Source organism: Pseudomonas sp. B15(2017) (genome assembly GCF_002113215.1).
GTDB lineage: Bacteria > Pseudomonadota > Gammaproteobacteria > Pseudomonadales > Pseudomonadaceae > Aquipseudomonas.
Genome location: NZ_NEJZ01000018.1, coordinates 1 through 112031 on the forward strand (window position 1 = coordinate 1; position 112031 = coordinate 112031).

Below are 112031 nucleotides of genomic sequence, written 5' to 3' on the forward strand. Positions count from 1 at the left end.
TGGTGTTGCCATGGGAGGTGCTCCTTGCGGATAAAGTTAGGGTGCCCGGGAGGCGAAATCGCCCGGTGGGTGCCTGACTGTTATCAAGGAGCGTGCCAGTTTTTTAGAAGCCTTATAAATCAACGGGTTGGAGCTGATTGGTGCCGGTTTTAACGAAAGCGGGCGGGGATTAAGGCAAAAAGTGCGCAAGAAGTTGCGCAGTGCTGCGCAACTTCTTGCGCACTTGGCTGGAGGCCTCGTAGCGCAAGGGTTTCAGAGGTTTTGTAGGAAGTTTAATACGGAGAACTGCGCAACTTCTTGCGCAGTATGGCTAATCGCCGCGTTATCGAGTCAACATCGCGAGGCAGTCCTCAATCGAGCGTTGCTGCGTCTCGGCATACAACCTCAATTCATCAATGGTCGAACGCCCCAGCGCCTGCTCGAACGCCTGTCGGTTGGAATGCTCGCCATAGTGCGTCTGCGCCGCATCCCCCAGGTTCGACTGAAAAATCCCTGCCGCACTGACTGGCAGGAAATCTTCATACACCAGCGGTTCGGCTTTCACATAGCCGTCGCGTAATAACCCTTGCAGCGTTACATCTGCGGGACGACCTACTTTGTCTGTCGGGAAGTAACGGAAGTACGCCAATTCCTGCTCGCGCATGCCCTCAAGGCTGTCAGGGAATTCGCTGAAATGCTGCGCCATCAGCGCGTTGTAGCGTGAGGCGTTGGCTTCGTTGGGGAAATCACCCAGTTCATCGCGCGCCGCATTCAGCAGGCGGTCGTACAGCGCCCGGCCTTTGGGAGTCAGCGCTGCGCCGCGTTGCTCGATTTCGCCGAAGCGGGCGCTGTGACTGCCGCGGGTTTGCGTCTGGTCAATGAAGGCGATTGGCTCGTCCAGCGCCTTGAAGCTGGTCTGACGCAACAGAATCGGATGTTGCCGGCGCGGTGGGCCTTCGATCACCGCTTTGGGCGTAATGCCCTGCAGCGGCATCTGCGCCTGAACAATGTCGATGTCCAGCGTGCGCGGGGTCAAGTGGTTGATGTGCGGGCCCTTGAATGCAACGACATCGGCGATCAGACGATGCTGGGCACTGAGGGTCTGGTACTGCGCGGCGGTGACGGTAGCGCTGTGGTGCCAGCGAAACGTCTCCAGCGCTTGCAGGACGAATTCCCCGGCCTCTGCTTCATTCAGGCCACCAGCAGACTCGGCCTGTTCGATCAGCTTTAGCGCCGCCGAGGTGAAGATCGAACGCTTATCCAGCACCGATGCAGCAAAGGCTCGCAACTCGGGGTCTTCAATCAATTCCAGTCGCAGCAACGAAGTGAACACCCGGAACGGGCTGACCTGCAGCGCCTCTTCATGCACCGCACGGAATGCCGTCGAATGCACCGGCACCCCGGCGGGCGTCAGGTCGTAATAACCCACCGGCTGCATGCCCATCACTGCAAACAGGCGGGCGAGGGTGGCCAGTTCAGCAGCGGTGCCGACGCGGATCGCACCGTGGCGTTCCATGTCCAGCCGTTCGATTTCGCCCGTGCTTTGCAGTTGATTGGCGACTTGCGGCTCGCGCGCCAGCACGTCGCGATTGGTCTGTTCCACCAATTCCATCAACGCGCCGTACAGCGGCACTTCTTCGCGGTACATGTCGGACATCGCTTTGGAGAAGCGTTGGCGGATCAGGTCGGGGCTGACGAAAGGCTGCACGGTCATGAAAAAAATTCCTGGCACGGTCACGTAAAGGATGTCGGAAAAGATCGCAGCCTTCGCCGACGCGGGCAAACGAAGAATCCTACGGACTTCATTCTGCCAACGACTGACCGTTTACCTGTCCTGACGCGAATGCTCCCCCAGAAACTCCTGGTACAGACGCGCTGTGTTCGAGGGCTGCTCGACCATCGGCATATGCCCGACGCCATCCCACACATCTACCCGCAGATTGGCGATGCCCTTGCTCCATACCGGCACACTGCTGACATCGATCAACCGGTCCTTGCGGCCCCAGAGCAGCAACGCCGGGCATTTGATGTCCGGCAACTTCGGCTCCATCGGCGGGCTGGCGCGAAAATCGCGGAAGATCTCTTCCAGTTCGTCCCGTTGTTGCTCGTAGCGCTGGGCTATGGCGTCAAGTACCAGACCCGGCACCCACGGTGGCGAGGCCATGGTCATGGCATAGAAACGTCGGAATTCTTCCCGGGAGTTGATGAGGAACGGATTGTGCCCACGAGCCAGGTGACGCTCCATGTCGCTGGCCTCGGGCGCAGTGACGCCCGCCGGGTCGATCAGCGCCACCGAAGCGATGCGGTCAGGGTAGGTCGCCGCCAGCCACGCGGCGATGTAGCCGCCCATCGAGTTGCCGATCACGTGGACCTTCTCGACGCCGCAGACGTCGAGCAACTGGATCATGCGCTTGGCTTGCACCGGAATGTCATAGCCACCGCCGGCCTTGAAGCCGGTTTCGCCGTGGCCGGCCAGGTCCGGGATGATCACTCGGTACTGGCCGACAAAATGCCGGGCGAAGCGCAGCCACAGGTTTTTTTCGGCGCTGTAGCCGTGCAGCATCAAAATGCTGCTCGACGCTTCATAAGGCCCGCCTTGCCAGGTCGACACAGTCATTTCGGTAATCGGCACTTCAATCTTGTGCAACCGGTACAGCCTGGCCTCCAGGGCCGCACTCAGATCGTAGAGCCAGTGGCCGACCGCCGGGTAACTCAACCAGCTCCAGGCCACGAAAACCGCTAGGGCGACAAACAGCAAAAGCATCGTGGGTCTTCCTTGTTCAAGACAGAATGTGGTCGGCCGGTTTCAGCGCCCGGGTCAATCGGTGGTAGCTGAAACTGAAGCCGGGGAACATCGCGATCACATGACCGCTCCTGCTTTGATACCAACTGTGGCAGCCGCCGGTTTTCCAGACCGTGCGCTCCATTTCCCGGTGAATCATCTGAGTGTAGGTACGTTCCGCTTCGGGGCGAACTTCGATGCTGCGCAGACCTTTGGCCTGCAAGGTGCGGATGCAGTCGAGGATGTAGTTCATCTGCGATTCGATGATGAACAGCGCCGACGTATGCCCGATGCCGGTGTTCGGCCCGGTGACGATAAACAGGTTGGGAAAGTCCGGCAGGCTGGTGCCGAGGTAGGCGCGTGGGTATTGCGCCCAGACATCGCGCAGTTGCACGGCGTTTTTTCCCCTGACCGGATAGGAAATCACGCCGTCGGTGGCGTCGTAACCGGTCGACCAGACAATCAGATCGACGTCGATGTGCTGGCCGTCCGTGGTGACGATGCCGGTTTCGTCGAGGCTGGCGATACCCTGTTCGCGGCTGTGTAACGTGACGTTGGGTCGGGTCAGCGCCGGGTAGTAGGTGCTGGAGAGCAACACCCGTTTGCAGCCGATGGTGAAGTCCGGTGTCAGTTTTTTCCGCAACTGGGGGTCAGTCACCTGGCGTTCAAGAAACATCAGGGCCTGGCGTTGCACCATGTGAATCGCCGGTTTCGAATACTTGAAGGCGATGACCCGGGTTTCGAATTGCCAGTAAATCATCCAGCGCAGCAGTTTGTAGGCGGGTTTCAGACCCAGCAGCCAACGCTGGAATCGCCCGAACGTGCGGTCGGCGCGGGGCAGCACCCAGTGCGCTGTACGCTGAAACACGTGCATCCGGGCGACCTTCGGTGCAATTGCCGGAATCACTTGGGCCGCACTGGCACCGCTGCCGACAATCGCTACCCGTTTACCGTGATAGTCGTAGCTGTGATCCCAATTGTTTGTATGAAAGGTCCTGCCCTGAAAGCGATCCTGACCGGGGAAGTGTGGAATGACCGGTTGGCTCAACGGCCCGGTGGCATTGATCAGGAACTGCGCATAAAAAGTGCCTTTCGTGCCGGTATGGACGGCCCAGCGTTTTTCGGCGTCATCCCATTCGACGCGCTCGACGTTGGCCTGCAACTCCACCCGGTCGCGCAGGCCGAAGCGTTCGACCACATGATCGGTGTAGCGGTGCAGTTCGGCTTGTTCAGCGAACATCCGGGTCCAGCGGTAAGGTGCAAACGACAGGGAATACAGCGGCGACGGCACATCCACCGCTGCACCGGGGTAAGTGTTCTGGCACCAGGTGCCGCCGAAGAAGTCCCGGCGTTCCAGCAAGCGAAAGTCGTCGATACCGGCCTTGAGCAGATTGACCGCCGCGCACTGGCCGCCAAAACCGCTGCCGATGATCAGCACTTGGTAGGTTTGCATGCGCCTCCTTCTTAGAGTCTTTTTTCCATTTTCTTCCTTTCATGTATAGCCAATCATTTGCCCGCCGTGTGTCGCCGATGACGGGGCATTCGGCCCGCTGGCCGGTGATGGCTATTTAACGTTGCCCTGTTAGACTCCCAGCACATACGGTCTGCGGTCTGCGCAGTACCGTCGAGTGGTCGAGGCCCCTATGGGAAGATCGGGAGGAAAAGGACTTTCACTGGCCAGGAGGCTCTATACATCGCGAACCCTCGGGCTGGTCCTGGGGCTATTGTGCGTGAGCGTCGCGATGTACCCACTCGTCCCGCCGACCTGGGTCTGGGCGCTGATGCTGTTCAACGGCCTGGTCTGGCCGCACCTCGCGTATCAATGGGCCCGCCGGGCCAAGGTTCCCTATCACGCCGAACACCGTAACCTGTTGATCGACGCTTTCCTCGGTGGCTTCTGGGTCGCCGCCATGCACTTCAATCCCTTGCCCAGTGCCATGACCATTTCGATGATGGCGATGAACAACGTCGCCATCGGCGGCCTGCGTTTTCTGGTGGCAGGGGCGGCGGCACAGTTGCTTGGCGTCGGTGTCGGGCTGGTGGTATTTGCGCCCGCGTTCGTCCCGATGACCACACCGGCGCAACTCTATGCCTGTCTGCCGCTGCTGATGCTGTATCCGCTGGCGCTGGGCTGGATCTGCTTTCGCCAGGCCTACACCCTCGGCCTGCATAAACGTGAACTGCTGACCCTGAGCCGCACCGACAGCCTCACCGGTCTGCTCAATCACGGCGCCTGGAAGGATCAACTGGAAATCCAGTTTGAACGCTGCAAACGTCAGCAGACCGGCGCGACGATTGCGCTGATCGACATCGATCACTTCAAGGCGATCAATGACACCTACGGCCACGTGGCCGGCGATCTCGTCCTGCGTCAGTTGAGCAAGATGCTCAAGCAGAACCTGCGCATGGCCGATGTGGCGGGGCGCTACGGCGGCGATGAGTTTTGCGTGATGTTGCCGGACTTGCCGCTGTTTAACGCGGCGCAGGCGATGGAAGCGTTGCGTGAGCGTTTTTCCTTTCTGGTGTACGAACAGAACCCGGCGCTGAAAGTCAGCCTGAGCATCGGTCTGGCGGCGCTCGATCCCGCCCACGGTGATGCGACACGATGGCTGGATGACGCCGATCAGGCGCTGTACGAGGCCAAGGCCGGCGGGCGTAACCGGGTGATTTGCTGCAGCGACGACAAGCCACGGCGCGAGGTATTCGATTCGGTCTGAACGGATCGGGTGTCGCATCCGGGATAGAGCCTTGGGGGGATGTGAGGTACGGTTCAGTACCCGACACGAAACAAGGATTGATTCATGACGTTCAAATTCCCCCGTTCCCTGCTGGCCGCCGGTCTCGGTCTGACCCTCTCTTTCACCACCGCAGGCGCCTTCGCCGAACCGCACAAACAAGTACTGGCCGACGCCGAGCAATACAAATCCGAAGCCCTGAAACTGCTGGAACGCCTGGTCAATATCGACTCCGGTTCCGGCGATGAAAAAGGCCTCAGACAAGTCAGCGAAATCGCCATCGATGAGCTGAAAAAGCTCGGCGCCACCATCGAACTGGTGCCCAACTCCCCGGAAAAGACCAACCATGTACTCGCCTCGCTCAAAGGCACCGGCAAGGCGAAGATCCTGCTGATGGCGCATATGGACACGGTGTTCAAGGAGGGCTCCGCTGCCGAGCGACCGTTCCACATCAAGGACGGTCGCGCTTACGGGCCGGGGGTGATGGACGACAAGGGCGGGATCGTCGCCGGCATCTACGCGCTGAAAATCCTCAAGAACCTCGACTTCAAGGATTACGCGCAAATCACTTTTCTGCTCGATGCCAGCGAAGAAACCGGCTCGGACGTCGCCACTGACCTGATCAAGAAAACCGCCAGGCTGCACGACGTGACGCTCAATCTCGAGCCGGGCCGTCCGGCAGATGGGCTGGTGGTGTGGCGCAAGGGCAGCGCCACCGCACTGGTCGAGGTCAAGGGCAAGGCTGCCCACGCCGGTGTGGCGCCGGAACTGGGACGCAATGCGGCGATGGAAGCGGCGCATCAGATCCTGCAACTGGGCAAGCTCGGCGATGAAGCCAGGAAAACCACCATCAACTTCACCGTGCTCAAGGCGGGTGATCGCACCAACGTGATCCCGGATCAGGCCACGGCCAAGGCTGACGTGCGGGCGGCAGTGCCGGAAGAGTTCGACCGGATCGAGAAGGATCTGGCGCGGGTGTCTCAGGACAAGCTGATTCCTGACACCGAAGTGAAGACTTCATTGCAACGCGGCCTGCCACCGATGCCGCAGACGGCGGAGTCGGATCGTTTGATGGCGATGGCTCAAGGGATCTACGGCGAGATCGGCCGCAAGTTGACTGAAGAAGGCAGCGGCGGGGCGGCGGATGCGAGCCTGTCGGCCGGGGTGGGTACGCCGACGCTGGATGGGTTCGGGATTGTTGGCGGCAACATTCACACGCCGGAGGAATATGCGGAGGTGGAAAGCGTTGCGCCGCGGATTTATCTGTTGTCGCGGATGATTATGGAGTTGGCGAAACAGTAACGGCAGCCAACGGTTTCGCGGCGGGCGCCATGCGAGTGAGACTCGTAATGGCGTCGGGCCGCTCTGCCTCTTTGTCGCGTGTTGCGAGGTTACTCTTTGACGCTCATGTATTCCTTGGCCCAGAGGATGTATTCCTCAGGCTGGGTGTAGGTGTGGGTCAGCTCGGTGGCGCTCAGGTCCGAGGCCTGGGTGAAGATCTGGCGTTGTTCGCGCAGGCTGTCGTAAGTCGCCTTGATCGCCGCGAAGTAGGCACCGTGGCCGTCGATGGTCACTCGCACACCCAGTTCGGCCAGGCGTTTGTCGTCGCGCAGCGCCGGGTTGCCGTAGGTCACCAGCATCAGCGGCACGGTCAGGTGTTCGGCGATCTGCTCGAGCTGATCGAAGTCCTGAATCCCGACCATGCAGATACCATCAGCGCCAGCGGCCTGGTACTGCTTGGTGCGGCTGATGATTTCCTGATTCGGCAGGATGCCGGCGTTGGTTCGGGCGATGATCGCCATTTCCGAATCGACCCGGGCTTCCAGTGCCGCACGGATCTTGCCGACGCCTTCGGCGACGGTGATCAGGTCGGTGGATTTACGGCCAAATTGTGCTGGCAGCAGGGTGTCTTCAATGGTCAGCGCAGCGACGCCGGCGCGTTCCAGTTCGACGATGGTGCGCATCACGTTCAGCGCGTTGCCGTAACCGTGGTCGGCGTCGGCGATCACCGGCAATTGGGCGACGCGGCCGATGCGGGTGGCCTGTTCAGCGAATTCGCTGAGGGTGATCAGGGCAAAGTCCGGAGCGCCCAGAACCTGCAACGAGGCGACCGAGCCGCCGAGAATCCCTACTTCAAAACCCAGGTCAGCGGCGATGCGGGCGGACATCGGATCGAACACCGAGGCGGTGTGATAGCAGGTGTCGGAAGCCAGCAACTGACGGAAGTTACGGCGCAAATCTTGATGAGAAAGCCTGGTCATACGAGTTCCACCAATACAAAGGAATGGAAAGGCTTGAGCAAAGGTGTCAACGCCGAAGGTGAAAAGGCTATCACGCCAATGGGTCAAGGATCATGACGAATTAACGAGGAAGTTAACCAGGAAAAACCTGTTCAGGCTTTCTTGCTGCAGGCAGAGGCGCTCAGGCCGCCACTGCCTGCTGCTGTTGATTGGGCAGCGGCACCGCCCGTACGGAGTTGCCCGGCTGCAATTGCAGGCGTTTGGCGGTGAGGCGGTCAACCACCAGATTGCTGCCGACCCGGCGTCCCGGAGCGACGGTAATGCGGCAGTTTTCCAGACGCCGGTTGTGGATCAGCCACAGCGGTGCCTGTTCGTCCGGCGTGCCGATGCTCAGGGTCAGTTCCAGGCTGTCACGCACGGTGCGGATGCTGCCGATCGGTGCTTCGATCACCGGGCCGCCGTCGAAGATGTCGATGTAGCCTTTGTGGGCGAAGCCCTCGGACTGGAGGATTTTCAGTGCCGGTTCGGTGTTGGGGTGGGCCTGTCCGATCACGGCCTGGGCCTGTTCGGTGAGCAGGCAGGTGTACAGCGGCTGACGCGGCATCAGTTCGGCGATGAAGGCCTTGTTGCCCAGCCCGGACAGGTGGTCGGCATGGCTGAAGTCCATCTGGAAGAAGTGCCGCCCAAGGCTGTCCCAGAACGGCGAACAGCCTCGTTCGTCGGCAGTGCCGCGCAGTTCGGCGATCATTTTCTCGCCGAACAGGTGCGGGAATTCGGCGACAAACAGCAAGCGCCCCAGCGACAGCAGACGTCCATTGCTGCCGTGGCGCTGGTCGTGGCGCAGGAACAGCGAGCACAGCTCCGATTGGCCGGTCAGTTCATTGTTGAGGAACAGCGTCGGGATCTGCCGCTGAATGCCCAGGTCCGGCGCCGAGCTGACCGTCAGCCCGACCCGATAGTTGTACCAGGGCTCGCGCAGGCCGACAGCCCCGGCCAGGGCACTGACGCCGACCACTCGCTGTTCGTCGTCTTCAAGCACGAACAGGTAATCGGCATCGGCCCGCTCGACCTGCTCGGCGAAGGTGCGCTGTGCCCAGCGTACCCGGTGGGCCAGGCGATCTTCATTGGCGGGCAGGGTGGTGAACCCCGGCCCGGCCTGTAGCACCAGTGTCATCAATGCAGGCAGGTCGCTGACTTGAACCGGACGGACAATCATGCTGCAACTCCTTTTGCGCGCCTGCTCGGGCACTGTCGTTGGGTAGAGGCGCGGTTCACAGGGCGATCACCCGGATCGTGCCGCCAGCGCGGACGTTGAGTGCCGCGCACAGGGCTGGGTCCAGTGCCAGGGGCTGATCGGGCTGGTAATCCAGCTCGGCGACCACCGCCCGAAAGCCATGCAGAGCATCGTTGCTCACCAGATAGTGGCCGCGTGCATCGATCAGGGGAGCTTCCTGAACCGTAGCGGTCTGGCTTTGCGCGATCGAACGGATGTTGGCGGTGCGTGCATACAAGGTCGGGCCCGCATCGAACAGATCGATGTAGCTGTTGGTTTCAAAACCCTCGCGCTCAAGAATGTCGAAGGCTTCCTGGCCGTCCGGGTGGACGCGGCCGATGCAGTCCTGCGCCGCCTGCGGCAGCATCGGCACGTAGATCGGGTATTGCGGCATCAGTTCGGCGAGAAACGTACGGCTCTGCAAGCCGCACAGGCGTTCGGCCTCGACGTAGGGCAGGTCGAAGAAATGTTTGCCCAGCGCATCCCAGAACGGTGAATGCCCTTGCTCGTCGCTGTAGCCGACGATTTCGGTAATCACCGCTTCGGCAAATCGCGGCGCGTGGGCGGCGATGAACAGCAGGCGTGCCCGCGACAGCAATTCGGAAAACGGCGTGCGGACCAGCGCTTCATCGATGTGAAAACCGCGCAGCAGCGTATGTCCGCTCAGGTCGTGGCACAGCGACAGTGCCGGCACGCCGTGTTCGATGTTCAGCTCTCGCGAAGCACTGGTGAAGTGGCGGTTGCGCAGGCTGTAGAACGGTTCGTCGTGGCCGGCGGTGGCGAGAATTTCGGAGCAGCCGACCAGGTGGCGGCTGTCCAGGTCTTCCAGCACGAAGAAGTAATTCTCCGGGCCCTGGACCGCCGCATCGCTGTCAAACGAGGCGCAGGACGCTGCGATTTTTTCGCCCAGACGCTCGCTGTCGTCCGGCAGGGAGGTGACGCCCACCAGGCTGTCGCGCGCCAATTGTTGCAATTGAGGCAGGTCGTTTGGCTCGACTGGACGTAAGACCAGCATGGATGCACTCCTGTATCAAAAAGGTTCGGCCCATTCGCCGAACCTGACTATCACTGTCGGTTTCCACGCGTTAAAGCGGCGGTCGCCTGATTTGTTGTCAGACGCCGCCCTTTTTCTTGTCAGCCATTGCTCGGGTCGGGCAGCGCGGTACTGGCGCCGAGTTTGTTCAGGAAGAACAGGTACACCAGACCCAGGGCGATCCAGATCAGGCCGAGTTTTTGTGCATCGACGCCCATGTTGTACATGATGGCCGCGACGATGATGAAGCCGATCACCGGGCAGATCAGGTGACGAATCACCTGGCCGGACTTCTGCCGGCGCCAGTAGTAATTGATCACGGTCAGGTGCAGCAGCATGAAGCCGCTCAGGGCGCCGAAGTTGACCAGCGAAGTCAGGGTGTCCACCGAATTGATGAACAGGTAGCAGATCACCAGCGACAGTACCGCCACCAGATAAATGCTCAGGTAAGGCGTGTTGTGTTTCGGATGGACCTTGGCCAGCACCTTCGGCAACTTGCCGTCGCGGGCCATGCCGAACAGCAGGCGCGAGACCGCCGCTTGCGAAGTGATCGCTACCGCCACGCCCCAGGCCAGGGCCGTGGCCACGCCGGTCAAAGTCGCCAGCCAGCTGCCGGCGGCGATTTCGGCGATTTCATAGAACGCGGTGTCGGCGGACTTGAAGCCCATGCCGGCGGCCAGATCGGTGGCGATCCAGGTCTGTACGACGAAAATTGCGCCCATCACTACCAGAGTGATCAACGCTGCTTTGCCGACGCTGCGGCCCGGATCGCCCTTGATCTCTTCGGCGAGGGTGGAGATTGCATCGAAGCCGAGGAACGACAGCACCGCAATCGACACCGCTTGCATCAGCAAGGCGAAGTTGAAGGTTTCCGGGTGATACAGCGGCGCGAGGGTCAACTGACCGTTGCCGCCACCGTTGTGCAGGGCGTTCCAGGCGTAGAACAGGAAAATCCCCAGCACCACGAGCTGCGCCAGCAGGAACAGAATGTTCATGCGGGCGGTGAAGGTAATGCCGCGCAGGTTGACGAAGGTTGCGCTGACCAGGAACGCCAGAATGAAACCGACTTTAGGGATGTCCGGGTACAGGTGGTTGAGCGCCATTGCCGCGTAGACGTAAAGCAGCGGCGGAATCAGCAGGTAATCGAGCAGCATCAGCCAGCCGGCGATGAAGCCGACGTGTTGATTCAGGCCCCGTTGCGCGTAGGAGTACACCGATCCGGCAACCGGAAAGGCCCGCGCCATGCTGCCGTAGCTCAGCGCGGTGAAAACCATTGCCACCATGCCGATGATGTACGCCAGGGGCACCATCCCCGGTGCCTCGGCGTTGACGTAGCCATACACCCCGAACGGGGCAATGGGGATCATGAAGATCATCCCGTACACCACCAGGTCGGTGAGTGTCAGGCTACGTTTCAACTCCTGTTTGTAGCCAAACTCTTCTATTTCCATGAAGCGCAACTCCTTGTCAGCCAATCGTTCGTTTTAGTTGTTATGTCGGTCCGTCGTTTACAGCGTCAGCAGTGGTTACAACAATTCTTACAGCAATGGCGCCAGATAATTCGCCCAGCGGGTCACCGCTTCCGGGCTGCGCAGCAGGTCGTTGCGCACTTCGATCAACACCGATTCCAGGCCCCGCGCATCGCCGTGCACCGGCACGGTCATGTCGCCCAGCGGGTCGATCTTGTACGGCTGGTTACCGGCGACTTTCAGCGGGTGCTTGCCGAGACCGTCGAGCATCTGTCGGGCATAGGCCTTGGCCTGGCCGAACAGCACGCCGACTTCCAGCTCGCGCGGCTGGCCGTAGTACACCGGGGTGAAACTGTGAATGCCTACCACGCGTACCGGCCGACCTTCGGCCAGACGTGCATCGATCAGTTGCTGCAGCCGCGTGTGAAACGGCTTGAACAGGCACTGGCGACGGTATTCGCGGGTGGCCTCGTCAAGCTCGCGGTTACCCGGCACCTGATAGATCTCGCTCTGCGCCGGGATGCTGTCGGGTGCATGCCGGGGGCGGTTGAGGTCGATCAGCAGACGCGAATAGTTGGCGCTCAGCAGTGTGGCGCCAATTTTTTCCGACAGTTGCTCGGCCAGTTCCAGCGCACCGATGTCCCAGGCAATGTGTTCGCGCGCCGCGGTGTCATCCAGGCCCAGATTGTTCAGGGCCTCCGGGATGTAGCGGCTGGCGTGTTCGCACACCAGAATCAGCGGGTGCGTCGAATCTTCACGGCTCAGGTTGTAGACCGGTCGGGTGTACAACCCCAGCTCGGCGGATTCAGTACAGGCGTGCATAGTGCTCACACAGGTCAGCGGGCGAGAGCTGTTCCGTCAGCGCCAGTTCCTCGGTTTTAAGGGCGAAAAAAGTCTCGAGCAACGCGCTTGGCAGCGCTTCGACCAGCGCTTCACTGCGACGCAGGCAATCCAGTGCCTGGGCCAGGGAGGCGGGCAGGGCAACGATGCCCCGGGCCTTGCGTTGTTCATGGTTGAGTGAATCGGGGATTTCATCGGTGATCGCGTTCAGTGCCAGACGCTGTTCGATGCCCAGGCGTCCGGCGATCAGCAGCGCGGCCATTGCCAGATGCGGCGAGGCGGTGGCGTCCATGGCGCGGAATTCCAGGTTGTATTGCTTTGCCACGGGTGTGTTGCCCAGGCTCACGGTCGGGCAAATACGCAGCGCGGCTTCGCGATTTTGCTGGCCGAGGCAGGCGTACGACGCGCTCCAGTGGTGCGGCTGCAAACGCTCGTACGACACCGGCGTCGGTGCCGTGAACGCACACAGCGCCGGCAAATAATGCAGCACGCCCGCCGCCCAGTGCTGGCCGAGGGTCGACAGACCATTGCTGGTGCCGGCGTCGTAGAGCATCGGCTGACCGGCCGGATCGAGCAGGCTGACGTGCAAGTGAACGCCGTTGCACACCGCGTCGGCGGCGGTCTTCGGCGCAAAGCTCAGATCCAGGCCCATTTGCCGGGCAATTTCGCGGGTGATCTCGCGCACGTTCACCGCGCGATCCGCCGCCGCCACACCAAGGGTCGGGCGGCAGGTGATTTCGTATTGGTGCTTGCCGTATTCGGGCAAGAACATCTCCGGCTCGACACCTCCGGCGCGCAGCGCGCTGAGCAACCATCCACCGAATTCGGCGCCCTGGCGCTGGGCTTCGAGCGAGAACGCCAGATGTTCGGCAAACCCGGCGTGCAGATTGAATTCGTGTTCGAACGCGGCGTTGACCTGCAAGCCGAGTTCATCGCGATAGCGCTCGACCTCGTTGCGCAACAGAGTGCGCGGGCAGGCTGCCCATGGTCGGCCGTCGGTCTCGCGGATGTCACCGTGAATGAAGTCCAGCGCCGGGGCGGCGGCGTCCGGGCCGTTGCCGACGGTGACGCGGCTGGCCAGATCGGGAATCAGCCGCAAATCGCCATAAGCGCCCCACGGACTGGTCGAAGCGATGATGTCCTGCGGCGTCAGCGCGCTGTTGGCAGGCACCCAGCCACAACCGGCCGCCTGATAGTGCTCCAGCTCATCGGTGGGAAACGAACGGCCTCGAGTGACGCCGATCAGATCGGTGGTGACGATGGTGGTCATCGGCAACGGCGACAGGCGTTCGCTCATGGCTGCATCTCCTGCAACCGGCCAAGCACGGTGTCGGTGTCGGTGATCCAGCAGTAGCCCTTGATCGCATTCAGGCAAGCGTCGTGGCGCGCTTCGGTGTAGGTCGCGCAGGCGTCGGCCACCAGGGTGACGAGGTAGCCACGGTCGGCGGCGTCGCGCACGGCCATGTCCACGCACTGGTCGGTGACGATGCCGGCGATGATCAAGTGGCGGGTTTCGAGGTTGCGCAGCACGTAGTCGATGTTGGTCGAGTTGAAGACCCCGGACGAGGTTTTCGGCAGCACGATTTCGTTTTCCGTCGGGGTCAGTTCAGCGATGACCTGTGCCTGCGGGCTGCCCTTGGGCAGATGCATGTCCGACAGTTTGTGATCCAGCGAGCGGTCGCGGCCATCGGCGGTCAGGCTTTCGATCAGGGTATGCAGTACGTTCTGCCGGGTGTCGCGGAATGCGTTGAGCAGCCGAACCTGATTGGGCACCACTTGCGAGCGCGTGCGGTTGAGGAAGTACGCGGCGTCCGGGCCTTCGAGGTGCGGGTCGAACTGGGGCTCAAGCCAGGCTCGCTGCATGTCCACCAGCAACAGCGCGGTGTGATCGGTGACAAACGGCAGGTCCCGTGGCGAGCGATGGGGAAGACTGAACATCCTTATTTATCCTCCAGCAAGTGGGTGTCGAAGTCGTTGCGCAGGGCATCGATACCTTCCAGGCGATCAGCCAGGTCCGGGCAGCGCAGGGTCAGGCAAGCGATCAGCGCTTCAACCTGAGCGAGCGCCGGAACCATGGTGTCGAACGGCGAAGCCGACTCCACCGGAGCGCTGATGATCATGTCGGCCAGTTCGCGCAGCGGCGAGGCATAGATGTCGGTGAACAGCACGACGCGGGCGTTGCCGTTTTTCGCGGCGCTGGCCACGCGCAAGGCCTGGGTCTGGTAGCGGCGATAGTCGAACACCAGCACCACGTCCTGGCGTTGCAGGTCGAACAGGCGATCCGGCAGCTGCGCGTTGTCCTCCAGCGCAAAACAGCCGGGGCGCAGCAGTCGCAAATGGTTGAGCAGGTAGGTCGCCATCAGACTGCTGAAGCGCCCGCCGAAGCAGTAGACCTGATGGCGGGTGTCGAGCAGCCAGTCGGCGAGGATCCGCACGTCTTCCGGTTGGGTCAGGGCCTGGGTTTCAGCCAGCAGGTTATGGCTGTGAGCCAGATAATGGCTCCAGGCATCGTCCTTGTTCTGATGCGAACGCGGCTGCAACAGCGTGCGCGGTGAGCGCAGTCGATGGTCCATATCGCTGAGCAGGGCGTCCTGGAATTCGGCGTATCCGCCGAAGCCGAGCTTTTTAACCAGCCGCACGATGGTCGGATCGCTGACGCCGGCATGTTCGGCCAGGCGCGCCATCGGGCCAAGCCCGTTGCGTGGATACTGATCGAGCAAGGCGCGAACGACTTTGCGCTCCGACGGCGTCAGATCAAGGCCGGGGTCGGTGATCAGGTCTCTTAGAGGGGGCATCCGGGCTCCTGCTGGATGGGAGGTGTTGAATTCGCTTCATAATCCTTTAAAACAGTATTTATGTAACTGGCGCTACATGTCTAGCGAATTTTTTGGTGTTTAGACCGAGCCCCAAAATGGGGCGGGATGCCCGTAACGCAAGGGTTACACCGCTGTCGATCAGTCTTGTAGTCCATTGCCCATAGTGGTGTCAGACAATTGCACTTTCACACTTCAGGCCATCCGGTCGACTTGCTTGGAGCCTCCTGTTTTACGGCACAATTGCCGCTCCATCCGCGATTGCGTTGATGGTTGTCCTGTCTTCCAGCCGAGTGACTCCCCGTGCAGACCACCCGTTTGACATTGATCTGCCATGCCAGAACCGTCGCACAAAAATTGGCGTGTTTTCCTACGAACGAACCTGTTGAAGAAACGGAGTTGGCGTCCTGTTCGCTGGCTTCGCGTTTCGCCATGGCATCTCGTCTGATTTGTGGCCCGGAGCTGCGCAGCCGTCAGACGGCAGCGTGGTTTGGCCATGAAGCGCACGTCGATGAGGCCCTGCGTGATTGCGACTGGGGCCGGTGGCAAGGTCAATCGCTCAAGGACTTGCAACGAAACGAACCCGAGGCATTGCAAGCGTGGCTCGAAGACCCGCACGCCGCACCCCATGGCGGTGAGTCGGTGGCGCAGCTGCGTGAAAGGGTGGCCGCGTGGCTGGTTGCACTGCAAGCCACGCCGGGGCACGTGGTGGCGGTCACTCATCCGTTCGTGATTCGCGCTGCATTGATGCAGGTCGTGCAGGGCGAGGCGTTTCACAGCCTCGATGTCGAACCGCTGGCGGCGGTCGAGCTGCGGTTTGCCGGGCGCTGGCGACTACGCTTGTCCGGCATGAACCTGGAAGGAGCAGAGCAATGAAGCGATTGCTGGTGATCGGCATCGGTGCCGGCAACCCGGACTACATCACGATGCAGGCGGTGAAGGCGCTGAACCGGGTGGACGTGTTTTTCCTGATGGACAAGGGCCAGAGCAAGGACAAGTTGATCGACCTGCGGCGGGAAATCTGCGAGCGCTATATCACCGATCGTACGTACCGTTTCGCCGAAGCCCACAGCCCGGAGCGCGAGCGCGGCGATGTGGACTACAACGCCAGTGTCGATGAGCTGAACCGTGCCAAGCAGCAAACCTTCGAACACCTGATCAATGACGAATTGTCTGACGGGCAGTGCGGCGGTTTTCTGGTGTGGGGCGATCCGGCGCTGTACGACAGCACGATTCGCATCCTGCAGGCGATTCTGGCCTCGGGGCGATGTGCGTTTGAATTCGAAGTCATTCCCGGCATTACCAGCGTTCAGGCCTTGGCGGCACAGCACAAGGTGCCGTTGAACACCATCGGTCGTTCGATTGAAATCACTACCGGCCGGCGCCTGGCAGCGGGGAAGGTGAGTGACACGGACAGTCTGGTGGTGATGCTCGATGCCGAAGATTCCTACCACCACGTGGCGGATCGGGAGACAGAGATTTACTGGGGCGCCTACCTCGGCACGCCGGATGAAATCCTTATCAATGGCAAGCTCGGCGCTGTTGCCGATGAAATCGAACGGGTGCGCAAGGCTGCCCGGGCCGAGCATGGCTGGATCATGGACACCTATCTGTTGCGCAAGCCTTGACCTCCCGACCGAAGCGCTCGCGATACACCGACGGTGGCACCCCGACCACGCTGCGAAACGCCACACGAAAGCTTTCCACCGAGCGATAACCACAGCGCAGGGCGATCTGCTCGGTGTTCTGCGGCGTGCTTTCCAGCAACTCACGGGCCCGGGCCAGACGCTCGTGTTGCAACCAGGCCTTGGGTGACTGGCCGCTGGCCTCCGTGAATTTGCGCAGGAAGGTGCGTTCGCTCATCGCCGCTTCGCTGGCCAGATCGCGCACCTCCAGCGGTTCATGCAGGCGCTCGCGGGCCCACTGCATCACGCGCGACAGGTCGCTGCGCGGCGTCGGGCTGACTGGGGTGGGAATGAATTGCGCCTGGCCGCCGGTGCGCTGCGGCGACATCACCAGCCGTCGTGCCACCGCGTTGGCGATCTGGGTGCCGAAGTCCCGCGCCACCAGATGCAGGCAGGCGTCGATCCCGGCTGCACTGCCGGCCGAAGTAATCAACTGCCCGGAATCGACGTAAAGCACATCCGGGTCGACATCAATGGCCGGAAAGCGCTCGGCCAGTTCTGTGGTGTAGCGCCAGTGAGTGGTGGCGCCATGACCGTCGAGCAGGCCGCTGGCGGCCAGAACAAACACGCCCGAGCAGATCGACAGCAACCGGGCGCCGCGTGAATGAGCATCACGCAATGCTTCGAGCAAGGCCTCCGGCACTGGCGCACTGCGGTCGCGCCAGCCGGGAATGATGATGGTGCGCGCCTCTGCCAACAGCTCAAAACCGCCATCGGTCAGCACCTGAATACCGCCCATGGCGCGCATCGGGCCTTGATCGACCGCCGCAATGCAGTGCTCGTACCACGGGAAATCGAACTCCGGCCTGGCCAGGCCGAAGATCTCCACGGCGATACCGAACTCGAATGTGCAGAGGCCGTCGTAGGCCAGAATCGCGACCAATCCAGGTGAATCAGGCATTTGGCGGAAAATTCCCGGTGAGTGTCTTGTGCGCCACTGTAGCGGCAAGCGACGGCTCGATAAAGTCTGTTCATCCCCACAGACAAAGGAGTGATTCAACATGCCCAGCCTGGTTCGCGAAATTCCTGCAGCGCCTTCGGCCGTTGCCCTGATGCATTTCAGCAACCGTCTGACTTTCGAAACCGACTGTTCCGACGTCTTCAGCAGCCAGCAGGCTGGCGAGGTCGATTTTGTCCTGGTAGACGTGCGCGGGCCGCTGGCCTTCGAGCGTGGGCATGTGCCGGGGGCAATCAATATTCCCGGGCGTTTGCTGACGGCGGAGGGGCTGGTGGCCTACTCGAAAAACACGCTTTTCGTGGTCTATTGCGCCGGTCCCCATTGCAATGGCGCCAATAAGGCCGCGGTGAAGTTGGCGGCGTTGGGTTATCCGGTCAAGGAGATGATCGGCGGGGTGACCGGATGGCTGGATGAAGGCTTCCAGTTGAGTGTTGCGACACCACGCGCCGCCACCGCCCCGATCGCTTGCGATTGCTGATAATCGGAAAGTTGCCGCTTTGGCGGCAGCTTTTGTCGGCTTTGTCCTACAAGGCTTGCACCGCTCTGGCGCACGCTTTTCCCATGTGACGGCAGTCGCCGATTTTCTGTAAGTATTTGTCGCTTAAAAACAATTTGCCCCGTGCGCGCCGCCATAGACTGCCGGCCACTTCGGTTTCTTTGCGCGACACAGCCCAAGGCCGAACCTGACAATCGAAAGCTGCCAATAAAAGCCTCCGCACACGGGAGTAATAAATGAAAAAGCTGGTTATGTTCGGTGCCCTGGCACTGTCGATGTTGTCCCTGACCGCCGTGGCCGAAGACGCCAAACCGATCCGTATCGGTATCGAAGCCGGTTACCCGCCATTCTCGATGAAAACCCCTGACGGCAAACTGGCCGGTTTCGACGTGGACATCGGCGATGCGCTGTGTGAGCAGATGAAAGTCAAATGCACCTGGGTCGAGCAAGAGTTCGACGGCCTGATCCCGGCGCTGAAAGTGAAGAAGATCGACGCGATCCTGTCCTCGATGACCATCACTGACGACCGCAAGAAAAACGTCGATTTCACCATCAAGTACTACCACACCCCGGCGCGCTTCGTGATGAAGGAAGGCTCTGGCGTGAAAGACCCGCTGGTCGAACTCAAAGGCAAGAAAGTCGGCGTGCTGCGCGCCAGTACCCACGACCGTTACGCCACCGAAGTGCTGGTGCCGGCCGGCATCGAGCTGGTGCGTTACGGCTCGCAGCAGGAAGCCAACCTGGACATGGTCTCCGGTCGTATCGACGCGATGCTGGCCGACTCGGTCAACCTGAGCGACGGCTTCCTGAAAACCGATGCAGGCAAAGGCTTTGAATTCGTCGGCCCGACCTACGAAGACGCCAAGTACTTCGGCGGTGGCGCCGGTATCGCAGTGCGTAAAGGCGATACCGAGCTGGCAGAGAAATTCAACACGGCCATCAATGAAATCCGCGCCAACGGCAAGTACAAGCAAGTGCAGGACAAGTACTTCGACTTTGACGTGTACGGCCATTAATACGCCGTAGAAAAAGTGGCCCCGTTGACGCGGTGGCCACTTTTTTTTCGCCCGTGATTTATCCTGTCAGCACATTTTCAATGCGGTCACTGCGTTGGCAGCGACCACAGAATTTCCGGAGTTCCCCATGCAACGCATCGACCATCTTCTGCCCTGGAGCCACCTGGGCAGCGAACGTTCCCTGAGCGTGTTCCGTTACGGCGCCGGCCCGCGCAAGGTCTACATCCAGGCCAGCCTGCACGCCGATGAACTGCCGGGCATGCGCACCGCATGGGAGCTGAAAAAGCGCCTGGCCGAACTGGAAAGCAACGGCCAGTTGCAAGGCGTGGTCGAACTGGTGCCGGTGGCCAACCCGATCGGTCTCGATCAGCATCTGCAAGGCAGCCACATGGGGCGCTTCGAGCTGGGCAGCGGCAAGAACTTCAACCGCTCCTTCGTCGAACTCAGCGCGCCGGTGGCTGAGCGTATCGGCGAGCAGTTGGGCAGTGATGCCCAGACCAACATTGCGTTGATCCGCCAGACCATGGGCCAGATCCTCGACGAACTGCCAGCGCCAGCCTCGCAACTGGAGGCGCTGCACCGTCTGTTGCTGCGCCACGCCTGTGAGGCTGACATCACCCTCGATCTGCATTGCGATTTCGACGCCGCGATTCATCTTTACGCACTGCCGCAACACTGGCCGCAGTGGCAATCCCTCGCCGCACGCCTGAAGGCTGGCGTGGCACTGTTGTGTGAAGATTCTGGCGGCAGTTCGTTCGACGAGTCCTGCTCCTCGCCGTGGTTGCGCCTGGCCCGGGCCTTCCCGAACGCTGCGATTCCACCGGCCAACCTCGCCACCACCCTGGAACTGGGCAGCATGGGCGACACCCGCGTCGATCAGGCTCAGGCCAATTGCGAGGCGATCCTGGGCTTTTTGGCCGAGCAGGGCTTCATCAGCGGCGAATGGCCGAAGGCGCCGCAAGCCTGCTGCGAAGGCATGCCGTTCGAAGGCACCGAATACCTGTTCGCCCCGCACCACGGCGTGGTGAGTTTCCTGCGCGATGCCGGTGAATGGGTCGAGCGCGGCGATGCGCTGTTCGAAGTGGTCGACCCGTTGAACGACCGCGTGACCACCGTGCGCGCCGGCACCAGCGGCGTGTTGTTCGCCATCGATCGCGGTCGCTACACCCAGCCGGGTATCTGGCAGGCGAAAGTAGCGGGGCGCGAGCCGATCCGGGCGGGCAAGCTGATCAACGACTGATACCCCGTCATCCGGATCACAGTGTTAGGCTCTGCCCCGAACCCTGCACTGTGTGAAGGAAGGCTTATGTTGAAGGTGTTTGCGCTGTTGACGCTGCTGGCGTCCACTGCCGTTCAGGCTCAGACCTCGCTGCAAAACGATCTGCCGCTCAACTACCTGGCCCAGGTGCACCCGGATGCCGAACAGCGTCCGCTGGTGATTTTCCTGCACGGCTATGGCAGCAACGAAGCGGACTTGATCGGCATGAAATTCCAGTTGCCCAAGCAGTACAACTACCTGTCGGTGCAGGCACCGATGGCATTGGGAGACGGGCGTTTCCAGTGGTTTCGCAAGAAAGGCGAAGGCGCCTACAACGGCGAGACCGATGATCTGAAGGCCAGCAGCCAGAAACTGCGGGCCTTTATCGCCGCTGCGGCGCAGAAATATCACGCGCTACCGGACAAGGTGTACCTGATCGGCTTCAGCCAGGGCGCGATGATGACCTACGAGGTCGGGCTGCGGCAGCCGGCGGTGGTGGCCGGCATCGCCGCGTTGAGCGGGCGAGTGTTGCCGGTGCTCAAGGGTGAGCTGAAGTCAGAGCAACAGCATCCGCCGCTGGCGATCTTCATCGGCCATGGCACGGCGGATGACCGCGTGCCTTACAGTGGCGCCACAGCGGCCAAAGCGCTGCTGGAGAAACTGGATTACAAACCGCAACTTCATGCCTACCCCGGCGTTGGCCACAGTATCAGTGCGGCCGAACTGCGGGATCTGAACGACTGGCTGCAGCAACTCAATCCCTGAGCATCACTTTTCCTTGAGGATGGTTTTCACCAGCGCCTCGTGACCGCTCTTGTCGCTGACCCGGGAAATTACCTGGACCAGCGCCATGCGCGTGCCGGAGCCGGCCAGCAATGTGGTGTTGAGAGTCTGGCCGCCGCCCTGGGTGGCGGTGCTGTCGACCTGACGCAAGCCCAGGCCATTGCCTTTGCGGGTCAGGCTCTTTTCGCTGAGTTTGTTGAAGTCGGGCATCGCCTTGTGCTGGGCATCGATGAAATCGGACACCGTGCCGTCGAGGAACGCGCTGTCGTTGTCCTTGACGTTTTTGCCTTCGGGAATCTGGTTTTCGGCGACGATGACCACAGTCTTGGTGGCGTCGTTGCTGTACATGGTGCCCTTGGCACCGGTCGGCCCGGCTGGCAGCGGGTCGCCGACGAAGCCTTTGGGCAGAACAAAACTGAACTTGCCGTCGAGCATCGAGACTTTCTCGGTGACAGCCTTCTCTTTGGCCTTGGCTGCCTGAGCATTGATGGCGCCGAAACCGGCCACCGCCGCCAGCAACAGGACGACGGCTTTCTTGCTAAGCAATGACATTCGAATCTCCGAGGGATGGTCGCGCTTGGGCGGCGATCATCCCATGGAGCGTGCCCGGCACTCCAGCGCGGTTTGTCCGGTCGGGGTCAGTTCGGTGACGGTGCCGGCGCCGGTCTGGCCAACAGTTGCCGGGTGACGCCCAGCATCGCCACCGAAACGGCCACCGCCACCACGAAACCGCCGAAACCCAGGCTTGGAACCGTCAGCGCCAACACCAGACAAAACGCCGAAAACGAATACATTCCCGTCGCCGTCGCTCGCAACAATGCGGCGGTAAATGCCGGGCCACGGGTCTGCTGGGAAAACACCGCCATCACGCTGCCCAACACCGGGAACACCGCGAGCAGACCGCTCCAGCGCTCGCCGACGGTGCTGGCCAGCATCGTCACCACCAGCGTCAGCGCCGCCCCGGCGATCATCCGCCAGACCAGTTTGTCCGACTTCGGCGCCGGACCGCCGACCACCGGTTGCACCTTGGGAAACAGGTACGGCGCAGCAAGAAGGGCGGTCGCAGCGGCAGCGATGGAGAAGGGCAGCGACGCCGGAATCAGCGACAGGATCAGCGCCAACACGGCCCAGACCGATAAAGAAACAACCAATGCCAACGGCCAGTTGGCGCGCTGAGCAACCTGCGCGTAAGTGACACAAAACGCGATCATCGCAAACATGGCCGACAGCGCCGCAATCGCCGATTGCGCGGCGAACGCCGGGCCTTGCTCGATGGCGAGGAAAAACAGAATCGGCCCGACCACCACCGGCAATCCCGACAGCCACCCGGCGACACTGGGGCCCCAACGCTTGCCGGCGAGGGAAATCAGCAGCAGGAAACCGGGAATCAGCAGCAGTTTGAGGATCAGCACGCAGGTCGCTCCATCGGGTCAATGAGGGCCACGTTAGCACTGTCGTTGGTGGATTGCTGCAAATGCATGCAATAAATGTATACAAAGTGCCGGGCGAGATCGCCGACTATGCTCTGACTATCAGGGTTAACCGGAGTCATTACCGCGATGAGCAGAACACCGAAGGTGTTGAGTGGATGTTGCGGAGTCGGCTTGTGGGCGCTGTTGCTGACGCCGACCTGGGCCAGTTGGCAGGATGCGGTGCCCGGTGCGCAGATCATCGGCACCGGGGATTTCAGTGTGTTCGGTTTCGACATTTATAACGCTCGGCTGTGGAGTGCCGCGCGTCCACTGGCCGACGGTCAGCCCTTCGCCCTGGAATTGATCTACCGGCGCAACGTGTCTCGCGATGATCTGGTCAAGGCCAGTGTCGATGAGATCAAACGCCTGGCCGGTGCTTCCATCAGCCCGGCGCAATTGGCGGTCTGGCAGGCCCAGATGCAGCAATCGTTCGTCGACGTCCAGGCCGGCACGCGGATCACCGGGGTGTATCTGCCGGGGCAGGGCGCGCGGTTTTTTGTCGGTCAACAGTTGCAGCATGAAATCGATGATCCGCAGTTTGCCCGGGCGTTTTTCGACATCTGGCTCGACCCGCGCACGCGCAGTCCCCAGTTGCGCCAGCAATTGCTTGGCAACGCGAAACCCTGAGCGCAGCAGATCTGCTCTTGGGCACGCCGACTGAAACGTCTAAGCTGCGTCTTTCGACTTGTTTCTGGATGTGTGCGTGAAATTCAGCTTGCCCAAAATCGCCACGGCGCCGTTCTGCCCGCCGGAGGTGGCCGGCAGTGTCCCGGTCGACCCCAATGCCTCGTTCTTCAAGCGCGTGTTGCGTTTTGCCGGTCCCGGTCTGCTGGTGTCGATCGGCTACATGGACCCGGGCAACTGGGCCACCGCGATCGAGGCCGGTTCGCGCTTCGGTTATAGCCTGTTGTTCGTGGTGTTGCTGGCGAGCCTGTCGGGCATGGTCGTGCAATGTCTGTGTTCGCGGCTGGGTATTGCCACAGGGCGTGACTTGGCGCAGCTGTCCCGCGAGCGTTACAGCACTCCGACTGCGCGGCTGCAATGGGTGCTGGCGGAAATCTCGATCATCGCGACAGACCTGGCAGAAGTACTCGGCTGCGCGCTGGCGTTTCACTTGCTGCTGGGTTGTTCGCTGACATTCGGTATCGCGCTGACAGCGTTCGATACGTTGCTGGTGCTGGCCCTGCAAAACCGTGGCTTCCGCCGACTGGAAGCGATCATGCTGGTGCTCGTGGGCACCATCGGCGCGTGTTTCTTCGTTGAATTGCTGCTGATCAAACCGTACTGGCCAGACGTCGCCCTAGGCTTCAAACCGTCACTGTCGGCGATCAGCGATGCGGCGCCGTTGTATCTGGCCATCGGCATCCTCGGCGCCACCGTCATGCCGCACAACCTGTACCTGCACACTTCGATCGTGCAGACGCGACTGATCGGCAAGGATCTGGCCAGCAAGCAGGACGCGGTAAAACTGGCGCGCATCGACACCATCGGTTCGCTGGCGCTGGCGTTGCTGGTCAACGCGGCGATCCTGATTCTCGCGGCGGCAGCCTTCCATCAGTCCGGGCACACCGATGTAGTCGATATTCAGGACGCCTATCACTTGCTCGACCCGCTGGTGGGCGGCGCGCTGGCCAGCGTGCTGTTCGGTGTGGCGTTGCTGGCTTCGGGGCAGAGTTCGACCTTCACCGGCACCATCGCCGGACAAGTGATCATGGAAGGCTATCTGAACCTGCGCATTCCCTGCTGGCAGCGACGCCTGATCACCCGCGGACTGGCGCTGATTCCGGCGTTCATCGGCGTATGGCTGATGGGGGACGGCGCGGTGGGCAAGTTGCTGGTGCTGAGCCAGGTGGTGTTGAGCCTGCAATTGCCGTTTGCGCTGTATCCGCTGATTCGCATGACCAATGACAAACAGCTGATGGGGCCGTTTGTGAACCGGTTGCCTACCAAGGTTCTGGCGTGGGGATTGTTTGCGGTGATCAGCGGAGCCAATGCGTGGCTGATTCTGCAAATGGCCGTCTGATTCGCTGAACCGCAGGCGAAAAAATACCCGGTGCGACGTGAGCCGTACCGGGTTTGTTGCCAACGGGCAGTGGATGTCGTGGATCCGCCGACCGCTGTTGAACCTGTTTTGCGCTTACGCGCGTTCCAGCGCCAGGGCCACGCCTTGACCACCACCGATGCACAGGGTCGCCAGACCTTTTTTCGCATCACGCTTGATCATTTCGTGCAGCAGAGTCACCAGCACACGGCAGCCCGATGCACCGATCGGGTGACCGAGGGCGATGGCGCCGCCGTTGACGTTGACCTTGTCCAGATCCCATTGCAGATCCTTGGCCACCGCCAGCGATTGCGCGGCGAAGGCTTCGTTGGCTTCGATCAGGTCGAGCTGGCCGATGCTCCAGCCAGCCTTGTCCAGGCAGCGGCGAGTGGCGGAAACCGGGCCGATGCCCATGATCGCCGGGTCGACGCCCGCATTGGCGTAGGCGGCGATTTTCGCCAGCACCGGCAGGCCCAGGGCCTTGGCTTTTTCGGCGCTCATCAGAATGACCGCAGCCGCGCCGTCGTTCAGCGATGAAGCGTTGCCGGCGGTGACGCTGCCGTCCTTCTTGAACGCTGGACGCAGTTTGGCCAGGGATTCGGCGGTGGTGTCGCCGCGTGGCTGTTCGTCAACCTTGAACGCCACCGGATCGCCTTTGCGCTGCGGGATCAGAATCGGGGTGATTTCATCGACGAAGCGACCGGCCTCGATGGCAGCAGCGGCTTTCTGTTGCGATGCGGCAGCAAAGGCGTCCTGCTGCTCGCGGCTGATCCCGTATTTCTCGACCAGGTTCTCGGCAGTGATGCCCATGTGGTAATCGTTGAACGCATCCCACAGACCATCGCTGATCATGGTGTCGACGATTTGCGCGTGACCCATGCGCAGACCGGTGCGCGCGCCCGGCATCACATAGTTGGCCAGGCTCATGTTTTCCTGGCCGCCGGCAATGATCACGTCCGCGTCGCCGCAACGGATCGCCTGTGCACCGAGGTGCAGGGCCTTGAGGCCCGAGCCGCAGACCTTGTTCAGGGTCATGGCCGGAACGGCGTGGGGCAGGCCGGCCTTGATCGCCGACTGGCGCGCCGGGTTCTGGCCGGCGCCGGCGGTCAGCACCTGGCCCATGATGACTTCATCGACCTGAGCACCGTCCAGACCGGTCTGCTCAAGCAACTGGCGGATGACCGCTGCGCCCAGATCCACGGCGGAGACGGTGGCCAGCGAACCCTGGAAGCTGCCGATCGCGGTACGCGTGGCGGCAACAATGACGACGTCTTGCATTTTCGAATTCCTCACTCGGCAGCGAACTGCATTTCCGGTACGTGATCCGGGACGACAAGCTTACCAGCGGTTTTGGCGACGATTTCCTCGACGCTGACGCCAGGTGCGCGTTCCTTGAGGACAAAAGCGCCATTTTCGATTTCCAGATACGCGAGGTCGGTCAGTACACGCTTGATGCAACCGGCGCCGGTCAGCGGCAGGCTGCACTGGCTCAGCAACTTGGACTCACCGTCCTTGGACGCGTGGGTCATGATCACGATGATGTTGTCGGCGCCGGCCACCAGGTCCATCGCACCGCCCATGCCCTTGACCAGTTTGCCGGGGATCATCCACGAGGCGATGTTGCCTTGTACATCCACTTCGAACGCGCCGAGTACGGTCAGGTCGACGTGGCCGCCGCGGATCATCGCGAAGGATTCGGCGGAGTTGAAGATCGATGCGCCGATACGCGCGGTCACCGTTTGTTTGCCGGCGTTGATCATGTCGGCGTCGATGGTTTCTTCAGTCGGGAAAGGGCCCATGCCGAGCAGACCGTTTTCCGATTGCAGCATGACTTCCATGCCTTCGGGGATGTAGTTGGCGACCAGGGTCGGAATGCCGATGCCGAGGTTCACATAGAAGCCGTCCTGCATTTCGCGGGCGACGCGTTGAGCCATTTGTTCGCGGGTAAGTGCCATGTTCTTGTTCTCCGTCAGCCTGGATTATTTGCGGATGGTGCGTTGTTCGATGCGTTTTTCGAACGTGCCGCAAATGACCCGGTCGACGTAGATGCCGGGCGTGTGGATGTGTGCCGGATCCAGTTCGCCGGGTTCGACGATTTCTTCGACTTCGACCACGGTGATCTTGCCGGCGGTGGCGGCCAGCGGGTTGAAGTTCTGGGCGGTGTGGCGGTAGATGATGTTGCCGAAGTGGTCGGCTTTCCAGCCTTTGACGATGGCGAAGTCGCCGGTGATGGACTCTTCCATCAGGTACTTGCGACCGTGGAATTCACGCACTTCCTTGCCTTCGGCGACCGGGGTGCCGACGCCGGTGGCGGTGAAGAAGGCCGGGATGCCGGCGCCGCCTGCGCGCATTTTTTCGGCCAGGGTGCCTTGCGGGGTCAGGACGACTTCGATGTCGCCCTTGAGCAGTTGCTCTTCGAACAGTTTGTTTTCGCCGACGTAGGAAGCGACCACCTTGCGGATCTGACGGTCGGTCAGCAGCACGCCGAGGCCGAAGCCATCGACGCCGCAGTTGTTGGAAACGACGGTGAGGTCACGGGTGCCCTTGCGCTTGATCTCGGCGATCAGGTTTTCCGGAATGCCGCACAGGCCGAAGCCGCCGGCGATCACGGTCATGCCGTCTTCAAGACCTGCCATGGCTTCCTCGTAGGAATACACGCGCTTGTCGAAACCTGCCATATGCACCTCTTTTATTGTTTGTCGGGCGGCTGGCTAGCCGAATGGTTGGAGTGTCGCGCTGGAGGATATATTTGTTAAGTTGATTTTTAAGGTTGATTGATTGATAAAGCTCAATATTGGCCTCGTTGATCGTTCCCACGCTCTGCGTGGGAATGCCTCCGGGGACGCTCCGCATCCCAGTGACGCGGAGCGTCACGGGCTGCGTTACCACGCAGAGCGTGGGAACGATCAATGAGGTGTTCAGCTTAGTCCCTTGAGTGAATCGTTCATGACCATCAAGCAGATCCGCGCCTTTCTCGCCGTGGCCCAGAGCCTGAGTTTCGCCGTGGCTTGCGAGCGCCTGCACCTGTCGCAATCGGCGTTGAGCCTGACCATCAAGGCGCTGGAAGAGGGGCTGGGCGGGCGTCTGTTCAGCCGCAACACGCGCAATGTGGCGCTGACCCCGGAGGGCGAATCGCTGCTGCCGCTGGCCCGGCGCCTGATTGCCGACTGGGACAACGCCGAAGACGAAATGCGCCAGCGCTTCAGCCTGCAACGCGGGCGAGTGACGCTGGCGGCGATGCCGTCGTTTGCCGGCAACCTGCTGCCGCCGATCCTCAAGACCTTCCGCGCGCGTTATCCGAACGTCAACGTTACGGTCAACGACGTGATCAATGAGCAAGTGCTGGAAATGGTTCGTGATCGTCAGGTCGAACTTGGCGTGGCCTTCGAGCCGATGCAGAACACTTCGCTGAGCTTCACGCCGCTTTACCGGGATCGTTTCGTCGCGGTGGTGCCGCAGGATTCGCCGCTGGCGGGTCGCAGTGACATTGACTGGCAGACGTTGCTGCAGGAACCGTTCATCACCCTGCAACGACCGTCCACGGTGCGGGTGATGCTGGAAGAACACTTGCAGGCCCGAGGGATGAAACTGCCGGTGGAGTTTGAAAGCCATCAACTGGCGACGGTGGGGCGGATGGTGGCGAGCGGACTGGGCGTCAGTGCGGTGCCGGCATTGTGTGCCGGGCAGATGCGCGAACTGGGCGCGCATTGCCTGACCTTGCACGAGCCGGTGGTGGAGCGGGCGATTGGCGTGCTGACGGATTCGGGGAATGAATTGTCGGCAGCGGCTCAGGCGTTGTTCGACATCCTTAAGGCTGAGCATTGAGGCGTTGTGCCAATAGCGGCAGCAACTGTTCGCACGACCCCTCAATCTTCAAATCCAGCAACTCATCCGCCCGGGTCTTCCCCAGATTGATCGCAATCAGCGGTTTGCCCCGATCCGCAATCACCCGGCACAGGCGAAACGCCGAATAGGCCATCAGCGACGAGCCGACCACGAGCATCCCGGCGGCATTTTCCGCCAGCGCCATGGCCCGCGCCGCCGTCGGTTGCGCCACGTTTTCACCAAAAAACACCACGTCCGGCTTCATCCGTTCGCCTGCGCAATGCGGACAATGCGGCACCTGGAACCGCGCCTCGAAGGCCGGGTCGAGCAAGGTATCGCCATCCGGTGCCTGCACGGCATCGACACCCGCCAGGTAAGGGTTCTGCGTTTCCATCAATTGCTGAATCGAGTCCCGCTCGCTGCGCTGGCCGCAATCCAGACACAACACCCGGTGCAGGCTGCCGTGCAGTTCGATGACATCGTGACTGCCGGCCTGATCGTGCAGGGTGTCGACATTCTGGGTGATCAATCCGCCAATCCGCCCCTGGCTTTGCAGGCTGGCCAGCGCTTCATGGGCAGCGTTCGGCCGTGCCTGGCGCACGCGCGGCCAGCCGAGCATGGCCCGGGCCCAATAGCGCCGGCGCGATTGCGGGGCGGCGAGGAATTCCTGGTACATCATCGGCTGCCGGCCACGGCGCACACCGTCGGTGTCGCGGTAGTCCGGGATGCCCGACGGCGTGCTGATACCGGCGCCGGTCAGCACAATGAAGTCGCCGTCGGCCATGACCTGTTGCAGATAATCGAGTGGGTCGACGAAGGGACGGTCGAGCATGATCAGCGCTCCGCAGGCTGTAAGTGCCTTGCAGGTTAGCACCGACGGACGCCTCTTTTCAGAGGCGTCCGCTGCCCGAGGTTACTTTCTCGCCTCCAGAATCAGGTTGAACGGCGTCTGCGTTGCCCGCCGGAAGTGTTTGAAGCCGGCTTCGGTGAACACTTTGCGCAAGCGCGACTCGCCCGCCTGCGCACCGAGGCCGAGGCCCACTTCCTGGGACAGCGAGTTTGGCGTGCAGATAAACGTTGAGGCGGCATAGAACAAACGCCCGACCGGCGTGATGTTTTCGTCCAGGGTGTCGTTGGCAAACGGCTCGACCAGCAGCACCGTGCCGTCGTCCTTCAAACAATCGTAGGCATGCTTCGCCGCACCGACCGGGTCGCCCATGTCGTGCAGGCAGTCGAAATAACAGATCAGGTCATAGTCATCGCCGGGATAGCTTTTCGCCGTACCCTGGAAGAACCGCGCGCGACTGCTGACCCCGCCTTCTTCGGCCCGTTGGGTGGCGACGGTGATCGAAGGCGCGTGATAGTCGAAGCCAACGAACCGCGAGTTGGGATACGCCTGAGCCATGATCACCGTGGACGCTCCGTGCCCACAGCCCACATCGGCGACCTTGGCGCCTTCTTCAAGTTTGGCCACCACGCCGTTCAGCGACGGCAACCATTCGGCAATCAAATGCCCCTTGTAGCCTGGCCGGAAGAAGCGCTCGGTGCCGGTGAACATGCACGGATGGTGATCGCCCCAGGGCAGGGCGCCGTTGCCACGCATGGCTTTGACCAGTTTGTCCTTGTCATGGAAAAACGACGCCACCACGCCGAGCCCGCCGGCCACGTACACCGGCGAATCTTCCTTGGCCAGGGCCAGCGCCTGTTCTTCCGGCAGACGGAATTTGCCGTCGTGGTGTTCCATATAGCCGGACGCCGCGTGGGCGCTCAGCCATTCGCGTACCAGTCGCGGATTGCAGGTGGTTTTTGCAGCGAGGGACTCGGGACTGATCGGCTGACTGTCGGCCATTGCCCGGTAGAGGCCGAGTTCTTCGCCGACAATGACATTGGCCAGCATCGCCGCGCCACCCATGTCGTTGACCAGTTTGCCCATGAATTCGTTGAGTCTGGCCTCGTCCATTTCATGTGCTCCTTTGACAGGATCACAGTCCGGTGGCGGTGGGTGTCGAGGCATTCACCACCGGGCGGTGGTCGTGGAAACGGGCAGGGCGACACTGCTGTCCTGCGGCCCCCTCGACTGGGTACTGATTGAGTCTAGCCGCTGTTGGAATCCGTGGTGGTCATGTATCGCTGTGTATCTCTGTGGCTGTTGGATACACAAGGTGCCAATTGTTCCGGCGGTCGAACACAGCAGCGACACAGTGGGCGCATTAACTGCAATGGTCAGTCGCTGATCTGGCGGCTCCCAAACAGAGTACTTGCCCATGCAGATTCCCCATCCCACCTTGCAGGCCAGCGTCGGGCTCGGCCTGCGTCGCGGCCTGATGAAAGACCTGCAAGCCGCGCGCACCGGCGATTTTGACTTTCTCGAGGTCGCCCCGGAAAACTGGATCGGCGTCGGCGGAGCCCATGGCGCTGCATTGCGCGAGCTGGCCGAGCGATATCCGTTGTCCTGCCACGGGCTGTCGTTGTCGCTCGGTGGTTCGGCGCCGCTGGACGTCGGGTTCCTCCGGGAAGTGCGGGCCTTTCTCGATCATCACAAAGTGCCGTTGTACAGCGAACACCTGAGCTATTGCAGCGACGACGGTCATCTCTATGACCTGCTGCCGTTGCCGTTCACCGAAGAGGCGGTGCACCACGTCGCCGCGCGGATCCGCCAGGCCCAGGACATTCTCGGCCGGCGACTGGCGGTGGAAAATGTTTCCTACTACGCCGCCCCCCGGCAGGACATGAACGAAGTGACCTTCACCAACGCCGTGCTGCGTGAGGCCGATTGCGACCTGCTGCTGGACGTCAACAACGTCTACGTCAACTCGATCAACCATGGTTCCGACCCGCAGGCATTTCTGGCCGCCATTGAACCGGGCCGGGTCGTCGGCATGCACGTGGCGGGGCACTTTGATGAGTCCGACACGCTGAAAATCGACACCCATGGCGCCTCGGTCAAACCGGTGGTCTGGTCGTTGCTGGCCGACGCTTATGCCCGATTTGGCGCGCAGCCGACGCTGTTGGAGCGGGATTTCAATTTCCCGGCGTTTTCTGAACTGGTGGCCGAACTGCAAACCATCCGCCGCCTGCAAACCGAAGGAGCCCCGCGTGGATAATCTTCTGCTGCAACAACAGGCCCTGACCCGCTATCTGCGCGATCCCGAGCACGAAGCGCCGCCGGCCGGCATGAACGCGGCGCGGGTCGATGTCTATCGCGACCTGGTGTTCAACAACGTCTCGCAACTGCTGGGCAGCACGTTTCCGGTGCTGATCCGGATCATCGGCCAGGAGCGCTGGCGCACATTGATTCGTGGCTTCCTGCGGGACTACCGCGCGCAGACACCGAAATTCGGCGAGATCGCCGAGGAGTTCGTCAGCTATCTCGCCTCGGAACCTGCCGTGTTGAACGCGGGCGGGTGGCCGGCGTTTCTGGTGGAACTGGCGCATTACGAATGGGTGGAAATGGTGTTGCAGCAGTCCGACGCCGAAGCCTTGCCTGCGAGTGATCCGGCGCATTTGCTGGAGCGGCCGTTGCAAGTGTCGGCGCTGGCCTGGCCGTTGGCTTACACCTGGCCGGTGCAGATGCTCGGGCCGGATCATCAACCGGCCACGCCGCCGGCTCAACCGACGCTTTTGCTGGTGCGGCGCACGACGGACTGGCGTGTGAAATTTTCCGAGTTGAGCCCGCTGGCCTGGCGGTTGTTGCAGCGGATCGAGGAGTTCCCGTTGCTGAGCGGTCGTGAGCAACTGCAAGGGTTGGCGCTGGAGGCGGGATTGCCGGGAACGGTGTCGTTCATGGACAGCGGCCTGGCGTTGTTGCGGCAGCTGCATGAAGACCGGGTGATCGGCATTGTCTGAGTCAGTCGCGAGGTTGCAGCCAGCGCGGCGGATCGGGATGAAGGCGATAGAAGTGACGAAGTTGTGCCATGTCCTTCTCGAACCAGTCGCCCAGCCATTGGCTGTATTGCCTCTGAGCTGACGATTGCACGGAGGGCCGCCCGACGCAGTCGTACACCGCCTGCGCGGCTTGCATTCCGGTCATCAAGGCCTTGAGTACGCCATGGGAAGAGGCCGGGTCGAGCTGACTGGCCGCGTCGCCGACCGTAAAGTAGCCGCCACCGGCTGCTGCCGTACTGATGCGCCACGTCACATCGGCGCCGTGGAGGGGGCCGTGCATGGGCAAGTGTTGCAGCGGTTGGGGAACGGCCGTGGAATGCACGTATGGCGCGTCGAATGTCAGATGCGTCCAGTGCGTCAAATGGGCCTGCACTTTTGCTATCCACGTCCATCCATTGGGATCCGCCGATAGGTGCGGCGCGTTCTGATAAACGGACGGACAACCCCGGACATAACCGTAACGCGCAATCAGACGTGGCGAACAGTGGCGGATGGTCAACCCCAGTTGTCGATGAAGCCAGGCGGATGCGCCGCTGGCATCGATCACATAGTCGGCGTGCAACGGGCCTGAATCGGTTCGCACGCCGGTCACGCGATGCTTTTCGCTGAGGACTGCGAGTGCGCGACACGGCTGAAGCACCCTCACTCCAAGCGTTGCGGCCTGCTTCAATAACGTCGTGTCCAGCGTTTCACGGGGAATCTGAAAGCCCTGCCATGGACCATTGTCGTCACTACCAAAACCGTTGAAGCGCAGCGGTTCGTGCCATTGCACCCAGTACCCGCTGAAACGCAACGCATCCTGCGCACACAGTTGTCCGGCAACGCCCAGCTGCTGCAACACAGGTTCGACACCTGGATGCAGGCTTTCTCCGGGGCGAAATCGCGGGAACTCATCACGCTCGATCAATGCCGTTCGCAGGCCACGCTGGGCGCAGCTGATCGCCGCCGCAGAGCCTGCCGGACCGGCGCCGATCACCACGACGTCAAAGGGCTTCATCGGCGAGTCGCCACGCAGCATCTTCGTGTTTGACCAGTATCGCTTCGGCGCTGACAAACAGTCGCACTTGTCGCTTGACCTGCACATCCCTCCATCTGAAGTCCTCGGCAGGCGTGCTTACGGTGCCGCGTTCGTACATCAGGAAGCGAAAGACCCACCCGCGCAACGTTACGCCGACCTGCTGTTGCGCTGAATCAAGTTCCGGATCGGGGCGCTGCACGTGGATGAAGGACAGCAACGGCCACGCATGACGCAGAAGCTTGTCGGTACCTGCGCCGAGTACGTTGTATACGCGGTACATCGAGAGTATCCGGTTCTGGTATTGCTGCTGAGTGATTGCGCCGGTCTGTTGCAGGGAGAACCTGTTTTCAAGGGCGACTTGTGTGTAATCGCTGTATTCGTAGGCGCGGTACCGGACGAATGTGCTGCCGTGGTCCTGTATCAGTTGCGGGGATGGCTGGTTGTCCCAGGCAACGTTGCCGATTCCGGTTTCCGCATCGGTCAACGGGATGATGGTGTGCAGGCTGGAGCGTGGTTCGAAGGTGCGGGCGGAGTCCGGCGCAACGCCTGGCCAGTAGGAACCGAGTGCTGCACAGATACGCTTGTCTTCACAGAAGGGGCTCGCCATCTGATAACCGGCCAGCATATGAATCCAGTTTCCATCCATATCTTGCTGACGGACCTGACCGACCTCCCAGCCCGGACCAAAAATTCCGGCGGCAGCGTCCGGTAACGAAGACGGGCGAGGGGGCGAGGGACTCCAGGTTCCGGAGGCTGGACCCGGCGCCGACTTGTGCGGCAGCGTCACGATGGCGGTGATCCCGCGATCCTCAGACGTGAAGGGCTGATCTTTCAAACCAAGGTTTGCGCAGTTACGCACATTAGATAAGGCTTCCAGCCGCGCATGCCAGATATCGGGGCTGGAGAAGGCAGGTTCTTCTTTCACCCAGTGCAGGAGCCGGCGCTGAACACAAAACGGAAAGTAATCCGTGGCGCCGATGACCGAGTAGGCAGCCTTCGATGGCAGTTCGTCCGTAAGGGGCGGACAGATTGCCCGGACATAACCGTCTGCGGTGCCATCCTGATAGTGCAGGGCACGGTAACCACCTTGCCTGACCAGCTCGGCAACATCTTCACGATCATTCAGGTCCTCGATCTGGCCATCGACTCCCACTTTATGTCGGCCATGGACCATCCCCCCGGTGTTCGCCGGCATCGTGAACGACAGTGGTTGCCCCTTGTAATGAGCCAGCTCGACCAGATGTGGCCTGGGCTCGGGAGACAGAACTCCCGGCCCCAGATCCGGCTGCGCTGCCCAACCCGCCAGGTCTTCGGTGATGATGAACGGATATTCGGAAATCTCTGGTTCCTGCCAGCCAGTGCCGCTGTGGCGCAAGTGCACATGACGGATCTTCTCGTTGATGTGATGGATACCCAGCGTCAGGTTCAGATCCAGCCCAGACAGACACTCCACGCCATTGAAGAGCTTGTGCAATGGCACCTGGAAATCCAGCCCGTCATCCAGTCCCGCCTGAAAGTCCATGGGCCCGAAACGCTCGCCATCCCCCTTCAATTGCACCGCGATATAGGCGCTGTAATGCACCGGCATCACCCGTATCCCGTGTGCATCACCGTCAACGAAGGGCAGGAAGCATCGCAGGCGTTCGTCATAGCGGGCAGCTGCAGTCCCTGTGCGAGCTATCCCGGTGCGGGAGAAACACAAATCGGCATGCTGGCCGTGGACCGTGTCGTCGGCACAGCGGTATTCGCTGGCGAATACCGCCACCGACAGTGGTGCATATTGAGCCTGTTGCATCAGGTCGTTGAGTGTGGGTGGCTGGATGCCGAACACGTAGTTCAGAACCGTTTCGATTTCAGCATGGGTGGGGAAAACCCGCAGTTGCCGTCCAGTCTCGTCAGCCGTGACCCGCGGTGAAGCGAGCGCGTGGTAGAGCAGGCTATGTGCGGGGCGGGCCGGCTCTATGGCACGGTAACCGTCAGGGCAGAAATCCTCGAAACCTTCCAGAGTCCGGTTGATGGTCAGTGGCTTGAGCAGTTCTGCCTTCAATGAAGACGCCAGAATATCCAGGCCGTGCGCCAGCATCAGCGAACGCCAGCCACCCGCAGCCAATCGCTGACAGGTTCGGGTTACGGATTCGAGCAGATTCATGCGTGCTCCACGATACGGTTGTATGAGGTGCCATCGCATACCGATCAGTTGACGATTGCGACTGACAGAACTGACAGTCGCGACCAACGGAGCTAAACGCGGCGGCGGTGACCCACGATAGAGCCACGCACCGGATCAAAAAAATCGCCAATTTCCGAGAGAGGTGTAGCCGCCGGCTTCATATGACGTCATCCCTGACGTCCGGTGGTCGGTGTTGTTTAAACAGAGATCACGAATGCAGCGGCAACCTGAGCTCCGCACACAACCCGCCACCGTCGCGATTGCTCAGTGTCAGCGACCCGCCCAGTGCCATCGCCAGTTGCTGGGCAATCGCCAGCCCCAGCCCGGTGCCGCCGGTGCTGCGGTTGCGCGAGTTTTCCACGCGGTAGAACGGCTCCATCACCTGGGCCAGTTCTTCTTCGGCGATGCCCGGGCCGCGATCCATGACCTTGATCGACAGGCCGGTCCCGTCGCGCTGAATCAGCAGCTCGGCAGCGCCGGCGAATTTCAGCGCGTTGTCAGTCAGGTTGACCAGCACCCGGCGCAAGGCGTGGGGGCGGGTGTCGATGACCGCCTCACTCTTGCCGCTCAACTGCACTTCCTTGCCCATGTCCTGATAATCGAACACCAGGCTGTCGAGGAACGAATCCAGGTTGGTACGCCGGCTTTCCTCGGTCGAGCCATGGATGCTGCGGGCGTAGGCCACGCCTTCGCGCACCAGATGTTCCATTTCGCCGAGGTCGTTCCACAGTTTGTCTTTCTCGGCCGAATCGTCCATGAACTCCGCCCGCAGCTTCATGCGGGTGATCGGGGTTTGCAGGTCGTGGGAGATCGCCGCGAGCAGTTGCATGCGCTCTTTCAGGTACGCGGCAATGCGCGCCTGCATTGAGTTGAAAGCGCGGGCGGCGTAAGCCACTTCGTTCGGGCCTTTTTCGTCGAGGTTGATCGGGTGGGCGTTGGGGTCGAGGGTTTCCACGGCGTTGGCGAGGCGGGTGAGGGGGCGGATGGCGATACGCACCGCCAGCCAGGTACAAGCGAGCATCAGCGCCAGTTGCCCGAGCAATACCACCGGCAGCCACGGCGACAGCGGCACCATCGACGGGCGCACATCGATGGTCACCGGGCTGCCGTCGCTCAGGCGCAGGTGGCCCTGAAAGTGTTTTATCGGGCCGGGAATATCGGTGAACGTCAGCGGATAGGCCTCGCCAATTGCGTCGGTAATCGAGGTGACGGCAATCGGCACGTCCTGCGGATCCAGCGGTGTGCCCGGTTTGCCTTCGCTCAGCAGATAGCCGTAATTCTTGCGAGCCAGGCGTTTGAGCCACATCGGGCGCTCTTCGGCGGGCAGGCGGTCGAGGATGGCAATCGAGGTCGAGACGTCGGTTTCGAGGTTGCCGAGCATGGTGTTCTTCGCGCTTTCGTAGCGCTCGTAATATTGCGCGCCGAACGACAGCGCCTGAGCGAGGATCAGGCCGATCAGGAAAATCAGCGACAAGCGGGAGGCGAGGGTGCGCGGCCAGCGCAGGGCGACATTCATGCAGGGGCTCCGAGGACTTCGACCGGCAACGAGAACACGTAGCCTTCGCTGCGCACGGTCTTGATGTAGGCCGGTTCACGGGCGTCATCCAGCAGGCGCTGGCGCAGACGGCTGACCAGCAGATCGATGGAGCGGTCGAACAGATCGGCGTCGCGGCCCTGGGTCAGGTTGAGCAATTGATCGCGGCTGAGCACCCGTTGCGGATGGTCGAGGAATACCCGCAGCAAACGGTATTCCGCGCCGCTGAGCGCGACCATGGTGCCGTCGGTGTCCAGCAGATGCCGGGCCGAGGTGTCGAGCTGCCAGCGACCGAATGCCAGCAGCCGACCGCTTTCAGTCACCACCAGATTCGGCGGCAGCATCCGTGTGCGGCGCAGCACGGCATTGATCCGCGCCAGCAGTTCGCGGGCGGCGAACGGTTTCGTCAGGTAATCGTCGGCGCCCATTTCCAGGCCGAGGATGCGGTCGGTTTCATCGTTGCGCGCGGTGAGCATCAGGATCGGTGTGGCCTTGTGTTTGCCCGAGCGCAATTCGCGGCACAGCAGCAGGCCATCGTCGCCGGGCATCATGATGTCGAGCACGATCAGGTCGACGGTGTTGGCTTCCAGGAAACTGCGCATCTGGCGGCCATCGGCAACCACCGTGGTGCGCAGGCCGTTTTTCTTCAGGTAATTGCCGACCAGTTCGCGAATCTCGCGGTCGTCGTCGACGATCAGGATGTGATCGACATGTTCCATGGGACAAACCTCAATAAAAGGGGATTGCCGGGCAGTTTATCGAGCCTGCGCGAGGCCGCCTGCCTGCCTTTGTATTGCAGTGTATCCAGCGCTGCGACGGATACACGCCGACGCAAAAAGCGGATTTTCACAGGGTTTTGTATCGCTGTGTATCCCGCACGCGCGCGGATACGTAGCGATTTATACACGGCATTTGCCGACACATGCGCGATACCTCGCGAGCTTTAAATGAGCTCCATCGAGGCACACACAGAACGCCTCGGCCCACTCAACGATTCAACCATTGAAGCCCCGAGGAAAACGCCATGAACACCAAGACCAAATCGATCGCTGCCGCTTGCCTGTTTGCCGCTTTGAACATCTGCACCCTGTCGGCCCGCGCCGAAGCCGATGTCACCCCGCAAACCTACTCCTACGGCAGTCACCTGGACATCCAGAAAGTGGTGTCGCTGACCCAGGACAACTCGATGACCTGCGGCATCGTCGACGCCCGCCTGACTTACCTCGACTCGGCCGGCAAGACCCGGGTGCTCGACTACCGCAAATTCGCCGACGGCTGCAACCAGGACAACTGATTACCCCCTCTCTATAAAAGGAACATCGCCATGAACAACGTATCGCGCTATCTGACCGCTGTTGCCTTCTCCCTCGCCGGCGTTGCGGCCCACGCCAACGCTGCCGTCGAACAGCACAACTGTGGCAGCAGCACCTGCTTTCAACTGGCCCCGGTGGCCAAACCGGGCAGCGACGCTCTGATCGCCGCCGACGGCGCCAGCCGCACACCGCAGGGGCAGATGGTGGCCGCCGACGGTTCCAGCCATACGCCGCAAGGCCAGATGGTGGCGGAAAACGGTGCCAGCCGTACCCCGCAAAGCCAGTGGCTGGAAAGCCGGACGGCTTGAGGATTGAAGGGGGCTGCCTGTAACAGACGGCCTCCGATCCAGTCGACAGAACACCCTTCATTCAAAAGGTGAACCTCATGTTTCTCATCGCTTTCCTGGGCGGTCTGTTGACTGTCCTCAGTCCGTGCATCCTGCCGGTGGTGCCGTTTCTGTTTGCCGGTGCCGACCGCACCCGTTCGTCGATTCTGCTGACCCTCGGCGGGATGGCCCTGACTTTCGCCGTTGTCTCCAGTCTGGCGGTGGTCAGCAGCGAGTGGGTCATTCAGGCCAGCAACACCGGTCGCCACATCGCGCTGGTGGTGATGGTGCTGTTTGCGCTGTCACTGATTTCCGCGCGCATCGGTGACTGGCTGGCGCGGCCCTTCGTGCTGCTGGGCAATCGTCTCGATCCGGACAGCCGGAAAAAGACCGGCCCCATGGCCTCGATCATGATCGGCGTGGCCACCGGTCTGTTGTGGGCGCCGTGCGCCGGCCCGATTCTCGGTGTGATTCTCACCGGTGCCATGCTGCAAGGCGCCAACGCCCAGACCAGCCTGTTGCTGCTGGCCTACGGCGCCGGCAGTGCGCTGTCGCTGGGGACGCTGATTTTCGCCGGTCGCGGCCTTGTCAACCGGCTGAAACCGTCGATTCCGTTCACTGGCTGGTTCCGCCGTGGTGCGGGTGTTGCGGTGTTGGCGACAGCGGCGGTGATCGCCACCGGTGCGGACAATTTGCTGCTGGCCAACACTTCGTCCCAAGGCGTGGCCACGGTCGAGAAAAGCGTGCTGGAAAACGTGCCGAAGGTGGTGGACTACTTCGTCAGCAAAGTCCGTGCGGACTCGACCGAAGACGAGGCCGGCAGAGGTGCGATGCCGTCGCTGTCCGGCGCGGTGCAATGGCTGAACTCGCCGGAACTGACGGCCGAGTCCTTGCGCGGCAAAGTGGTGCTGGTGGACTTCTGGACGTATGACTGCATCAACTGCCAGCACACCCTGCCGTACGTGAAGGAGTGGGAGAAGAAGTACGGCAAGGACGGTCTGGTAGTGATCGGCGTGCACACCCCGGAATACGGTTACGAGCGGATCATCGACAACGTCAAGGATCAAGTGAAGAAGCTCGGCATCACCTACCCGGTGGCCATCGACAACAATTACACAATCTGGCGCAACTTCGATAACCAGTACTGGCCGGCGCATTACCTGGTCGACGCCAAGGGGCAGGTGCGTTACACCCACTTTGGCGAAGGCAGTTACCAAGCGCAGGAGCAGATGATTCAGCAGCTGCTCAAAGAGGCCAAGGCGCCGGCTGCGTAAACCGCAAAACTCAATGGCTCACAGGTCTCGCACCATGAGCCATTGTTCGTTGTCCCCGACAGTGTTTCGGGGCCTTTACAAAATCCCGCCATTCATCGGCCAGCGCCCGTTTTTACGGGCTCTCCGGACGATTGGCAGGGACGCCGCACGGCGCCAGCGCGATAGTGGGCGAGCAGGGCCGCCGATGGCTCTGACACCCATAAAAAGAAAGCGAGGTTGCCATGCCGAAATTCGTGATTGAACGCGAGATTCCAGGAGCCGGAAAGCTATCGGAGCAAGAACTCAAGGCCGTATCGCAAACGTCCTGCAACGTGCTGCGTGAACTCGGGCCAGAGGTGCAGTGGCTGCACAGTTATGTGACTGCCGACAAGATCTATTGCGTGTACATCGCACCCAACGAAGAACAGGTGCGTGAACACGCAAAGCGTGGGGGATTTCCGGCCAACAGCGTGTCCCGGGTGACGAGCATTATCGATCCGACGACCGCCGAATGACCCCTATGCTGTGGAGCATCCATTCATGAGTACCCCCATTGATCTCACTGCCCTGAAGGAACGCCAGAAGGTCGCCTGGGCCAGTGGTGACTACGCCGTGATCGGCACCACGTTGCAGATCGTCGGCGAAACACTCGCCGAGGCCTGTGACCTGCGCTGCGATGAAGAAGTGCTGGACGTCGCCGCCGGCAATGGCAATGCCACGCTGGCGGCGGCGCGCCGGGGTTGTCTGGTGACGTCCACCGACTATGTCGCGGCGCTGCTGGAGCGCGGCCAGGACCGGGCGCGCGCCGAGCATCTGGACGTGACCTTTCAGGTTGCCGATGCCGAAGCGTTGCCGTTCGCCGATTCCAGTTTTGACGCAGTGCTGTCGACCTTCGGCGTGATGTTTGCCCCGGATCAGGCCAAGGCGGCCAGGGAGCTGGGTCGGGTCTGTCGCCGTGGCGGACGGATCGGCCTGGCCAACTGGACGCCGGAAGGCTTCGTCGGCCAGATGTTCAAGATCCTCGGCCGCTACCTGCCACCGCCCCCCGTTGCGCAACCACCTTCAAACTGGGGCGCGGAAGCCTGGCTGCATTCGCACTTCGATGATCGCCAATTTCAGGTGCAGGTGACTCGCCGTCACTTCAACTTCCGCTATCGCTCGGCGGCGCATTTCATTGATGTGTTTCGCCACTGGTACGGCCCGGTGCACAAGGCGTTCGCGGCATTGCCGCCGGAGAGCGGGCAGGCGCTGGAAGGGGAATTGACGCAACTGATCGACGGACTGAATCGGGCGGGGGCGGGATCGATGGTGGTACCGAGTGAGTATCTGGAGGTAGTCATCACCAAACGCTGAAGCCATTGTGGGAGCGAGCTTGCTCGCGAATGCAGACTGACATTCAACATCTCTGTTGGCTGACACGCCGCATTCGCGAGCAAGCTCGCTCCCACAGGGATCCCGACATGGCTTCTATTTCAGATGCGCACCGTCAAACCACTCCAGCGCTGTGCGCCAGATGCAGATGCCGAGGAAGTAAGCCGACGCCAGCAGCCACAGGCCCATCACCAGCGGGTTGATCACCGGGTGGTTCAGCACCAGCGACAGACTGCACAGCAGCCAGATTGCCGTCACCGCAATGTTGATCGGCATGAACCGGCGTACCCGGAATGGGTGCAGGAATTTCATGCGGGTCACGGTCAGCAGCGCCAGGCCGATCACCGTCAGGAAAGTGAGCCACGGCCCCGGATCGATGATGTACAGACACAAGGCAACCACGTTCCACGCGGCGGGGAAGCCGACGAAATAGTTGTCCTTGCTTTTCATGTTGACGTTGCAGAAGCAGAACAGCGACGACACCAGAATCAGCGACACGGTCAGCAGCAGCGTGTAGTCGGGCAGGGGAATGTAGCGATAGATGAACAGTGCCGGGATGAACACGTAGGTCAGGTAATCGATCACCAGATCGAGGATCGATCCGTCGAAACTCGGCAGCACCGACTGCACGTTGACCTTGCGCGCCAGCGCCCCGTCGAGGCCGTCGACGATCAGCGCCACGCCCAGCCACATCAGGCAGTGGATCGGCTGGTTTTCCAGCAGGGCAAGGGTGGCCAGAAAAGCGGTGACCACGCCGGTCGCTGTGAAACCATGGGCGCCCCAGGCCTTGAGCCTGGCGATGTGGACGGTCGATATCACGAAGGCGTTCTCCAGAAAGTGCAGCAAGCCGCGTAAACCTTTGCGCAGCAAGGGTGGCGACTAACCGGGTCGGGTTGCAGGTATCGACCGGTCGGGCCGGGTCAAGGTTCACCCGTTCATGAAGATTAGCTGGCCGGGGAAAAAAATCTCTGCAGAATCACTCGCCCGTGGCCACGTCAGCCCAACGGTGCTGGCACATCGCATCAAGCGGACTATCGTTGCCTGACGCAGTCATGCACCTTTGCCTGAGGACGACGTCATGAACACCAGTGATCTGCTCGAACAACTGCTGCGAGGCCAGGCCTCGGCGGGACAACAAGGTGGCGCGTCGAACGGCGGCGGACTGGGCGGATTGCTCGGTGGTCTGCTGGGCGGTGGCGGTACCAGCGGCGGCGGTTCTCCTGCCGGCGGGCTGGGTGGCCTGGGCGGGTTGCTCGGTGGACTGCTTGGAGGCGGCGGGGCGCTGGGCGGCGGAGCGCAGCGTCGTTCCGGCGGCACCAATTATGCGGCTCTGGCCTCGCTGGGCATGATGGCGTTCCAGGCGTATCAGGCCTGGCAACGCAGTCAGGCTTCTGCTGCGCCGCAGCAAACCCCGCAAACCGCGGACCTGTTGTCCGGCCCGCAAGTCGAAGAACACAGCCACGCTGTGTTGCGTGCGTTGATCGCTGCAGCCAAGGCTGACGGGCGGATCGACGAGTCGGAAAAGCACCTGATCAGCAGCGAAATCGGCCGCCATACCGACGACCCGAACTTGCAGCAATGGCTCGACGACGAAGTCGCCAAACCCCTGAATGCCACCGAAGTCGCCCAGGCGGCGCAGAACGATCCGGCCATGGCCGCCGAAATGTACCTGGCCAGCGTGATGCTGGTTGACGATCAGCAGGACGCCGAGCGCAATTATCTGGATGAACTGGCGGCGGCGTTGCAGATCGATCCCGCGTTGCAGGTTCACCTGGAGCAGCAGGCCAAGGGCGAGGCCTGACCATCCCGTCCCACAGCCTTCGACCGTTCTGTTCAAGCAAGGAGCGCGTCGAAGGCTCCGTCCGTCAGGGCAATTTTCAAGCCGATTGAATTTTTGACGCGCCAGGCCTCTCTGCTGCAGTAGAGGCGAGTGACTGAGCGTCCTGCCAATCGATCGAGAATATTGCCATGACTGTCCTGACACGCCTGCAAGATGAATCTGCCCAATCGCAACCGCTCGACTCACTGGGTGAGTGGCGGCGTATCCATGAAGCGCTGTTGTCCGATGAAGATACTCAGCCCCTGGCGCAGGCCTTTTTGCAGCACCATCTGAAAAGCGCCGCGCAATTGAAGGAAGAACTGCCGACCGATCCGGCGCTCTGGCATGCCTGGGTGGCGCAGCACTGTGCCGATGTTGCCCGGCAATATGCCGACTACCTGCAACAACGCAAAGCGGGAGGAGCGCGGCAGTTTTTCAGTTGCAAGGCTCATGCGCTGTATTTTCTGCAAGCGGTGGCGCCGACCAAACTGGTCGACGGCGCCTGGCTTTACGGCTTGCTGGGACAGTGGCGCGATCCGCGATTCAGCACTCTGATCAGCACCTATCTTGAAGAATTGGGCGAGGGCAATCCGGCGCAGAATCACGTGGTGATCTACCGGCAATTGCTCGCCGAACACGGTCTGGAACCTGGCAGCCCGCTGCCTGACGAACGTTACCTGCAAGGCGCGCTGCAATTGGCCCTCGGCGCCTGCGGCATGGATTTTCTGCCAGAGGTGATCGGTTACAACCTTGGCTACGAGCAATTGCCACTGCACCTGTTGATCAGCAGCTACGAACTGAGTGAGCTGGGGATCGATCCTTACTATTTCACCCTGCACGTCACCATCGACAACGCCAGTACCGGCCATGCGCAGAAAGCCGTTCAGGCCGTGCTTGATCTGCTGCCTCTGGAGGCTGATCGCAGCGATTTCCTGCGTCGGGTCTCGCTGGGCTATCGACTCAATGACCTGGGACAGGGCAGCCGCGCAATCATCGAGGGGTTCGACCTGGAGCGCGAGTTGTTGGCGATGCTTGAGCGCAAGTGTCCGTTCGCTCAGCACATGCACTCCGACTATTGCCGCTTCGAAGGCAAGACCGTCAATCAATGGCTGGCCGACCCGCAGCAGTTGTCCGGCTTCCTGCAAGCCATGCAGAACAAGGGCTGGATCAAGCGCCACGAAGATCCACAGGGCAGTCGCTTCTGGCAATTGATCGATGGCGATGGTGCGGCGATGTTCGGCGTGTTCAGCGCTTATGAAAAACAACTGGTACACGACTGGATTGCCGGTGACTGGATTTCTGCGGACAAACCCGTCGCGTTCCGCCGCCGCCCCTCGGCCCCTGCGCCGATCGAGGTGCCTGAACAGGACCCCGATGTGCAGCGACTGAATGCGGCACTGCCGGGACAGGACGCGCACACCCAAATCGCGACGTTGATCCCCTGGCTTGCGCCGGCCCGGCACGCACATCCGGCCGGGCTGCTCGCTACTCGTCGTTTCATCCAACTCAAATCCGGCCAGCGTTAAGGAATCATCAATGAATCAGGAAGAACAACTGACCGCCAACGACCTTGTGCTGCTGCAACTGGGTAGGCGCCTGCAGGCCGACGGCTATCGTTTCATCACCCCGACGCCGCTGACCCATCAACGGGTCAACCAGCGCGACGAAGGGCAGGCCGCCGATTGCCTGCGGGATGTATTCGGATGGTCGCGCCCGTTCGAACCGGGCCTGCTGTCTGCCGATGAACAGCGGCAATTGCAGGACGCCCAAGTGATCGATCAGTTCGACGGGCGCTTGAAGAGCCGCGTGCGCTGGTCGAGCCTGGATGACCTGCTTTTCGTGCATTCCGGATTTCCAACCGATGCCGCCGATTCGGTGTTCTTCGGCCCGGACACCTATCGCTTTGCCCAACTGATCCACAGCCATTTGCAGCAGAACTTTGCGCCCATCCACCGTGCGGTGGATATCGGTTGCGGCGCCGGAGTCGGCGCGATCCTGATTGGCCGAGCTCGGCGAGAAGCGCAAGTGCTGGCCGTCGATATCAATCCCGCCGCGTTGCGCCTGACCACGATCAACGCGGCGCTGGCTGAAGTGGCCAATGTCGAAGTGCGTGCCAGCGATGTGCTGCAAGGTGTCGACGGCGAGTTCGACCTGATCGTCGCCAACCCGCCCTACATGGCCGATCCGGCCGGGCGAGCTTACCGCCACGGTGGCGGAACACTGGGGGCGGGGCTGTCACTGCGGATCGTCGAACAGGCGCTCAATCGCCTGAGCCCCGGCGGCTCGTTGCTGCTGTATACCGGTGTGGCGATGGTCGATGGCCGTGATCCCTTCCTCGATACCGTATTGCCACGGCTGGATGAAAAACGCTTCGCCTGGACCTATCGCGAACTCGATCCCGATGTGTTTGGTGAAGAATTGCTCAATCCAGGTTATCAGCGCGTCGACCGGATTGCCGTGGTAGCACTGACTGTGACTCGAACTGGCTGAAACAAGGCAGGTGCAGGATGAGCAGGAATCTCGACGACTACAACCGGATGCGCGACTTTTCGGCGACCTCTGAACCGTCGGCCGACCGCCGCCGGGGCAAGAAATCGGCCGGCGATCATGCCCTGCAATTCTGCATTCAAAAGCACGACGCCTCGCACCTGCATTACGACTTTCGCCTGGAACTCGACGGCGCACTCAAGAGCTGGGCGGTGCCCAAGGGGCCGTCGCTGGATCCCAAGGTCAAGCGGCTGGCGGTGCACGTCGAGGATCATCCGCTGGACTATGCGACCTTCGAGGGCAGCATTCCCGAGGGGCATTACGGCGCTGGCGATGTGATCGTCTGGGATCGCGGCGTTTGGATTCCGCTGGAAGACCCCGAGAAGGCCTACGCCAAGGGCAAGCTCAAATTCGAACTGCAAGGCGAGAAGCTCGCCGGGGTGTGGAATCTGGTGCGCACTCACATGCCGGGCAAGAAAGAGCAGTGGTTCCTGATCAAGCATCAGGACAGTGCCGCGCGCCCGCAAAGCGACTACGACGTGCTGGTCGCCGAGCCCGACAGCGTGCTCAGTGAACGCACGATCGTCGACAAACCCCGCCTCAGTGCAAAACAGGTCAAGCCATTGAAGGTTTCGTCGAAAGCTGTGCGCAAACCGGCCTCAGACAAACTCGCCGGCGCGCACAAGGCCAATATCCCCGCGCAGCTCAAACCGCAACTGGCCACCCTGGTAGAGAGCGCGCCGCAAGGGGATTGGCAATACGAGATCAAGTTCGACGGCTACCGGATCATGGCGCGCATCGATCATGGAGAGGTGCAGTTGTTCACTCGCAATGGGCATGACTGGACGCACAAATTGCCGAAACAGGCGCAAGCCCTTGCGGCGCTGGGCCTGGAATCGGCGTGGCTTGACGGTGAGATGGTCGTTGCCGACGCAGACGGCGTGCCGGATTTTCAGGCCCTGCAAAACGCGTTCGATTCCGGGCGCAGCGAAAACATCCTCTATTACCTGTTCGATGTGCCGTATCTCAACGGCGTCGATCTGCGTGAGGTGCCGGTGCAGGAACGACGCGCAGCGCTGGCCACGGTGCTGAAAGCCCATGAAGATCCGCTGCTGCGCTTTTCCGAAGCGTTCGACGAAACCCCGCAGGCATTGCTTAACAGCGCTTGCCAGATGCGCATGGAAGGCTTGATCGGTAAACGTCTAGGCTCACCTTACGTGTCGCGCCGCAGCAGTGACTGGATCAAGCTCAAGTGCAAGCACCGCCAGGAATTCGTGATCGTCGGTTACACCGATCCGAAAGGCGCGCGCAGTGCGTTCGGCGCATTGCTGCTGGGTCTGCATGATCGTGACAGCGGCGAGTTGCGGTACGCCGGCAAGGTCGGCACCGGATTCAATGAAACCACCCTCAAGAGCATCCTTGCCCGGCTCAAACCGCTGCGGGTGAAGAAACCGGCGGTGGCCAATCCGCCCACGGGTTTCGAAGCCAAGGGGGTGCACTGGCTCAAGCCGAGTCTGCTGGCGGAAGTGGCGTTTGCCGAAATGACTCAGGACGGCTCGGTGCGCCACGCCGTGTTCCATGGCTTGCGCGAGGACAAACCGGCCAAGGACATCACCGAGGAGCGCGCCAGACCGATGAAAACGTCAAAGGCCCAATCAACCGCGCCGTCCCAATCCGGCCTGGCCGACGGCAAGGTGCGGATCACTCACCCCGACCGGGTGATCGACGCCAGCAGCGGCACCACCAAAATGCAACTGGCCGAGTATTACGCCAGCGTTGCCGAATGGATTCTGCCGCAGCTCAAGGATCGCCCGGTGGCGCTGGTGCGTGCGCCGGACGGTATCGGCGGTGAGCTGTTCTTCCAGAAGAACGCCGAAAACCTGGCGATCCCCGGCATCCGCACGCTGGACAAGGAGCTGACCGGCCAGCCGGTGATGCTGATCAACAACGCCGAAGCCTTGATTGGCGCGGTGCAGATGAGCACGGTCGAACTGCACACCTGGAACGCCACCACGGTGGATCTGGACAAGCCCGACCGCTTTGTCCTGGACCTCGACCCGGACCCGGCGCTGCCGTGGAAAAGCATGGTCGAAGCCACGGCGCTGACCCTGACCGTGCTCGATGAACTGGGCCTCAAGGCGTTCCTCAAGACCAGTGGCGGCAAGGGCATCCATTTGGTAGTGCCGTTGACCCGCAAGCATGGCTGGGACGAGGTCAAGGATTTCAGCCACGCCATCGTCACTCACATGGCGAAGTTGTTGCCGGAGCGTTTTTCTGCGGTGTCCGGGCCGAAAAATCGGGTGGGGCGGATCTTTATCGATTACCTGCGCAACGGTCTGGGCGCCACCACCATTTGTGCCTACGCGGCCCGTACTCGCGAAAGGTTGCCGGTGTCGGTGCCGCTGTTTCGTGACGAAGTGGGCGAGATCAAGGGCGCCGATCAATGGAACGTGCGCAACGTTCACGAACGGCTCGCGGAGGTGGGCGATGAGCCTTGGGCGCAGATGAAGAAAACCCGGCAGAGCATCACGGCCGAGATGCGCAAGCGGGTGGGCATGAAAAAGTGATCAAGTGCCGCGCAGCAAGTCGTGAGCGTTGAGCAGATCGAACGCCACTTGCGGATTGTTTTCCAGGCCACGGCGGATGGCGGCCGGAATGGTTTTGCGGGTTTTTCGGCAGAGCCCCGCCAGCTCTTCGACCTCGATCTCGATGCCGCCTCGCACCGTCCGCACTTCACCGAACTTCGGTGCGATCAGCACGCGAATCCCCAGCTGATCGAACATCTTGCCTTGCAGACGCTCAAGATCGGCGAGGTCTTTGAGGTTTTCCAGACGCTCTAGCAGACGCTTCTCCTCCTCGCGGGTCAGCAGCAGGATGCGCACATCCGCGCCGGGTGTATCCAGCAACGGATCGCGCCCGCAGATGCATAGACCCGGCGGGCAAGGAGAGCGGAGGGAGGCGGAAATCGTCATGGCCTCCATCATAGAGGCCCTCAGACGGTTTTGCCCATGGTGGTTCGACAGCCGTCCATCGGCAGTGCAGACCATCGGCAGGAAACAACGGTGGCGGATCCGTCAGCCACGATCATCGGACGTGCCGTGGTTACTGCGACAGACCTTCGTAGTGAACCAGGATGGCATTGGCCAGCTCTTCATCGCTGGCGTTCAGGCCAGGATTGTCCTGACGCACCTGTTGCAGCACCGATTCCAGGTACACGCCACGGATCGTTCCGCCGCTGGCGACGAATGCGGACAAGTCGTCACGGGCCGGAATCACCATTTTGTGATCCTTGAAGGTCGAATACAGCGAAGCTGAAACCCCCGCCGAAGTGGCGACATCCCCTGCGTCCACGCGAGCAAGGGCCGAGCCGAACGGCAGGCACAGCATGAGAGACGAAACGAGTAATAAACGGCGCATGACGGTGTTCCTCCAGCAGCGTAAAGCGAAAAGGAAGTACCACATAATGTGAGAGGTGCCGGACAGCACGGGAGTTCCGTACGCCGGGCCCGGCGGTAGCGAGCGAGAACGAGAAGTGCTGCACAGTCCTCGTTTTTACCGGATGTAACGACACACCCTGCGACGCTCTAAAGCGGCGGATTCACGCAAATAGGCTTAACTGAAGCGTTGAAAGGCGCCGCGTGGCGCGACCAGAGAGGAAATCACGGTGTCGATCAAACTGCGTTTGGTGTTGCTGATTGCGACCAGCCTGCTGACGGCGTTGATCGTGAGCCTGGTCAGTTACGTCGGCAATCAGCGGATGGCGTCGGCGGTCAGTGACAACGCGGTCAGCATGAGCGCGCTGCGCAACCACATGGAAGCCGACATGATGCACGACGCCCTGCGTGCCGATGTGTATTCGGCGATGCTGGTGGGGCTGGGCAAAAGCACGAGTTCGGCGGACGAGGTGCGCCGTTCGGTTGAGGAGCATGCGGCGCATTTTCGCGAGGTGCTGGGTGACAACCTCAAGCTGCCGCTCAATCCGACGATCAGGTCCGGGCTGGAGCAGATCAAGCCCAGCCTCGATACCTACATCAGCGCCGGCGAGCAGATCGTCGGCCTTGCACTGGAAAACCCGGACAGCGCCCAGCAGCATCTGGGCACCTTCAGCACCGCATTCAGCCAGCTCGAAGAACAGATGGCCTCCCTCAGCGAACTGATCGAAACCAATACCCGGCAGACCAGCGAAGGCACCGGGGCGGCGATCCGCAACGCCAATGTCGCACTCGCTATCGTCCTGATCGCCAGCCTGTTGCTGCTGTTGGCCCAGGGTCGCTGGGTGATCCTGAGCATCATGGGGCCGTTGAAATCCGCCAGCCGCATCGCCGAAAGCATCGCCCACGGCAACCTCAGCGAACCGATCGCCGAACCGTCCGGCAAGGACGAAGCCAGTGCGCTGATCCGCACGCTGGCCACCATGCAGCACGACCTGCGGGACATGATTGACGTGGTGCGACGCAACGCTCACGGCGTCAGTGGCATGAGTGAACAACTGAGCCACGGCTGCCATCAGGTGGCCGACAGCAGCCAGCAGCAAAGTACCGCCGCCGGCACAATGGCGGCCGCCGCGAGTCAGATGACCGCCAGCATCGAGGAAATCACCCGCCACGCAGAGCGCGCACTGGACATGGCCAGCCAGGCCGAATCACTGGCGAAAAACGGCGGGCAGGTGATTCATCAGGTGGTCAGCGACATGGACGACATTGCGCGATCCGCCCAGCAATCGGCGCAGGTGATCCGCACCCTGGATCAGGAATCCGAAGGGATCTTCAACATCATCCAGGTGATCAAGAGCATCGCCGACCAGACCAACCTGCTGGCGCTCAATGCGGCGATCGAGGCGGCCCGGGCGGGTGAACAGGGCAGGGGCTTTGCGGTGGTGGCCGATGAGGTGCGCAGTCTGGCGGCGCGCACCAGCGCCTCGACCCAGGAAATCGCCGCGATGGTCGCGCGCATCCAGAACAGCACCCGCGAGGCCGTCAGCAGCATGGAGGCCGGTGTTGCACAGGTCGACAAGGGCATGGCCGTCACCGCCGACGTCGAACGCGCCATCCGCGAAATCCTCGACGCCACCCTGAGCACCACGCAACTGGTCAACGACATCACTCGCACCATCGGCGAACAGAGCCAGGCGAGCAACGAGATTGCCCATCAGGTGGAAATGATTGCGGGCATGTCGGAGGGAAACAGCAAGGTGATCGGTCAGACGGCCACTACCACGGATGAGCTGTCGAACCTGGCGGGGCAGTTGGCGCAGTCGGTGGATCGGTTTCGGTTGTGAGGAGTTTCCGACTGCACAACTGAGTGGTGCCGAGACCCGATTTGTAACAGGTGAAAGTCCGGGTGCCGGATTGGAAGAGGCTGTCAAACAGCTGAAAGGCTTAAGCCAGAGCCGCTGACGGGGTCATGTTCGGGCGCTGTCTGCCGATAAGTCCTTGAACGGATAAAGACTATCGAGTCGCGAACAGACGCGCGGGTTTGCCATGACGTGATATTCTTCGCGCCACTTGTTTTGACCCCATTCAGTCGGGCGCGCTATTCGGCGGGCCAGGCAGAACCCCTGTCGCTCAAGTAGCTGAAGCCAATAATGATAAAAAGTCAGTTCAGAAGGGACATATAACTGAGGTCGACGCAGCCAGTCGGCCTTGTGTGCCCACCCGTCAAAATTGAAGTGTGTCGGAACCCGCGACGCTGGCCTGAGTGTCGCGAAAAAGGGGGAACGCATACGCACAACAGCGGCGGGCGGAAGGCGTTTTATCATAGGTGCAACAGATGTTTAAAAAAGTGAACACAGCCTTGCTGGGGCTGGCTTTGGCGATGGGGATGTCGTCCGCCAATGCCGAAGAAGCAAAGAAAGTCGACGTCCTGCTGATCGGCGGCGGCATCATGAGCACCACCCTGGGTGTGTGGATCAATGAGCTGGAACCGACCTGGTCGATGGAGATGGTCGAGCGCCTCGACGGCGTCGCCCTCGAAAGCTCCAACGGCTGGAACAACGCCGGTACCGGTCACTCCGCACTCGCCGAGCTGAACTACACCCCGGAAGACGACAAGGGCAACGTCACGATCCCGAAAGCTGTCGAGATCAACGAAGCGTTCCAGGTCTCCCGCCAGTTCTGGGCCTGGCAGGTTCGTCAAGGCGTCCTGAAAGACCCTCGTTCGTTCATCAACACCACTCCGCACATGAGCTTCGTGTGGGGCGATGACAACATCAAGTTCCTGAAAAAGCGCTACGAAGCCCTGCAAGCGAGCCCGCTGTTCGCCGGCATGCAGTACTCCGAAGACCCGGCTGTGATCAAGAAGTGGGTTCCGCTGATGATGGAAGGGCGTGACCCGAACCAGAAAATCGCGGCCACCTGGAGCCCGCTGGGCACCGACATGAACTTCGGCGAAATCACCCGCCAGTTCGCCGGTTACCTGCAGACCAAGCCTAACTTCAGCATGAAGCTGTCGAGCGAAGTCCAGGACATCACCAAAAACGCCGATGGCACCTGGCGCGTCAGCTACAAAAACCTGAAAGACGGTACCAAGACTGAAACCGACGCCAAGTTCGTGTTCATCGGCGCCGGCGGCGGTGCACTGCACCTGCTGCAGAAGTCCGGTATCGAAGAAGCCAAGGAATACGCTGGCTTCCCGGTAGGCGGCTCGTTCCTGGTGACCGATAACCCGGCCATCGCCGAACAGCACCTGGCCAAGGCCTACGGTAAAGCTTCGGTTGGCGCGCCTCCGATGTCCGTTCCGCACTTGGACACCCGTGTCCTGGACGGCAAGCGCGTCATCCTGTTTGGCCCGTTCGCGACTTTCAGCACCAAGTTCCTGAAGGAAGGTTCGTACCTGGACCTGCTGACCAGCACCACCACCCACAACATCTGGCCGATGACCAAGGTCGGCATCAAGGAATACCCGCTGGTCGAGTACCTTGCCGGTCAATTGATGCTGTCGGATGAAGACCGTCTGAACGCGCTGAAGGAATACTTCCCGAACGCCAAGGCTGAAGACTGGCGCCTGTGGCAAGCCGGCCAGCGCGTGCAAATCATCAAGCGTGATGAAGCCGCTGGCGGCGTGCTGAAACTGGGCACCGAAATCGTTGCTTCCAAGGACGGCTCAATTGCCGGTCTGCTGGGCGCATCCCCAGGCGCGTCGACCGCTGCACCGATCATGCTGAGCGTGCTGCAGAAAGTCTTCAAAGACAAAGTCGCCAGCCCTGAGTGGCAAGCCAAGCTGCACCAGATCGTTCCAAGCTACGGCACCCAGCTGAACAACGATCCGGCCAAAGTGGCTGAAGAGTGGGCCTACACCGCCAAGATCCTGCAACTGCCAACCCCTCCGGTGATTGGCCAGGCTGCAGCTCCAGCGGCGGACGCCTCGGCTGAAAAAGCCCCGGCTCCAAAAGAAAGCGCTGCACGTGACATGGCTCTGTAACCAGACGCCTGACACACGAAGCCCACTGAACCGGTGACGGTCAGTGGGCTTTTTTGTGTCCGGGGATCAGGCTTTGGCGGCGGCCAGGTACGCCCCCAGACGCCGTCCCATCTCTTCGCCCAAGGCTTGCAGCCCACTCAACGGCCGCACCATCACCTCGAACTCGACAATCTTGCCCTGTTCATCGAAACGGATCATGTCGATGCCCTTGAGCTCCTTCGCGCCGACTTTGGCGCTGAACTCGAGCACCACATTCAGGCCATCGGCCGTCGCCAGTTCACGGTGGTATTTGAAGTCTTCAAACACCTCGAACACGGTATTGAGGATCATCGAGACCACCGGTGCGCCGGGGTAAGGCGTGTGGGCCATCGGCGAACGGAATACCGCTTTGGGGTCGAGCAGCTCCGGCAGGGCCTTGAGGTTGCCGGTGCGGATCATCTCGTGCCAGCGGTGCAGGGATTCGGCAACGTGGGGGTGCAGGTTCAGATCGGACATGGTTTCACTCCTGTATTTTTGTTGTTCTTGGCGCGGCGCCCATGACTCTAGATCAAAGCGGCACAATGGAAACCCTCTGTACTGATCTGAATATCGACCCATGCGCCGGGCCGATCCATCTGATCCGCTTTTTCCTGTCGGATCTGCGTCTGTAACCATCTCAGCCACGGGCCCAGAATAGCCCTGCCGTTCGGCCACACGCGACGCGCTTCATTCCGGAGCGCCCGGTGCGCCGGACATTCAGTAATCAGGAGGCCTTCATGGCTAAGATGGCGATTTTCCTCGGCGGCTTTCTTGTGTTGACCATCATGATCGGCGTTCTTGCCACGATTTCTCCGGTTTGACGATCAGTCGTCGAAGTGCGACTTGCAGCGCTGTTCGAGGTTTGCGGATGACACCGGATCAAGGCGCGCCGAACAGCATCGTCCAGTAAACCCCTTCATCACTGCGCGCCTCACTGGCAAACCCGGCGCCGACCTGGGTGAACATCGGGTTCATCAGGTTGGCGCAGTGTCCGGGGCTGGCCAGCCAGCCGGCCATGGCCTTGCCCGGTGAGCTTTGCCCGGCGGCGATGTTTTCGCCGATCTGCCGGCCACGGTAACCGGCCGCCCGGGCGCGATCTGCCGGGCCGTCGCCGTCCGGGTCGCGGTGTGCGAAGTAGTTGCCGTAGGCCATGGCCTTGCTGTGGCCCTGGGCGGCGGCGCCGAGCGCCGGGTTCCAGCTCAAGGGCCGGGCGGCGGCGAAGCGCTGGCGACCGCACATGCGCGGGCGGGCGCGCGCGGCGTTGACCTCGGCCAGCAAGGCCTTGCCGACGTTGCGGTTGTCGCCGACGCGACTGTCGAGCACTGGCCGGGCCAGCACCACTTGCCATTCACTGCGTGCGCGGCTGATGCCGATGTCGGCGTATTGACCGTCGAGCAACGCGCCACAGTAATCGTCTTGCAGCATTTCGAATGCCTCTTCGGCGTCCTGCGCACCGACGATCCGGATGCTGCGCACCGCCACGGCCGCGTAGCCGGAATCCTTCAATCGTTCGCGCAGTCCACCGCCGTAGCCATAGCCGACCGGCAACGCCAGGTTTGACTTCAGCGTCAGCGGCGCGAGCCGTTGGGCCGGGCGTCGGTCACAACGTTGCGGATGGGCGCGGTAGTCGTTGATGGCGGCCACCAATTGGCGCTCGGCGCCGGCGTGGGCAGGGGGAGAAAGCAGGGGAGAAAGAATCAACAGGCACAGAGAAACGAAGCGAGACGAACGTACGGCGTGGCGCATGGGACGCAAAGCTCTGAAAAGGACAACGCTGAAGGGAAGTGAACCGCAGAACGCGGCGCGGGTAGGACTGGCCTTTTTGCACTTGGTTCACCCGTCAGCAGCGGGTTTCAACGGCTGCCGACGAAGTGCTCAGCGATTCAACACATCCTCGATCCATTGCAGGTATTGCGGCCGTTCGGAAATCGAATTGTGTGCCGAATCCGCCACCACTTTGAGCGTGGCCACACCGTCGGGAAAACTGTGCAGCAGGCGTTCGGTGCTGGCCCGTGGAATCACCTCGTCATCGCTCGCTGCCAGCAACAGCGTTGGCACGCGGATGTGCGCCGCGTACTGGCCTGACCGGAAACGATCCTTGAGCAACCACTGCACCGGTACCCACGGGTATTGGCGGGCGGCGATTTCTTCGAGGCTGTTGTAGGGCGTGACCAGAATCAGCCGCGCCACCGGCCGCTGGCTGGCCAGCCGCACCGCGACCCCGGAACCGAGGCTGCGCCCCAGCAGCGCGATCTGTGAATGACTGGCATACACCTGATCGAACAGCGCCAGCGCGTCCCCGGCGATCGCCTCTTCGGAGGGCGAACCGCCGCTGCCGCCAAAACCCCGGTAATGCAGCAAATACAACGAATAGTCAGGGAACGCCTCGGAAAACTCCGGCAGGTTGCGCGAAACGTCCTCGGCATTTCCGCCGAAGTAGATCAGCGCTTTGGCTCCGGAGCGCTCGCGCATCGTCACGCGGATCTCGGCGTCGGGCATGTTCAGCGTCAACCGTGAATCCGGTGACTCCACGCTGGCGGGCTGGGGGAAATAGATCAGCGCCCGCTGAAATACGAACAGCGCCGCGCACAGGATCAAGTACAAGGCGACGATCAATGCGACGAGTGACAACAAGGTTCTGGACATTCGACTAACTTTAACCGGGCGCGCAGGTTGGCTGTCGCAGTGTAGTCCAACGGTTTTACGGGCTGCGTCAAAACACAAGGTGCAACAGATCCACAGGGCAAGGGCGCCAGCATGAACCACACTGAGGGATATTCCCGCCGCCGGTTGCTGACGCTGGCAGCCGGGGTGTCAGCGGTTTTCACCTTTGACCGGGCGCTGGCCGCCATTACGTCGCCGAACGCCACAGGAGCCCAGACCATGCAGACACGTCCCATCCCTTCGAGCTCCGAGCCACTGCCGCTGGTGGGGTTGGGCACGTATCGCGGTTTCGACGTCGCTCCCGGCGATCCGGTCTACAAACAATTGCCAGGGGTGCTCGGCGAGCTGTTCAAAAAGGGCGGCACGGTGATCGACAGCTCGCCCATGTACGGCCGCGCCGAGGAAACCACCGGTGAATTGCTCTCGATCCACGAACCGCGTTCGCCGGCATTCCTGGCGACCAAGGTCTGGACTCGTGGCCGCGAAGAGGGCATCGCGCAGATGGAACAGTCGTTCAGCCTGCTGCGCACCGAGCGCATCGACCTGATGCAGATCCATAACCTGCTCGACTGGCAAACCCACCTGCCAACCCTGCGCGAATGGAAAGAGCAGGGCCGCATTCGCTACATCGGCATAACCCACTACACGCCGTCGGCCTATGACGAGGTCGAAGCGGTGCTCAAGGCCGAGCCGCTGGATTTCCTGCAAATCAATTACGCCCTGGATGATCGCGGGGTCGAGAAACGCATCCTGCCGCTGTGCCGCGAACTCGGAGTGGCAGTGATCTGCAACCGGCCGTTCGGCGGCGGCGACCTGCTCGCGCGGCTCAAGGGCAAACCGCTGCCGGGGTGGGCGGCGCAAGTCGGGGTCAAGAGCTGGCCGCAACTGGCGTTGAAATTCCTGCTGGCGCATCCGGCGGTGACCTGCGTGATTCCCGGCACCAGCAATCCGCTGTACATGGCCGACAATGCCGGCGCCGGATTCGGGCTGATGCTGACCGATGCGCAGAGGCAGCAGTTGATTGCGCTGGTGAGTTAGTCGCCTGGGTCATCCAGATTGTCGATGTGCTTGAAGCGCTCCACCAGAAAATCGATCAGGCTGCGAACCCGTGCCGATAGGTGCAGCTGTTGCGGATACACCGCGTACACATCGGCGCGGGTCGGGGTCTGGTCTTCCAGCACCAGGCGCAAACGGCCGCTGCGCACGTAGCGGGCGATGTCCCATTCTGAACGCAGCAGAATGCCATAGCCTTCCAGAGCCCAATTCAAAGCCACCTCACCATCGTTGCAACCCAGGGCACCGCGCACTTTGATGTTTTGCGTCCGTCCGCCGTCAGTGAAGCTCCAGACGCCGTAGGGGGTTTCGTTCTGCCGCAGGAATATACAGTTGTGTTGCGGCAGGTCCGACAGTTTCTGTGGCACCCCGTGTTTCTCCAGATACAGCGGCGAGGCACAGAGCAAACGGCGGTTGGAGGCGATTTTGCGGGCATGAAATGCCGCGTCGGGCAGGGTGCCGAAACGGATCCCCAGATCAAAGCCGTGGGTCGTCAGCTCCAGCGGGTGGTCGCTGATTTCCAGCTGGATTTCCACCTCCGGGTATCGGGCAAAAAACGCCGCCAGGGCCGGACCGATGTAGCGACGACCAAAGCCCAGCGAGGCATTGACCCGGATCAGCCCCTTAGGGGTTGCCCTGCTGGCGCCGATCAACTGCTCGACCTCGTCGATCTGCGTCAGGATCCGCGCCGAATGGGAAAAATAAAGTTCGCCTTCTGCCGTGAGACTCATTGAGCGCGTGGTGCGATTGACCAGCCGCACACCCAGACGAGCCTCCAGCGCACTCAGGCGTTTGCTTACGGCTGGAGGCGTCACACCCAATTCCCGAGCCGTGGCGGCCAGGCTGCCTTTGTTGGCCAGCAAATGAAAAAACGACAGATCGAGGGTCTGGCTCATTGGTAACTCAAAGTTATGGATGTAGTTATTTTCTGTAACTCACCGCTTTCTGGTCACTACATATACTCCGATCACACCCCGCCTGACATCCCTGTCCGGCAGGCAAAACAAAAACGTGAAGAGAGTGGAGTTGACCATGAGTGCATACAAGATTGCAGCGGTTCCGGGTGATGGCATTGGTGTGGAAGTGATTGCCGCCGGCGTCGAAGTACTACAAGCCCTGGCGAAGAAATCCGGTTTTGAACTGGATTTCAAACACTTCGACTGGAACTCCGACAACTACCTGAAAAACGGTCACTACATTCCTGAAGGCGGCTTGCAGGAACTGAAAACCTTCGACGCAATTTTCTTCGGCGCGGTCGGCGCACTCAATGTGCCGGATCACATTTCCCTGTGGGGCCTGCGTCTGCCGATCTGCCAGGGTTTCGACCAATACGCCAACGTACGTCCGGCCCGCGTGTTGCCTGGGGTGAAAAGTCCGCTGCACAACGGTGAACAGATCGATTGGGTCGTAGTCCGGGAAAACTCCGAGGGCGAGTATTCCGGCAACGGCGGCCGCGTTCATCGAGGCTTGCCGGAAGAAGTGGCGACCGAAGTGTCGGTGTTCACCCGTGCCGGGGTCGAGCGCATTCATCGTTTCGCCTTCGAACTGGCGCAAAGCCGCCCGCGCAAACATTTGACCATGGTCACCAAATCCAATGCCCAGCGGCACGGCATGGTGCTGTGGGACGAAATCTTCTACGAAGTCGCCAAGGACTTCCCGGACGTGAAGATCGACAAGGAACTGGTCGATGCCGTGACCACCCGCATGGTGCTCAAGCCGGCGACGCTGGACGTGATTGTCGCGACCAACCTGCACGCCGACATTCTGTCTGATCTGGCCGCTGCGTTGTCCGGCAGCCTCGGCATTGCGCCCACGGCCAACCTCAATCCAGGGCGAGATTTCCCTTCGATGTTCGAGCCGATCCACGGCTCGGCGTTTGATATCACCGGCAAAGGCGTGGCCAATCCGATCGCTACGTTCTGGACTGCCGCGATGATGCTTGAGCATCTGGGCGAAAAAACAGCCGCCAAACACCTGATGTCGGCAATCGAGGCGGTCACGGAAAGCGGTCTGCACACCCCGGATCTGGGTGGCACCGCTACTACGCGCCAGGTCACCGACGCGGTGATCGCGCTGATCAACCGCTGATTCCTCTGCAATTCAAATCAGTACTGCGGCACACCGCCGAGGGGCGTATCACGCTCCTCGGCATTTCCTGACAACAATAAAAAATCAGGGCCCTGTCATGAAAAGAATATTCGGCAAACTTTACGTACAAGTCCTTGTCGCCGTGATCCTCGGCGCACTCATCGGCGTGCTGGTGCCCGAGACCGGCACCGCGCTCAAACCCTTGGGCGACGCCTTCATCAAACTGATCAAAATGCTGCTGGCGCCGGTGATTTTTCTCACGGTGGTGACCGGTATCGCCCGCATGGAAAACATGAAGGAACTGGGCCGGGTCGGCTTTCGTGCGTTGATCTATTTCGAGGTGGTGTCGACGCTGGCGCTGGTCATCGGCCTGATCGTGGTGGACGTGTTCAAGCCTGGCGCGGGCATGAATGTCGATGTCGCCAGTCTCGACACCAGCAGCCTGGCGACGTACACCACAGCGGCCAAACATGCGTCGTTCATGGATTTTGTGATGGGCATCATCCCCGACACGATCGTCGATGCATTTGCCAAGGGCAATGTTTTGCAAATCCTGTTGTTTTCGATCCTGCTGGGCATCGCCCTGGCCCATGTCGGGCCGCGTGGCAAGGTGTTTGTCGATGCGCTTGAGAGTCTGATGCAGGGCATGTTTCGAATCGTCAACATGGTCATGCGTCTGGCGCCGATTGGTGCGTTCGGCGCCATTGCCTTCACCATTGGCAAGTACGGTTTCGGTTCGCTGTTTTCACTGGGAAAACTGATGGCCTGCGTTTACCTGACCTGTGCGGTGTTCGTGATTTTTGTGCTCGGCCCGATCTGCCGTTACAGCGGTTTCAGCTTGTGGAAATTCCTCAGGTTCATCAAGGAAGAGCTGTTTACGGTACTCGGCACCAGCTCCTCGGAGTCGGTGCTGCCGCAGATGATCTCGAAGATGGAAAAGGCCGGCGTATCGAAACCGGTGGCCGGGATGATCATCCCCTCGGGGCTGACCTTCAACCCGGACGGCCAGGCCATCTACTACACCATCGCGGCGATCTTCATCGCTCAGGCGACGAACACACCGCTGACGCTGACCGACCAATTGATTGTGCTGGCGGTGTTGATGTTCACCTCCAAGGGCTCGGCGGGGGTAACCGGTTCAGGGTTCATCATACTGGCCGCGACATTGGCCTCGCTCGGCACGATACCGGTGGCAGGCATGGTGCTGTTGCTCGGGGTCGATCGCTTCATGTCGGAGGCTCGGGCAATCACCAACACCATCGGTAATGGCGTGGGCACCATGGCCATCGCCAAATGGGTCGGGGCGCTCGATAGCGAAAAAATGCACAGGGCGCTTAATGGCGAGGCCGAGGAACGGAGTGCGCAGGTGCCGGAAGCAGAGATCACTCTCAACGCCAGCGAATCTCTGCGCCCAGGCCTTGAACGCGTGGCCGCCAGGTAGACGAATCGGATTCAGCAACCGCAGGTGCCATGCCGTCTCAGGCACAAAAACGCCCGGCTCACGCCGGGCATTTTTCATTCGGTTTCAGATCATCTCAGGCAACGCATCCAGAATCTTGTCCAGGGTAATCGGATACTCCCGCACCCGCGCGCCCGTGGCGTTGTAGATGGCATTCGCCACCGCCGCGCTGACCCCGCAAATCCCCAGTTCACCGACACCCTTGGCTTTCATCGGCGATGAAATCGGGTCGGTTTCATCGAGGAAAATCACCTCCTGATGCGGAATGTCGGCATGCACCGGCACTTCGTAGCCCGCCAGGTCATGGTTGACGAAAAATCCCTGGCGTTTGTCCACCGCGAGTTCTTCCATCAATGCTGCGCCGACGCCCATGGTCATCGCGCCGATCACCTGGCTGCGGGCCGATTTCGGATTGAGAATCCGCCCCGCAGAGCAGACCGCGAGCATGCGCCGTACACGAACTTCGCCAGTGGCGGCATCGACGGCGACTTCGACGAAGTGCGCGCCGAAGGTCGATTGCTGGTACTGCTTGGCGAGGTCGGCGAATTCGATGCTGTCCTCTACTTCGACCGGGGCATGTTGCGCGGCCTCGCGTAACGGCACGTTCTTGTTGCCCAGTCGCACGTGTCCATCGGCAAACTGCGCTTCACCCGCGCTCATGCCAAGTTTGGCGGTGACCGCTTCGCGCAGTTTCATGCACGCCGCGTAGACCCCGGCGGTCGAACAGTTGGCGCCGAACTGGCCGCCGGAGCCGGACGACACCGGAAAATTCGAGTCGCCCAAGTGCACAGTCACATCGTCGAGACGCACGCCCATCACTTCGGCGGCAGTCTGGGCAATGATCGTGTAGCTGCCGGTGCCGATGTCCGTCATGTCGGTTTCAACGGTGATCTTGCCGTCGCGCTCCAGCCGCACGCGTGCGCCGGACTTCACCAGCAGGTTGTTGCGAATGGCCGCCGCGACGCCCATGCCGATCAGCCAGCGACCTTCGCGACGGCTGCCGGGCGTCGCATTGCGTTTATCCCAGCCAAAGCGTTCGGCGCCGGTTTGCAGGCATTCGATCAGACGCCGCCGGGAAAACGGTCGCTCGGTTTTCACCGGATCGACCTGCGTGTCGTTGAGGATGCGGAACTGGATCGGATCGAGTTTGAGCTTTTCCGCCATCTCGTCCATGGCGATCTCCAGCGCCATCAGCCCCGGCGTTTCACCGGGCGCGCGCATGGCGTTGCCTTCCGGCAGATCCAGCGGGGCCAGGCGCATGCTCACCAGACGATTTTCTGCGGCGTAGAGCAACTGACTGGGTTGCGCCGCGACTTCGACCTTGCCGTCTTCAAGATTGCCCGACCAGCCCTCATGGGCGATGGCGGTGAGTTTGCCGTCTGCCGTGGCGCCCATGCGGATGCGCTGGACGGTGGCGGGGCGGTGGGTGGTGTTGTTGGCGATCTGCGGACGGGCGAGCGCGACCTTCACTGGCCGGTTCGCCAGACGCGCGCCGAGGGCGGCGAGGATCGCGTCGGCACGAATGAACAGCTTGCCGCCAAATCCGCCGCCAATGTACGGCGAGATCAACCGCACGTTTTCCTTGGGCAGGCCGAGGGTGGTGGCGATGTCGCCGACGCTCCAGGCGATCATCTGGTTGGAGGTCCAGAGCGTCACCTGATCGCCTTTCCAGGCGGCGAGGGTCGCGTGGGGCTCCATCATTGCGTGGGACTGATCCGGCGTGGTGTAGGTCTGATCGAACTGCACGGGTGCGGCGGCGAAGGCGCTGGCGAAGTCGCCGTGGGTGACGTCCGGCAGTTCGTCTTTCGGCTCCACGCCCTGATCACGCACACTGGCCAGATCAAATTGACCTTTGTCGGCTGCGTATTCGACGTTGACCAATTGCGCGGCGGCCCGCGCCTGTTCGAAGGTTTCGGCGACCACCAGCGCCACGGCCTGGTGATAGTGCTGCACTTGCGGCCCGGCCAGCAGGTGCGCGGCGTTGTATTTGCCTTTGCCGAGCTTGCCTGCGTTGGCGGCGGTGACGATCGTCAGCACCCCCGGCGCGGCGCGGGCGGCATCCAGATCGATGCGGGTGATGCGGCCCTTGGCAATGGCCGAACCGACCATCACGCCGTAGGCCTGATTTTTTACGGCTTCATGTTGCTCGTAGGCGTAAGGTGCCTGGCCGCTGGTTTTCAGCGGGCCTTCGATGCGGTCGGTGGGTTTGCCGATGACGTTCAACTGGTCAATCGGGTTGGTCTTGGCGGGCGTGTCGAATTTCATGCTTCATCCCTCGCTTGGGCCAGCACCGAGGCAATGGTGCGCTCGACCAGCGTCACTTTGAACTGGTTGTCAGAGGTCGGCGTGGCGCCGTCGAGCAGGCGCGCGCTGACGGCCTTCGCGCCTTGCGGCAACAGCGCTTCCGCCGCTTCAACCCGCCAGGGTTTCGGCGCGATGCCGCCGACCGCAATGCGACCGCTGCCATCCTTCTGCAGGATCATGCCGACGGACACCAGGGCGAAGGCGTATGACGAACGGTCACGCACCTTGTGATAGACATGGGTACCGCCCACTGGCGCGGGCAAGGTTACGCCGGTGATCAGTTCGCCCGGTGTCAGGCTGGTTTCGACATTCGGGGTAGTGCCTGGCAATTGATGGAAGTCCGCCATGGCGATGCGCCGGGTGCTGCCATCGGCCTTGATCGTTTCGACCTGAGCATCGAGCGCGCGCATCGCAATCGCCATGTCACTCGGATGGGTCGCGATGCACGCGTCGCTGACACCGATGATGCCGAGTTGTCGACTGACCCCGCCAATCGCCGCGCAGCCACTGCCGGGATTGCGTTTATTGCAGGCCTGATTGGTGTCGTAGAAATACGGGCAGCGGGTGCGCTGAAGCAGATTGCCGGCAGTGGTCGCCATGTTGCGCAACTGGCCCGAGGCGCCGGCGAGCAAGGCGCGGGACAGCAGCGCGTAGTCTTTCCGGACCCGACTGTCGGCGGCCAGATCGGTGTTGCGCACCAAGGCGCCGATGCGCAAACCGCCGTCGTCGGTCGCTTCGATCTGATCGAGGCCCAGGTGATTGACGTCAATCAGCTGCTGCGGTGTTTCGATGCCCAGTTTCATCAAGTCCAGCATGTTGGTGCCGCCGGCGATGAAACGCGCACCTTCGATTTGCGCGGCCAGGGCTGCGGCTGCGGCGGGAGAGTCGGCGCGGCTGTAGTTGAACGCTCTCATGCTGGCACCTCCGCGACTTCGCTGATGGCTTCGATGATGTTCGAGTAGGCGCCGCAACGGCAGATGTTGCCGCTCATGCGTTCCTGCAATTCGCTGGCGATCAGTTGCGGTGCTTCGGTGAGGCTGACGCTGGCGTGGCTGGGGATACCGTTGCGGATTTCCTCAAGCACCGCCACCGCCGAGCAGATCTGCCCCGGCGTGCAGTAGCCGCATTGGTAACCGTCATGCTTGATGAACGCCGCCTGCATCGGATGCAACTGGTCAGGCATGCCGAAGCCTTCGATGGTGGTGACTTTGGCGCCGTCCTGCATCACCGCCAGGCTCAGGCAGGAATTGATTCGCCGGCCATCGACGATCACCGTGCAGGCGCCGCACTGGCCGTGGTCGCAACCCTTTTTGCTGCCGGTCAGGTGCAGGTGTTCGCGCAGCGCATCGAGCAGGGTGGTGCGGGTGTCAATCTCCAGCGTCTGCGGCTTGCCGTTGACTTCAATTGTCACTTTGGCCATGGCCGGTTGCTCCAGAGTGGCCGCGTAGGCCTTGAGGCTGATGAAGGGCGGCATCGCGAACGCAGTCGCGGTCACGGCCCCGAGAATCAGGAAACGGCGTCGGGAAATCGCCGACGGCGGTTGGTCGTTCATGGCTCAGATTCCTCTTTTCAGGTCGGCAGGTTGCAAATAACCCGCTCGGGCATGCCGGCGTCGTCGCCAGTCTTGGTCTGTTCTAGGAGTGACCGCAGGGGGGAGGAAAAGGTTTTGTCGGATTTCGTCTTGTGGTCGTGCCGGTCAGAGCCATCAATCGGCCACCGTGTGGACGGGCCGTACACGGCAGGCAGGGCGATGAACGGTTGTTGATGGCCAGTGAATCTAAGCCGGTTTCCCCGGTCGTATCTGCGCCAGCGCGTACCCGCGCTGCGTTGACTGTTTCCGTCGTCAAGACCTTGGTTTTAGGGAAAATCTGAATGATGCGTGCAACAAGCCTGCTGCTGACTGTTTCCGCCGCCGTATTGCTGGGCGGCTGTGTGGCGGATTTCGATGATGACCATCGGCATGGCCGGCATTACGACCGCGATCATGGCCGTTACTACGATCATGACCGACGCTGGGACGACCGCGACGACGACCGCCGCGACGGGCGTCGTTATTACCGCGACCGGGATGATGACTGACTGAAACGAAGAGGGCGCTCCCCGACGGGAGCGCCCTCTGGCATTAAAAATGAGCGCTCGCCCGGACGCTGGATCGCGCAGGCACGGAGGCCTCGATGTCCAGCAAATGGGTGGCGAGAATGTCGCTCAGAAAACGGAACTGATCGTTGAAGCCGACCACTTCATTGCTGAAATGATTGCTGGCGGCGGGCATCAACAGATCTTCGAAGGCTTTGTCGAACACCAGCGCTTGTGTCTTGCGCGACACGGCGTGCTGATCGTAATAGTTGCTGCCGAAGACCGGAAAACTCACGGCGAGGGTGACGGTACTGATCATGATGTGAACTCCTCGTGCTGTGTGTTTCGGATGGGTGCATCGTGCCTTCGGCGAGCGGTCGGCGGAAGGCGATCGTCGCAATGGTGAATATCGATGCCATTGATGGTTGGACTGATCCAGGCTGGACCTGCGGATAATCGGCGCACCGCACGCACCTATACTCATTTCATCGCTCCCGGAATCTCAGGTCTTGCGACCGCAGAACAGATAAGGATCGCCACCGTGAACCTGCGCGCGCTGCTCGTCGCCGCACTGGTGTTGCTGGCCGGCTGCGCCACCACGGCGCGGGCCCCGGTGACCGCGCCTGCAGTGGTGGTCTCGCCGGCCACCTGGCAGCAGATCGATCGGGAAATCATCAGCGCCTCGAAGCAGGCCACCGAGCAGGTCAAGCTGTTCGCCCGTGGCTCGATGGAACATTGGCGCATTCGGGTCTATGAGCAAACTGAAGAAAATTTCATCCCGTGGTTCAGCAGTTACTGGACCCAGGAATGGCTGTCGATGAAGGTCAGCTGGTACACGATCAGTGCCAGCGGCGAGCAGGATGCTTCGGCCAGGCGTCTGGCGGCCTATCTGTTGGAGCAATATCAGGAACGGGTGCTGGCGCCGGTGGCGGTGGAGATTGATCCGGACGCGATTCTCGGCCAGTCCACGGCGTTCTACGCGCAACTGATGGCGCAGCAGATGCCGCTCATCGCCCAGCGCCACGGCGTGCCCATCGCCCAGCTCAACGGGCGGTTGCAGAAAATCCCCGCCATCGCCCTTGGCCCGCCGCCGGCCCGCGATGCCTCGCTGTATCAGGTTGTCAGCACTGAGCCGTTGAACACGCTGCCGGCCTACGCCGCGCTGATCGACAAGATCCACACCGACGGCGGCTCGAAAGGCGTGGCCTCGACCGATACGGCGATGGCGCCGGTGGCCAGGCGTGCCAGCCAGCGCATGGAGGCGGAAATGGCCCCGCGCGGCGCTGCCAGTGCGGTGGCGGCAGCGGCAGGCAAACTGGCCGGGGCGCTGATTTCAGTCGGGGTGGCGGGTATCCGCGCGATCATTCAGGCCAACGATCGCCCCGACAGCGAAGCGCTGATCCGCAGCAGCCTGGGCAACACCTTCGACAAGGCCTGGCTGAAACTGGTGCAAGACCCCAACACCGGCGTGATGGCCGGCACGCTTCACATGGCGGCGCAGGTCGAGGGCAATCTGCGCGGGCGGGACGAACCGTCGGTCGGGTTGGGCGTCCACCGTGTCGAATGGCGGCCGCCCGAGTCGACTACTCAGCAGATCGAACCCAACCTGCAAGGAGAATGATCATGGCTTACATCGATGTGTTCGTGGCGCCCGTGCCGAATGCCAACCGCGAACAGTACAAAAAACACTGCGAGATCGCCGCGAAGCTGTTCAAGGAGTACGGCGCCCTGGAGGTGATTCAGGGCTGGGGCGATGACGTGCCGGACGGCAAGGTCACCTCATTCCCGATGGCCGTGAAACTCAAGGAGGGTGAAACCGTATCGGCGGGCTGGCTGGTCTGGCCGGACAAGGCCACCCGCGACGCCGGCATGGGCAAAATGATGGAAGATCCGCGCATGCAGCCGGACGTCAATCCAATGCCGTTCGATGGACAGCGGATGATTTTCGGCGGCTTCAAGGACATTCTCGAGTCCTGATGATGCGTTGCCGGATCACTCCGCCGACGGGGTGATCCGGCAGCCTTTGCGGTTGCGGATCTGCTCGTCCGACGGCCGTTCGCGGACGAATTCGAAACGCGGCTCTCCTTCGCTGTAATGCACCAGCCAGCCCCATTCCAGTTCACTCTCATCCTGTCCGGGATCCGGCGGTCGGGCCCACCAGGGTTCTTTGCTGAGGATCTCGCGCATGACGTCCTCCGGTTGATGGCAATCGTTGAACTATAAACCCCATGCCGAGAGTCGCCAGAAACGGGCGTGTAGAATCCAGGGATTTCGACGAACGAAGGAGCGTGACCATGACGGACGAAACGCGCGGAGATCAACCCTTCAAGCGGCTGTTCTTCGCCCTGGACTGCCCGCCGGCGCAGCGCAAGGCGATTGCCCAGTGGCGCAGCGAACTGGGTTTGCGCACCGGCAAACCGGTGCCGGCGGACAACTTTCACCTGACGCTGCTGTTTCTCGGCGCGGTGCCATTGGCGCAGATTGGCGAAGTCTGCGAGGCGGTGGCGAAAGTGCGCACTCCGGGGGAAGCGCTGAGGATTTCATTGGATCGGTTGCAGGTCTGGCGACGTGCCGGAGTGTTGTCGCTGGCGCCGGAGCAGGCACCGCAGGGATTGCTGCGTCTGGTGTATGCGCTGGAGCAGGCGATGTTGCCGTTCGGGTTTGAAGAGGCGACGCGCGAGTATCGCCCGCACCTGACGCTGGCCCGGGACTATCGCGCGCCGGAACCGGAATCCGCCACGCCGCCGGAGTTCTTCCTGCGCGCCGAGCGCTTTGCGTTGTTCGAATCCCACAAGGGACGTTATCGAATTGTTCAGGATTGGCCGCTGATCTGAGACCACAAAAAAAGGCGCCCGAGGGCGCCTGAATTCACCTGAACCGAGGAAAGCCAGGTGAGGCCGTTCAGAGCAGGGGGCAGCGGTGGTAAGGCGCTGCGTGAACGGAAACTTTTCACTCTGATCGCTGACTGGCTGATCGTTCCCACGCTCTGCGTGGGAATGCAGCCCGGGACGCTCCGCGTCCCAAAGCGGACGCAGAGCGTCCATTGAGACATTCCCACGCAGAGCGTGGGAACGATCACCGCGAGTACTCCGGGTTTATTTGCCGAGTTTCACGCGGGTCCAGCCCCGGGTCATGATCCGTTGCGTGGCAATCGGTTGATCCGGCACCGCATACAGCGTGGCCATCACCGCTTGCGGCGGGTACGAGCCCGGGTCGTTGCGGATCGCTTCGTCCACCAGCGGCGTCGCGGCTTCGTTGGCGTTGCTGTAGCCAATGCTGTTGGTGACTTCGGCGATGATGTCCGGGCGCATCAGGAAGTTCATGAACAGGTAGGCGTTCTCGACGTTGGCGGCATCGCGAGGGATGGCGACCATGTCATAGAAACTGCCGGCGCCCTCCTTGGGAATGCTGTAGTCGATCTCGACCTTGTTGCCCGACTCCACCGCGCGGGCCTTGGCCTGCAACACGTCACCCGAATAGCCGACGGCCACGCAGATGTTGCCGTTGGCCAGGTCCGAGATGTACTTGGACGAATGGAAATAGGCCACCGACGGCCGGATCTTCATGAACAACGCTTCGGCTTCGGCGATGTGTTTCACGTCCTTGTCGTTCACCGGATAACCCAGGTAATGCAGGGCGGCCGGGAGCATTTCGGTCGGCGAGTCGAGGAAACTGATGCCACAAGCCTTCAGCTTCTCGGCGTTTTCCGGTTTGAACAGCAGGTCCCAGGAATTGGTCGGCGCGTTCTTGCCGAGCACTTCGCGCACCTTGTCCGGGTTGAAACCGATGCCGATCGAGCCCCACATGTACGGGAACGCGTGGGCGTTGTCCGGATCACTGGCGGAGGCGTTTTTCAGCAGCACCGGGTTGAGATTCTTCCAGTTCGGCAGCTTCGATTTGTCCAGGGTCTGATAGACCCCGGCCTTGATCTGCTTGGCCAGGAAACTGTTGGACGGCACCACGATGTCGTAGCCGGATTTCCCTGCGAGCAGACGTGCTTCGAGGGTTTCATTGCTGTCGAACACATCGTAGGTCACGCGGATGCCGGTCTCGTCCTCGAACTTCTTGACGGTGTCCGGGGCGATGTAATCCGACCAGTTGTAAACGCGCAGCACCTTGTCGTTGGCCTGGGCGCCCGTGGCGATTGCGCCCAATAAGGACAGTGTCAGCAGAGTCCTGCCAAACATTTTCATCGGTACAACTCCATTCTTTTTATTCAAAAGCTTTATTCAAAAACACAAAGCGGAATTTCAGTGAATCGGTGGCGGGGAGAGGCTCCCGCGCCACCCGGTACTCAGGCTGTCGCTGCCACTCGTTGAGGTTGCGGTTGCTGCCACGATTCGTTGGCAGTCTGATCCATCGCTTCCTGAATCGCACGCTTGCGGTTGGCTTCTGCCTTGCGGCCGAAGTACCAGACCAGGAAGGTCACCAGCGACACCGCCAGCAGAATAAGACTGGCCACGGCGTTGATCTCCGGTTTCACGCCCAGACGCACGGCCGAGAACACTTCCATCGGCAGGGTGGTGGAGCCCGGCCCCGATACGAAGCTCGCCAGCACCAGGTCATCCAGCGACAGGGCGAACGACATCATGCCGCCCGCCGCCAGCGATGGCGCGATCATCGGGATGGTGATCAGGAAAAACACCTTGAACGGTTTCGCGCCCAGATCCATCGCCGCTTCTTCGATCGACAGGTCCAGCTCGCGCAAGCGGGCGGAGACTACCACCGCCACATAAGCGGCACAAAACGTGGTGTGGGCGATCCAGATCGTGACGATGCCGCGCTCCTGCGGCCAGCCGATCAGTTGCGCCATCGCCACGAACAGCAGTAACAGCGACAGACCGGTAATCACCTCAGGCATCACCAGCGGCGCGGTCACCAGACCGCCGAACAGCGTACGACCCTTGAAGCGCGTCACGCGGGTCAGTACGAAAGCGGCGAGGGTGCCCAGCGCGACGGCGGCGATCGCGGTGTAGCAGGCGATTTCCAGCGAGCGCACCACCGAGCCCATCAGTTGAGTGTTGTCGAGCAAACCGACGTACCACTTCACCGACCAGCCGCCCCAGACCGTCACCAGTTTGGAGGCGTTGAACGAGTAGATCACCAGAATCAGCATCGGCAGATAGATGAACATCAGACCGAAGATCAGCATGAACTTTGAAAATCCGAAGCGTTTCATCCCCGTCCCTCCATCTCTTTGGCCTGGCTGCGGTTGAACAGCAGAATCGGCACAATCAGGATCAACAGCATCACCACTGCCAGCGCGGACGCCACCGGCCAGTCGCGGTTATTGAAGAACTCTTGCCACAGCACGCGACCGATCATCAGGGTCTCCGGGCCACCCAGCAGTTCCGGAATCACGAACTCGCCCACCACCGGAATGAACACCAGCATGCAGCCGGCGATGATGCCGTTCTTGGCCAGCGGCACGGTGATTTTCCAGAAGTTGTTGAAGTTGCTCGAACCCAGGTCCTGCGCCGCTTCCAACAGGCTGCCGTCGTGCTTTACCAGGTTGGCGTAGAGCGGCAGCACCATGAAGGGCAGGTAGGCGTAGACCACGCCGATATACACGGCCGTGTTGGTGTTGAGGATCTCGATCGGGTGATCGGTGAGCCCGGTCCACATCAGGAATGCGTTGAGCAGACCGTTGTTGCTGAGGATGCCCATCCACGCGTAAACGCGGATCAGGATCGCGGTCCAGGTCGGCATCATGATCAACAGCAGCAGGACGTTTTGCGCTTCCTTGCTGGCCTTGGTGATCGCGTAAGCCATCGGGAAGCCGATCACCAGGCACATCATCGTGCTCAGCGCCGCGACCTTCAGCGAACCGAGGTACGCCGACAGATACAGCTCGTCTTCGCCGAGCATGGTGTAGTTGCCGATGTTCAGCAGCAGCTGGAATTTCTGTTCGGCGTAGGTGTAGATCTCCGAGTACGGCGGGATCGACAACGCGGCTTCCGAGAAACTGATCTTCATCACCAGGAAGAACGGCAGCATGAAGAACAGGAATAGCCAGATGAACGGAATGCCGATGACGAACTTTCGCCCGCTGGGCACCAGGCGCAGGAATTGCTGATTGAAGGTTCTCATGAGCGCAGTACCACGCCGCTGTCGTCTTCCCACCAGACGTAGACCTTGTCATCCCAGGTCGGCCGCGCACCACGGCGTTCGGCGTTGGCCATGAACGACTGGACGATCTTGCCGCTCGGCAACTCGACGTAGAACACCGAGTGGCCGCCGAGGTAGGCGATGTCATGCACCTTGCCTTCGGACCAGTTGTAGCGGGTCTCTGGCTTGATCGTGCTGACCAGCATTTTTTCCGGGCGGATCGCGTAGGTGATCGACTTGTCCTGCACCGAGGTGCTGACGCCATGACCGACGTAGATCTTTTGCTGCAAGTCCGGGCTGTGAATGATCGCGTGACCTTCAAGGTCCTCGACCACGGTGCCGTCGAAGGCGTTCACGTTGCCGATGAATTCGCAGACCATACGGTTGACCGGCGCCTCGTAAATGTCGACCGGGCTGCCGACCTGAGCGATCCAGCCCAGGTGCATGATCGCGATACGCTCGGCCATGGTCATGGCCTCTTCCTGATCGTGAGTCACCATCACGCAGGTCACGCCGACGCGTTCGATGATCTCCACCAGTTCCAACTGCATTTGCGAGCGCAGCTTTTTATCCAGTGCGCCCATTGGCTCGTCGAGCAGCAACAGCTTCGGACGCTTGGCCAGGGAGCGGGCGAGGGCCACGCGCTGACGCTGACCACCGGACAGTTGATGCGGGCGGCGCTTGGCGTATTGGGTCATGTGGACGAGACGCAGCATCTCTTCGACACGGGCGTCGATTTCGCTGGCCGGCAAACGGTCCTGCTTGAGGCCGAAGGCGATGTTCTGCGCAACCGTCATGTGCGGGAACAGGGCGTAGGACTGGAACATCATGTTGATCGGCCGCTCGTACGGCGGCATGTCGGTGATGTCGACACCGTCGAGCAGAATGCGTCCTTCAGTCGGCCGTTCGAAACCGGCGAGCATGCGCAGCAGGGTCGATTTGCCCGAGCCGGAGCCGCCGAGCAAGGCGAAGATTTCGCCCTGATGGATCTCCAGGGACACGTCGTCCACCGCAGTGGTTTCGTCGAACTTCTTGGTGACTCGATCGACTTTCACCAGAACCTTTTTCGGTTGCTGATGACCTTCAAGAGCCTTCCTGTAAGTGCTGGAGGCGTTTGCCATGTGAAACTCCCAACAGGTTTCAGTCGCCGGGCCAACGCGGCCTGGCTTAAGAGTGGATTGCAGACCCGCAAGAGCATTTCCTGTCGGACCACATCCCCTGGGGGAGCGGGCTTGCCCGCGATGGCGGCGGGTCAGTCACCTCTATGTCGAAAGTGACGGCCTCATCGCTGGCAAGCCAGCTCCCACAGGGTTTTGCATTGATCCGATTGGCACTGCTCTTGCCGATCCGTCTTGGTCGGCGCCGCCGTCCTGGCTGCCTGGGTAGTACTTGTTGTTATTACGGTTTGTTGTTTTCACGGATGACGGATGCGCAAGCGCGCAGCCGCCGTCCCCGTGGGGGCAGTAAATGGTTTTGCAATCGTTGGGTGGCGTCAGCGCTGGTTGCGTCGCGCCGCACGCTGGCGGCAAGCCTCGCCGAACGCCTGGAAAATCCGCAGATAGTTCGGGTTGTCCAGCACTTGCCATTCGGGGTGCCATTGCACGCCAAGGGCGAAGGTCGGGCTGTGCTCCACCGAGACCGCCTCGATCAGGCCGTCCGGCGCCACGGCCTCGGCGCGCAGGCCGGGAGCGAGGCGGTCGATGCCTTGGCTGTGAATCGAGTTGACCTGGAATTCGCCCGGCAGCTGCAGCGCTTCGAACACGCCGCCCGGCAGTACCGACACAGCGTGAGCCGGGGCGTACTGCACGGCGACATCCGGGCTGTCGGCTTCGCGGTGATCGAGCATGCCCGGCAGCTCATGCACTTTCTGGTGCAGGCTGCCGCCGAACGCCACGTTCATTTCCTGAAAACCCCGGCAAATGCCGAGTACCGGAACGCCCGCCGCGATGGCTGCACGCAATAGAGGAAGGGTGGTGGCATCGCGCGCCGGATCGTGATCCGTGCCGGGAGCGCTGTCCGGGCCCTGATAGTGGAAAGGTTCCACGTTGGACGGCGAGCCGGTCAGCAGCAGACCGTCGAGCTGACCCAGCAGATCGTCGATTTCAGTCAGTTTGCCAAGGGAAGGAATGACGACGGGCAACCCCAGCGCCGCAACGCTGACAGCGCGAACGTACTTGTCGCCGCTGATGTGATAGGGGTGCAGGCCAATCTGTTTGACGCACGCAGTAACGCCGATCAATGGCTTGAATGCCATTTTTATTCACCTCGAAGTTTGACACTTGAACGAGCTTTTCCGGAGCTTAGCCTCGTTGATTTTAATTAACAACTCCCATGTAAAAAATTCTAAACGCCGCTCATCAAATCTTCATGATTCCCGGGCCCCTGGTGCCTGATCTGGCACGTGAGTGTTAAAAAAAGCCTGAAAAATAAACGCTGAACGGCCCTGTGTTCGCTATTGACTTCACTTTGCCGTTCGGGTTGACTGGCTCCGCGAAACAGCAGTGAACATAATAATTAACAGCTAAATAGGTGCATCATGTCGGTCCCTCTGCGTGCCGTTCAACTCAACGAAGCAAACGCATTCCTTAAGAAACATCCTGAGGTTTTGTACGTCGACCTTCTGATTGCAGACATGAACGGTGTGGTGCGCGGCAAGCGCATCGAGCGCACCAGTCTTCATAAGGTGTACGAAAAAGGCATCAACCTGCCGGCCTCGCTTTTCGCCCTCGACATCAATGGCTCCACGGTGGAAAGCACCGGCCTGGGCCTGGACATCGGCGACGCCGACCGCATCTGCTACCCGATCCCCGGCACCCTGAGCATCGAACCCTGGCAGAAGCGTCCGACCGCACAACTGCTGATGACCATGCACGAACTGGAAGGCGAGCCGTTCTTCGCCGACCCGCGTGAAGTGCTGGCCAACGTGGTGCGCAAGTTCGACGCGCTGGGCCTGACCATCTGCGCCGCGTTTGAACTCGAGTTTTATCTGATCGACCAGGACAACGTGAACGGCCGTCCGCAATCGCCGCGTTCGCCGGTGTCGGGCAAGCGTCCGGTATCGACTCAGGTCTATCTGATCGATGATCTCGACGAGTACGTCGACTGCCTGCAAGACATCCTCGAAGGCGCAAAAGAGCAGGGCATTCCTGCCGACGCCATCGTCAAGGAAAGCGCCCCGGCGCAGTTCGAAGTCAACCTGCATCACGTGTCCGACCCGATCAAGGCGTGTGAATACGCAATCCTGCTCAAGCGTCTGGTGAAGAACATCGCCTACGATCACGAGATGGACACCACCTTCATGGCCAAGCCGTATCCAGGCCAGGCGGGCAACGGTCTGCACGTGCACATTTCGATTCTGGATAAAGAAGGCAACAACATCTTCGCCAGCGAGGATCCCGAGCAGAACGCCGCGCTACGCCACGCGATCGGCGGTGTGCTGGAGACCCTGCCTGCGCAAATGGCCTTCCTGTGCCCGAACGTCAACTCGTACCGTCGCTTCGGCGCACAGTTCTACGTGCCGAACTCGCCGAGCTGGGGCATCGACAACCGCACCGTGGCCGTCCGCGTACCGACCGGTTCGCCGGATGCCGTGCGCATCGAGCACCGTGTCGCGGGTGCCGACGCCAACCCGTACCTGCTGATGGCTTCCGTGCTGGCCGGTATCCACCACGGCCTGACCAACGAAATCGAGCCGGGCGCCCCGGTCGAAGGCAACAGCTACGAGCAGAACGAGCAGAGCCTGCCGAACAACCTGCGCGACGCCTTGCGCGTGCTGGACGACAGCGAAGTCATGGCGAAATACATCGACCCGATGTACATCGACGTGTTCGTCGCGTGCAAGGAAAGCGAGCTGGCCGAGTTCGAAAACTCGATCTCTGACCTTGAGTACAACTGGTATCTGCATACCGTCTGACGTTCAAGCGCGATCTCGCTAACACCGCAAAACCCTGTGGGAGCGGGCTTGCCCGCGAAGAGGCCATCACCTTCAACATTGAAGGTGACTGACCCACCGTATTCGCGAGCAAGCTCGCTCCCACAGGGATATCGGTCACTAATTTTCCTGTGTGAGTCACCCCCCATGACCATGACCCGCAACGACTGGGAACAACGCTTCCAGTCCCTGACCCTCGAATCCCGTGCCTTCATCAACGGCGAATACCGCCCGGCCATCAGCGGCGAGACCTTTGAATGCCTGAGCCCCGTCGACGGCCGTTTCCTGGCCTCCGTGGCCAGCACCGATGAAGCCGACGCCAACCTTGCCGTTGAAGTCGCGCGCCAGTCCTTCAACTCCGGCGTATGGGCGAACAAGGCCCCGGCCGAGCGCAAGCGCATCCTGATCCGCTTCGCCGATCTGATCCTGCAGCACCAGGAAGAACTGGCGCTGCTCGAAACCCTCGACATGGGCAAACCGATCAGCGACTCGATGAGCATCGACATCCCGGCAACCGCCAACGCGATCCGCTGGAGCGCCGAGGCCATCGACAAGATCTACGACGAAGTCGCTGCCACCCCGCACGACCAACTCGGTCTGGTGACTCGCGAGCCGTCCGGCGTGGTGGCGGCCATCGTGCCGTGGAACTTCCCGCTGATCATGGCCAGCTGGAAATTCGCCCCGGCGCTGGCGGCAGGTAACTCGTTCATCCTCAAACCTTCGGAAAAATCCCCGCTGACCGCGATCCGTATTGCGCAGCTCGCACTGGATGCCGGCATTCCGAAAGGCGTGTTCAACGTCCTGCCAGGCTTCGGCCACACCGTCGGCAAGGCGCTGGCGCTGCACATGGACGTCGACGTGCTGGCCTTCACCGGCTCCACGGCGATTGCCAAGCAACTGATGATTTATGCCGGCCAAAGCAACATGAAACGCGTCTGGCTCGAAGCAGGGGGCAAGAGCCCGAACGTGGTGTTTGCCGACGCACCGGACTTGCGCGCGGCAGCACAAGCGGCGGCCGGCGCCATTGCGTTCAACCAGGGAGAGGTCTGCACCGCCGGCTCGCGCCTGCTGGTAGAGCGCTCGATCCGCGAGCAATTCATCCCGCTGCTGGTGGAAGCGCTGCAAGCGTGGAAACCGGGCCACGCCCTCGATCCATCGACCAACGTCGGCGCCGTCGTCGATCAGCGTCAACTGGACAACGTGCTGCGCTACATCAGCATCGGCCGGGAGCAGGGCGCCGAGCTGATCGCCGGTGGCCGTCGCACCCTCGAAGAGACCGGCGGCACCTACGTCGAGCCGACGATTTTCGACGGTGTGACCAACGCCATGACCATCGCCAAGGAAGAAATTTTCGGCCCGGTGCTGTCGCTGATCACCTTCGACACCGTTGAAGAAGCGCTGCAGATTGCCAACGACAGCATTTTCGGCCTCGCCGCCGGGGTCTGGACCAGCAACCTGAGCAAGGCCCACACCTTCGCCCGTGGCCTGCGCGCCGGCAGCGTATGGGTCAACCAGTACGACGGCGGCGACATGACCGCGCCGTTCGGTGGCTTCAAACAGTCGGGCAACGGTCGCGACAAATCGCTGCACGCGTTCGACAAGTACACCGAGCTGAAAGCGACCTGGATCAAGCTCTGACTCTTTTACAGCGGTGGTCGCCTGCAACCGGCGACCCTCGGAGAATAAAAAAATGAAACAGCAACACGTGAACAGCTACTACGCCGCCACCCGCAACGAAGTCATCGACTTCCCGACGCTTGAAGAGTCGGTGGACTGCGATGTGTGCATTATCGGCGCCGGCTACACCGGTCTGTCTTCGGCGCTGTTCCTGAGCGAAGCCGGCTATAAAGTGACGGTGCTGGAAGCGGCGAAAGTCGGCTACGGCGCCAGCGGTCGCAACGGCGGTCAACTGGTCAACTCCTACAGCCGCGACGTCGACGTGATCGAAGAGCGCTACGGCGACAAGACCGCGGAAATCCTCGGCAGCATGATCTTCGAAGGCGCCGACATCATCCGTTCGCGGATCAAGGAATACGACATCAAATGCGACTACCGCCCGGGCGGCATTTTCGCAGCGATGAACAACAAGCAACTCAAGGGCCTCGCCGAACAAAAACGCAGTTGGGAACGCTACGGCAATAAAAACCTGAAGATGCTCGACGCTGCGGACATTCGCCGCGAAGTCGGCTCCGACGCCTACGTTGGCGGTCTGCTGGACATGCAGGGCGGCCACATCCACCCGCTGAACCTGGCCCTCGGTGAAGCCGCCGCCATCGTGCGTCTGGGCGGCAAGATCTACGAGCAGTCCGCTGCGGTGGAAATCAAATACGGCGAGCCCAACGTCGTGCGCACCGCCAAAGGCCAGGTCCGCGCCAAGTACCTGCTGATCGCCGGCAACGCCTACCTGCCGCAAGGCCTCGACAACCGCGTGACCGCCAAGAGCATGCCGTGCGGCTCGCAGATCTGCGTCACCGAACCGCTGACCGAAAAACAGGCCCGCAGCCTGATCACCAACAACTACTGCGTCGAAGACTGCAACTACCTGCTCGACTACTACCGTCTCACTGCTGACAACCGTCTGCTCTACGGCGGCGGTGTGGTGTACGGCGCCCGTGAACCGGACGACATCGAAACCCTGATCCGCCCGAAAATGCTCAAGACCTTCCCGCAGCTCAAGGACGTGAAAATCGACTACCGCTGGACCGGTAACTTCCTGCTGACCATGTCACGCATGCCGCAATTCGGCCGCATCGAGAAAAACGCCTACTACATGCAGGGCTACAGCGGTCACGGCGTCACCTGCTCGCACCTGGCCGGCAAACTGATCTCGGAAATGATCCGCGGCGACGCCGAACGCTTCGACGCTTTCGCTTCGCTTCCGCACATGCCAATGATCGGCGGCCGCACTTTCTCCGCGCCGCTGACCGCCCTCGGCGCGGTGTACTACTCGCTGCGCGACCGTTTCGGCATCTGATTAACCTCCCCGGCGGTGGCCCCGCACAGGCGCCGCCGGTTTTTTACTTGGCAAGCAACACCACAAACCCTGTGGGAGCGAGCTTGCTCGCGAAAGCGGTCTATCAGCAAAAGGGATGTTGAATGTGCCGCCCAATCGCGAGCAAGCTCGCTCCCACAGGTCTTGTGCCTGACCCGCAATTACCATCAACAGGCTCTTTTCAGGTGCCGTCCATCGAACCTGCTGAGCAACACCGACAAACGTGATTTAATAGCCGCCTTTCACGGTTCCGGGACACGGGAGCAACGTGATCCGCGCGCCTTGCGCGGCACCCGCCACCCACCCCCATTGCCCTTAAGTCGTTCTCACATAAGGCTGTCATGGATACGGGTTCTCGACTCAAACTAGTACGCGAAAGCTACAAACTCTCCCAGCGCGAGCTGGCCCGGCGTAGCGGCGTGACCAATGCCACCATCTCCCTGATCGAACAGAATCGTGTCAGCCCTTCCGTCAGCTCACTGAAAAAGTTGCTCGAAGGCATCCCGATGTCCCTGGCCGACTTCTTCACCTTCGACCAGCCGCCGCGCGAACACCAATACGTCTTCCGCGCCAACGAACAACCCGACCTCGGCCGCCACGGCCTGCGCCTGCTCTTGATCGGCGCCTCGGTCCCAAGCCGCCAGATGCGCTTGCTGCGCGAGCAATACGCACCGGGCGCGAGCTCGGGGGAAGAGCCGATCGTTCACGCGGAAGGCGAAGAGTGCGGGCTGGTGACGCGCGGCACGGTCGAGTTGACGGTGGACGGGCAGGTGAGCGTGTTGAGTGCGGGGGACGGGTATTATTTTCCGACGACGCTGCCGCATAAGTTCCGGAATATCGGGGCGGATGAGGCGGAGATTATTAGTGCGAATACGCCGGCGAATTTTTGATTCGTATTTAATTAGCGATGAGGGGCGGTCTGGTCGCAAAATACTGAATGTCTGATTGCATTTCAATAGGGGTGGGGAAATGGATTTATCCGAAATAAACAAGGCGAATAAAATAACGGAAGACAATGTGTTTTCTATCGCCTTGTTTTCCGCAAATGCTTGGATGACTTTAGCTGCTCCGCTGGTGATTGGTCTCTTTGCAAGTAAGTTGTTTGCAAGTCAAGATTTTACGGCGATGGAGTCTGCTCTATATGCTGTTGCAATTGTCTTTCATTTGGTTTTTACGGTAGTTGTGTTTGTCGCTGGTAATCGCAAGTCCACTTCTATTGCTGTGGATGAGATATCAGGCGAAAATGTTAATTATCGAAAGAATATAATACCCAATGCTAAGGCGATCTACGAAAACTCTAAAACTCAGCAGCATGTAACTTATTTGATGACGCTGGAGCTTGAGTCACTTATTGATGAAATAAACACACGGCCTCCGGATTACAAATTTAACGATCGCCTTCGTGATATGGAGGCAGGTTTGAATCGAATGTTGTGGCACATTGTTGAACAGAGAACGCCGCTATTCGGATATAGAAATGACAGCCTCTATAATTTTGCGTTGTACTTGTATGAGAGCCAAAGCGATGAGCTAGTCATAAAGTGGCGCAGTCATGATAATAGAATGTCAGTTTCTAATAGACGCTGGCGTCCAGGTTTCGGGCATGTCGGTTTGGCTTTTATACAAGGTGAAGCGAAAATATGCCAAGATATTACAGCAAGCTCTGAACTTTCTGATGGCGCGACAGACGAGTCGGACAAGAAAAAGTACCGTTCATTCATTTCTGTGCCGATAAAAGATTCGTTGAATGTATATGATGGAAAGAAGCCGTTTGGAGTGCTAGTGTTTACCAGTGATCAGGTCGGGCAATTTTCTTGGGAACGAGACAAGATTTTTGTATTAACTGTTGCAAAGCTGCTTTCAATGCATATAGAAAGAAATATCAGTTCGTGCATGGAGGGATACGATGAAAAATAATTTCGATGAGGTTCTGGTTCAGAACTCGGTAAAAACCTCGTCAAAACAAGGGCTTATATCCGAGAGTTTGAATTTTGAAGGGGTCTTGATTGAAAGCTCTAAGCATAGCGGCTCTCTATCGAGAGAGTGGGTCGAAGCTGAAGTGGCAAAAAGTGGAAACTATTTCACTGCGGAAATTTATAAAAAGCGCTAATAATCAATTAGATAGGTGGCGAGGTCATTTTTAAGTGAGCTTGCCACCTTTTTCGTTGCTGTTTTCTAATCGGTTAAGCCCAAAGGGTCCCAGTTACCTTACTGTCTGCGCCGGCGAGTCAAAGCCTCTCTGCTCAATCACCCTAAACACATCACTCACATCCTGAACCAAGATTCTGGCGACAGTGGTGACTGTGTTGATGTCTTGTTCGGCGTGGTCGGGGAGGTGGACGCAGGCCATGAGGTCGAGGTATTTGAGCACTGCATTCAAGCGTTCGCTGGCGCAAGCATGTAGGTCGCGCAGAGGAGCGTCGGCATCAATGAACAGGACGGGTCGCTCGGTGGCAGGGTGGGACATGTTGGCGTTGTGGAGCGGTTTATCCATCGGCATAAGTACAGCTTCCTCGTATCTGTGAGAAGAGCTACTGCCGTTCGCTGCGAGTCGAAGGGTGGTAGCCATGTGCGGGTTCGCAGACCGAGGATACGAGGAACCCGGCAGATCCGAAGATCTCCCACACACAGCCACCATTGAGCGGTTGTCGGGCGCGATTGCGACCGCCACCGTTTTTGGGGGCGTCAGGTTACTACACGTATCGTCAGGGCTGCGAAACCCTATCGCCAAATTCGTTCAGCGACAGACCCACTCTAGGCACCGCTCCCCACTGTCGCAATCAGCCTGTAGGACGTGAAATCACCACTCGTAGCCAGAGAGTTCACTCCTGTTCGGCGGCGCGAAAGGCGTAAATCAAGGGCTACAGCGTGTCAGGGAAAAATGACTTGCCTGGTTTCGGCCCTCTTCGCAGCCCCGCAAGAACAAGCTCCCTCACCACGCGGAGTGATTTCCTACGGCGTTTTCAGATCAAAAAAATCCTCACACATTCCACCCCCGGAACTTTCCCCAAAACCGATGTCAATTTGATGGCGTGTCGCGACGCTCATTCATCGGCTCAAGCAGTGCCAGGCTGGTTCCTGGTCAACCATGGAAGTGTGTGATGAGACTATTACTCGCAATGTTGTTGATGTTCAGCGGCTACAGCTTTGCCAGCTGCGGCAACATTGATGACCACGATCAGCGTGCCTATTGCAATGCGAGAGAAAGCGGCAGCAGTTGCGGCAACATCGACAATCACGATCTGCGGGCGGCGTGTAACGCGGAGATGGGAGGCAGTTCGTGCGGCAACATTGACGACCATGACCAGCGTGCCTACTGCAATGCCAAACAGAGCGGCAGCAGTTGCGGCAACATCGTTGATCATGACCTGCGTGCACGGTGCAACGCGGAGCAGGGTGGCAGTTCCTGCGGCAACATTGATGACCACGACCAGCGCGCCTACTGCAATGCCACGACGGGCGGCAGCAGTTGCGGAAACATCGACAACCATGATTTGCGTACGCGGTGTGAGGCTATGAAACGTTGATTTGATGGCGTGTCGCGAGGCTCATTCAATTCGGATTAAACAGCGCCAGTCTGCTTACTGGTAAGCCAAGGAAGCGTGTGATGAAGAAAATACTTGCGATGATGTTCATGTTTGCCTTCGCCGGCCATGCCTTTGCTGGCTGCATCGGTATCAACGATCAGGATCAGCGCAGATATTGCGAAGCCAAGACTGGCAGCGGCAATTGCAACGGGATCGGCAATCAGGATTTGCGCAGGATGTGCGAGGCAGAAACTGGCCATGGCAATTGCAGCGGCATCAACGATCAGGATCAGCGCAGATATTGCGAAGCAAAGTCCGGCAGTGGTAATTGCAGCGGGATTGGCAGTCAGGATCTTCGAAGAAGGTGTGAAGCAGAGACAGGAAGCGGCAATTGCAGTGGCATCGGTAATCAGGACCAGCGCCGCTTCTGTGAAGCCAAGACCGGAAACGGCAATTGCAGCGGCATTGGTGATCAAGACCTGCGCCGTCAGTGTGAAGCCATGAAACATTGATCGATCGGCTTACCCCAAACGCAAAAAGGGACACCCAACAGTGTTCCTTTTTTGTGGGCGACTGAAACGAAATCCCCGGACTACCCAGTCAAACTTTTCACTTGCCACAACCCGGCTCATCACCAAAGGTTCCCCCCATCCGCACCACGTCGTAGACTGCGAAACAAGTTGTAACGCCTCTCCCACGGACGGAACCGCGCATGATTCACATCGGCAGCCGCAACAACGCCCCCACGCCGCAGCACAAAACCCAGGACATCTACATCTTCAGCATTGACCTGTCGCGCCCGGCGACGCCGTTCTGTTTCGAGCAATCGATTGGCGGCGGGCATGTCGAGCAGGGCGGTGCGCGGTGGCTGGCGCTGGATGAGCTGGATGGCTGGCCCGGGGAGTGGCGCGAGCATTTGAATAAGGCCAATTGCGCCTGGGTGGCCGAGTTGCTGGATGCGCATCCGGGGGAGAGTCAGGCTGATCTGGTTTCGCTGATTCTCCAGCGATACGCCGAGCCGACGCAGCCGACCGGGCGTTTGCAGGCGATCGGGCGCTGGTTCAAGCGTCATTTCGACATTGGCGGCCGGTATGGCGTCTGACCCGAGGAAACGCCCATGACTCAGACTCTGGAACGCGCCATCGCCATTGCTGCCACGGCCCACGCGGGGCAGGTGGACAAGGGCGGTGCGCCGTACATTTTGCATCCGCTGAAAGTCATGTTGCGCATGAGCAGCCTGGATGAGCGCATCGTCGCGGTGCTGCACGATGTGGTCGAGGATTGCGGCATCAGCCTGGATGATTTGCGCAAGGAAGGTTTCAGCGAAGAAGTTCTGTCAGCTATCGAATCGGTGACCAAAGTGCCCGGCGAATCCTACGAGGACTTCGTCGAGCGCGCGGCGCAGAACCCCATCGGGCGGGTGGTGAAGCTGGCGGATCTGGAAGAGAACAGCGACCTGTCGCGGATTGCTTCGCCAAGTTGGGAGGATCTGGAGCGGATCGAAAAATATCGTCGGGCGATTGGACGGCTGCTCGCCTAGCAGGGGATCACCGGCAAGGTATTTATCCGGTCGGATTACGCTAACGATAGGGATTTGGAGGAGAACCACGGATGGAGTTAGCAACAGTCATTCAGTTACTGACGGTAATCGGGGTAGTCGCTGCGGCAACTAAGGTAATTCGCGAATTATCGTTCATGGACAAAAGTCGCTTGGCGGAGGAGTACCGGGTCGCGCGCGAAGTGCTGAAAGATATTGAGCAAAATCCTGATTTGCCACTTCTGGTCAAGGAACGCGGGTACTTGGCTATCGCGGGCACTTCGGCGATCAATCCAGCCGATGTCGTGTATCTCATTTCTCTCGTTAATCCTGCCAGAAGCCTTAGAGATTACGTGCATTCCAGAAAGTACGTTGAGCTTGATGTAAAGCGACACCGCATTGATTTTCGCTCAAGGTACAGAAGACGCTTTTCCAGGATATGGAGAAAAGCCTGGAGTTTCACGCTGTATGTCGTGTGGTGTGCGATTGCGATGTCGCCGCTTCTTTTGATTCAACCCATGGGGCTCGAACCGAAATTCGCCTTCTGGATGGGGATTACAGTTCCGGTCGCGGGGTTCTTCGGTGTCACTTCCTTGATTGATTGCCTGAAAATTATCAAAGGCGAGAAGCTGGTTCAGTCGCAGGAGCAGCACACCCGCAAAATACTGGTCACACATGAGCCGAAGAAGTCATCGATAGCACGCCCTGAAAGTACATCCTGATTACTGACCCGGACTAGGCAAACCGCATCTTTCAGTCGATGGAGTACTGATGAAATCCATTCTGTGTTTGTTGATTGCTGCCGGCTTCGGCGCGCTGTTGCAATTTGAAGGCGTGCCCCACGGTTTGCTGTTGGGCTCCATTCTTGTCACTGCACTTGTCGTTACCAAATTCGGCTTCGCACCTAAAACTCCCTACGGCCTGGGTTACATTCAGGTCACGCTGGGGATTGCCACCGGGTTGATGTTCGAAGCATGGGACAGCGCGACTGTTTCGACGATGTTGCCGAGCCTTGGCTTGTTGCTGTTGTGTCTGGCGGCGCAAGTCGCGCTTTCCGCGCTGTGGCTGTCGCGCGGCGCAGGGTGGAATCGCACGGACGCGCTGCTGGCGGTATATCCGGGCGCGTTGGCGGCGGTGTTCGATTTGCTGGAATCGCATCAGGCATCGAGCAAGGTGATCATCGTGCACTTGATGCGCCTGCTGCTGATCACGGTGCTGGTGAGTTTGCTGATTCCCGGAACGGCACCGGTTGCCGTGACAGAGGTCGAACCGCTGTCGACGGGCATGGCGTTGACCGTGCTGTCGGTGATCGGTTTGAGCGTGGTGGTCGGGCGCTTGCTGCTCGCCGTCGGTGTGCCGGCGCCGTTCATGCTGACGGCAATCATCATCACCGCCGTGTTTGTGAAATCAGGGTGGCTGCAGGGCTTTCACATGCCGGACTGGAGTTTGAATCTAGCGGCGCTGATTCTCGGTGCGCGGATCGGCTCCCGTTTTCAGGGATTGGGCCTCGCGGAACTGGGACGTCATGGCCGCACGGCATTGGTGTCGGTCGGTTTGATGATTCTGGTCGCGGCGGTTTTCGCATTGGCGGCGGCGCGGTTGCTGGGCAGCGATGCGTTGTCACTGTGGCTCGCGTACATGCCGGGAGCCATCGAAACCATCGCGATTGTTGCGTTCGCCGGCGGGCTGAACGTGGTATTTATCCTCACTCATCATCTGGCGCGAATGGTGGTGCTGCACTTTGCACCGGCATTGTTGGTGCAGGTACAGCGGGTGAGAGAGGGGACCTGAGTCGTCGCAGATAGACGAGAGGGAAGAACCGTTGAGCACGTTCTTCCTTCCCCACTATATTGTCTGAATATTGAGCAAACACTTATAAGTCTGGTTGAGGGTGGAAGCTATCCGAGGCTTTTTCTAATACGGTCATGACGAAGGATAGGTGCATGGGACGACTTTGAATTTTTCAAGGCTGGATTGGGGGAAGTATCCAAGTACGTGTGATCCATCAAGAAATACTACGGACTTGGCCAGCTTCGCTTCGTCGTTGTTGCATAGGAATTTTTCATTGAAGTCACTGTTTAGTGCAATGTATTCGATGATCTTGGGAAGGTGTTGATTGAGTCCGCTATAAAATCCATAAAATGCTCCTGTAAATATTGGTGTAATGAGCAGGACAAGTATTAGCCTCTTTCCATTTTTAGGCCAGAACAGAAGGGTAAAAGCAATAAGTATCGGGAAAAAAATGATGGCGATGACTAGTGCGGGATTGATCACATTTTCAGAGATGATAGTCGCTTGCAAGTGTATAAATGTCAGCGCTGCTGAGGTGACAGGAAAAAAGTCGGGGTTTACCTTAAAGTGTTCATTGATTTGGCTGCTTGCCCATGTAGATGCAAACAGTGTGTAGATAAATACGATCGCGGCAGCGACTACCCCCAGCCATGGGGCATTTTTAACAGTGTGAAAACAGTTTGTTGACGATAACCAGATAACTATCAAAAGCGTAGGAAGAGTACAGCCCAGAGCTAAATTCAGAAAAATAAGATTTTTTGACGGGAATACTATCGAAATTACACTCATGAGTGCGAATGCGGTGAGTAGAATTACAGTGGTTTTTTTGGGTGACATGACCCAGTTGTATGTCCAGTTTAGTTTCATTCTTAATCAACTTCTAAGATTTTATGAGGCTATCAGTACTAACTCGCAAGATCATACTGAGTGCGCCATCCTTTAGCCATCATTCGGGGTCTGACTTTTCTATATTTCATTCGTGCTCAGATTTGGTTCAACATCTTTGTTGAGCCGATCTCGTTCGGTGCAGAGAGGGCGGTCCATACTCATAGCGACACTCCCGGATTACACCACCTCACATGAACCCCCCTCTCACACCCTGACGACTCTCCCGGTGCGACTCCAGCAAATGCATCATCACCCCGGCATAAACAGTCACCAGAACAAACAACCCCATCCGCACCGCAAATGCTGTGTAAACATCCTTGCCCGCCGCGCTGTCCTCCACCGATTGCCCGAGCAGAATAATCATGGTGATCAAAGTATTGAGCCAGAACCCCGGCGTCAGTTGCGTCGAGTGCAGCCGATAGAGTTTGCGCGCCAGCAACAGCCCGAACAGCAGCATCCACAGAAAGAACATCCACAGGTGCACGAACAGGCTCAACGCGCACCAGAACAGCACCGCCAGCAGCCCGCCGAGCAAGGTCGAGCCGAGCAGTTCGCGCCCGGCGTGATGGGTGCGGGTGGTGGTGCTTTGCTGGCCGAGGCTGACGGCTTTGAGGATGATCGGCAGGTAGCTGGCGGGGTCGATCAGCACCAGCAGGAAGGTCGGCAACACGATCAATGTCGCGCGCATCGCTACGCGGGGCACGTCTTCGGCGGGCAGGGCGGGAGCGGGTGGTGGCGCGGGGCTGTTGGCCGGTTCCGGGAACAGGACGTGGCTCAGTCCGACGATGACGACGGCCAGCAACAGGCCTTTGACCAGCGCGCCGATCACCGCCATCGCCAGCTCGAATGAGGCGAAGCCGGCGGCGGAGATCATGGTCATGCCGATCACCAGAAACGTCATGATCAGCACGTTGCCGCCGCGCAAACCGTAAGTGAACACCAGAAACAGCCCGACACCGATCAGCAGCACGCCGCACACCGGGTAATAACGCAGCAACGGCACCAGCAACAGGCCGAGACTGGTGGTCAACGCGGCGACCAAAGTCAGTACCAGCGCGGTTTTGGCTGGCAGCGGTCGGGGCATGCTGGCCAGCAGCAACACCGCGAGCACCGGCGACAGAAACGACAACGGCAAGGCGAGCCCGTAACTCGCGGCGGTGCACAACGCCGTGCCGCAAGCCAGGCGCAAGGCCCGTTGCGCCGGGACGCTGCGCTCAATAGGCATACGACAGCCAACTCATCAGCCAGACAAACACCCGGCCCAGCGGATTGAGCAGATTGCCTTCGCCGGGAAACGCCATGACTTCAGCCTGCCCGCCGGCGCGAATCGAACGGCTCTCGAACAGGCGCTTTTTCGCCTCTTCGCTGAACTCGATGATCACCGGAAAGCGCTGGGCCGGACGCAGCCAGTCGCGGCTGTTCTGGATCGTCGGCAGCGTGCCGGGCGGCGGCGTCTGGCCGACGCTTACGCCATAACCGACGCTGCGTACCCGGCCGTCGAGCACTTCGCCGGGCAGGGCGTCGAGGATGATCGACACCGGCGTGCCGGGCTTGATCCGGCCAAGGTTGTTTTCGGTGAGGTCGGCGCTGACCCACACATCCTGGATCGTGATCAGCGTCATCACCGGGCTGCCGGCAGCGGCAAACTGGCCGACGTCGGTGCGCAGGTCGGTGATCAGACCCGCCGAGCGCGCGCGGATGCGGGTGTTGGCCAGATCCAGTTCGGCCTTGGCCAGTGTGGCGGCGGCGCTGAGCAGTTTGGCGTTGGTGTCGCTGTTGCCGCCTTCCTGCTCCTGCGCGCGCAGCACTTCGGCCCGGGCGGCGGCAACCTGGCTGAGCGCCGCTTCGTGGTTGGCCCGGGACACTTCCAGAAGCCTTACGGACACCGTGCCCGGATCTTCTTTATACAAGCCTTCCAGCCGTCGATTGTCCTGGCGCGCCTTGAGCTCGTTGGCCTGGGCCGCACGTAATGACGCCTGGGCCGACGCGATGCCGGCGGTGCTGGCGCCGACCGTGCGACGGGTGTTTTCCAGATCGGCGCGGGCCCGGTCGACAGCGATTTGCAGCGGCTGCGGATCGAGCTCGAAGAGGATGTCGCCGGCCTGCACGTCCTGATTGTTGCGCACGTTGACCTTGATCACCCGGCCCGCGACTTCCGCCGCCACCGGGATCACGAATGCGCCCACCCGTGCCTGCTGGGTATACGGCGTAAAGCGGTCGGCCAGCAGATACCAGACCAGGCTCAGCACAATCACCAGCAGCACCCAGCGGATGCCTTTTTTCGCCGGATCCGGCGGCGCTTCATCACTCATGGCGGTCTACCTGCGAGGGAATCGGATAGGTTGGTGGGGGCGGCGGGGCGCTCAGCAGATCGCCCCAGTCGGTGCGTTGCTGCATTTGCTGGCGGGTCGCTGGATCGATCTGCGGCCCGGCGCTTTGCCAGCCGCCGCCGACGGCGCGGTACAGGGCGATCAGGTTGCTCACGGCGTTGCTGCGGCTGACCAGATAATTGTCCTGTAGCTCCAGCAATGCGCGCTGGGCGTCGAGCACCCGCTGAAAGTCCGAATAGCCTTCACGATATTGGGTGTTGGCCAGCACCAGCGAACGTCGCGCCGCACGTTCGGCCTCGCCGAGAATGCGCTCGCGTTCCAGCGCTTTGGTCAGGCCGCTGGCGGCATCGTCGGCCTCACGGGCAGCCTGGCGGACCTTGTCGCGATAGGCTTCGATCAGTTGCTGCAAGCGCGCATCCTGCACGCGGATGTTGTTGTGGATGCGACCGTAGTCGAACAGGTTCCAGCGCAGGCTCGGGCCACCGATCAGGTCGAGGCTGCGCGGGGTGGCGCCGAGGGTGTCGCTGGACCAGACGATGCTGCCGAGCAGCGTCAGCGACGGATACAGATCGGTTTCAGCTACGCCGACCAGCGCCGATTGCGCGGCAACGTTCAGCTCTGCCGCACGCACATCGGGACGGCGCAGCAGCAGGTTGGCCGGGACATCCTGCAGCACGGCGCGATCCACCAGCGGAATCAGCCCCGATTGTTCCGCCAGAAACGCCGCGCCACCGGGCGGCTGGCCGACCAGCACCGCCAGCGCATTACGGGTGCGCAGCAACTGGTCTTCGAACGCTGGAATGCTGCTCAGGGTGCCGAGGTATTGGGTTCTGGCTTGTTGCAGGTCGAGTTCGGCGGTCTGGCCGCTGCGAAAGAGTTTTTCGGTGATTTCGAAATTGCGTTTTTGCTGGGCGGCGTTTTCTCGGGCGACTCGCAGCCGGGCTTCGATGGTGCGCAGGGCAAAGTAGGTGTCGGCCACCTGAGCGCGTAACAGAACGAGGGCGTCTTCGTAGTTGGCCTGGGCGGCGAAGTAGCTGGCGTCGGCGGACTCGATGGCGCGGCTGAAACGGCCCCAGAAGTCCAGTTCCCAGCCGACATCGAATGCGGCGCTGTGCTGCCAGAAGTGCAAGTCCTGCGGATTGTTGCCACCGGATTGGTGGCGGTCGATGTACAGGCTGTCGGCGCTTGCCTGTTGCAATTGCGGGTAGCGACCGCTGTCGGCGATGCCCAGTTGCGCGCGGGCTTCGAGCACCCGCAGACCGGCGATCTTCAGGCTGCTGTTGCGGGCTTCGGCGTCGCTGATCAAGCGGTCGAGCACCGGATCGGCAAACACCTGCCACCACTGACGCAGGTCCGGTACCGCCCCGCGTTCGCTGGCCTGTTCCAGCGCCGGACTTTGCCACTGCTTGCTCCAGGCCTCGGCCGGTGGCTGGAAATCCGGGCCCAGCCGCAGGCAGCCACCAAGGCTCAGCGCACCGAGCAGCAACAGGTGGCCGGGACGGATCAGCAGGGCTGGCGTTGCAGGCATACCGGGTGGCCCCAACGGGAATTGTCACTGGAGCATAGACCGCAGATTGCAGGTTGATCGAAGCAATCAGCTGCTACGCTTTTTCAGGCGAACTTCACTGAACCGCCCCCGATGAAAAGGTAGGAAACACCATGGACACTGCTCAAGAACCGCTTGCCCCCGCCAGCGCCAATTGGCGTTTCAAGGTCGGCGTGGCAATCCTCTGCCTGATGCTCGGTTCGTGGTTGATGGTGCCGCTTGCCGCCGCCCTCGATGTACCGGGCTCGAAAGTCGCGGCGCTGACCGGGGTGTTGTTCATCAGCAATAAAGTGCTGTTGCTGCTGGTGATCGCGGTGATGGGCAAGGCCGGGTTCGCCGAGCTCAAGCGCACGATTGGCCGCTATATCTCCGGCGTGATTCCGACCCCGGTGGCCGAAGTCAGCCCGATGCGCCACAAGATCGGCGTGGTGATGTTCTGCCTGCCGCTGCTGTCGTCTTTCCTGGAACCGTATTTCGACAACTTCTTTCCAGGCGTGCGGCCCAACCTCTGGCAGATGCAGGCGCTGGGCGACTTGATGTTTGTCGGCAGCTTTTTCGTGCTGGGCGGCAATTTCTGGGACAAGGTGCACGCGTTGTTCGTGCGCAAGGCACGGGTGTTTACGGAATAAAAGTGCACTTTCAGCAATCGCCTTCGATCAGGCATGCCCAAGCGCAATGGCAAACGATACGACGACCATGCAGGCAAAAGCGAAATTGAGGTTCATGGGGTGTTCATCCTGGTCCTTTTGAAAGTGCGGCCATTCTGCCGGGGGCGGGTCAAAAGAAAAAATTCGGCTTCGTGATTCCAATGATCGAAGCCATTGATACCGGCGTTGTGTTTGCCTGTTTGCTTGGCTAAGCTCGCAAAAACCTGCAATGACAAGCACAAACAGGCAAAACCATGCACGATCATTCCGCTTCCGAGCTTCCTTCCCTGCGCCGACAGAAAATCCTGCTGATCCTCGAACGTGACGGCAAGGTCATGGCGTCCGAGTTGAGCCAGCATTTTGCGGTGTCGGAAGACACCATCCGCCGTGATCTGGCCGAGCTGGACAGTGCCGGGCTGGTGCAGCGGGTGCACGGCGGCGCGCTGCCGAGGCCCAAGGACACCGGCAAGGATTACTTCACCCGGCTGGACGAGATCGACGAGGTGAAGATTCGTCTGGCGCAATTGGCGGCACAGCAGATCAGGAACGGGCAAACGGTGGTGTTCGACTCCGGTTCCACTGCGTTGCAGGTGGCGCGCTCGTTGCCCAGGGATATCAACCTTACGGCGGTCACGGCATCGCCGATGACGGCGATTGCGTTGTCCGAATATCCGGGCATCAAGGTGATTCTGGCGGGCGGGCAGTTGAATCCGAAAACCATGTCCGCCGGTGGTCATGAGGCGCTGCGGCTGCTGTCGGGGATCAAGGCGGATCTGGCAATTACCGGGGTCTGCGCGATTCATCCGGAGGTGGGCATCACCTCGCTGCATTTCGATGAAGTGCCGGTCAAGCAGGCGCTGCTGGACTGTGCGGCGCGGGTCATTGCCGTGACCACGGCGGACAAGCTCGGCGCGGTGGAACCGTTTGTGGTGGCGCCGTGCGAGCGCTTGCATACGCTGATCACCGAACGGCATGTGGCGTCAGGAAGTGTCGAGGATTATCAGCGGTTGGGGATTGAGGTGGAGCAGTTGCCTGACTGAGGTTTGCGGCAAAAAAAGGCCCCATCACTGGCGATGGGGCCTTTTCGGTCAGCGCAGTTTTTCCAGCATCTGGTAGTACCACATGCCCGCCGCCAGCATCGGATTGCCCAGCAGATCGCCCATCGGCACGCGAATGTGCGAGCACGCGGCAAACGTGTCGAACTGCTGCATCTGCCCGGTGATCGCCCGGCTCATGATCTCGCCCATGATGTGGGTTGTGGCGATGCCGTGGCCGGAGTAGCCCTGGCAATACCAGACGTTGTCCGAGAGCTTGCCCAGTTGCGGGATGCGGTTGATGACGATGCCCATCGCGCAGCTCCACTGGTAGTCGATCTTCACCCCTTTGAGCGCCGGGAAAGTCTGTTCGATGCACGGCCGCAGTTCGCCGGCGATGTCCCGTGAGTCCTTGCCGCTGTAGTTGGCGCCGCCGCCGAACAACAGGCGACCGTCGGCGGTGAGGCGGTAGTAGTCGAGGACGAAGCGGCAGTCGTAAACGGCGAGGTCTTCGGGGTTGATCTGCTTGGCCAGATCTCCCAGCGGTTCGGTGGTGACGATGCCGCCCATGGCCGGGAAGATCTTGCCCTTGAGCTGGCCCGGTTCGAGCTTGTGGTAGACGTCGCCGGCCAGCAGGACCTGATTGGCGTCGATCTGCCCGTGAGCGGTGCGTACGGCGGGGCTGACGCCGTGGATGATCTCCAGCACTTCGCTGTTTTCGAAGATCAGCGCGCCAAGGCTTTCCGCCGCCCGCGCTTCACCGATGCACAGGTTGAGCGGGTGCAGGTGCATGTTGCGGGTGTTCTTGATTGCGCCGTGATAGAGGTCGCTTTGCAGCAGGTCACGCACCTGGCTGCGGTCGAGCAGGCTGACCTCATCACCCATGCCGCGACGCACGGCTTCGTCGTAGTCGCTGCGCAAGCCGTCCATGTGGCTCGGCTTGTACGCCGCATGCAAATGACCGTGCTTGAGGTCGCAATCGATGCCGTATTTTTCGACCCGTTGCTGGATGATTTCGTGGCCGCGCCAGCGCAGGTGCCAGATGAAGTCGTCGACCTCATCGCCCAAGGTGTTGCGCATCTGTTTGCGCATCGCGCCGTCGCCGGACAGGCTGCCGGTGACCTGACCGCCATTGCGCCCGGTGGCGCCCCAGCCGATCTTGTGGCTTTCGACGATGGCGACTTTCAGGCCTTTTTCCGCCAGCTCGACAGCCGTGGCGACGCCGGTGAAACCGCCGCCGATGATTACCACATCGACCTTGTGCCGGCCTTGCAGGGTCGGGTAGTCGGTGTCGCGGTTGAGGGTGGCGGTGTAGTAGGAATTGCTGCGTTCAGTCATTTCAGTGTCCAGATTCGGGAGTCGGTGCACGGACCCTGTGGGAGCGAGCTTGCTCGCGAAATGCGTTGTGTCAGTCACCTGAAATGTTGAATGTGACGACGCTTTCGCGAGCAAGCTCGCCCCCACAAGGGGCGGAGTGATTAATCAGGCTTCTGTGAGGTACCAGCGCCAGTCCTGCTCACCCACTTCGGCCATGAACTGCCGGTACTCCGCCCGTTTGACTGCCAGATACACCCCGAGGAATTCCTGCCCCAGCGCATCCCGTGCCCACGCCGAATTTTCCAATGCCGTGAGCGAGGTCAGCCAGTCGGTCGGCAGCAGTTCTTTCGCCTGCGCGTAACCGTTGCCCTCCACCGGCTCACCCGGATCGATGTCTTCTTTTATGCCGCGATGAATGCCTGCCAGGATCGCGGCCGCTGCCAGATACGGGTTGGCATCGGCGCCGCAGATGCGGTGTTCGATGTGCCGGGTGTTGGCCGGGCCGCCGGGCACACGCAGGCTGACGGTGCGGTTGTCGACGCCCCAGGTCGGCGCCAGTGGCGCGTAGCTGTTGGCCTGGAAACGGCGGTAGGAGTTGGCGTTCGGGCAGAACAGCAGCAGCGAATCGAGCAGCGAGGCGAGCATCCCGCCAATCGCCGTGCGCAGCAGCGGGGTGCCGGCCGGGTCTTCGGAGGCAAACAGATTGCGTCCCTCGGCATCGGCGAGGCTGACGTGCATGTGCATGCCGGTGCCGGCCAGGTGATCGAACGGCTTGGCCATAAAGGTCGCCTGCATCCCGTGCTTGTGCGCCACGGCCTTGACCAGCCGTTTGTAGCGCACGGCCTGGTCCATCGCCTCCAGCGCATCGCCGTGTTCGAGGGTGATTTCCACCTGGCCCGGCGCGTATTCCGAGATCGCCGTGCGTGCCGGAATGCCGTGCAGCTTGCAGGCACTGTAGAGGTCGGCGAGGAACGGTTCGATCTGCTCCAACTCACGCAAACCGTAGACCTGGGTGTGCCTCGGTCGACCACCGTCGGCATCCAGCGCCGGTTGCGGGCGACCGTTGAGATCGCGTTTGGCGTCGAGCAGGTAGAACTCCAGCTCGCAGGCCATCACCGGGTGGTAACCCTCGGCCTGCAAGCGGTCGATGACCTTGATCAACAGATGACGCGGGTCGGCGATGCTCGCCGGCATGCCTTGTTCCGGGTGCATGCTGACCTGCACTGCCGCAGTCGGTATCTGCCGCCACGGCAGGCGCACCAGACTGCCTTCCAGCGGGTAGGCGCGGCAATCGATGTCGCCGACGTCCCACACCAGACCGGAGTTCTCGACGTCTTCGCCATGGACGGTCAGACCGAGGATGGTGCTCGGCAGCGGGCGGCCGCTTTCGTACACGGCGAGCAGTTCTTCGCGGTGCAACAACTTGCCGCGCGGCACGCCGTTGGCGTCGAGGATGAACAGCTCGATCATGTCGATGTCGGGGTTCTGCTTGAGGAATTTACGGGCGTCTTCAATGGCTGCGAATTTCATAATCAATCACTCACGATGGCGCCGCACAGGCGCGCAGATTCGGGCCGGACGCAGCGCGGCAAAAGGCTCGGGCGTCTTGGCAGGGATATCGAAAAAAGAGGGGAAGCTGTCGCGATTTTTAGCGGCGCGATCAGACGTGCAGGCAGATATCCGGCGGGCGTGCGGAGTGACGCAGCTTGGAACGGCTCAGGGCCATGGGGAGATTGACGATGCGATTCATGCGCGGCCCCTGTGAAGGAGGGCGCACAGTGCAGAGACGTTCAACGATTCTGATTGTTGTAGTGACGTGCTCATGACGCGTGTTTCCGTTGGCGGAAAACGTCGGCGGCGGGAGTGTCCCGCCATGCCGGTGTGGCTGGATAGTAAGGGGGAAGTCCGGGATAAGTAAACGCCTGATTCCGAAGCGGGCGGCAAGTCGCCGGCTCAGCGCAACAGATGAAACCCCAGCCCGACGAGGGCGCAAACGATCAACACCTCGATCACGCCGCGCTTGAAAACAAACAGCGCGAGGGTGGCGCCGAGCGCAAGTAACAGCGCAAAAAAATCAGGCTGTGCGGCAAAACCCTTGGGAAAGAACACGTGGTAAGCAAAGAAACACGCCAGATTCAGGATCACCCCGACCACCGATGCCGTGATCGCGGTCAGCGGTGCGGTGAATTTCAGTTCGTTGTGGGTCGACTCCACCAGTGGCCCGCCGGCGAGGATGAACAGGAACGAAGGCAGGAAGGTGAACCAGGTCACCAGCGTCGCGGCCAGTGCACCGGCGGCGAACGCGTGTTGCGGGCCGAACGTCGGTTGCACGTAAGCGCCGACGAACCCGACAAACGCGACCACCATGATCAGCGGCCCCGGCGTGGTTTCGCCCAGCGCCAGGCCGTCGATCATCTGCGTCGGCGTCAGCCAGCCGTAATGCCCCACCGCGCCCTGATACACGTAAGGCAGCACGGTGTAAGCGCCACCGAAGGTGAGCAGCGCCGCTTTGGTGAAGAACCAACCCATCTGCGTGAAGGTGCCGTTCCAGCCGAACAGCGCGGTCAGCAACACCATCGGCAGGCACCACAGCAGCGCGCCGATCAGTACCAGGCGCAACAGTCGCGGCAGGCTGAACCGCACATGCTCGGGCGGGGCCGTGTCGTCATCGATCAGCGCCGGGCCGAAGGATTTTTCGCTACCACGATGACCGCCGTTGCTGAAGCGCTGCGGGGCCCAGCGTCCGCCGACATAACCGATCAACGCTGCGCCGAGCACGATCAGCGGAAACGGCACGTTGAAGGCGAAGATCGCCACGAACGCCGCTCCGGCAATCGCCCACAGCCAGCTGTTTTTCAAGGCTCGCGAACCGATGCGATGGGCCGCGTGCAGCACGATCGCGGTCACCGCCGGTTTGATTCCGTAAAACACCCCGGCCACCGCCGGCACGTCGCCAAACGCGATGTACACCCAGGACAGGGCAATCAGGATCAGCAGCGAAGGCAGCACAAACAGCGCCCCGGCCAGCACGCCGCCACGGCTTCGATGCAGCAGCCAGCCGATATAGGTCGCCAGTTGCTGGGCTTCCGGGCCGGGCAGCAACATGCAGTAATTGAGCGCGTGCAGGAAGCGGCGCTCGGAGATCCAGCGCCGGCGCTCTACCAGTTCCTGATGCATGATCGCGATCTGCCCGGCGGGGCCGCCGAAGCCGATGCAGCCGAGTTTGAGCCAGAAAGGCCAGGCCTGACGCAGGCTGACAGGCTGGGGGCGGGGCAAGTCCTCGGGGGGCGTTGTGCTCAAATGCGGTTCCACGGTCGAGTTGGCAGGAGCCGCTATCTAATCAGGCTTTTGTTGCAGCCGACAGTGCCCCGTCAGGCATGCGCCAAACTCCAGCGAGCCGCCGCATTCCGATCACTCTGCCGCGCCTCGACCCAATGTGAACCCTGCGGCGTAGTCTCACGCTTCCAGAACGGCGCACGGGTCTTCAGCACATCCATGATGAACGAACAGGCCTCAACCCCCCGTAACCGGTGGGAAAAACGCAATTTCGTCGAAATCCTCGATCGCCTGATCCGGCTGGCACAGCTCCTGATTGACCGCGCACATCAGGTTGCCGGCGCCGAGCACTTCACGCCACAGATCGCCGCGTTGCATCAGCATTTGCCGCACGTCCTCGACACAAATGAGGGTGTCGCTGGCCGGGATTTTTTCACCGCCCAGATTGAGGCGGTCACGGTAGCTGGCGAAGTAGTTGATCAGAATCATTGCGGGTTCTCCCATTGAAAGTGGCCGGAGCGGCCGCCCTGTTTGCTCAGCAGACGGATGTCGCCGATGACCATCGCCCGGTCCACCGCTTTGCACATGTCGTAGATCGTCAGCGCGGCAACGCTGGCGGCGGTCAGGGCTTCGAGCTCGACGCCGGTCTGGCCGGTGAGGCGGCAGGTGCTGGTGATCTGCACGCGGTCCGGTTCGCAGGCCTTGAGCTCGACGTGGATCGAACTGAGCAGCAGCGCATGACACAGCGGAATCAACTCGTGGGTGCGCTTGGCCGCCTGAATCCCGGCGATCCGCGCCACGGCGAACACGTCGCCCTTGGGGTGGCCGTTGGACTGGATCATTTGCAGGGTTTCGGGGCGCATCTGCACCCAGGCTTGCGCGGTGGCTTCGCGGCGGGTCGCCGCTTTGTCGCTGACGTCGACCATGTTGGCGCGGCCCTGATCATCGAGGTGGGTGAGGGTGTCGCTCATGGGGTGGGCTCCTGGATCGGGCTGTAGATTCGCGGGGCGTTGCGGTGCGGGACGTGGATCAGGTTCAAGCGGTGCTTGAGCGCCCAGCGCACGGTCAGCGCAGTCGGGGCGGACAGGCTGACGAGGGTGCCGAGGCGAGCGCGCACGGCTTTGTGGATCAGCTCGAGGCTGCAACGGCTGGTGACCACGACGAAGCCCTGACGCGCATCGAGGCCTTCGAATTGCAGGGCGCCAATCAGCTTGTCGAGGGCGTTGTGGCGGCCGATGTCTTCGCGGCACAGCAGCGCTTTGCCAGCGGCGTCGAAGTACAACGCCGCGTGCAGTGCACCGCTGCTGCGGGCCAGTTGCTGGGCCTGTTCGATGCGCTGGCGGATACCGTCGAAGTGGGCCGCCGGTGGCAGCGGTGTCGGGGGCAGGATTTCCAGTTGCGGCAGCGCCTGCTCCAGGGCTTCCACGCCGCAGAGGCCGCAGCCGCTGGTGCCTGCCATCTGCCGCCGGTGATCCTTCAGGGCCCAGAATGCACGGCTGGAAATCTGCACGTCGGCCTGGCAGGCCTGGTCGAAGTGGGTCAGGCGAATGTCATGGATATCGTCGAGGCGGTCGACGATCGCATTGCTCAGGCTGAAGCCGCGAATGAAGTCCTCGATGTTGCCTGGCGAGACCATCATCACGGCTTGATTCAGGCCGTTGTAGCTGATGGCCAGTGCGATTTCGGCCGCCAGCGCCGCGTGGGACACCGGCGCGTTGTCGAGGTATTCGCGGTACGCCACTTGCGCCGGTTGGGGCGCGGGGGCGTTGGCGTCGCCCGGTTCGATGGGTTGTTCAACTTGGCACAGCATCCTGAAAGTCCCCGAAGCGCTGAAGTGGTTTCAGGCTACGGGGCAGGGAAAAAGGCGTCCAATCGCTTGTTCCGATGCAGTGATTGGATTGGTCGATCACTGAAGGCGTTAATCGGCAGGCGCCTGGATCCCGAACATCTTGCGCGCCTCGGCAAAACACTTCTCGGCAATCGCCGAACGCGGTTCGGTCTTGCGCATCACCAGCCCCAGCGGCGCGAGCACGCTGGCGTCCGGCAGATTGATGAAAGCCAGGTGTTCGATCGGCTCTTCCAGACCGCTGTCCAGCGGCATGATCGAGCAGCAGAAACCCTGGTGAATCGCCTGCAACAGCTGATAGGTCGAATCGCTTTCCATGATCGGCTGTGGATTCAGCCCGCGACTGCGAAAACTCAGGTCGATGGATTTGCGGTAGTGCATGCCAGTGGTGATCATTCCCAGCGGCAGTTCGGCGGCGTCTTCCCAGCTCATTTCCGGGCCTTCGAAATGGAAGTGGCGGGTGTCGTAGAGCAGGCCGACGCGGGTTTCGCCAATCTCGAAAAAGTCGAAATAGTTCGGGTTGACGTGGTCCAGATAACACACGCCCAAATCCAGCTGATTGTTGCCCAGGCCTTCGATGATCTCGTCCGAACTCAGCGACGACAGGCTGTACTTCAGCTCCGGATAAATCCCGGACAAACCCTGAATGTAATTGACCGGATTGAAGTTGCTCAGCGGCACCAGACCCAGACGCAGGCTACCGACCAGTTGCCCCCGGCAGGCGGCGGCTTCGGCGAACAACCCGTCGTGGGCCGCCAGCAGCGTGCGGGCCCAGGCCAGTACGCGTTCGCCGGCCTGGGTGAAACCTTCGAAGCGCTGACCGCGATTGACCAGCACCAGATCCAGCTCGTCTTCCAGGTTGCGCAGGCGCATCGACAGGGTCGGCTGAGTGATGTGACAGCGCGCGGCGGCCTGGCCGAAGTGGCGGGTTTCGTCCAGCGCGATCAGGAACTTGAGTTGTTTGATGTCCACGACGGCACCTGCTCGATAAGGAATTTTGATTGAGTATTGACGCAGATGCGTACGGCGCACGGAAAGCGCAGGGAGCGACGATCCCATCGACAGCTTTTTTCGTCCAATCGGCCGTGTTTAAGAGCTTATCGAGGGCTTCGATGACGCCCGGTTTCATTGGGCCGGACAGGGAATGAAGTGCTGAAAAAAATCACCGATAGAGCAGGTCGATAGTGTGGTTGGCCAGAGTGATTAGACAGTCCTCACAAGCGGCACTTAGGCTCGTCATCCATTGAATTGACTAAGGTCGGAGAGTGCCATGAGTGTTAAATCGGATGCCTTGTTCGTTCCCCTGAATATTGCCGTGCTGACGGTCAGCGATACCCGCGACTACGCCAGCGACACCTCCGGCCAGTTGCTGGTCAGCCGCCTGCTGGAAGCCGGCCACACCTTGAGTGAACGCAACTTGCTCAAGGACGACCTGTACAAAATCCGCGCCCAGGTTGCGCAGTGGATCGCCGACGACACCATTCAAGTGGTGCTGATCACCGGCGGCACCGGTTTCACGGGACGTGACAGCACTCCGGAAGCCGTGGCTTGCCTGCTGGACAAGCAGATCGACGGCTTCGGCGAGCTGTTTCGCGCAATCTCGATTCTCGACATCGGCACCTCGACCGTGCAAAGCCGTGCGCTGGCCGGGCTGTCCAACGGCACGCTGGTGTGCTGTCTGCCGGGCTCCACCGGCGCGTGCCGCACCGCGTGGGAAGCCATCCTCGCCGAACAGCTGGATAACCGTCACCGCCCCTGCAACTTCGTTCCGCACCTCAAACCGGTGCAAGCCTGCGGGCCGCGCGCATGAGCAAGCCGGGATTGATGCCGGTCGAGGAGGCCCTCGACCAACTGTTGGCGATGGCCGATGAACGACGCCTGCCGGACAGCGAATCCGTGCCGCTCAATGACGCGCGCGGACGTGTGCTGGCCAGCGATCTGGTCGCCACCCTCGACCTGCCGCCATGGCCGAACAGTGCCATGGACGGCTACGCGTTGAACCTCGCCGACCTGCATCGCCAGCCGTTGAGCGTGTCGCAGCGGGTCTACGCCGGGCTGGCGCCGGACACCCTGTTGCCTGGCACCTGCGCACGAATCTTCACCGGCGCGCCCTTGCCCAATGGCGCCAATTGCGTGGAGATGCAGGAAAACGTCGAGGTGCTGGAAGACGGCCGCGTACGTTTCCTGCAACCGCTGAAGGTCGGTCAGAACATCCGCGCCCAAGGCCAGGAAAATCGCGTTGGCGACACCCTGCTGCGCGCCGGCAAACGCCTCGGCCCGTTCGAACTGGCTGTCGCCGCGGGGCAGGGCATGACACATCTGCCGCTGGTGCGTCGCCCACGCGTGGCATTGCTGTCGACCGGTGATGAGCTGGTGGAGCCGGGGCAGCCGCTGCGTCCCGGCAGCCTCTACAACAGCAACCGCACCTTGCTCGACCACTGGTTGCGCGAACTGGGTTGCGAAGTGATCGACGCCGGCATTCTTCCCGATCGCCCGGCGCAGACCCGGCTCAAACTCGAGCAACTGCAAGTGGCGGCCGATTTGATTCTGACCACCGGCGGCGTATCTGCCGGTGACGCCGATTGCCTCGGCCAGGTGCTGCGCGACAACGGCAAACCGCTGCTGTGGAAACTGGCGATCAAACCTGGCAAACCGCTGACGGTCGGCCATTTCGGCACGGTGCCGGTGATCGGTTTGCCGGGCAATCCGACTTCAGCACTGGTTACCTTCGGCCTGCTGGCGCGCCCGTATCTGCTGCGCATTCAAGGCGTGGAGGAGGTGATGCCGCTGAGCTTCACGGTCAACGCCGGCTTCGACTGGCCGAAACCCGGCAGCCGCCGCGAATACCTGCGGGTGCGCCTGGAAGGCGGGCGGGCGGCGCTGTATCCGAACCAGAGTTCCGGGGTTTTGCTCGGCGCAACCTGGGCCGACGGACTGGTGGAAATCCCCGAAAACAGCACCTTGCAGATGGGTGATCCGTTGCGTTTCATTCCGTTCAGCGAGCTGTTCTGAGCGCGATCAACAATCTGTCGGAGACTGGGGCGGCTATCGGGTCAATTTCAGTCGTTCGTGCCACTGGGCGATGGATTCTTCCGGGTAGACCTCGAATTGCTGATCCTTCGCGCTGGCCTGCACTTCGACCCACGGCGCTTTCGAGCCGAGCATCAGATGAGTGTGTTCCGGCGGTACCGGCAATGGCGTGTCGATGGCCGAGGCGAACGGGTGGATCAGCTCCGGCCACTCCGGGCTGAACAGCCATAGACCGCTGCCGCACAGCGAGCAGAAGTGCCGTTCGGCGGTGCTGCGGTGGGCGCGGGCATCGCCTTCGTCTTTCATTTTTGCGTGGTAAATCGTGATGTGTTTGCGCCCGCGCACCTTGAGGCTGGCCGCGTCTCCGCCGAGGTTGATGGCAAAGCCGCCACCGCCCTGGGTCTTGCGGCAGATCGAGCAGTAGCAGCGTTGATAAGGGTAGGGGTGGGCGCTGTCGAGGGTGAATGAAACCGCGCCGCAGTGGCAGGAGCCTTCGAGGTGCATGAGTGGCCTCCGGATTTTTTGTCGGTGCGGTTCAGCCTAGAAGAGATGTCGCGCCTGTGCCGCCGCTATCGCGAGCAAGCTCGCTCCCACAGGGTTATTCAGAGTTTGAAAGATTGAGGGCACACCGCAAAACCTGTGGGAGCGAGCTTGCTCACGATGAACGATAAAGCGGTACAACTGGACGCCCACGAATCCGAAGGTCAGCATGTCCGCAAAAAAAGGGACCCCAACCCATGCGCCGACTACCTTCCCTGGCCGCCCTGCGGACCTTCGAATGCGCCGCCCGCCACGCGCATTTCGGCCGTGCCGCCGCCGAACTGTGCGTCACCGACAGCGCCGTCAGCCACCAGATCCGCCAGCTCGAAGAGCAACTGGGTGTGTCGCTGTTCATCCGCGAAGGCCGGCAGATTCGCCCGACCATCGCCGCCGGGCGCTTGATGCAGAGCCTGCAACAGGCCTTCGAGCTGATCGGCGATGCCTGCGATGAATTGCGCGATCCGTCCTCGCTCGCCGTATTGCGGCTGGCGGTCACGGCGGAACTGGCGCAGAAGTGGCTGATGAACCGTCTCACCGATTTCTACGCGCGTTATCCGCACATCACCTTGCACCTCTACGAACAACCGATCGACGCCACCGCGCCCGGTGAGGACATCGATCTGGCGATCACTTACGGCACCGGCCCGGTGGACAGCAGCGCGTACTTCGTCCGCCCGTTGCCGGCGTTGCAGTTCTTCCCGGTGTGCAGCCCCGGCCTGTTCAACCAGGGCACTCTGAAAACCCCGAAGGACCTGGCCCGCCATTGCCTGCTGCACGACGATCAGGACGGCAAGACCTGGACCGCGTGGCTTACCAGCCATGCTGGCGACTTGCGTCCGGAGCGTCAGTTGTATTTCGCCCACGCCGGGCTGGCGCTGGAGGCGGCGGCACAAGGGCAGGGCGTGGCGATGGGCGACAATCTCACGGCGCAGGAAGACTTGCAGAGCGGGCGTCTGGTGCGACCGTTCACCTCCAGCATGACCGCGCTGGGCCAATACGCGCTGGTTTGCGAGCGGGTGCGGCTGGAGCGTCCGGCGGTGGCGCAAATGCTGGAGTGGTTCAACGATCAGCTGGCGGATTGATGAGTTGAATTCAACTGTTCCGAAATAATCATCGTTGGCGACGTGACGGCCCACGACCGTAGCCTGAGGTCATTCCCATCCCGATGACGAGGTTTGACCATGGCACGTTTGCTCGACACCACCCCGAAACAGGACGGTTTCCGTCTGCCCGGCGAGTTTGAAGCCAAGTCCGGTTGCTGGCTCGGCTGGCCGGAGCGCACCGATGTCTGGCGCAACGGCGCCAAGCCTGCGCAGAAAGTCTGGGTGCAGATCGTGACGGCGATCTCCCACAGCGAACCGGTGACGGTGTGCGCCTCGGCGGCCCAGTTCGCCACCGCCCGCCGCCAGTTGCCGCCGCAGGTGCGGGTGGTGGAGATGACCTGCAACGACACCTGGTTCCGCGACAGTGGCCCGTGCTTTGTGGTCAATGACCAGAGCGGTGAAGTGCGTGGTGTCGACTTCGAATTCAACGCCTACGGCGGCCTCGATGGCGGGCTCTACTACCCGTGGGACAAGGACGATCAGATCGCCAGCAAGATCCTCGAGATCGAACGCTTCGATCGTTATCGCGCGCCGTTGATTGCCGAACTTGGCGGCATTCAGAGCGACGGCCAGGGCAGCCTCCTCACCACCGAGCAATGCCTGCTCAATCGCAATCGCAACCAGCACCTGGGCAAGGACGAGGTGACCCGCCGCCTGACCGACTATCTCGGCGCCGAGCAAGTGATCTGGCTGCCGCGCGGTTGCAAGTTCGACGAAACCGACGGCCATGTCGACGACCTCGCGTGCTTCGTGCGCCCCGGCGAAGTGGTGCTGCAATGGACCGACAACCGCGACGACCCACAATGGGAAATCTATCAGGAGGCCTACGACATCCTGCGCAGCACCCGCGACAGCCGGGGCCGCGAGCTGATCGTGCACAAACTGCCGCAACCGGATGTGCTGGAGTGGACCGCCGAAGAAGCCGAAGGCCTCGACCAGCAGAACAGCACCCACACCCGTCAGGCCGGCACCAGAATCTGTGCGTCGTACATCAACTATTACGCAGGCAACAGCTCGATCGTGGTGCCGTTGTTCGGTGATCGCAACGATCAGGTGGCGCTGGCAACCCTCGCCAAACTGTTCCCGCAGCACAAGATCGTCGGCATCGAAAACTCCCGGGAAATCCTGCTCGGTGGCGGTAACGTCGCGTGCATCACCATGCCGCAATACGCCGGCCAGAAAAGAGGAGCCTGAGCATGGGCCTGCACAACCTGAGTAAAGCGTTACTGCTGGTGCTTGCACCCCTGTGTGTGCAGGCCGCCGAAACGGCGAAGCCGGTGGTCAACCTGTACATCTGGGGCGAGTACCTGGCCCCGGATACCCTGAAGAATTTCGAGGCGAAAACCGGGATTCGGGTGGTCGCCGATCACTTCGATTCGCTGGAAACCGTCGAGACCAAACTGCTCACCGGCCGCAGCGGCTACGACCTGGTGCTGACCGCCGGCCAGCACCTGTCACGGGCTATCGAGAGCGGCGCGTTCCAGACCTTGAACAAGCAGCAGCTCCCGCACTTTGCCGGGGTCGGCGATGAGTTCCGTCAGCACATGGCGGTGTTCGATCCGGGCAACCGCTACGCCGGCATCTACGCCTGGGGCACCACCGGCGTCGGCTATCAGGAAGAGGCCGTGCAGCAGCGCCTGCCGCAGGCACCAAGGGACAGCTGGGCGATGCTGTTCGATCCGGCAGTGGTGTCGAAATTCGCCGATTGCGGAGTGAGCCTGCTCAATGATCCGAACGAAGTGTTCGCCGCGGTCATGAAGTACATGGGTCTGGACATCAACCGCCAGAGCCTGGATGACCTGAAACTTGCCGAGCAGCAACTGGCGAAGATCCGCCCGTACATCCGCTACTTCGACAATGACCTGAACATCAGCGACCTGGCCAACGGCAACACCTGCGTGGCGATGTCGTGGAACGGCAACGTCGCCATCGCGGCTGGCCAGGCTGAAGCAGCGAAAAAACCGTTCAAGTTGAATTACCGGATCCCGAAGGAGGGCACGCTGATCTGGTTCGATGCCATGGTCATTCCCAAGGATGCACCGCATCCGGAGGCCGGGCTGGCACTGATGGATTACTTGATGACGCCAGAAGTGATTGCGCCGATTACTGACACCATTCACTACGCCAATGCGATCACGGCAGCGGACGGCTTGGTCGATCCGGCGATTCGCAATGATCCGGGGACTTATCCGCCGGCGGCGGTGAGGGCTTCGCTGTACAGCAAGAACGACAATGGCAAGGCGTTCAACCGGGCGTTGATCCGGGCCTTCAGCCGATTGAAGTCAGGGCTGTGAGCGGACGCCTGGAATCATCTTGAAGCGGTTTGGGCGTGGGTGTGCTGCGGGGAGTCTGATAGGTTTTTCGCCATGGATTTGAACCGGCAATGACGCCGGGCGCCCTGTCAGTTGCTGATATCAGGCTCTGAGATGGCCCTCATTCAAGGAAGAAAACATGCCAATCAAACCGCCAACCAAGGGCAACGGCCCGGGTGATGTACACCTGAAACCTTCCCTCGATGCCGCTACGCCGGGCCCGGCCATCAGGCCCGGGGTCTCTGTTACCCCGCCCGCGCCGCCTGTGCACCCCGATGTCGTTAGCACGCCGAATGTCAGTGGTGGAGGGCGAGCCAGCCCGGTGCCATCGGTCAGCTTGCGCGATGCAATGCCAGTCATCGATTCGGGCCCGGGCCCCGAGCTTGGTCAACGTTCGTTGGACGCGTATCACGTCCCGGCAGCAGGCCGGCTGACCGACATCGATGCCGAAGGCTTCAGGTCTTTCAAGGGGCGTCAGTTTGCCGAATTGCCAGGACAGGGCATTGTCCAGGTGGGCGCCGATCCGCAGACCGGTCTGTTCCGGGCCAGACTGCCCAGCGAAACCAACCCCTCCGGCCCGGTTCTGGAGCGCGACAGCGACGGCCGGGTCTGGCACCCGCTTGAGGAGTTTGCCACGGAGCGCTACCGCATCCCCGATCCGCGCACTGATGCCGACGCGACGCTGGAAAACGTTTCTCGCCCGGAGGGCGATGAAGGACGGCCGCGCCATGACTCTTCCGATGACGAGTTCGAGCTGGCTTCGGAATCCATGCCGATCAAGTCCTTCACCGAAAAGGAACTCGACACCATGCGCCAGGAGGTTTGCTATTCGTTGCGGGGAAATCGCCTCGGTACCTACGACCGCGCCAACAATGGTAAATACCCGTTGCGCGATACCTTTGGCAGGCCGGTGCGGATCCGCAAACTGGAAACCCTGGCCACCCTGACCACGGGTGAGCGATTTCGCTCGGGGCCGATCAAGCCTTACATCCAGTTTGAAGGCTATGAAAACGTGGCCAGGCTCTATGAAGAAAATCTCGAACTGCGCATTTTTACCGAGGTCGACGTGAAGGTTCCGGGCGAAAAAGCCCTCATCGGACAAAACATGGTGGTCGCCAACCGGCGCATCGCCAAAGGCGAAGCGCTGGGCCTTTATGGCGGAACACTCAGCCCGCTGCGCCTGATAAGGCGCGAAGAGCAGACATTCACCATGCTGGCGGGCGTGTACTTGCGTTACGGACCGGGCAAGTTCATTGAAGAGCCGGTAGTGGTCATCGGCGACAACATCATTTCGCGAATCAACACGAACTTTGAATACGACGCCTCGGGCAAGCCGGTTCGTCAATCGCCGGACGGCTACAACGTTCAGACCGTTGGTTTCAAGGTCGAAGCGGACATTCTGATCGGTGACCGGCTGGTCAACCGGCCATACGTCCTGAACGCGATGTTTGCCTCACAGGATATTCCGGCAGGAACCGAGTTGCGTTGGAACTACAGCTACTCGGACAAGGAGATAAAAATGATTTTCCCGTAAGAACTGGCGGGGGATTGCACCTGAATACGCTTGCCCAGCCTTCCCGAGATTTCGGGAGGATCAGGCTGAAACCGCTTTTGGCACCCGCCACAAATACCAGGCCGCCACTGTGCGAAACGGGCGCCACGCCAACCCGATATCGATCATCTGCTTGCGCGTCGGCTGCACCTCCAGCCCCTTCAATCGCCGATAGCCCTCGCGCACGCCAAAGTCATCGGCCGGCAGAATATCCGGTCGCTCCAGGCTGTAGATCAACAGCATTTCTACCGTCCAGCGCCCAACCCCGCGCAGGTTGACCAAGCGCTCGATCAGCGCTTCATCCTCCATCACCAGTGCCGTGGCGTAATCCGGCACCACGCCGTCCAGGGTCGCCTGAGCAATCCCCTGAATCGTCGCAATCTTGCCCGCCGAAAACCCGCAACTGCGCAGCCGTTCGAAGTCTGTCGCCAGAATCTGCTCGGGACGTGGAAACGTCTGTTCGGGAAACAACCCCACCAGCCGACCGACAATTGCATCCCCGGCCTTGGCGTGCAGTTGCTGATAGGCGATGGCCCGCACCAGCGATTCATAGGGATCACGCGCCGGATGCGGCCGATGCAGGCATGGGCCGACCGCAGCGATATGGCGTTGCCAGTCGGCGTCGAGGCTGGCCAGAAACGCGCTGGCCGGTTGGTAGGGATCGGGTATCGGCAACGTCAGTGATCCATTGATTTGAAAGCCGGGAAGGCGTGAGTGTCGGTGTGTCAGAACGCCAAAGGTTGCGTCAGTTGCACGGCGGCATTCTCCAGCCGGAGCAGAAACGCCTTGCGCGGTTGCCCGCCACCATAACCGGTCAGCGAGCCGTCCGCACCGATCACCCGATGGCATGGCACCACGATCGACAGCCGATTGTGCCCGTTGGCCAGGCCCACGGCGCGACTGGCGCCGGGCTTGCCCAGCCGGGCGGCGATGGCACCGTAGGTACTGGTGTGGCCGTAGGGGATTAGTCGCAGTTGGGCCCAGACCTGACGGGCAAACTCGCTGCCGGGCAGGTGCAAGGGCACGCTGAATTCGTTCAGCTTGCCGGCGAAGTACAGCGCCAGTTCGTTTTCGATCTGCTGCAAATGTGCGTTGTGTCCCGGTGCGACCACGTAGCCGTAGCGGTTCTGCAACTCCTCGACTTCCCTCGTCAGCGCCGGGCGGTCGAGAAACTCCAGCAACACCAGCCCACGCCGCTCGGCCATGGCGATCATCGGGCCCAACGGCGTTGTCAGACGGGTGAACAGCAGTGGTTCGCTGGCCGCTGCACGGCCCGGCGTGATGTGGAACGACTTCTGAAACGCATCGCGAAAACCGCTGAGGGATTCATAGCCGGAATCGAACGCGGCGTGGTCGATGGACGTGCCTTGCCTGATCCCGCCCAACGCCATACCGAGCCGGCGGGTGCGCAGCCACGCATGGAAGGTCATGCCGAAATGCTGCTTGAACCAGCGCCGCAGCTTCAGCGGTTCGATGCCCTCGGCAAGCAATTGCGCATCGCTCCAGCGCAGTTCCGGATCGGCGTCGACGGCTTTCAACAGCCGTTGTACCCAGTCCGGGGCGATGGCGGCAGCGTCCAGCGGTTTGCAGCGCAAACAGGCGCGGTATCCGGCGGACAGGCATTCGTCAGCGTGGGCGAAGAACTCGACGTTTTCCGGTTTCGGCTTGCGCGCCGTGCAGGTAGGGCGGCAAAAAATCCCGGTGGTTTTCACCGCCGTGAAGAACACGCCTTCATAGGCAGTGTCGCTTGCGAGCATGGCGCGAACCATTTCGGCGTGAGGGGGCAGGGCAGCGGTCTGTATGTTCATGGGCCGAGGATAAAACCAGTTATTCGATGGCTCCACCGAAAAAACGACAGTGAATTTTCGGGCCGCTGCACTACAGTGATCGGGTCGCTACAACTCGGGAAATGAAGGTATGCCACCGTTCACGATTCAACACATCGATCACATCGTGCTGCGCGTTGCCGATCTGCAACGCAGCATTGATTTCTACGGCCGGGTCTTCGGCGCCGAAGTGGTCAAGCGCAACGAAAAGTTCGGTCTGGTGCATTTGCGCGCCGGCACGTCGATGATCGACCTGGTCGACCTCGACGGCGAAATCGGCCGCAAGGGCGGCGCCGCTGCAGGCAGCGAACGGCGCAATGTCGATCATTTCTGCCTGCGCATCGAACCGTTCGATGAAGCGGCGCTGGTCAGCCATCTGCAGTCCTGTGGCTTGAGCGTCGACAAGGCCGCCACCCGTTTTGGCGCCGAGGGCAACGGCCTGTCGCTGTACTGCTTCGACCCGGACGGCAATCAGGTCGAACTCAAAGGCCCGTCCGAAGCTTAGGCCCGTTTGGCCATCAGCAACACCGAAGCCGCCGCCGACAACAGCCCCGCGCAGCAGCGATTGAAAATCCGCTTGCCGCGCGGCTCGGCGAACCAGCGGCGCATGTGCAGGCCCATGTAGGCGTAGGCGCTGATGGCGATCCATTCCAGCAGCAGGAACAGCACGCCAAGCAGCGTGAACTGCGGAGTGATGGCGCGGGTCGGGTCGACGAATTGCGGCAGGAATGCGGTGAAGATGAGGATTGCCTTGGGATTGCCCGCTGCCACCAAAAACTCCTGACGTGCCAGGGCCAGAAGCCCGTTCGCCGGCGCCGCAATGGCGTCTTCGGCGGCAGGCATGGCCCGCCACAACTGCCACGCCAGATACAGCAGATACCCCGCGCCAACAATCTTGATCCCGTAGAACAACAGTTCCGACGTTTGCAGCACCACCGCCAGCCCCGCCGCCGCGAGGGCGATCATCCCGGCGAACGCCAGCAACCGGCCGATACCGGCAACGCAGGCGCGACGATAGCCGTAGCGAGTGGCGTTGCTGACCGACAACAGGTTGTTCGGCCCCGGCGCCATGTTCAAGGCGAAACAGGCGGGCAGAAACAGGGAGAGGGTGGCGAGATCCATGGGGCGGGCTCCGGTGACGGGAGCGCTATTTTTATCATGTGCGCGAGTGAGGCCGAACCGTACAGTCAGGCAGCAGAGTCGCGGTACAGCGATGGACGGGCGTGAATCCATTCGAACTTTCTACCGTACCGTCAACTCTGAAACCGTTACAGGGTGATAAATCTGCCAGAAAAAACCATCTGATGGGTCAGAAAGGACAATTGCCGTGTAAGCTTTCACGCCAAGCTTTTCCATTCCCCCATGGCCGCAGGCGGCCCACTGTACGAGCGACTACATGCAAGCAAAGGCTCGCGAGGTTCATGTGCCACCGGTGTTGCAAGATCTGCGCGCTGGCACGGCCGAACTGCACATTGCGCTGGAAAAACGCCTTCCTTTTTTCTCCGACACCCTTGATCTGCAAGCTTTCGAGCGACTGATGCGCGCCTATTACGGCTTCTACCAGCCACTGGAAAGCGCATTGCAGGACAGTGGCCAACTCCCCGCCGATTTCGATCTGGTTTCGCGCCTCAAAACGCCGACGCTGAAACGCGATCTGCACGCGCTGGGCGCAAGTGACGGGGACTTTTCGCTGTGCCGCCAGTTGCCCGTCATCGACTCCACCGCCGCCTGCCTGGGCGTGCTGTACGTGCTGGAAGGCGCGACGCTCGGCGGTCAGATTCTGCGCCGGGAAATCGCCACACGGCTTAATCTGGGCGCGAACAACGGCGCGGCGTTTCTGGATATCTACGGCGCTGCCACCGGCCGACGCTGGCGCAACTTCATCGAATACCTGGGCAGCCGCCCGATGGACGCCGACGAGCGTGAAGCCGTTGTAGCGGCTGCCCACACGACATTCAGCTGTTTCGAGCGCTGGCTCGAAAGCCAGGAGGTTCTGGTATGACCCCGCAAGACAAAGAAGCCTTTGAAGAGTTGCTGGCCAACTGCGCCGACGAGCCGATCCGCTTTCCCGGCGCGATCCAGCCGCACGGTCTGCTGCTGACCCTGAGCGAGCCGGAGCTTTCGATTATCCAGATCAGCGCCAACGTCGAGACCTTGCTCGCGCGCCCGGCGCAAGAGCTGATCGGCCAGCCATTGCAAAGCCTGATCGGTGATGCCCACGCCGCGCAGGTTCGCGAAGCGTTGCAGCAACCGGCCTGGGCCGATGCGCCGCCGCTGCACTTTCGCCTTAATGGCACGGCGTTCGAAGGTTTGCTTCACCGGCATCAGGATGTGCTGATCCTGGAGCTGGAAATCCACGTCGAAAACTTCCAGCCGCGCAACGTCGCCGGTACTGAAACCCACCTGGGGCGGATGCTCGCACGTTTGCAAAAAGCCCAGAGCCTGCAGGCGCTGTACGACATCAGCGTCAAGGAAATCCAGGCCATGACCGGTTACGACCGGGTGCTGATCTATCGCTTCGAAGAGGAGGGCCACGGCCAGGTCATCGCCGAAGCGTCCGATCCGTCGATGGAAGTTTTCAACGGGTTGTTCTTCCCGGCCTCGGACATCCCCGAGCAGGCTCGGGAGCTGTATCGCACCAACTGGTTGCGGATCATCCCGAACGCTGATTACCAACCAGTGCCGCTGGTCCCCAAGCTGCGCCCGGACACCCAGACCCCGCTGGACCTGAGCTTCGCCACCTTGCGCAGCGTGTCGCCGATCCACTGCCAGTACATGAAGAACATGGGCGTGCTGTCGTCGATGAGCATTTCCCTGCTCAAGGGCGACAAGCTCTGGGGCCTGATCAGTTGCGGCAATCGCCAGCCGCTGCATGTGCCGCACGAGTTGCGCACCGCGTGCCAGACCATCGGTCAGGTGCTGTCGTTGCAGATCAGTGCGATGGAAGCGCTGGAAGTCAGCCGGCAGCGCGAGGAAAAGGTCGAAGCGCTAGCGCTGCTCAATCAGGCGATGATCGACTCGCCACAAAATGTCTTCGATGGCCTGGCCAACCAGCCGCAGGTCCTGATGGCGCTGGCCAATGCCGGCGGCATCGCGATCATCGAAGACAAGCAATTGCACCGTTACGGCAATTGCCCGGAGCCGGAAGAGATTCGCGCGCTGCACAAATGGTTGCAGGAGCGCGGCGAGCCGGTGTTTGCCAGTCATCACCTGGCCAGTGTCTATCCGCCGGCCGCGCACTATCAGCAGGTCGCCAGCGGCGTGCTGGCCATGAGCCTGCCAAAACCGGTGGACAACGGCGTGCTGTGGTTCCGTCCGGAAGTCAAAGAGAACATCAACTGGAGCGGTGATCCACGCAAGCCGCTGGACCTGGAAAACTCCGACGCCGGCCTGCGCCTGCGGCCGCGTACCTCGTTCGAAATCTGGAAGGTCGAGATGGCCGGAATCTCCACCAAGTGGAGCCATGGCGATTTGTTTGCGGCCAACGACCTGCGTCGCTCGGCACTGGAAAACGACCTGGCCCGCCAGGTGTGCCGCGAGCAGGAGGCGGTGCGTGCGCGCGACGAGCTGGTGGCGGTGGTGTCCCACGATCTGCGCAACCCGATGACGGTCATTTCGATGCTGTGCGGCATGATGCAAAAGGCCTTCAGCTCCGACGGGCCGCATACTTCGCGGCGCATCTCGACCGCGATCGACACCATGCAGCAAGCCGCCGGGCGCATGAACACGCTGCTGGAAGACTTGCTCGACACCTCGAAAATCGACGCCGGGCGCTACACCATCGCGCCGCAGAAACTCGATGTCGCGCAGATGTTTGAAGAGGCTCAATCACTGCTTGCGCCGCTGGCGCTGGACAAAGACATCAGCATCTCGTTCGAGGCTGATCCCGACCTGAGCATTCATGCCGACCCCGAGCGGCTGTTTCAGGTGTTGTCGAATCTGG

At 61.0% G+C, this 112031-nt stretch carries 111 protein-coding genes and 2 pseudogenes (1 of these 113 running past the window's edge); 54 read left to right on the forward strand and 59 right to left on the reverse strand.

Annotated elements, in window-relative coordinates:
* Window positions 1-322 precede the first annotated feature (322 nt).
* The 3 genes from CAF73_RS23265 to CAF73_RS23275 form a co-directional block, all read right to left on the reverse strand.
* On the reverse strand, window positions 323-1693 hold the full coding sequence (locus CAF73_RS23265) for a VOC family protein (protein WP_085704057.1): 1371 nt from the start codon (window positions 1691-1693) through the stop codon (window positions 323-325).
* A 111-nt stretch (window positions 1694-1804) separates the two neighbouring features.
* Entirely contained in the window at window positions 1805-2743 is a 939-nt protein-coding gene (locus CAF73_RS23270; protein WP_085698640.1) for an alpha/beta fold hydrolase, read from the reverse strand.
* 16 nt (window positions 2744-2759) lie between these two features.
* Entirely contained in the window at window positions 2760-4214 is a 1455-nt protein-coding gene (locus tag CAF73_RS23275; protein ID WP_085704060.1) for an NAD(P)/FAD-dependent oxidoreductase, read from the reverse strand.
* 190 nt (window positions 4215-4404) lie between these two features.
* On the opposite strand from CAF73_RS23275, the gene CAF73_RS23280 reads away from it, so the two are divergent.
* Together CAF73_RS23280 and CAF73_RS23285 are read left to right on the forward strand one after the other, a co-directional pair.
* Entirely contained in the window at window positions 4405-5478 is a 1074-nt protein-coding gene (locus CAF73_RS23280; RefSeq protein WP_085704063.1) for a diguanylate cyclase, read from the forward strand.
* A gap of 84 nt (window positions 5479-5562) precedes the next feature.
* Complete coding sequence (locus CAF73_RS23285; protein WP_085698643.1) at window positions 5563-6798, forward strand: M20/M25/M40 family metallo-hydrolase; 1236 nt, start codon at window positions 5563-5565, stop codon at window positions 6796-6798.
* Window positions 6799-6887: 89 nt separating this feature from the next.
* Here CAF73_RS23285 and CAF73_RS23290 read toward each other — a convergent pair whose 3' ends face one another.
* The 9 genes from CAF73_RS23290 to CAF73_RS30580 all read right to left on the reverse strand — a co-directional run bounded on the left by CAF73_RS23290 (window position 6888) and on the right by CAF73_RS30580 (window position 15598).
* Entirely contained in the window at window positions 6888-7757 is an 870-nt protein-coding gene (locus CAF73_RS23290) for an oxaloacetate decarboxylase (RefSeq protein WP_007956238.1), read from the reverse strand.
* Between the two features lie 160 nt (window positions 7758-7917).
* Complete coding sequence (gene astA, locus CAF73_RS23295) at window positions 7918-8952, reverse strand: arginine N-succinyltransferase (RefSeq protein WP_085704066.1); 1035 nt, start codon at window positions 8950-8952, stop codon at window positions 7918-7920.
* A 55-nt stretch (window positions 8953-9007) separates the two neighbouring features.
* Window positions 9008-10024 (reverse strand): arginine N-succinyltransferase, encoded by a 1017-nt coding sequence (locus CAF73_RS23300; protein ID WP_085704069.1) that lies wholly within the window; start codon window positions 10022-10024, stop codon window positions 9008-9010.
* A 119-nt stretch (window positions 10025-10143) separates the two neighbouring features.
* The gene (locus tag CAF73_RS23305) at window positions 10144-11493 is read right to left on the reverse strand and encodes an APC family permease (RefSeq protein ID WP_085704073.1); all 1350 of its coding nucleotides are present in this window, start codon (window positions 11491-11493) and stop codon (window positions 10144-10146) included.
* 87 nt (window positions 11494-11580) lie between these two features.
* On the reverse strand, window positions 11581-12333 hold the full coding sequence (locus CAF73_RS23310) for an N-formylglutamate amidohydrolase (protein WP_085698647.1): 753 nt from the start codon (window positions 12331-12333) through the stop codon (window positions 11581-11583).
* Window positions 12317-13648: a glutamine synthetase gene (locus tag CAF73_RS23315; protein WP_085704077.1), complete on the reverse strand. Its 1332-nt coding sequence runs from the start codon at window positions 13646-13648 to the stop codon at window positions 12317-12319. The genes CAF73_RS23310 and CAF73_RS23315 overlap by 17 nt, the downstream gene beginning before the upstream one ends.
* Entirely contained in the window at window positions 13645-14289 is a 645-nt protein-coding gene (locus CAF73_RS23320) for an isochorismatase family cysteine hydrolase (protein WP_085704080.1), read from the reverse strand. The genes CAF73_RS23315 and CAF73_RS23320 overlap by 4 nt, the downstream gene beginning before the upstream one ends.
* A gap of 2 nt (window positions 14290-14291) precedes the next feature.
* Window positions 14292-15146 (reverse strand): MurR/RpiR family transcriptional regulator, encoded by an 855-nt coding sequence (locus CAF73_RS23325; protein ID WP_085698650.1) that lies wholly within the window; start codon window positions 15144-15146, stop codon window positions 14292-14294.
* Window positions 15147-15352: 206 nt separating this feature from the next.
* On the reverse strand, window positions 15353-15598 hold the full coding sequence (locus tag CAF73_RS30580) for a hypothetical protein (protein ID WP_227235644.1): 246 nt from the start codon (window positions 15596-15598) through the stop codon (window positions 15353-15355).
* Between CAF73_RS30580 and CAF73_RS23330 the strand changes: the two genes are divergently transcribed.
* Both CAF73_RS23330 and cobF read left to right on the forward strand, forming a co-directional pair.
* Complete coding sequence (locus CAF73_RS23330) at window positions 15483-16040, forward strand: histidine phosphatase family protein (protein WP_234206592.1); 558 nt, start codon at window positions 15483-15485, stop codon at window positions 16038-16040. The two genes, CAF73_RS30580 and CAF73_RS23330, sit on opposite strands and share 116 nt — an antisense overlap.
* Window positions 16037-16792: a precorrin-6A synthase (deacetylating) gene (cobF, locus tag CAF73_RS23335; protein WP_085698652.1), complete on the forward strand. Its 756-nt coding sequence runs from the start codon at window positions 16037-16039 to the stop codon at window positions 16790-16792. The genes CAF73_RS23330 and cobF overlap by 4 nt, the downstream gene beginning before the upstream one ends.
* Here cobF and ftrA read toward each other — a convergent pair.
* Window positions 16761-17750, reverse strand: coding sequence for a transcriptional regulator FtrA (ftrA, locus tag CAF73_RS23340; RefSeq protein WP_085704086.1), 990 nt, complete (start codon window positions 17748-17750; stop codon window positions 16761-16763). The two genes, cobF and ftrA, sit on opposite strands and share 32 nt — an antisense overlap.
* 100 nt (window positions 17751-17850) lie before the next feature.
* Here ftrA and CAF73_RS23345 point away from each other — a divergent pair, with 100 nt between their 5' ends.
* The 4 genes from CAF73_RS23345 (at window position 17851) to CAF73_RS23360 (ending at window position 21342) form a co-directional block, all read left to right on the forward strand.
* Complete coding sequence (locus CAF73_RS23345) at window positions 17851-18285, forward strand: rhodanese-like domain-containing protein (RefSeq protein WP_085698654.1); 435 nt, start codon at window positions 17851-17853, stop codon at window positions 18283-18285.
* A 254-nt stretch (window positions 18286-18539) separates the two neighbouring features.
* On the forward strand, window positions 18540-19319 hold the full coding sequence (locus CAF73_RS23350) for an ABC transporter substrate-binding protein (RefSeq protein WP_085686295.1): 780 nt from the start codon (window positions 18540-18542) through the stop codon (window positions 19317-19319).
* 127 nt (window positions 19320-19446) lie between these two features.
* Window positions 19447-20559 carry a succinylglutamate desuccinylase/aspartoacylase family protein gene (locus CAF73_RS23355; protein ID WP_085704089.1) on the forward strand — a complete coding sequence of 371 codons (1113 nt, stop codon included), beginning with the start codon at window positions 19447-19449 and terminating at the stop codon, window positions 20557-20559.
* 66 nt (window positions 20560-20625) lie between these two features.
* Entirely contained in the window at window positions 20626-21342 is a 717-nt protein-coding gene (locus CAF73_RS23360) for an alpha/beta hydrolase (protein ID WP_085704092.1), read from the forward strand.
* A gap of 3 nt (window positions 21343-21345) precedes the next feature.
* On the opposite strand, the gene CAF73_RS23365 is transcribed toward CAF73_RS23360, so the two are convergent.
* A complete protein-coding gene (locus CAF73_RS23365) occupies window positions 21346-21912 on the reverse strand; it encodes a hypothetical protein (protein ID WP_085698657.1) in 567 nt (188 codons plus the stop codon).
* A gap of 86 nt (window positions 21913-21998) precedes the next feature.
* Entirely contained in the window at window positions 21999-22772 is a 774-nt protein-coding gene (locus tag CAF73_RS23370; RefSeq protein WP_085698658.1) for a hypothetical protein, read from the reverse strand.
* Between the two features lie 147 nt (window positions 22773-22919).
* Between CAF73_RS23370 and CAF73_RS23375 the strand changes: the two genes are divergently transcribed.
* Window positions 22920-23459 (forward strand): chalcone isomerase family protein, encoded by a 540-nt coding sequence (locus tag CAF73_RS23375; protein WP_085704095.1) that lies wholly within the window; start codon window positions 22920-22922, stop codon window positions 23457-23459.
* A 127-nt stretch (window positions 23460-23586) separates the two neighbouring features.
* Window positions 23587-24855, forward strand: a complete 1269-nt coding sequence (locus CAF73_RS23380) for an Nramp family divalent metal transporter (protein ID WP_371918981.1) — start codon at window positions 23587-23589, stop codon at window positions 24853-24855.
* 114 nt (window positions 24856-24969) lie between these two features.
* On the opposite strand, the gene CAF73_RS23385 is transcribed toward CAF73_RS23380, so the two are convergent.
* Genes CAF73_RS23385 through CAF73_RS23395 form a run of 3 tightly spaced genes read right to left on the reverse strand, consistent with a single transcriptional unit; the run spans window position 24970 to window position 27551 of the window.
* Entirely contained in the window at window positions 24970-26151 is a 1182-nt protein-coding gene (locus CAF73_RS23385; protein ID WP_085698661.1) for an acetyl-CoA C-acetyltransferase, read from the reverse strand.
* An 11-nt stretch (window positions 26152-26162) separates the two neighbouring features.
* Window positions 26163-26828 carry a CoA transferase subunit B gene (locus CAF73_RS23390; RefSeq protein ID WP_085704101.1) on the reverse strand — a complete coding sequence of 222 codons (666 nt, stop codon included), beginning with the start codon at window positions 26826-26828 and terminating at the stop codon, window positions 26163-26165.
* 24 nt (window positions 26829-26852) lie between these two features.
* Complete coding sequence (locus CAF73_RS23395; RefSeq protein WP_085704104.1) at window positions 26853-27551, reverse strand: CoA transferase subunit A; 699 nt, start codon at window positions 27549-27551, stop codon at window positions 26853-26855.
* A 268-nt stretch (window positions 27552-27819) separates the two neighbouring features.
* Here CAF73_RS23395 and CAF73_RS23400 point away from each other — a divergent pair, with 268 nt between their 5' ends.
* Complete coding sequence (locus tag CAF73_RS23400; protein WP_085704107.1) at window positions 27820-28698, forward strand: LysR family transcriptional regulator; 879 nt, start codon at window positions 27820-27822, stop codon at window positions 28696-28698.
* Here CAF73_RS23400 and CAF73_RS23405 read toward each other — a convergent pair.
* Together CAF73_RS23405 and CAF73_RS23410 are read right to left on the reverse strand one after the other, a co-directional pair.
* Window positions 28682-29530, reverse strand: coding sequence for an NAD-dependent protein deacetylase (locus CAF73_RS23405; RefSeq protein ID WP_085704110.1), 849 nt, complete (start codon window positions 29528-29530; stop codon window positions 28682-28684). The two genes, CAF73_RS23400 and CAF73_RS23405, sit on opposite strands and share 17 nt — an antisense overlap.
* 81 nt (window positions 29531-29611) lie before the next feature.
* Complete coding sequence (locus CAF73_RS23410; protein WP_085698666.1) at window positions 29612-30658, reverse strand: class I SAM-dependent methyltransferase; 1047 nt, start codon at window positions 30656-30658, stop codon at window positions 29612-29614.
* Between the two features lie 304 nt (window positions 30659-30962).
* On the opposite strand from CAF73_RS23410, the gene CAF73_RS23415 reads away from it, so the two are divergent.
* Window positions 30963-31802 carry a DUF692 domain-containing protein gene (locus CAF73_RS23415; protein WP_085704113.1) on the forward strand — a complete coding sequence of 280 codons (840 nt, stop codon included), beginning with the start codon at window positions 30963-30965 and terminating at the stop codon, window positions 31800-31802.
* On the forward strand, window positions 31795-32544 hold the full coding sequence (locus CAF73_RS23420; protein WP_085704116.1) for a DUF2063 domain-containing protein: 750 nt from the start codon (window positions 31795-31797) through the stop codon (window positions 32542-32544). The genes CAF73_RS23415 and CAF73_RS23420 overlap by 8 nt, the downstream gene beginning before the upstream one ends.
* 1 nt (window position 32545) lies before the next feature.
* Here CAF73_RS23420 and CAF73_RS23425 read toward each other — a convergent pair whose 3' ends face one another.
* The 4 genes from CAF73_RS23425 to CAF73_RS23440 all read right to left on the reverse strand — a co-directional run bounded on the left by CAF73_RS23425 (window position 32546) and on the right by CAF73_RS23440 (window position 38024).
* On the reverse strand, window positions 32546-33601 hold the full coding sequence (locus tag CAF73_RS23425; protein WP_256574796.1) for an NAD(P)/FAD-dependent oxidoreductase: 1056 nt from the start codon (window positions 33599-33601) through the stop codon (window positions 32546-32548).
* Window positions 33567-35750, reverse strand: coding sequence for a hypothetical protein (locus CAF73_RS23430; RefSeq protein ID WP_085704119.1), 2184 nt, complete (start codon window positions 35748-35750; stop codon window positions 33567-33569). Before CAF73_RS23430 ends, CAF73_RS23425 begins: the two co-directional genes overlap by 35 nt.
* 229 nt (window positions 35751-35979) lie before the next feature.
* A complete protein-coding gene (locus CAF73_RS23435) occupies window positions 35980-37287 on the reverse strand; it encodes a HAMP domain-containing sensor histidine kinase (RefSeq protein ID WP_085704122.1) in 1308 nt (435 codons plus the stop codon).
* Window positions 37284-38024 carry a response regulator gene (locus tag CAF73_RS23440; protein WP_085698671.1) on the reverse strand — a complete coding sequence of 247 codons (741 nt, stop codon included), beginning with the start codon at window positions 38022-38024 and terminating at the stop codon, window positions 37284-37286. The genes CAF73_RS23435 and CAF73_RS23440 overlap by 4 nt, the downstream gene beginning before the upstream one ends.
* A 305-nt stretch (window positions 38025-38329) precedes the next feature.
* On the opposite strand from CAF73_RS23440, the gene CAF73_RS23445 reads away from it, so the two are divergent.
* The 5 genes from CAF73_RS23445 (at window position 38330) to CAF73_RS23465 (ending at window position 41550) form a co-directional block, all read left to right on the forward strand.
* On the forward strand, window positions 38330-38599 hold the full coding sequence (locus CAF73_RS23445; RefSeq protein WP_085704124.1) for a DUF2790 domain-containing protein: 270 nt from the start codon (window positions 38330-38332) through the stop codon (window positions 38597-38599).
* Between the two features lie 30 nt (window positions 38600-38629).
* Window positions 38630-38926, forward strand: coding sequence for a hypothetical protein (locus CAF73_RS23450; protein ID WP_085704127.1), 297 nt, complete (start codon window positions 38630-38632; stop codon window positions 38924-38926).
* A gap of 77 nt (window positions 38927-39003) precedes the next feature.
* Window positions 39004-40218, forward strand: a complete 1215-nt coding sequence (locus CAF73_RS23455; protein ID WP_085704130.1) for a cytochrome c biogenesis protein DipZ — start codon at window positions 39004-39006, stop codon at window positions 40216-40218.
* Window positions 40219-40439: 221 nt separating this feature from the next.
* Complete coding sequence (locus CAF73_RS23460) at window positions 40440-40712, forward strand: DUF4242 domain-containing protein (protein ID WP_085698675.1); 273 nt, start codon at window positions 40440-40442, stop codon at window positions 40710-40712.
* Between the two features lie 25 nt (window positions 40713-40737).
* Entirely contained in the window at window positions 40738-41550 is an 813-nt protein-coding gene (locus CAF73_RS23465) for a class I SAM-dependent methyltransferase (RefSeq protein ID WP_085698677.1), read from the forward strand.
* 114 nt (window positions 41551-41664) lie between these two features.
* Here CAF73_RS23465 and pcsA read toward each other — a convergent pair whose 3' ends face one another.
* Window positions 41665-42387, reverse strand: coding sequence for a phosphatidylcholine synthase (gene pcsA / locus CAF73_RS23470; protein ID WP_041475528.1), 723 nt, complete (start codon window positions 42385-42387; stop codon window positions 41665-41667).
* Between the two features lie 259 nt (window positions 42388-42646).
* Between pcsA and CAF73_RS23475 the strand changes: the two genes are divergently transcribed.
* The 4 genes from CAF73_RS23475 to ligD all read left to right on the forward strand — a co-directional run bounded on the left by CAF73_RS23475 (window position 42647) and on the right by ligD (window position 48441).
* Window positions 42647-43369 carry a tellurite resistance TerB family protein gene (locus CAF73_RS23475; RefSeq protein WP_085704133.1) on the forward strand — a complete coding sequence of 241 codons (723 nt, stop codon included), beginning with the start codon at window positions 42647-42649 and terminating at the stop codon, window positions 43367-43369.
* A gap of 167 nt (window positions 43370-43536) precedes the next feature.
* A complete protein-coding gene (locus tag CAF73_RS23480) occupies window positions 43537-44913 on the forward strand; it encodes an iron-containing redox enzyme family protein (RefSeq protein WP_085704136.1) in 1377 nt (458 codons plus the stop codon).
* A 10-nt stretch (window positions 44914-44923) separates the two neighbouring features.
* Window positions 44924-45877 carry a class I SAM-dependent methyltransferase gene (locus CAF73_RS23485; RefSeq protein WP_085704141.1) on the forward strand — a complete coding sequence of 318 codons (954 nt, stop codon included), beginning with the start codon at window positions 44924-44926 and terminating at the stop codon, window positions 45875-45877.
* Window positions 45878-45894: 17 nt separating this feature from the next.
* Entirely contained in the window at window positions 45895-48441 is a 2547-nt protein-coding gene (ligD, locus tag CAF73_RS23490; protein ID WP_085704144.1) for a DNA ligase D, read from the forward strand.
* Here ligD and CAF73_RS23495 read toward each other — a convergent pair whose 3' ends face one another.
* Together CAF73_RS23495 and CAF73_RS23500 are read right to left on the reverse strand one after the other, a co-directional pair.
* Window positions 48442-48846 carry a hypothetical protein gene (locus CAF73_RS23495; RefSeq protein ID WP_176247761.1) on the reverse strand — a complete coding sequence of 135 codons (405 nt, stop codon included), beginning with the start codon at window positions 48844-48846 and terminating at the stop codon, window positions 48442-48444. It abuts the gene before it with no gap.
* Window positions 48847-48976: 130 nt separating this feature from the next.
* On the reverse strand, window positions 48977-49291 hold the full coding sequence (locus CAF73_RS23500; protein ID WP_085698689.1) for a DUF2388 domain-containing protein: 315 nt from the start codon (window positions 49289-49291) through the stop codon (window positions 48977-48979).
* A gap of 247 nt (window positions 49292-49538) precedes the next feature.
* On the opposite strand from CAF73_RS23500, the pseudogene CAF73_RS30830 reads away from it, so the two are divergent.
* The 3 genes and pseudogenes from CAF73_RS30830 to mqo form a co-directional block, all read left to right on the forward strand.
* Window positions 49539-50297 (forward strand): annotated as a pseudogene (locus CAF73_RS30830) (MCP four helix bundle domain-containing protein); the annotation flags it as partial.
* 129 nt (window positions 50298-50426) lie between these two features.
* Window positions 50427-51152, forward strand: a complete 726-nt coding sequence (locus CAF73_RS30835) for a methyl-accepting chemotaxis protein (RefSeq protein ID WP_371918982.1) — start codon at window positions 50427-50429, stop codon at window positions 51150-51152.
* Between the two features lie 491 nt (window positions 51153-51643).
* The gene (mqo, locus tag CAF73_RS23510) at window positions 51644-53293 is read left to right on the forward strand and encodes a malate dehydrogenase (quinone) (RefSeq protein WP_007957153.1); all 1650 of its coding nucleotides are present in this window, start codon (window positions 51644-51646) and stop codon (window positions 53291-53293) included.
* A 66-nt stretch (window positions 53294-53359) separates the two neighbouring features.
* Here the strand turns inward: mqo and CAF73_RS23515 are convergent, their stop codons facing one another.
* From CAF73_RS23515 to CAF73_RS23530, 3 genes are all read right to left on the reverse strand, one after another.
* Entirely contained in the window at window positions 53360-53788 is a 429-nt protein-coding gene (locus tag CAF73_RS23515; RefSeq protein ID WP_085704153.1) for a nuclear transport factor 2 family protein, read from the reverse strand.
* A 402-nt stretch (window positions 53789-54190) separates the two neighbouring features.
* Window positions 54191-55057, reverse strand: coding sequence for a CAP domain-containing protein (locus CAF73_RS23525; RefSeq protein WP_085704155.1), 867 nt, complete (start codon window positions 55055-55057; stop codon window positions 54191-54193).
* Window positions 55058-55186: 129 nt separating this feature from the next.
* Window positions 55187-55957 carry an alpha/beta hydrolase gene (locus CAF73_RS23530; protein ID WP_085704158.1) on the reverse strand — a complete coding sequence of 257 codons (771 nt, stop codon included), beginning with the start codon at window positions 55955-55957 and terminating at the stop codon, window positions 55187-55189.
* A gap of 111 nt (window positions 55958-56068) precedes the next feature.
* Here CAF73_RS23530 and CAF73_RS23535 point away from each other — a divergent pair, with 111 nt between their 5' ends.
* The gene (locus CAF73_RS23535) at window positions 56069-57013 is read left to right on the forward strand and encodes an aldo/keto reductase (RefSeq protein WP_085704161.1); all 945 of its coding nucleotides are present in this window, start codon (window positions 56069-56071) and stop codon (window positions 57011-57013) included.
* Here CAF73_RS23535 and CAF73_RS23540 read toward each other — a convergent pair.
* Window positions 57010-57924, reverse strand: a complete 915-nt coding sequence (locus CAF73_RS23540) for a LysR family transcriptional regulator (protein ID WP_085704164.1) — start codon at window positions 57922-57924, stop codon at window positions 57010-57012. The two genes, CAF73_RS23535 and CAF73_RS23540, sit on opposite strands and share 4 nt — an antisense overlap.
* Before the next feature lie 136 nt (window positions 57925-58060).
* Between CAF73_RS23540 and CAF73_RS23545 the strand changes: the two genes are divergently transcribed.
* Together CAF73_RS23545 and CAF73_RS23550 are read left to right on the forward strand one after the other, a co-directional pair.
* Window positions 58061-59116 (forward strand): tartrate dehydrogenase, encoded by a 1056-nt coding sequence (locus CAF73_RS23545; RefSeq protein ID WP_039770942.1) that lies wholly within the window; start codon window positions 58061-58063, stop codon window positions 59114-59116.
* A 97-nt stretch (window positions 59117-59213) separates the two neighbouring features.
* Window positions 59214-60557 carry a dicarboxylate/amino acid:cation symporter gene (locus CAF73_RS23550; protein ID WP_085704167.1) on the forward strand — a complete coding sequence of 448 codons (1344 nt, stop codon included), beginning with the start codon at window positions 59214-59216 and terminating at the stop codon, window positions 60555-60557.
* Window positions 60558-60641: 84 nt separating this feature from the next.
* Here CAF73_RS23550 and paoC read toward each other — a convergent pair whose 3' ends face one another.
* The 3 genes from paoC to paoA are packed head-to-tail and all read right to left on the reverse strand — an operon-like array spanning window position 60642 to window position 64431.
* Window positions 60642-62840 (reverse strand): aldehyde oxidoreductase molybdenum-binding subunit PaoC, encoded by a 2199-nt coding sequence (gene paoC, locus CAF73_RS23555; protein WP_085704170.1) that lies wholly within the window; start codon window positions 62838-62840, stop codon window positions 60642-60644.
* Window positions 62837-63793, reverse strand: coding sequence for a xanthine dehydrogenase family protein subunit M (locus CAF73_RS23560; protein WP_085704173.1), 957 nt, complete (start codon window positions 63791-63793; stop codon window positions 62837-62839). Before CAF73_RS23560 ends, paoC begins: the two co-directional genes overlap by 4 nt.
* Window positions 63790-64431, reverse strand: coding sequence for an aldehyde dehydrogenase iron-sulfur subunit PaoA (gene paoA / locus CAF73_RS23565; RefSeq protein WP_085704175.1), 642 nt, complete (start codon window positions 64429-64431; stop codon window positions 63790-63792). Before paoA ends, CAF73_RS23560 begins: the two co-directional genes overlap by 4 nt.
* 320 nt (window positions 64432-64751) lie before the next feature.
* On the opposite strand from paoA, the gene CAF73_RS23570 reads away from it, so the two are divergent.
* Complete coding sequence (locus CAF73_RS23570; protein ID WP_039770932.1) at window positions 64752-64958, forward strand: hypothetical protein; 207 nt, start codon at window positions 64752-64754, stop codon at window positions 64956-64958.
* Between the two features lie 43 nt (window positions 64959-65001).
* Here CAF73_RS23570 and CAF73_RS23575 read toward each other — a convergent pair whose 3' ends face one another.
* On the reverse strand, window positions 65002-65274 hold the full coding sequence (locus tag CAF73_RS23575) for a hypothetical protein (protein ID WP_085704178.1): 273 nt from the start codon (window positions 65272-65274) through the stop codon (window positions 65002-65004).
* A gap of 222 nt (window positions 65275-65496) precedes the next feature.
* On the opposite strand from CAF73_RS23575, the gene CAF73_RS23580 reads away from it, so the two are divergent.
* Together CAF73_RS23580 and CAF73_RS23585 are read left to right on the forward strand one after the other, a co-directional pair.
* On the forward strand, window positions 65497-66576 hold the full coding sequence (locus CAF73_RS23580) for a hypothetical protein (RefSeq protein ID WP_085704180.1): 1080 nt from the start codon (window positions 65497-65499) through the stop codon (window positions 66574-66576).
* 2 nt (window positions 66577-66578) lie between these two features.
* Window positions 66579-66932 carry a DUF1428 domain-containing protein gene (locus tag CAF73_RS23585; RefSeq protein WP_085698724.1) on the forward strand — a complete coding sequence of 118 codons (354 nt, stop codon included), beginning with the start codon at window positions 66579-66581 and terminating at the stop codon, window positions 66930-66932.
* A 15-nt stretch (window positions 66933-66947) separates the two neighbouring features.
* Here CAF73_RS23585 and CAF73_RS23590 read toward each other — a convergent pair whose 3' ends face one another.
* Complete coding sequence (locus CAF73_RS23590; RefSeq protein WP_085698726.1) at window positions 66948-67142, reverse strand: hypothetical protein; 195 nt, start codon at window positions 67140-67142, stop codon at window positions 66948-66950.
* Between the two features lie 107 nt (window positions 67143-67249).
* Here CAF73_RS23590 and thpR point away from each other — a divergent pair, with 107 nt between their 5' ends.
* Window positions 67250-67789 carry an RNA 2',3'-cyclic phosphodiesterase gene (thpR, locus tag CAF73_RS23595; RefSeq protein ID WP_085698728.1) on the forward strand — a complete coding sequence of 180 codons (540 nt, stop codon included), beginning with the start codon at window positions 67250-67252 and terminating at the stop codon, window positions 67787-67789.
* Between the two features lie 261 nt (window positions 67790-68050).
* Here thpR and CAF73_RS23600 read toward each other — a convergent pair whose 3' ends face one another.
* From CAF73_RS23600 to CAF73_RS23620, 5 genes are all read right to left on the reverse strand, one after another.
* On the reverse strand, window positions 68051-69148 hold the full coding sequence (locus tag CAF73_RS23600; protein ID WP_007957121.1) for a polyamine ABC transporter substrate-binding protein: 1098 nt from the start codon (window positions 69146-69148) through the stop codon (window positions 68051-68053).
* Window positions 69149-69249: 101 nt separating this feature from the next.
* Entirely contained in the window at window positions 69250-70134 is an 885-nt protein-coding gene (locus CAF73_RS23605; RefSeq protein ID WP_011333555.1) for an ABC transporter permease subunit, read from the reverse strand.
* Window positions 70131-71012: an ABC transporter permease subunit gene (locus CAF73_RS23610; RefSeq protein WP_170929740.1), complete on the reverse strand. Its 882-nt coding sequence runs from the start codon at window positions 71010-71012 to the stop codon at window positions 70131-70133. Before CAF73_RS23610 ends, CAF73_RS23605 begins: the two co-directional genes overlap by 4 nt.
* Before the next feature lie 29 nt (window positions 71013-71041).
* On the reverse strand, window positions 71042-72184 hold the full coding sequence (locus CAF73_RS23615) for an ABC transporter ATP-binding protein (RefSeq protein WP_085686388.1): 1143 nt from the start codon (window positions 72182-72184) through the stop codon (window positions 71042-71044).
* Window positions 72185-72555: 371 nt separating this feature from the next.
* On the reverse strand, window positions 72556-73317 hold the full coding sequence (locus tag CAF73_RS23620; RefSeq protein ID WP_085704183.1) for a gamma-glutamyl-gamma-aminobutyrate hydrolase family protein: 762 nt from the start codon (window positions 73315-73317) through the stop codon (window positions 72556-72558).
* A 282-nt stretch (window positions 73318-73599) separates the two neighbouring features.
* Here CAF73_RS23620 and CAF73_RS23625 point away from each other — a divergent pair, with 282 nt between their 5' ends.
* The 6 genes from CAF73_RS23625 (at window position 73600) to CAF73_RS23650 (ending at window position 80096) form a co-directional block, all read left to right on the forward strand.
* Window positions 73600-74976, forward strand: a complete 1377-nt coding sequence (locus CAF73_RS23625; RefSeq protein WP_085698734.1) for a glutamine synthetase family protein — start codon at window positions 73600-73602, stop codon at window positions 74974-74976.
* Between the two features lie 165 nt (window positions 74977-75141).
* Window positions 75142-76632 (forward strand): aldehyde dehydrogenase, encoded by a 1491-nt coding sequence (locus tag CAF73_RS23630; protein WP_085704185.1) that lies wholly within the window; start codon window positions 75142-75144, stop codon window positions 76630-76632.
* A 52-nt stretch (window positions 76633-76684) separates the two neighbouring features.
* Window positions 76685-77968: an FAD-binding oxidoreductase gene (locus CAF73_RS23635; protein WP_085698738.1), complete on the forward strand. Its 1284-nt coding sequence runs from the start codon at window positions 76685-76687 to the stop codon at window positions 77966-77968.
* Window positions 77969-78327: 359 nt separating this feature from the next.
* Window positions 78328-78876 carry a cupin domain-containing protein gene (locus CAF73_RS23640; protein ID WP_011333561.1) on the forward strand — a complete coding sequence of 183 codons (549 nt, stop codon included), beginning with the start codon at window positions 78328-78330 and terminating at the stop codon, window positions 78874-78876.
* Between the two features lie 79 nt (window positions 78877-78955).
* On the forward strand, window positions 78956-79903 hold the full coding sequence (locus CAF73_RS23645) for a GAF domain-containing protein (RefSeq protein WP_085704188.1): 948 nt from the start codon (window positions 78956-78958) through the stop codon (window positions 79901-79903).
* Window positions 79893-80096, forward strand: coding sequence for a hypothetical protein (locus CAF73_RS23650; RefSeq protein ID WP_085704191.1), 204 nt, complete (start codon window positions 79893-79895; stop codon window positions 80094-80096). Before CAF73_RS23645 ends, CAF73_RS23650 begins: the two co-directional genes overlap by 11 nt.
* A gap of 93 nt (window positions 80097-80189) precedes the next feature.
* Here CAF73_RS23650 and CAF73_RS30585 read toward each other — a convergent pair whose 3' ends face one another.
* Complete coding sequence (locus CAF73_RS30585) at window positions 80190-80486, reverse strand: fructose-bisphosphate aldolase (protein ID WP_085704194.1); 297 nt, start codon at window positions 80484-80486, stop codon at window positions 80190-80192.
* A gap of 601 nt (window positions 80487-81087) precedes the next feature.
* Here CAF73_RS30585 and CAF73_RS30590 point away from each other — a divergent pair.
* Window positions 81088-81513 (forward strand): hypothetical protein, encoded by a 426-nt coding sequence (locus tag CAF73_RS30590; RefSeq protein WP_085704197.1) that lies wholly within the window; start codon window positions 81088-81090, stop codon window positions 81511-81513.
* A 35-nt stretch (window positions 81514-81548) separates the two neighbouring features.
* Here the strand turns inward: CAF73_RS30590 and CAF73_RS30840 are convergent, their stop codons facing one another.
* Complete coding sequence (locus tag CAF73_RS30840; RefSeq protein ID WP_176247764.1) at window positions 81549-81989, reverse strand: hypothetical protein; 441 nt, start codon at window positions 81987-81989, stop codon at window positions 81549-81551.
* A 236-nt stretch (window positions 81990-82225) separates the two neighbouring features.
* On the opposite strand from CAF73_RS30840, the gene CAF73_RS23670 reads away from it, so the two are divergent.
* The 4 genes from CAF73_RS23670 to CAF73_RS23685 all read left to right on the forward strand — a co-directional run bounded on the left by CAF73_RS23670 (window position 82226) and on the right by CAF73_RS23685 (window position 84841).
* The gene (locus CAF73_RS23670; protein WP_085704202.1) at window positions 82226-82615 is read left to right on the forward strand and encodes a hypothetical protein; all 390 of its coding nucleotides are present in this window, start codon (window positions 82226-82228) and stop codon (window positions 82613-82615) included.
* 15 nt (window positions 82616-82630) lie between these two features.
* The gene (locus CAF73_RS23675) at window positions 82631-83053 is read left to right on the forward strand and encodes an HD domain-containing protein (protein WP_085704205.1); all 423 of its coding nucleotides are present in this window, start codon (window positions 82631-82633) and stop codon (window positions 83051-83053) included.
* A gap of 71 nt (window positions 83054-83124) precedes the next feature.
* A complete protein-coding gene (locus CAF73_RS23680) occupies window positions 83125-83772 on the forward strand; it encodes a hypothetical protein (protein ID WP_085704208.1) in 648 nt (215 codons plus the stop codon).
* Window positions 83773-83821: 49 nt separating this feature from the next.
* The gene (locus CAF73_RS23685) at window positions 83822-84841 is read left to right on the forward strand and encodes an AbrB family transcriptional regulator (RefSeq protein WP_085704211.1); all 1020 of its coding nucleotides are present in this window, start codon (window positions 83822-83824) and stop codon (window positions 84839-84841) included.
* Window positions 84842-84973: 132 nt separating this feature from the next.
* Here CAF73_RS23685 and CAF73_RS23690 read toward each other — a convergent pair whose 3' ends face one another.
* The 4 genes from CAF73_RS23690 to CAF73_RS23705 form a co-directional block, all read right to left on the reverse strand.
* Entirely contained in the window at window positions 84974-85708 is a 735-nt protein-coding gene (locus CAF73_RS23690; protein ID WP_085704213.1) for a hypothetical protein, read from the reverse strand.
* Between the two features lie 208 nt (window positions 85709-85916).
* On the reverse strand, window positions 85917-86954 hold the full coding sequence (locus CAF73_RS23695) for a DUF2955 domain-containing protein (protein ID WP_085704216.1): 1038 nt from the start codon (window positions 86952-86954) through the stop codon (window positions 85917-85919).
* Complete coding sequence (locus tag CAF73_RS23700) at window positions 86944-88041, reverse strand: HlyD family secretion protein (protein ID WP_085704219.1); 1098 nt, start codon at window positions 88039-88041, stop codon at window positions 86944-86946. Before CAF73_RS23700 ends, CAF73_RS23695 begins: the two co-directional genes overlap by 11 nt.
* A complete protein-coding gene (locus tag CAF73_RS23705; RefSeq protein WP_139834871.1) occupies window positions 88034-89587 on the reverse strand; it encodes an efflux transporter outer membrane subunit in 1554 nt (517 codons plus the stop codon). Before CAF73_RS23705 ends, CAF73_RS23700 begins: the two co-directional genes overlap by 8 nt.
* 131 nt (window positions 89588-89718) lie before the next feature.
* On the opposite strand from CAF73_RS23705, the gene CAF73_RS23710 reads away from it, so the two are divergent.
* Window positions 89719-90234 carry a transporter suffix domain-containing protein gene (locus tag CAF73_RS23710; RefSeq protein ID WP_085698766.1) on the forward strand — a complete coding sequence of 172 codons (516 nt, stop codon included), beginning with the start codon at window positions 89719-89721 and terminating at the stop codon, window positions 90232-90234.
* A 272-nt stretch (window positions 90235-90506) separates the two neighbouring features.
* A complete protein-coding gene (locus tag CAF73_RS23715) occupies window positions 90507-91292 on the forward strand; it encodes a DeoR/GlpR family DNA-binding transcription regulator (RefSeq protein WP_085704222.1) in 786 nt (261 codons plus the stop codon).
* Between the two features lie 48 nt (window positions 91293-91340).
* Here the strand turns inward: CAF73_RS23715 and CAF73_RS23720 are convergent, their stop codons facing one another.
* From CAF73_RS23720 to CAF73_RS23755, 8 genes and pseudogenes are all read right to left on the reverse strand, one after another.
* A complete protein-coding gene (locus CAF73_RS23720) occupies window positions 91341-92624 on the reverse strand; it encodes an FAD-binding oxidoreductase (RefSeq protein ID WP_085704225.1) in 1284 nt (427 codons plus the stop codon).
* Window positions 92625-92768: 144 nt separating this feature from the next.
* On the reverse strand, window positions 92769-94133 hold the full coding sequence (locus tag CAF73_RS23725; protein ID WP_085704228.1) for a glutamine synthetase family protein: 1365 nt from the start codon (window positions 94131-94133) through the stop codon (window positions 92769-92771).
* Between the two features lie 423 nt (window positions 94134-94556).
* Window positions 94557-95903: a chromate efflux transporter gene (chrA, locus tag CAF73_RS23730; RefSeq protein ID WP_085704231.1), complete on the reverse strand. Its 1347-nt coding sequence runs from the start codon at window positions 95901-95903 to the stop codon at window positions 94557-94559.
* A 71-nt stretch (window positions 95904-95974) separates the two neighbouring features.
* A pseudogene (locus CAF73_RS30600) lies at window positions 95975-96127 on the reverse strand (molybdenum cofactor biosynthesis protein MoaE); the annotation flags it as partial.
* Window positions 96117-96368: a MoaD/ThiS family protein gene (locus tag CAF73_RS23740; protein WP_085698778.1), complete on the reverse strand. Its 252-nt coding sequence runs from the start codon at window positions 96366-96368 to the stop codon at window positions 96117-96119. The pseudogene CAF73_RS30600 and the gene CAF73_RS23740, both read right to left, overlap by 11 nt.
* Window positions 96365-96850, reverse strand: coding sequence for a cyclic pyranopterin monophosphate synthase MoaC (gene moaC / locus CAF73_RS23745; protein ID WP_085698780.1), 486 nt, complete (start codon window positions 96848-96850; stop codon window positions 96365-96367). The genes CAF73_RS23740 and moaC overlap by 4 nt, the downstream gene beginning before the upstream one ends.
* A complete protein-coding gene (gene fdhD / locus CAF73_RS23750) occupies window positions 96847-97689 on the reverse strand; it encodes a formate dehydrogenase accessory sulfurtransferase FdhD (protein ID WP_085704234.1) in 843 nt (280 codons plus the stop codon). The genes moaC and fdhD overlap by 4 nt, the downstream gene beginning before the upstream one ends.
* Window positions 97690-97797: 108 nt before the next feature.
* The gene (locus CAF73_RS23755) at window positions 97798-98697 is read right to left on the reverse strand and encodes a LysR family transcriptional regulator (RefSeq protein WP_085704237.1); all 900 of its coding nucleotides are present in this window, start codon (window positions 98695-98697) and stop codon (window positions 97798-97800) included.
* Between the two features lie 298 nt (window positions 98698-98995).
* On the opposite strand from CAF73_RS23755, the gene moaB reads away from it, so the two are divergent.
* Together moaB and glp are read left to right on the forward strand one after the other, a co-directional pair.
* Window positions 98996-99535, forward strand: coding sequence for a molybdenum cofactor biosynthesis protein B (gene moaB, locus CAF73_RS23760; RefSeq protein ID WP_085704240.1), 540 nt, complete (start codon window positions 98996-98998; stop codon window positions 99533-99535).
* Window positions 99532-100737 carry a gephyrin-like molybdotransferase Glp gene (gene glp / locus CAF73_RS23765; protein ID WP_085704243.1) on the forward strand — a complete coding sequence of 402 codons (1206 nt, stop codon included), beginning with the start codon at window positions 99532-99534 and terminating at the stop codon, window positions 100735-100737. Before moaB ends, glp begins: the two co-directional genes overlap by 4 nt.
* A 33-nt stretch (window positions 100738-100770) precedes the next feature.
* On the opposite strand, the gene CAF73_RS23770 is transcribed toward glp, so the two are convergent.
* Entirely contained in the window at window positions 100771-101259 is a 489-nt protein-coding gene (locus CAF73_RS23770; protein ID WP_085698790.1) for a GFA family protein, read from the reverse strand.
* Between the two features lie 233 nt (window positions 101260-101492).
* Between CAF73_RS23770 and CAF73_RS23775 the strand changes: the two genes are divergently transcribed.
* The 4 genes from CAF73_RS23775 to CAF73_RS23790 all read left to right on the forward strand — a co-directional run bounded on the left by CAF73_RS23775 (window position 101493) and on the right by CAF73_RS23790 (window position 106244).
* The gene (locus tag CAF73_RS23775) at window positions 101493-102377 is read left to right on the forward strand and encodes a LysR substrate-binding domain-containing protein (RefSeq protein ID WP_085698792.1); all 885 of its coding nucleotides are present in this window, start codon (window positions 101493-101495) and stop codon (window positions 102375-102377) included.
* Between the two features lie 99 nt (window positions 102378-102476).
* On the forward strand, window positions 102477-103592 hold the full coding sequence (aguA, locus tag CAF73_RS23780) for an agmatine deiminase (protein ID WP_085704246.1): 1116 nt from the start codon (window positions 102477-102479) through the stop codon (window positions 103590-103592).
* A gap of 2 nt (window positions 103593-103594) precedes the next feature.
* Window positions 103595-104692 carry an extracellular solute-binding protein gene (locus CAF73_RS23785; protein ID WP_085704249.1) on the forward strand — a complete coding sequence of 366 codons (1098 nt, stop codon included), beginning with the start codon at window positions 103595-103597 and terminating at the stop codon, window positions 104690-104692.
* A gap of 157 nt (window positions 104693-104849) precedes the next feature.
* Entirely contained in the window at window positions 104850-106244 is a 1395-nt protein-coding gene (locus tag CAF73_RS23790; protein WP_085704252.1) for a hypothetical protein, read from the forward strand.
* Between the two features lie 60 nt (window positions 106245-106304).
* On the opposite strand, the gene CAF73_RS23795 is transcribed toward CAF73_RS23790, so the two are convergent.
* Together CAF73_RS23795 and CAF73_RS23800 are read right to left on the reverse strand one after the other, a co-directional pair.
* Window positions 106305-106931: a DNA-3-methyladenine glycosylase gene (locus CAF73_RS23795; protein ID WP_085698912.1), complete on the reverse strand. Its 627-nt coding sequence runs from the start codon at window positions 106929-106931 to the stop codon at window positions 106305-106307.
* A 56-nt stretch (window positions 106932-106987) separates the two neighbouring features.
* Complete coding sequence (locus tag CAF73_RS23800) at window positions 106988-108070, reverse strand: bifunctional transcriptional activator/DNA repair enzyme AdaA (protein WP_085704254.1); 1083 nt, start codon at window positions 108068-108070, stop codon at window positions 106988-106990.
* Between the two features lie 109 nt (window positions 108071-108179).
* On the opposite strand from CAF73_RS23800, the gene CAF73_RS23805 reads away from it, so the two are divergent.
* Window positions 108180-108593, forward strand: coding sequence for a VOC family protein (locus tag CAF73_RS23805; RefSeq protein WP_085704255.1), 414 nt, complete (start codon window positions 108180-108182; stop codon window positions 108591-108593).
* On the opposite strand, the gene CAF73_RS23810 is transcribed toward CAF73_RS23805, so the two are convergent.
* A complete protein-coding gene (locus CAF73_RS23810) occupies window positions 108590-109210 on the reverse strand; it encodes a LysE family translocator (protein WP_085704256.1) in 621 nt (206 codons plus the stop codon). The two genes, CAF73_RS23805 and CAF73_RS23810, sit on opposite strands and share 4 nt — an antisense overlap.
* Before the next feature lie 274 nt (window positions 109211-109484).
* Here CAF73_RS23810 and CAF73_RS23815 point away from each other — a divergent pair, with 274 nt between their 5' ends.
* Complete coding sequence (locus CAF73_RS23815; RefSeq protein WP_085704257.1) at window positions 109485-110090, forward strand: biliverdin-producing heme oxygenase; 606 nt, start codon at window positions 109485-109487, stop codon at window positions 110088-110090.
* A protein-coding gene (locus CAF73_RS23820; protein WP_085698806.1) for an ATP-binding protein crosses the window boundary here: on the forward strand, window positions 110087-112031 show its 5' portion. 293 nt of this gene lie beyond the right edge of the window; 1945 of the gene's 2238 nt are visible here — the first part of the coding sequence; its start codon is at window positions 110087-110089; its stop codon lies beyond the right edge, outside the window. Before CAF73_RS23815 ends, CAF73_RS23820 begins: the two co-directional genes overlap by 4 nt.

Bases quoted from the DNA above. Each gene is read 5' to 3' on its own strand.
- CAF73_RS23625 (WP_085698734.1), top strand. From the start codon at position 73,600: ATGTCGGTCCCTCTGCGTGCCGTTCAACTCAACGAAGCAAACGCATTC.
- CAF73_RS23615 (WP_085686388.1), bottom strand. From the start codon at position 72,184: ATGGCAAACGCCTCCAGCACTTACAGGAAGGCTCTTGAAGGTCATCAG.
- CAF73_RS23740 (WP_085698778.1), bottom strand. From the start codon at position 96,368: ATGATTCTGATCAACTACTTCGCCAGCTACCGTGACCGCCTCAATCTG.
- CAF73_RS23690 (WP_085704213.1), bottom strand. From the start codon at position 85,708: ATGAAACTAAACTGGACATACAACTGGGTCATGTCACCCAAAAAAACC.
- CAF73_RS23325 (WP_085698650.1), bottom strand. From the start codon at position 15,146: ATGCCCCCTCTAAGAGACCTGATCACCGACCCCGGCCTTGATCTGACG.
- CAF73_RS23590 (WP_085698726.1), bottom strand. From the start codon at position 67,142: ATGCGCGAGATCCTCAGCAAAGAACCCTGGTGGGCCCGACCGCCGGAT.
- CAF73_RS23375 (WP_085704095.1), top strand. From the start codon at position 22,920: ATGAGCAGAACACCGAAGGTGTTGAGTGGATGTTGCGGAGTCGGCTTG.
- CAF73_RS23440 (WP_085698671.1), bottom strand. From the start codon at position 38,024: ATGGAACATGTCGATCACATCCTGATCGTCGACGACGACCGCGAGATT.
- CAF73_RS23530 (WP_085704158.1), bottom strand. From the start codon at position 55,957: ATGTCCAGAACCTTGTTGTCACTCGTCGCATTGATCGTCGCCTTGTAC.
- CAF73_RS23635 (WP_085698738.1), top strand. From the start codon at position 76,685: ATGAAACAGCAACACGTGAACAGCTACTACGCCGCCACCCGCAACGAA.
- cobF (WP_085698652.1), top strand. From the start codon at position 16,037: ATGAAGCGATTGCTGGTGATCGGCATCGGTGCCGGCAACCCGGACTAC.
- CAF73_RS23480 (WP_085704136.1), top strand. From the start codon at position 43,537: ATGACTGTCCTGACACGCCTGCAAGATGAATCTGCCCAATCGCAACCG.
- CAF73_RS23515 (WP_085704153.1), bottom strand. From the start codon at position 53,788: ATGTCCGATCTGAACCTGCACCCCCACGTTGCCGAATCCCTGCACCGC.
- glp (WP_085704243.1), top strand. From the start codon at position 99,532: ATGAGCAAGCCGGGATTGATGCCGGTCGAGGAGGCCCTCGACCAACTG.
- CAF73_RS23545 (WP_039770942.1), top strand. From the start codon at position 58,061: ATGAGTGCATACAAGATTGCAGCGGTTCCGGGTGATGGCATTGGTGTG.
- CAF73_RS23270 (WP_085698640.1), bottom strand. From the start codon at position 2,743: ATGCTTTTGCTGTTTGTCGCCCTAGCGGTTTTCGTGGCCTGGAGCTGG.
- aguA (WP_085704246.1), top strand. From the start codon at position 102,477: ATGGCACGTTTGCTCGACACCACCCCGAAACAGGACGGTTTCCGTCTG.
- CAF73_RS23300 (WP_085704069.1), bottom strand. From the start codon at position 10,024: ATGCTGGTCTTACGTCCAGTCGAGCCAAACGACCTGCCTCAATTGCAA.
- CAF73_RS23410 (WP_085698666.1), bottom strand. From the start codon at position 30,658: ATGGACGAGGCCAGACTCAACGAATTCATGGGCAAACTGGTCAACGAC.
- CAF73_RS23650 (WP_085704191.1), top strand. From the start codon at position 79,893: ATGAAAAATAATTTCGATGAGGTTCTGGTTCAGAACTCGGTAAAAACC.
- CAF73_RS23575 (WP_085704178.1), bottom strand. From the start codon at position 65,274: ATGATCAGTACCGTCACCCTCGCCGTGAGTTTTCCGGTCTTCGGCAGC.
- CAF73_RS23710 (WP_085698766.1), top strand. From the start codon at position 89,719: ATGGACACTGCTCAAGAACCGCTTGCCCCCGCCAGCGCCAATTGGCGT.
- CAF73_RS23475 (WP_085704133.1), top strand. From the start codon at position 42,647: ATGAACACCAGTGATCTGCTCGAACAACTGCTGCGAGGCCAGGCCTCG.
- CAF73_RS23640 (WP_011333561.1), top strand. From the start codon at position 78,328: ATGGATACGGGTTCTCGACTCAAACTAGTACGCGAAAGCTACAAACTC.
- CAF73_RS23365 (WP_085698657.1), bottom strand. From the start codon at position 21,912: ATGTCATTGCTTAGCAAGAAAGCCGTCGTCCTGTTGCTGGCGGCGGTG.
- CAF73_RS23485 (WP_085704141.1), top strand. From the start codon at position 44,924: ATGAATCAGGAAGAACAACTGACCGCCAACGACCTTGTGCTGCTGCAA.
- CAF73_RS23585 (WP_085698724.1), top strand. From the start codon at position 66,579: ATGGCTTACATCGATGTGTTCGTGGCGCCCGTGCCGAATGCCAACCGC.
- CAF73_RS23495 (WP_176247761.1), bottom strand. From the start codon at position 48,846: ATGACGATTTCCGCCTCCCTCCGCTCTCCTTGCCCGCCGGGTCTATGC.
- CAF73_RS23775 (WP_085698792.1), top strand. From the start codon at position 101,493: ATGCGCCGACTACCTTCCCTGGCCGCCCTGCGGACCTTCGAATGCGCC.
- CAF73_RS23400 (WP_085704107.1), top strand. From the start codon at position 27,820: ATGACCATCAAGCAGATCCGCGCCTTTCTCGCCGTGGCCCAGAGCCTG.
- CAF73_RS30590 (WP_085704197.1), top strand. From the start codon at position 81,088: ATGAGACTATTACTCGCAATGTTGTTGATGTTCAGCGGCTACAGCTTT.
- ftrA (WP_085704086.1), bottom strand. From the start codon at position 17,750: ATGCCTGATTCACCTGGATTGGTCGCGATTCTGGCCTACGACGGCCTC.
- CAF73_RS30835 (WP_371918982.1), top strand. From the start codon at position 50,427: ATGGCGGCCGCCGCGAGTCAGATGACCGCCAGCATCGAGGAAATCACC.
- CAF73_RS23800 (WP_085704254.1), bottom strand. From the start codon at position 108,070: ATGAACATACAGACCGCTGCCCTGCCCCCTCACGCCGAAATGGTTCGC.
- CAF73_RS23430 (WP_085704119.1), bottom strand. From the start codon at position 35,750: ATGAATCTGCTCGAATCCGTAACCCGAACCTGTCAGCGATTGGCTGCG.
- CAF73_RS23630 (WP_085704185.1), top strand. From the start codon at position 75,142: ATGACCATGACCCGCAACGACTGGGAACAACGCTTCCAGTCCCTGACC.
- CAF73_RS23720 (WP_085704225.1), bottom strand. From the start codon at position 92,624: ATGACTGAACGCAGCAATTCCTACTACACCGCCACCCTCAACCGCGAC.
- CAF73_RS23570 (WP_039770932.1), top strand. From the start codon at position 64,752: ATGATGCGTGCAACAAGCCTGCTGCTGACTGTTTCCGCCGCCGTATTG.
- CAF73_RS23525 (WP_085704155.1), bottom strand. From the start codon at position 55,057: ATGCGCCACGCCGTACGTTCGTCTCGCTTCGTTTCTCTGTGCCTGTTG.
- CAF73_RS23810 (WP_085704256.1), bottom strand. From the start codon at position 109,210: ATGGATCTCGCCACCCTCTCCCTGTTTCTGCCCGCCTGTTTCGCCTTG.
- CAF73_RS23715 (WP_085704222.1), top strand. From the start codon at position 90,507: ATGCACGATCATTCCGCTTCCGAGCTTCCTTCCCTGCGCCGACAGAAA.
- CAF73_RS23725 (WP_085704228.1), bottom strand. From the start codon at position 94,133: ATGAAATTCGCAGCCATTGAAGACGCCCGTAAATTCCTCAAGCAGAAC.
- CAF73_RS23415 (WP_085704113.1), top strand. From the start codon at position 30,963: ATGCAGATTCCCCATCCCACCTTGCAGGCCAGCGTCGGGCTCGGCCTG.
- CAF73_RS23695 (WP_085704216.1), bottom strand. From the start codon at position 86,954: ATGCCTATTGAGCGCAGCGTCCCGGCGCAACGGGCCTTGCGCCTGGCT.
- CAF73_RS23465 (WP_085698677.1), top strand. From the start codon at position 40,738: ATGAGTACCCCCATTGATCTCACTGCCCTGAAGGAACGCCAGAAGGTC.
- CAF73_RS23305 (WP_085704073.1), bottom strand. From the start codon at position 11,493: ATGGAAATAGAAGAGTTTGGCTACAAACAGGAGTTGAAACGTAGCCTG.
- CAF73_RS23290 (WP_007956238.1), bottom strand. From the start codon at position 7,757: ATGACCAGGCTTTCTCATCAAGATTTGCGCCGTAACTTCCGTCAGTTG.
- moaB (WP_085704240.1), top strand. From the start codon at position 98,996: ATGAGTGTTAAATCGGATGCCTTGTTCGTTCCCCTGAATATTGCCGTG.
- CAF73_RS23395 (WP_085704104.1), bottom strand. From the start codon at position 27,551: ATGGCAGGTTTCGACAAGCGCGTGTATTCCTACGAGGAAGCCATGGCA.
- paoC (WP_085704170.1), bottom strand. From the start codon at position 62,840: ATGAAATTCGACACGCCCGCCAAGACCAACCCGATTGACCAGTTGAAC.
- thpR (WP_085698728.1), top strand. From the start codon at position 67,250: ATGACGGACGAAACGCGCGGAGATCAACCCTTCAAGCGGCTGTTCTTC.
- CAF73_RS23535 (WP_085704161.1), top strand. From the start codon at position 56,069: ATGAACCACACTGAGGGATATTCCCGCCGCCGGTTGCTGACGCTGGCA.
- CAF73_RS23540 (WP_085704164.1), bottom strand. From the start codon at position 57,924: ATGAGCCAGACCCTCGATCTGTCGTTTTTTCATTTGCTGGCCAACAAA.
- CAF73_RS23785 (WP_085704249.1), top strand. From the start codon at position 103,595: ATGGGCCTGCACAACCTGAGTAAAGCGTTACTGCTGGTGCTTGCACCC.
- CAF73_RS23390 (WP_085704101.1), bottom strand. From the start codon at position 26,828: ATGGCACTTACCCGCGAACAAATGGCTCAACGCGTCGCCCGCGAAATG.
- CAF73_RS23320 (WP_085704080.1), bottom strand. From the start codon at position 14,289: ATGTTCAGTCTTCCCCATCGCTCGCCACGGGACCTGCCGTTTGTCACC.
- CAF73_RS23350 (WP_085686295.1), top strand. From the start codon at position 18,540: ATGAAAAAGCTGGTTATGTTCGGTGCCCTGGCACTGTCGATGTTGTCC.
- CAF73_RS23265 (WP_085704057.1), bottom strand. From the start codon at position 1,693: ATGACCGTGCAGCCTTTCGTCAGCCCCGACCTGATCCGCCAACGCTTC.
- CAF73_RS23285 (WP_085698643.1), top strand. From the start codon at position 5,563: ATGACGTTCAAATTCCCCCGTTCCCTGCTGGCCGCCGGTCTCGGTCTG.
- CAF73_RS23790 (WP_085704252.1), top strand. From the start codon at position 104,850: ATGCCAATCAAACCGCCAACCAAGGGCAACGGCCCGGGTGATGTACAC.
- CAF73_RS23670 (WP_085704202.1), top strand. From the start codon at position 82,226: ATGATTCACATCGGCAGCCGCAACAACGCCCCCACGCCGCAGCACAAA.
- CAF73_RS23675 (WP_085704205.1), top strand. From the start codon at position 82,631: ATGACTCAGACTCTGGAACGCGCCATCGCCATTGCTGCCACGGCCCAC.
- fdhD (WP_085704234.1), bottom strand. From the start codon at position 97,689: ATGCTGTGCCAAGTTGAACAACCCATCGAACCGGGCGACGCCAACGCC.
- CAF73_RS23550 (WP_085704167.1), top strand. From the start codon at position 59,214: ATGAAAAGAATATTCGGCAAACTTTACGTACAAGTCCTTGTCGCCGTG.
- CAF73_RS23770 (WP_085698790.1), bottom strand. From the start codon at position 101,259: ATGCACCTCGAAGGCTCCTGCCACTGCGGCGCGGTTTCATTCACCCTC.
- ligD (WP_085704144.1), top strand. From the start codon at position 45,895: ATGAGCAGGAATCTCGACGACTACAACCGGATGCGCGACTTTTCGGCG.
- CAF73_RS23500 (WP_085698689.1), bottom strand. From the start codon at position 49,291: ATGCGCCGTTTATTACTCGTTTCGTCTCTCATGCTGTGCCTGCCGTTC.
- CAF73_RS23805 (WP_085704255.1), top strand. From the start codon at position 108,180: ATGCCACCGTTCACGATTCAACACATCGATCACATCGTGCTGCGCGTT.
- CAF73_RS23360 (WP_085704092.1), top strand. From the start codon at position 20,626: ATGTTGAAGGTGTTTGCGCTGTTGACGCTGCTGGCGTCCACTGCCGTT.
- CAF73_RS23385 (WP_085698661.1), bottom strand. From the start codon at position 26,151: ATGCAAGACGTCGTCATTGTTGCCGCCACGCGTACCGCGATCGGCAGC.
- CAF73_RS23435 (WP_085704122.1), bottom strand. From the start codon at position 37,287: ATGAATGTCGCCCTGCGCTGGCCGCGCACCCTCGCCTCCCGCTTGTCG.
- CAF73_RS23405 (WP_085704110.1), bottom strand. From the start codon at position 29,530: ATGCTCGACCGTCCCTTCGTCGACCCACTCGATTATCTGCAACAGGTC.
- CAF73_RS23355 (WP_085704089.1), top strand. From the start codon at position 19,447: ATGCAACGCATCGACCATCTTCTGCCCTGGAGCCACCTGGGCAGCGAA.
- CAF73_RS23280 (WP_085704063.1), top strand. From the start codon at position 4,405: ATGGGAAGATCGGGAGGAAAAGGACTTTCACTGGCCAGGAGGCTCTAT.
- moaC (WP_085698780.1), bottom strand. From the start codon at position 96,850: ATGAGCGACACCCTCACCCACCTCGATGATCAGGGCCGCGCCAACATG.
- paoA (WP_085704175.1), bottom strand. From the start codon at position 64,431: ATGAACGACCAACCGCCGTCGGCGATTTCCCGACGCCGTTTCCTGATT.
- CAF73_RS23275 (WP_085704060.1), bottom strand. From the start codon at position 4,214: ATGCAAACCTACCAAGTGCTGATCATCGGCAGCGGTTTTGGCGGCCAG.
- CAF73_RS23705 (WP_139834871.1), bottom strand. From the start codon at position 89,587: ATGCCTGCAACGCCAGCCCTGCTGATCCGTCCCGGCCACCTGTTGCTG.
- CAF73_RS23685 (WP_085704211.1), top strand. From the start codon at position 83,822: ATGAAATCCATTCTGTGTTTGTTGATTGCTGCCGGCTTCGGCGCGCTG.
- CAF73_RS23425 (WP_256574796.1), bottom strand. From the start codon at position 33,601: ATGCTGCGTGGCGACTCGCCGATGAAGCCCTTTGACGTCGTGGTGATC.
- CAF73_RS23315 (WP_085704077.1), bottom strand. From the start codon at position 13,648: ATGAGCGAACGCCTGTCGCCGTTGCCGATGACCACCATCGTCACCACC.
- CAF73_RS23445 (WP_085704124.1), top strand. From the start codon at position 38,330: ATGAACACCAAGACCAAATCGATCGCTGCCGCTTGCCTGTTTGCCGCT.
- CAF73_RS23345 (WP_085698654.1), top strand. From the start codon at position 17,851: ATGCCCAGCCTGGTTCGCGAAATTCCTGCAGCGCCTTCGGCCGTTGCC.
- astA (WP_085704066.1), bottom strand. From the start codon at position 8,952: ATGATTGTCCGTCCGGTTCAAGTCAGCGACCTGCCTGCATTGATGACA.
- CAF73_RS23455 (WP_085704130.1), top strand. From the start codon at position 39,004: ATGTTTCTCATCGCTTTCCTGGGCGGTCTGTTGACTGTCCTCAGTCCG.
- CAF73_RS23460 (WP_085698675.1), top strand. From the start codon at position 40,440: ATGCCGAAATTCGTGATTGAACGCGAGATTCCAGGAGCCGGAAAGCTA.
- CAF73_RS30580 (WP_227235644.1), bottom strand. From the start codon at position 15,598: ATGGCGAAACGCGAAGCCAGCGAACAGGACGCCAACTCCGTTTCTTCA.
- CAF73_RS23620 (WP_085704183.1), bottom strand. From the start codon at position 73,317: ATGGCATTCAAGCCATTGATCGGCGTTACTGCGTGCGTCAAACAGATT.
- CAF73_RS23680 (WP_085704208.1), top strand. From the start codon at position 83,125: ATGGAGTTAGCAACAGTCATTCAGTTACTGACGGTAATCGGGGTAGTC.
- CAF73_RS23450 (WP_085704127.1), top strand. From the start codon at position 38,630: ATGAACAACGTATCGCGCTATCTGACCGCTGTTGCCTTCTCCCTCGCC.
- CAF73_RS23600 (WP_007957121.1), bottom strand. From the start codon at position 69,148: ATGAAAATGTTTGGCAGGACTCTGCTGACACTGTCCTTATTGGGCGCA.
- CAF73_RS23700 (WP_085704219.1), bottom strand. From the start codon at position 88,041: ATGAGTGATGAAGCGCCGCCGGATCCGGCGAAAAAAGGCATCCGCTGG.
- CAF73_RS23815 (WP_085704257.1), top strand. From the start codon at position 109,485: ATGCAAGCAAAGGCTCGCGAGGTTCATGTGCCACCGGTGTTGCAAGAT.
- CAF73_RS23645 (WP_085704188.1), top strand. From the start codon at position 78,956: ATGGATTTATCCGAAATAAACAAGGCGAATAAAATAACGGAAGACAAT.
- CAF73_RS30585 (WP_085704194.1), bottom strand. From the start codon at position 80,486: ATGCCGATGGATAAACCGCTCCACAACGCCAACATGTCCCACCCTGCC.
- CAF73_RS23310 (WP_085698647.1), bottom strand. From the start codon at position 12,333: ATGCACGCCTGTACTGAATCCGCCGAGCTGGGGTTGTACACCCGACCG.
- CAF73_RS23560 (WP_085704173.1), bottom strand. From the start codon at position 63,793: ATGAGAGCGTTCAACTACAGCCGCGCCGACTCTCCCGCCGCAGCCGCA.
- mqo (WP_007957153.1), top strand. From the start codon at position 51,644: ATGTTTAAAAAAGTGAACACAGCCTTGCTGGGGCTGGCTTTGGCGATG.
- CAF73_RS23605 (WP_011333555.1), bottom strand. From the start codon at position 70,134: ATGAAACGCTTCGGATTTTCAAAGTTCATGCTGATCTTCGGTCTGATG.